The organism is Massilia agri (genome assembly GCF_024753255.1).
GTDB lineage: Bacteria > Pseudomonadota > Gammaproteobacteria > Burkholderiales > Burkholderiaceae_D > Telluria > Telluria agri.
Genome location: NZ_JANUHA010000003.1, coordinates 227226 through 340434, shown reverse-complemented (window position 1 = coordinate 340434; position 113209 = coordinate 227226). Strand labels below are relative to the sequence as shown.

The following is a 113209-nucleotide window of genomic DNA, read 5'->3' as shown; positions in this document are numbered from 1 at the left end:
ACCATCAACGAGGCGCTGTCGACGGCCGACAAGTTCCTGGAGTGCGCGACGAACAACCAGCGCATGCCGGCCTTCGTCATCGATCCGCTGGCCTGATGTTGAAACGGTGGGCGGCCCTGACCGCCCACCATGTGTCTTACTGGCGCTTACGCCACTCGATCATTTCCGCGATCGTCAGGATCGGGAAGCCGTGCAAGGCGGCGAATTCCTCGATCTGCTCCCCGCGCATCATCGTTCCATCCGGATTCATCAACTCGCACAGCACCGACGCAGGCCGCAGGCCCGCCATGATGGCGAGGTCGACCGAGCCTTCGGTATGGCCGGCGCGCGCCAGCACGCCGCCCGGTGTCGCGCGCAGCGGGAAGACGTGGCCCGGACGCACCAGGTCTTCGGGTTTGGCATCGGGCGCGATGGCGGTGCGGATGGTGGTGACGCGGTCGACGGCCGATACGCCGGTGGTGACGCCATGGCGCGCCTCGATCGAGACCGTGAACGGGGTGCCGTAGCGGCTGCCATTCTCCGCCGCCATCGGCGGCAGTTCCAGTTCGCGCACCTTGTCGGCGGACAGGCAGAGGCACACGATGCCGCTGCATTCGCGGATCAGGAGGGCCATCGTTTCGACGGAGAGCCTTTCAGCGGCGACGATCAGGTCGGCCTCGTTCTCGCGATCGAAATCGTCGAGCAGGATGACGGGGACACCGTTGCGCGTGGCTTCCAGGGCAGCGTTGATGCGGCCCTCGAGATCGGTGCTGTTAAGGGTAGGGGTGGTGCTGACTAACATGTGAGACGCTCCTCGCAAATGGCTATGGCGAAAAACGCATCAGGGCAAAGCGAATACGCACGCTCACCCGGCCACGGACGTGACAAGGCAAGCGCATGACAGCGCACATCTTCTTTCATCCGGACTATACCGTCGGCCCTGGCCTCTCACCAGGTCTGCTGACCCTGCTTTCGCAGGCGCTCGCGGGCTCAGCCCATTGCAGGCCATACCGCCGGTGGGGAATCGCACCCCGCCCCGAAGACGTATTTGATTGTTGCCTGGCGATCCAGGCGGAAGAATTGTAGCAGCGCCCGGCAGAGCTTGCCGGGCGAGGGCCGATTCAGCTGGAGAGGCCGGCGCCGGCGGCGTCGTCCTTGCGCTCGATGAGCTCGACCTTGTAGCCGTCCGGGTCGGTGATGAAGGCGATCACGGTGGTGCCGCCCTTGACCGGGCCCGGCTCGCGGGTGATGTTGCCGCCGGCTGCGCGCACGGTGTCGCAGGTGGCGTAGATGTCTTCGGCCGAGATGGCGATGTGGCCGTAGGCGGTGCCCATGTCGTAGCTGTCGACGCCGTAGTTGTAGGTCAGCTCGAGTTCGGCGTGGTCGGGGTTGCTGCCGTAGCCGAGGAAGGCCAGCTTGTATTTGTACTCGGGGTTGTCGCTGGTGCGCAGCAGTTTCATGCCGAGCACATTGGTGTAGAAGTCGATGGAGCGTTGCAGGTCGCCGACGCGGAGCATGGTGTGCAGGATGCGCATGGGGGTGTCTTTCTGAGGATGATTCGGAAAGGGGGCATTTTATGCGCTGGGCGGCGATCTTGCAGGGCGCCCCACAAAGCCGCGCGGCTGTGCATACGGTGGCTGAACGCGCGGTCGGCGGAGCCGACCACCCTACAAAAGCGATTAGTTTTCGAGGCGAGAAGTCAGCGTGACGTCGGCATTCAGGAGTTTCGACACCGGGCAGTTTTCCTTGGCCGTCTGGGCCGCCTTGTCGAAAGCTTCCTGGCTGGCGCCGGGAATCTTCGCGACCAGGTCGAGGTGCACGGCGGTGATCGAGAAGCCGCCTTCGACCTTTTCCATCGACACGGTGGCCGTGGTGCGCAGTTCCTGGGCCGTGAGGCCGGCCTGGCCGAGCTGGCCGGACAGGGCCATCGTGAAGCAGCCCGCGTGGGCGGCGCCGATCAGCTCTTCGGGGTTGGTGCCGGGGCCGTCCTCGAAGCGGGTGTTGAAGCCGTACTGCGAATCCTTGAGCACGCCGCTGCCGGTCGAGACCGCGCCCTTGCCGTCCTTGAGGCCGCCGCTCCAGACGGCGCTGCCATTGCGTTTGATCGTCATTGCCGGGTTTCCTTTATCGGTTCTTGCCCGGTTCCGAGTCGACGGAATCGTGGCGGGTCATGGAGCGGTGGCGGTCGGGCTGCGGATTGGCCTGGCCGGTGGCGCCCGGCGCCGGGTCGACGGCGCGGTCCAGGCCTTCGTCGTTGGTGCCGTAGCAGTCGGTGTTCTGCAGGCCCTGTGCGATGTCTTCCGCGGCCTGTTTCATGACGCCGCGCGGTTCCTGGTCCTGGGCGTCCGGGCTCTCGTCGCGCTCATGCGGCTGGCGCTTGACGTTGTCGCCTTCTTCGATCGGTGCCTTCGTGTTCACGAAGCGGTCTTTGGTTTCGGTCACCATGTTGCTCTCCTTGCATGTGCTTTGACTGAATCCTAAGCTTTCGCAGCGGATGGAGTCGCGCAATTGGACCCCGTCCAGGGATAGGGTGATGCTTTTTTGCAATTGAACCGCTAACATGGCGCTTGGACTAACGCCTGGATCGCACCGTGACCACCGACGCCCTCATCGAACACCAGCACGCCGCCGCTTGCAAGAACTGCGGCGTGACGACCAATGGCAATTTCTGCCACCAGTGCGGCCAGGCCACCCACCTGCACGTGCCGAGCGCGCGCGAATTCCTGCACGAATTCATGGCGCACTATGTCGCGATCGAAGGCAAGCTGTGGCGCTCGCTCAAGCTGCTGCTGTTCAAGCCGGGCCTGCTGAGCCGCGAATACATCGAAGGCCGGCGTGTGCGCTACGTCGAGCCGCTGCGCCTCTACCTCAGTTTCAGCATCATCTTCTTTGCAGTCATGAAGCTGAGTGGCGTCGAGATCATCAATGTCGGCGGGCGGACCGATGCACCGGCCGCGATCAGCGTCCCGGCCGGTGCCCAGCCGTCGCAAACCGGAGAATCAGCAGAGTTCCTGAAAGTAAAGGAGGAAACCGTTGCCTGGCTCGGGAAGCGGAACCAGGCGGTGGCTGCGCGGGTGGAACGCTACCTCAACCTCCCGGAAGCCCAGCGCAAGGAGGCGGCCAAGCGGGTCTTCTACAGCTACACCCCGTATGCGATCTTCCTGATGATGCCGGTCTTCGCCCTCTACCTGAAGCTGCTTTACCTGGGCAAGGGCAGGCGCTATGGCGAGCACTTCCTGTTCGCCCTGCACAGCAATGCCTTCGCCTTCCTGATGCTGAGCCTGTTCATCGTGGCGGACGGCTGGAACTTCGTGCGCCTCGTCCTGCTGGCCTGGCTGGTGTTCTACCTGCCGACCGCGATGCGCCGGGTGTATGGCGGCGGGCGAACCATGACGGCGCTGCGCTGGATCGTGCTGATGTTCCTGCACCTGGTCACGCTGGTGTCCTTCGTCGTCACGGCGGTGCTGAGCGGCCTGCTCCTCTGAACAGCGAATCTTGCCCGTGGCGCGGCGCTCCCTTATACTGTTTATTTGTACAGTCATTTACCGAGCGCCCGCCGGGGCCGATATGGCAGACGCAGGGATAATCGGTTAATCTCGCTGCTCCCTACCAACCATCCGATACCATGCCTGTGACGCCTGAAACGCAACAAATCATCGCGCTCGTGGTGCGGCAGAACACCCCCGGCATCGACGAGCCCGTGAAGCGGCTGGTCGACTACCTGGGCGAATCGGGCTACCGCGTGGTGTTCGAGGCCGACACCGCCGCCTACCTGGGCAGCCTGGGGATCGGCGGCGCCGAGGCCATGAGCGTGGCCGGGATCGGCGAACGCGCCGACTACGCGGTGGTCATGGGCGGCGACGGCACCATGCTGGGCATCGCGCGCCAGCTCGCCAGGTACGACATCCCGCTGATCGGCATCAACTCCGGCCGCCTGGGCTTCATCACCGACATCCCGATCGACCGCATGGTCCCGGCCCTGGACGAGATCCTCAAGGGCCGCCACGTGCAGGCCGAGGAGCGCACCCTGCTCGAAGCGCGGGTGGTGCGCGACGGCGCCGAGATCTATTGCAGCGTCGCCTTCAACGACGTGGTGGTGGCGCGCGGCACCGGCGCCGGCATGGTCGAGCTGAGCGTCACGGTGGACGGCGAATTCATGTACAACCAGCGTTCGGACGGCCTGATCGTCTCGACGCCGACCGGCTCCACGGCCTATGCGCTGTCGGCCGGCGGTCCGCTGCTGCATCCGCGCCTGCAGGGCGTGACCCTGGTGCCGATCGCGCCGCACGCGCTGTCGAACCGTCCGATCGTGGTGCCGGAATCGAGCGAGATCGTGGTCGAGCTGGTCGCGGGACGCGACATCAGCGTCAACTTCGACATGCAGACGTTTACGAGCCTGCAGCTGGGCGACCGCATCGTCATCTCGCGCTCGCCGCATACGATCACCTTCCTGCATCCGCGCGGCTGGAGCTATTACCATACGCTGCGTGAAAAGCTGCACTGGAACGAATACCCGACCAACGAAGGCAAGCTCATCTAAACCGAGCATCGAGCCACGACAGGAGACCCGATTTTTCATGCTGCGCACACTTACCATCCGTGACTTCGTCATCGTCGACACGATCGAACTCGAGTTCTCGAACGGCTTCACGGTGTTCACCGGCGAGACCGGCGCCGGCAAGTCGATCCTGATCGACGCGCTGCAACTGGCGCTCGGCGGGCGCGGCGACGCGAGCATGGTGCGCGAAGGCGCGGCCAAGGCCGACATCACCGCCGAGTTCACGCTCGGGACCACGGCGCGCGCCTGGCTCGCGGCCAACGAAATCACGACGGAAGAGGGCACCGCCCTGGTGCGCCGCGTGATCGACAACGCCGGCCGCTCGAAGGCCTGGATCAACGGCGTCAGCGCCACCGCCACCCAGCTGCGCGACCTGGGCGAGATGCTGGTCGACATCCACGGCCAGCATGCGCACCAGTCGCTGCTCAAGACCGAAGCCCAGCGCGCGCTGCTCGACAACCAGATCGCGGTGCGCGATCCCGAAGCCACCACCGACGTGCTGCAGACCCAGGCCGCCTACAAGGCCTGGCGCGCCCTGGTGCGCCAGCGCGAGGAATTCGAGACCGACGCGCGCAATGTGCTGCTCGAGCGCGAGCGCCTCGAATGGCAGGTCGGCGAACTGGACAAGCTCGCGCCGAAGGCCGGCGAGTGGGCCGAGATCAGCAACGAACACAGCCGCCTGTCGCACGCGGCCAGCCTGCTCGACGGCGCCCAGGAAGCGCTGCAGGCGATCTCGGAATCGGACAGCCCGATCCTGTCCCAGCTGTCCTCGCTGAACTCCAAGCTCGGCAAGCTGGTGGACGTCGATGCCCAGCTGCAGGCCGTGCTCGATTGCATGGAGCCGGCCCGCATCCAGCTGCAGGAAGCGGTGTACGCGCTCAACAACTACATCGACAAGGTCGAGCTCGATCCGGACCGCCTGCGCGAAGTCGACGCCCGCATGGAGGCGCTGCACAGCGCCGCGCGCAAGTTCCGCACCACGCCGGAAGAGCTGCACGAAGAGCACGCGTCCCTGAAAGCCAGGCTGCAGCAGCTGGCCGACGCCAGCGACCTGGAAGGCCTGCGCAAGCAGGAAGAGAAGGCCAGGGCCGCCTACATGGACGTGGCGCGCCGCCTGTCCAAGCGCCGCGCCGCCGCGGCCGTCGAGCTGGGCCGCCAGGTGACGGCCGCGATGCAGGAACTGAGCATGAGCGGCGGCAGCTTCGCCGTGGCGCTGGGTGAAGGCGAGCCGGGCGCGCATGGCCTGGAGCAGGTGGAATTCCTGGTGGCCGGCCATACGGGCGTGGCGCCGCGTCCGCTGGCCAAGGTCGCATCGGGCGGCGAACTGGCGCGCATCTCGCTGGCGATCGCCGTGATCACCGCCCATGCCACCACGACGCCGACCCTGATCTTCGACGAAGTCGACACCGGCATCGGCGGCGGCGTGGCCGAAGTGGTCGGCCGCCTGCTCAAGCGCCTGGGCCAGCAGCGCCAGGTGCTGTGCGTGACCCACCTGCCGCAGGTGGCCAGCCAGGCCAACCAGCACTTCCAGGTGGCCAAGGGCACGACGGGCGAAGGCCGCACCGTCTCGCGCATCGACGTGCTCGACAGCCGCGCGCGGGTGGAAGAAGTGGCGCGCATGCTGGGCGGGATCGAGATCACCGAGACGACGCGCAAGCACGCGCGGGAGTTGCTGGCGTCGTGATCGCCACCCAACCGTCATCCTCCTTTCACCGTTCTGTGGCAAAGTAGCCAACGTTCCGCATCCGCGGAGCCGTCCACAACAACACAGGAGGAAGTCCAAATGAGCATCGACAAAGTGCTGTACCGCGCCCAGGCCACCTCGCAAGGCGGCCGTGAAGGCAGCTCGAAGAGTTCCGATGGCGTCCTGAACCTGCAACTGAGCACCCCGAAGGAACTCGGCGGCGGCGGCGGTCCCGGCACCAATCCCGAGCAGCTGTTCGCAGCCGGCTATTCGGCCTGCTTCCTGGGCGCGCTGAAATTCGTCGCGGGCCAGGCCAAGGTGGCGCTGCCGCAAGATCTCACCGTCACCGGCGACGTCGGCATCGGCCAGATCCCGACCGGCTTCGGCATCGAGGTCGACCTCACCGTCAACGGCCCGGGCATGGACCAGCAGCAGCTGCAGCAACTGGTCGACAAGGCCCACATCGTCTGCCCGTATTCGAACGCCACGCGCAACAACATCGACGTCCGTCTGCGCGTGACGACTTGAACTGACCCGCTGTTGTAAGCCTTCCACATGCGCGGTGGGAGGGGAGGCCAATTTATAATAGCGGCTTCCTCTCCACCTTCCTTGCTCATGCCATTCAGAAAAGAACCGCCTTTCACCCACGGTACCGTGCCCGGAAACGCCATCGTGCTGGTCAACCTCGGCACTCCGGACGAGCCCAGCCGCAAGGCCGTGCGCCGTTACCTGAAGCAGTTCCTTTCCGATCCGCGCGTGGTGGAAATCCCCTCGAAGGTATGGTGGTTCATCCTGAACTTCTTCATCCTGCCTTTCCGCTCGGGCCAGTCGGCGGCCAAGTACCGTACCATCTGGACCCGCGAAGGCTCGCCGCTCAAAGTCCATACCGCAAGGCAGGCTGCGCTTTTGGCGAAGCAGCTGGCGGAACGCGAGCATGAAAACGTGAAGGTGGTGATGGCGATGCGCTATGGCTCGCCTTCGCTGCCCGAGGTGCTCGACCAGCTGAAAGCCGAGCACGTCGAGCGCATCGTCGTGCTGCCCGCCTATCCCCAGTATTCCGGCACCACCACGGCCTCGGTCTGGGATGCCGTCTACGCCTACTTCGGCAAGATCCGCAACGTGCCCGAACTGCGCCTGGTGAAGCACTACCACGACCACGAGGGCTATATCGAGGCGCTGCGCGAGCGCGTCGAGTCGTATTGGGAAACCCATGGCCGCGGCCAGAAGCTGGTGATGAGCTTCCATGGCATCCCGAAGCGAACCCTGCTGCTGGGCGACCCCTATTTCTGCGAATGCCACAAGACCGCGCGCCTGCTGGCCGTGGCCCTGGGCATGGGCGCGGACGAGTACATCGTCACCTTCCAGTCTCGCTTCGGCAAGGCGGAATGGTTGCAGCCCTACACCGCCCCCACGGTGCAGGAACTGGCCCGCCAGGGCCTCGAGCGCATCGACGTGATCTGTCCCGGCTTCACCAGCGACTGCCTGGAAACCCTGGAAGAGATCAATATGGAAGTGCGGCACGACTTCGAGGCCGCCGGTGGCAAGGAATTCCACTACATCCCTTGCCTGAACGATTCGCCGGCCTGGATCACGGGCCTGGCCGAGATCGCCGAACAGCACCTGATCGGCTGGCCGACCATCCTCACCCCGGCCCAGCGCGCGGCCCAGAAGCGCGACGCGCAGGTGGGCGCACAGTACGCGGCCCAGCTGGGCGCGCCGGCCAGTGTTGCCGACCTGTTAAAATAAACGGTTGTGTGATAGCGGAGTAACGCTGTTCCGTAGGGTGGTCGGCTTCGCCGACCGCGCGTTCAACCAGCTCATGAATGGACGATATGTCTGCTCTTCCGGAAGTTGAACGCGCGGACGGGAAACCCGTCCACCCTACAAAACCAATACCGCCAAGTTTATGAATGCCAGGGCGACGCACTGATCCCGACGTAGCACAGCCACGCGAGCACCGCGAGGGTGTACAGCACGACGGCGCCACTGATCAGTTGAAGTCTCATGATGGTTTCCCCGATGCTTTTGCAAGCTTGACAGGAAGGTTAAGACTTTTCCTCGGGAAATGATTGCGGTAAACCGTAAATCTTGTAACAAATGATTTCCACTTTTTCAGCTGGTATCTCTGCAATACCCCTTGAAAATGTAGGAGATCGCCCCATCTGGTGGGCTGTGTGTCAGGCAGGACACGTTGTCAATTCAGCCAAGTCCTTGATTCTAGGAGTTTTTTCGATGCAAGACCAAGAAAACCAAGAGGTGTCCCAGCAGCAGGCCCAGGCCGATGCCGCCACTTCTGCCGCCAATGAAGCCGCACAGGCAAGCGCCGGCCAGGCCGGCGTGCCCCCGGCCGCCGAGTCGGCCCAGTCGGCCCAATCGGACCTGGAAGCCCAACTGAGCGCCACCGAAGCCAAGCTGGCCGAAACCCACGATGCTTTCATGCGCGCCAAGGCCGACGCGGAAAACATCCGCCGCCGCGCCCAGGAAGACGTGAGCAAGGCCCATAAATTTGCCATCGAAAGCTTCGCCGAGGCCATGGTGCCGGTGCGCGACAGCCTGGAAATGGCACTGAAAGTCGAAACCCAGACCGTGGAGGCGATCCGCGAAGGCGTCGAAATGACGCTCAAGCAGCTCACCGCCGCGTTCGAGAAGAACCGCCTGGTCGAAGTGATGCCGCAGCCAGGCGAGAAGCTGGACCCGAACAAGCACCAGGCCGTGGCCGTGGTGCCGTCCGAGCAGGAGGCCAATACCGTGGTCGCCGTGCTGCAGAAGGGCTACATGATCGCCGACCGCCTGTTGCGTCCGGCCATCGTGACGGCAGCTGCGCCGAAATAAGTCTGACGGCGCGCTGAACGGGCGAATTGTTGCGCCGGCTGAGTATCGCCGCCGCTCCCCTTGAAAGCACGCAGTTTTTCCCAATATTCGAATCCATCCGAAACTACAGCATTTAAAAGGAAAACAAATCATGGGCAAGATCATCGGTATCGACCTGGGGACCACCAACTCCTGCGTCGCCATCATGGAAAACGGCACGCCGAAAGTCATCGAGAACGCTGAAGGCGCGCGCACCACGCCGTCGATCATCGCGTACCAGGAAGACGGCGAGATCCTGGTCGGCGCGCCGGCCAAGCGCCAGGCGGTCACCAACCCGAAAAACACCCTGTTCGCAGTCAAGCGCCTGATCGGCCGCAAGTTCGACGAGAAGGAAGTCCAGAAGGACATCTCGCTGATGCCGTACGCGATCACCAAGGCCGACAACGGCGACGCCTGGGTCGGCGTGCGCGACAAGAAGCTGGCGCCGCCGCAGATCTCGGCCGAAGTCCTGCGCAAGATGAAGAAGACCGCCGAAGACTACCTCGGCGAAGAAGTGACCGAAGCCGTCATCACCGTGCCGGCCTACTTCAACGACTCGCAGCGCCAGGCGACCAAGGACGCCGGCCGCATCGCGGGCCTGGACGTCAAGCGCATCATCAACGAGCCGACCGCGGCCGCGCTGGCATTCGGCCTGGACAAGACCGACAAGGGCGACCGCAAGATCGCCGTGTATGACCTCGGCGGCGGCACCTTCGACGTGTCGATCATCGAGATCGCGGACGTGGACGGCGAGAAGCAGTTCGAAGTGCTGTCGACCAACGGCGACACCTTCCTGGGCGGCGAAGACTTCGACCAGCGCGTGATCGACTACATCATCGACGAGTTCAAGAAGATCAACGGCCTCGACCTGTCGAAAGACCCGATCGCCCTGCAGCGCATCAAGGCTTCGGCCGAGCGCGCGAAGATCGAGCTGTCGTCCTCGCAGCAGACCGAGATCAACGAGCCCTACATCGCGATGGCGAACGGCGCGCCGGTCCACCTGAACCTGAAGATCACCCGTGCCAAGCTGGAAGCCCTGGTCGAGGAACTGATCGCCAAGACCATCGAGCCGTGCCGCGTCGCCATCAAGGACGCCGGCATCAAGGTCTCGGACATCGACGACATCATCCTGGTCGGCGGCATGACCCGCATGCCGAAGGTGCAGGAAAAAGTGAAGGAATTCTTCGGCAAGGATCCGCGCAAGGACGTGAACCCGGACGAAGCCGTCGCCGTCGGCGCGGCCATCCAGGGCTCGGTGCTGTCGGGCGAGCGCAAGGACCTGCTGCTGCTGGACGTGACCCCGCTGTCGCTGGGTATCGAAACCCTGGGCGGCGTGATGACCAAGATGATCCACAAGAACACCACGATCCCGACCAAGTTCTCGCAGGTGTTCTCGACCGCCGACGACAACCAGCCGGCCGTGACCATCAAGGTCTACCAGGGCGAGCGTGAAATCGCAGCGGGCAACAAGAGCCTGGGCGAATTCAACCTCGAGGGCATCCCGCCGGCGCCGCGCGGCACCCCGCAGATCGAAGTGACCTTCGACATCGACGCCAACGGCATCCTGCACGTGGGCGCGAAGGACAAGGCCACCGGCAAGGAAAACAAGATCACCATCAAGGCCAACTCGGGCCTGTCGGAAGAAGAAATCCAGAAGATGGTGAAGGACGCCGAGCTGAACGCGGAAGAGGACAAGAAGGTCAAGGAACTGGCCGAAGCCCGCAACCAGGGCGACGCGCTGGTGCACTCGACCAAAAAGTCCCTGACCGAGTACGGCGACAAGCTGGAAGCCGGCGAGAAGGAGAAGATCGAAGCGGCGATCGCCGACCTGGAAGGCGCGCTGAAGTCGGGCGACAAGGCCGACATCGACGCCAAGACCTCGGCACTGTCGAGCGCGGCGCAGAAGCTGGGCGAGAAGATGTACGCCGACATGCAGGCGCAGCAGGCCGGTGCGGCAGGCGGCCAGCAGCCGGGCGCCGAGTCCGCTGGCCAGCAGGCGCAGCAGGACGACGTGGTCGACGCCGACTTCAAGGAAGTGAAAGACGCGAAGTAATCTCCGGCGGGCAGGGAGCTCGGCTCCCTCCCCGCAGCACGGAACCACCGAGCCGCTGCGACCGATTGGTTCCCCGGCTCGGTTTTTTTGCCGCATTCATATTAGTACAAGCCGTATTACCGTTTCTAGACAAGCAAGGTGCCGCCAATGGCAAAGCGTGATTTTTACGAGATCCTCGGGGTCGCCAAGAACGCGTCGGAAGACGACATCAAGAAGGCCTATCGCAAGCTCGCGATGAAGTACCACCCCGACCGCAACCCGGACAACAAGGAAGCGGAGGAGAAGTTCAAGGAGGTCAAGGAAGCCTACGAGATGCTGACCAATCCGGAGAAACGCGAGGCCTATGACCGCTACGGTCATGCCGGCGTCGATCCGAACATGGGCGGCGGCGGAGGCGGCTTCGGCGCAGGCGGTTTCGGCGACGCCTTCGGCGACATCTTCGGCGACATCTTCGGCGGCGGCCGTGGCCGCGGCGGCGGCGGACCCCAGGTCTACCGCGGCGCCGACCTGCGCTACAACCTCGAGATCACGCTGGAACAGGCGGCCCACGGCTACGAGACCACCATCCGCGTGCCGAGCTGGGACAAGTGCGACACCTGCCACGGCAGCGGCGCCAAGCCGGGCACCCAGCCGGTCACCTGCACCACCTGCGCCGGCCACGGCCAGGTGCGCATGCAGCAGGGCTTCTTCAGCATCCAGCAGACCTGCCCGAAGTGCCACGGCAGCGGCAAGATCATCCCGGAACCGTGCGCGGCCTGCGGCGGCGCCGGACGCATCAAGCGCAACAAGACGCTGGAAGTGAAGATCCCGGCCGGCATCGACAACGGCATGCGCATCCGCTCGACCGGCAACGGCGAGCCGGGCACGAATGGCGGACCGTCGGGCGACCTCTACGTCGAGATCCACATCAAGCCGCACGCCGTGTTCCAGCGCGAAGGCGACGACCTGCACTGTGAGATGCCGATCTCCTTCGCGAAAGCCGCGCTGGGCGGCGAGATCGAAGTGCCCACGCTCACCGGCAAGGTCTCGTTCACGGTGCCCGAAGGCACCCAGACCGGCAAGACCTTCCGCCTCAAGGGCAAGGGCATCAAGGGCGTGCGCTCGGGCTACACCGGCGACCTGTTCTGCCACGTGGTCGTCGAGACCCCGGTCAAGCTGACCGACAAGCAGAAGGACCTGCTGCGCGAGTTCGACCGTTCGACCAACGAGGGCGGCGCCAAGCACAGCCCGCAGAGCAAGGGCTGGATGGACAAGGTCAAGGACTTCTTCGAATAAGAAGCCGCTCGAGAAACCGCTGACGGCCAACGCCCTCGGCGGTTTTTTTTCGTCCGGCTGGTATACTTTGCCTATTCAGTACGCATCACACAGGGAGAAAAATTGGACAACAAGACAACGGGCGTGACCGCCGAAGACCTCTTCGCACGCAACCGCAAATGGGCCGCCTCGATGGTGGCCGAAGACCCGAACTTCTTCAAGGCGCTGTCGGAACAGCAGGCCCCGGAATACCTGTGGATCGGCTGCTCGGACAGCCGCGTGCCGGCCAATGAACTGCTGGGCATGGCGCCGGGCGAACTGTTCGTGCACCGCAACATCGCCAACGTGATCGCTCACTCCGACCTGAACGCCCTCTCCGTGCTGCAGTTCGCGATCGACGTCCTGAAGGTCAAGCACATCATCCTGTGCGGCCACTACGGCTGCTCGGGCGTGGGCGCGGCGCTGACCGGCGCGCGCGTGGGCCTGGCCGACAACTGGCTCGGCCACGTGCGCGACGTGCGCGACAAGCACGGCAAATACCTCGGCAACGTGGCTGGCCGGGCCGCCGTCAACCGCCTGGTCGAACTGAACGTGGCCGAGCAGGTCATCAACGTGGCCCAGACCACCATCGTGCGCGACGCCTGGGAACGCGGCCAGCCGCTCACCATCCACAGCTGGGTCTACGGCGTGCACGACGGCCTGCTGCGCGACCTCGGCATCACGGTCAGCTCGTTCGAAGAGATCGCGCCCAAGCTGGACCGCGTCCTGAGCGGTTACCTTGACGGGGACCAGGTGCGTGAAGAACGACGCGGACAGTGATCTCGCGCGCCTGCGCGCCATCATCCGCACCTTTGTCGACGAGCGCGACTGGGACCAGTTCCACACGCCCAAGAACCTGGCCTCGGCCCTGACGGTGGAGGCGGCCGAGCTGCTGGAGCATTTCCAGTGGCTGAAGGACGGCCGTCCTGAAGAACTGGGCGAGGCCAAGCTGCTTGAAGTGCGCCACGAGATGGCCGACGTGCTGGTCTATCTCGTGCGCCTGGCCGACAAGCTGGACGTCGACCTGTTCGCGGCAGTGGAAGAAAAGATGGTGCTCAACCGGGCCAAGTACCCGGCCGAGCAGGTGCGCGGCGACGCGCGCAAATACCATGAGTACAAGGACCGCGGCGAGGCCTGAGGGTCAAGAGCCCAGCCCGGCGATGGCCGGTTCCGGTCCCAGTTCCGGCATGCCCTCGACATAGCTGGACTTGGCCTGCGCCGCCGTCTCGATGCTGCGCACCATGTCGCGGATCGTCTTGTTGACCCATTCCTCGGGCGTGCCGACCAGGCGGTTGGCGAGGTCGCGCGAGACCTGCTCGAGTCCCCCTTCGGTTTTCTGGAACACCGCATAGGTGTCCAGCTGGTAGCCGGCCTTGTACTTGTACAGGCAGGCGTACAGGGTCAGGTTGTTCGAGCCGGCGATGTGGCGCACCGCGCGTGCGGTCCAGGCCGCGCCTTCGCAATTCGCCGCCTTGAATCCGGCGCCGCCGTTCTGCATTGCCGCCATCTGCATCAGCTGTCCGACGCCGGTATTGCCCAGCTTTGCCCCGAGGTCGGTGATGGTGAAGCGGCCAGGCGTCTCCGGCACCACGGCGCCCAGCTGCAGCGGGGTGTTCGCATTGACGCTGTTGGTGTTGCGGCCCAGGCCTGCGGTCGCGGCGCGGGCAAGCGTGGCGGTGGATGCGCCGGTCTTGAAGTCGAAGATGTGGTACATCTCGACGGTGGTGTTCTTCTGCGCCAGGTAGCTGTTGGTGCTGCCGCAGGCGGTGAGGAGGACCAGCGGGAGGAGGAGGCCGAGCTTTTTCATGGTGTCCCTTTCGTGAATGGCGATTGCGGTTCGAATGGGACGGATTGTAGGAAGGGGCGAAAGCGGCGCACAGGCCTGTTGCGACCAGTGCGCCGAATCGCGGAATGGATGCGGCGTTTCGGGGAATGGGGCTGACAGAATGCGGCCTTACATGCCGCCCAGGCAGATGTACTTGAGGACGAGGTAATCGTCCATGCCGTACTTCGATCCTTCGCGCCCCATGCCCGACTGCTTCACCCCGCCGAAGGGCGCGATCTCGTTCGAAATCAGGCCCGTGTTCACGCCGACGATCCCGCTTTCGATCCGCTCCGCCACGCGCCACACGCGCCTGATGTCGCGCGCGTAGAAATAGGAGGCCAGGCCGTATTCGCTGGCGTTGGCCAGTTCGATGACTTCCTCTTCCGTCCTGAAACGAAAGAGCGGCGCCACCGGGCCGAAGGTCTCCTCGTTCGACAGGCGCATCGCGGGCGTCACGTCCAGCAGGATGGTCGGCTCGAAGAAGGTGTGGCCGAGCGCGTGGCGCTTGCCGCCCACCAGCACGCGGGCGCCCTTGGACACGGCGTCCTCGATGTGCTGCTCGACCTTCCGCACCGCCTTCTCTTCGATCAGCGGACCCTGGTTCACGCCAGGCTCGACGCCGTTGCCGACCTTGAGCTTGCCCACGGCGGCGGCGAGCTTTTCAGCGAAGGCGTCGTAGACCCCGTCCTGCACATAGATGCGGTTCGCGCACACGCAGGTCTGGCCCATGTTCCGGTATTTCGAGGCGATCGCGCCTTCGACCGCGGCGTCGATGTCGGCGTCGTCGAAGACGATGAAGGGGGCATTGCCGCCCAGTTCCAGCGACAGCTTTTTCAGCGTCGGCGCGCACTGCTCCATCAGCAGGCGCCCGACCTGGGTGGAACCGGTGAAGCTCAGCTTGCGCACGGTGGGGTTGGCGCACAGCTCGCCGCCGATGGCTTTCGAATCGCCCGTCAGCACCGAGAACACGCCTTTCGGCACGCCGGCGCGCTCTCCCAGTTCCGCCATCGCCAGGGCCGAGAAGGGCGTCAGCTCGGCGGGTTTCAGTACGATGGGACAGCCTGCCGCCAGCGCGGGCGCCACCTTCCGCGTGATCATCGCGGCCGGGAAGTTCCAGGGAGTGATGGCGGCGCAGACGCCGATCGGCTCTTTCGTGACGAGGATGCGCAGATTGGGGGAAGGCGGCTCCAGGATGTCGCCCTCGATGCGCTTGCCCTGTTCGGCGAACCATTCGAAGAAGGACGCGGCGTAGCCGACTTCGCCCCTGGACTCGGCGAGGGGCTTGCCCTGTTCGAGCGTCATCAGGAGCGCCAGGTCGTCGGCGTGTTCCATCATCAGCTCGTACCAGCGGCGCAGGACGGCGGCGCGTTCCTTGGCGCTCTTGCGGCGCCATTCCGGCCAGGCCTTGCCGGCGGCTTCGATCGCGCGGCGCGTCTCGAGGGCGCCCATGTGCGGCACGGTGCCCAGCGTCTCGCCGGTGGCGGGGTTGGTGACGGTGATGGTGGAAGCGTCATCGGCGTCGGCCCATGCGCCGCCGAGATAGGCCTGCTGGCGCAGCAGGCTGGGGTCGTTCAGGTTCGGCATGGCAGTGCTCTCCATGGCTGCGTTCGGGATTGAGCATGGTAGACCTTTTTGCAAGACGCGGGCGGACGGCCGGGCAGGAAGCAAGCGGCCTGTGCCGCGTTTCGTGCGGCCTGTCGCACGGCACTTACGTCGACATGCGGCGCTTCCTAGAATCGCACCCATCCAAGAACAAGGGAGTTTCCATGGCACGCAGCATCCTCGCCGCCGCGCTCTTCGCGGCCTTCTCGAACGCCTGTTTCGCCCAGGCCGCGCAAGAACTCGAAGCCCAGGGCCAGCGCGCCTACGAGGCGAAGCAGTACGCGCAGTCGGCCGCGCTCTACCAGCAGGCCTGGCAGCGCGAACCGAACGCCGCCCTGCAGTACAACGCCGCCTGCTCGCATGCGCTGGCGGGCGACGTCGAGCAGGCTTTCCGCGCCCTGCTGCTGGCCGTCGAGGGCGGCTACAGGAACGTCGAGCACATGGAGCGCGACGGCGATCTGGCGGTGCTGCGCCGGGACGCGCGGTGGGCGCCCCTCGTCGCCGAGGCGAAAGAGAAGCAGGCCTTCGATGCGCGCCTCTTCGATTCGCCGGCGCTGGCCTCGCCCTACCGCGAGAACCTGGGCGAGGACGAGAAGGTCGCCGGCCTGTCGAAGTTCTGGTCCGAGGTGAAGTACAACTTCGTCTACGTGGACAAGCTCAGGGAGATCGACTGGGACCGGCTGTATCTCGAGACCATTCCGAAGGTGCGCGCCACCACGTCGACCGCCGAGTACTACCGCGTGCTGATGGAGCTGTGCGCGAAACTGCAGGACGGCCACACCAACGTCTACCCGGGGGAGGAACTGCGCCGCACCACGATGGCGCGTCCGCTGCTGCAGACCCAGCTGGTCGAGGGCAAGGTGCTGGTGCGCGCGGTGCAGGATCCGGCCTTGCTGGCCAAGGGCATCGCGCCCGGCGCCGAGATCCTCGAAGTCGATGGCGAGCCCGTGATCGCCTACGTGGAGCGCGAGCTGGTGCCCGTCATCAGCGCCTCGACGCCGCAGGACATGGTGCGCCGCGCCTACGGCTATTCCTTCCTGTCCGGCCGCCTGGACAAGGCGCCGACCGTCCTGTTCCGCCTGGCGAACGGCAAGACCGTCGCGCTCGAGGTGCGCCGGGTCGATCCCGAGACGTATGCGAAAACGCTGCCGCAAACGCCGCCTTTCGAGCTGCGCAAGCTGCCGGGCAATGTGGCCCATGTGGCGCTGAACAGCTTCGGCGACAGGCGTGCGGCGGACGCCTGGCTGGCCGCCTTCGAGCAGATCAAGGAAAGCAGCGCCGTGATCATCGATGTGCGCAACAATGGCGGCGGCAATTCCGACGTCGGCTACAAGGTGCTGGCCACGCTCACCGACAAGCCCTTCGAGACCGGGCGCTGGTCGACCCGCCAGTACGTGCCGACCTATCGCGCCTGGAACCGCGCCATGCCGGACCTGAACAAGCCGCACAAGCCATGGGCGCCAGATGGGGCGCGCCACTATACCGGCCCGGTCGCGCTGCTGACATCAAGCGGCACCTACTCGGCGGCCGAGGATTTCACGGTGGCTTTCGCATCGATGAAGCGCGGCCCGATCGTGGGCGAGGCCACGGGCGGCAGCACCGGCCAGCCCCTGTTCATCTCGCTGCCGGGCGGCGGCGTCGCGCGCATCTGCACCAAGGCCGATACCTTCCCCGACGGCCGCGCCTGGGTCGGCCATGGTATCCAGCCGGACATCAAGGCCGCGCCACGCGTGAAGGACCTGCGCGGCGGCGGCGACACCGTCCTGGCGGCGGCGCTGGCCGCGCTGAAGCCGCACATGGAGGAGTGAGGCGTCGCGGGGCCGGTATCAGCGCACCCTGCGCACCGATGACACCATGCCGTCCAGCCCGCGCGGGAGCGGATGGCGGCCCGGCCCGTAGACGACACAGCGCCCGCGGTAGTCGTCATGCTCGCAGACTTGCCATTCGCCTTCGCGGACGATCATCGAGCCCGCGCGATCGTTGAAATTGCGTGAACGCAGGGAGTGCACATCACTTGCCAGCATGATGCCCTCGCCGCCGAAACGGCGATCGGCGAACAGCTCGACCGGCGGACCGCGCCGGCCCCACCCGCCATCGTCATGGCGCCGGTCCCGGTCGCGGTATCCATCGCGTCCGCGACCGCGCTCCAGTTCACGCACCGACGAAGCCTGGTCGTTGAACCCGTCGAACATCCGGTATTCGCCCGGCCCCAGCACGATGCAGCGGCCGCCGAAATCCTTGTGCTCGCAGATCTCCCAGGTGCCCGAACGAACGATGGCCGAGGACGCGCGGTCATTGAACCCGATCCTGTCCAGGTTCATGACCGGTTCGCGCAGCGTCAGCGGACGGCCGCGGTAGTCCGCATCCGTGAACAGCGAGATCTCGCCGGCGGCAGCGTGGTTGATCGATGCCAGCAGGGCGAGGGCGGCGAGCAGGGGTTTCATCGTTTCTCCATGAGAGGCAGCGCGCGGGCGCGACGCGCACCCGGCTTTCCTTCCATAACGCAATGCCCCTGGAGACGGTGTACTGCACAGCTGTAACAGATTGCTACGGAATGGCGACCGCATGCCCGATGCCGCGCTGGCGGCGCTGGCGCAGTGATGCCTCAGGCGGGGCGGCGCCGCCGCAGGGCAGCCAGGCCGAGCAGGCCGGCGCCCAGGCTCAGGAGGGTGGCCGGCTCCGGCACGTCCGCTTCACGCGTGACGTCGACGGTGAGGGTGGAACGGGCGAACATCACGTCCTGTGGAGAGATGCAGACGCCGAACAGGCGCCGGTCGCAGCCAACGCTCAGCGTCACCCACAGCATGCCGTCGTCCAGCACCGAGGTGTCGAGCCCGAAGGTGTAGTCCTGGCCCCAGAGCGTCACGTTCGAGGTCGTGCCGCCGACGGCGCCGTCGAAACGGAAGGTCACCGTCTCGCCATGCGCGCGCGTCAGGTCGGTGAGGTCGTACAGGTAGATCGCAAGCGATGCCGAATTGATGACCGGCCCCGGCAGGCCCTCATCGCGCAGGTCATGCAGGTAGCTGATCGACACGTAGGAATTGATGTTGAGATCGATCAGCGGATTAACCGTGTGCGTGATCAGCTCGGCCGAGGCGCTGCCGCAGATGCCGAAAGCCAGTGCGGCAGCGGCCAGCGTGCGTTTGAGTGCTTTCATGGATGCTCCCTCTTGGTGGATCTTCCTCATGTCGCGGGAAGTTGTCAGCTTCTAAGCAAGCGGCATGCCTGAGCTGGGTTTGTCCATGGATTCAAGGACTTGGCCCGACGCGCGCAAGTATTGTGGGGAAGTGTTGTCAACTTTCGCGACAGGGACGAAAGGAAGAGCCGCCGCTTTTCGTTTGCTGCTGTGAAATAAAATTTCATCGACTGGCAGTTTCTGAAAGGAAATTTCATGCCGCCGCGCCGCCAGCCGTGTTGGCATGCTCGCGGAGATACCGTTAAGCTTTTGCTATGGAACCTCTGTTCCCTGGCAGATCAGCAGGATGCGCTCCTCCCGCGCCACGTCACCACGACACTGTTGATCTTAATCAATAGCCACTCGCGCCCGGACCGGAATGGTCGTATCATGGTTTCGTGCGCTTCACGACAAGGTAGAGACATGCGCCCCATCGTCATCGTCCCCGCATGCACGCGTGATTTCGGCGAACATCCTTATCACGCTGCCCAGCACAAGTATGTCGACGCCGTCGTCCTCGGCGCCGATTGCGCTCCCATGATCCTGCCCTCCCTGGGCGCGTCGCTCGACCTGGAAACCATGCTGCAGCTGTGCGACGGCATCATGCTGACCGGCTCGGCGTCGAACGTGCACCCCAGCTACTACTCCGAGGAAGTGCTCGACCCCAGCCTGCCCCAGGACCCGGCGCGTGACCAGACCACGCTGCCCCTGATCCGCGAAGCGGTCAAGCGCGGCATCCCGATCATCGCGATCTGCCGCGGCTTCCAGGAAATGAACGTGGCCCTGGGCGGCAGCCTGCACCAGGCGGTGCAGACCGTGGCCGGCAAGTTCGACCACCGCGAGAATCCCGAGCTCGGCATGGACGAGCAGTACGGCGACGCCCACAACGTCACCCTCACGCCCGGCGGCTGCCTGGAGCGCATGCTGGGCCAGTCCGAGATCCCCGTGAACTCCCTGCACGGCCAGGGGGTGAACGAACTCGCCCCCGGCTTGAGCGTCGAAGCAGTAGCGGAGGACGGCCTGGTCGAAGCATTCTCGGTGTCCACCGCGCCGGGCTTCACGCTGGCGGTGCAGTGGCATCCCGAGTGGCGCATCCAGCACAACCCTTATTCGATGAAGATGTTCGGCGCCTTCGGCGATGCCTGCCGCGAACGCCAGGCGCAGAAACGGGCGCAGCAGCTCGAGCAGCTGCGCGAGCAGTCAAGGAGTTCCGCATGACCGTGTTTGTCAACCGGATGGCCGGCCTCCTGTGGGCCACCAGCGCCGTCCCCTAGCTTCCCTGCCTGATGTGAAGAGCGCACCCGGCAGGCCGCCGCCGTGCGCGTCGTATCCACAACAGCTAGAAGAGGCAATCATGGCAATCCGCGACAATTTTTCTTACACCGACATGGAGGAGTGGCTCAACGCGAAACGGGTCACCGAAATCGAATGCCTGGTCCCCGACCTGACCGGGGTGGCACGTGGCAAGATCCTCCCTCGCATCAAGTTCACCGAAGACCGCGGCATGCGCATCCCCGAAGTGGTGCTGGGCATGACCGTCACCGGCAACACCCCGGAGCGCGACGACTCCTATAACCGCGCCATCGCGGCCACCGACCGCGACATGATCCTGAAGGCCGACCCCACCACCATCACCATGGTGCCCTGGGCCGTCGACCCCACCGCGCAAGTCATCCACGACTGCTACTTCGCCAACGGCGAGCTGGTCGACTTCGCGCCGCGCAGCGTGCTGCGCCGCGTGCTGGGGCTGTATGCGAAGAAGGGCTGGAAGCCGGTGGTGGCGCCCGAGCTCGAGTTCTACCTGACGGCCAAGAACATCGACCCGAACCTGCCGCTCTCGTCCCCGGTCGGCCGCAGCGGCCGCGCCGAGACCAGCCGCCAGGTCTACAGCATCGACGCCGTCAACGAATTCGACCCGCTGTTCGAGGACATCTACGACTACTGCGAGATGATGAACCTCGACGTCGACACCCTCATCCACGAGATCGGCGCCGGCCAGATGGAAATCAACTTCCTGCACGGCGACCCGCTGGGCCTGGCCGACAAGGTCTTCTACTTCAAGCGCACGCTGCGCGAAGCGGCGCTGAAGCACGAGATGTACGCCACCTTCATGGCCAAGCCCATGGCCGACGAACCCGGTTCGGCGATGCACGTGCACCAGAGCGTGGTCGATGCACAGACCGGCAAGAACATCTTCAGCAACCCGGACGGCACCGCGGCGCCGGCCTTCCGCCACTACATCGGCGGCCTGCAGCGCTACATGCCGTCGGCGATGGCCATCATCGCGCCCTACGTGAATTCCTACCGCCGCATCGTGCGCCACTCGGCCGCGCCAATCAACCTCCAGTGGGGCCAGGACAACCGCACGGTGGGCTTCCGCGTGCCGGTGTCGGGGGCCCAGGACCGCCGCATCGAGAACCGCGTGATCGGCGCCGACGCCAACCCCTACCTGGCGCTGGCGGTCACGCTGGCCTGCGGCTACCTCGGCATGACGGAAGGGGTCGAACCGAGCGCCATGGTGGAAGACAGCGCCTACGACATGCCGGTCGAGCTGCCCCAGGGCCTGTCCGAGGCCATCACCCTGCTGCGGCGCGAAGACCGCTTGCGCGATGTCCTGGGCGAGCGTTTCATCGACGTGTACTCTGCGGTGAAGGACCTCGAGCACCAGGAGTTCATGCGCGTCATCAGTCCGTGGGAGCGGGAACACCTGCTTCTCCACGTGTGATCGATTGGGTCCAGAGAAAAATGGGAGCCAATCATGACCACCAATACCCCCGTGGCCTCGCTGCGCGTGACTGCGCCCGAGGCGCAGGAAGCCTATGACACGCAGGCCCTGCAGCAGCTCGATAGCGCACACTACCTGCATCCCTTCACCGACCACGCCGCGCTGAGGGAACGCGGCGCGCGCGTGATCGTGCGCGCCGACGACGTCTACCTCTGGGATTCGGACGGCAAGAAGATCATCGACGGCATGGCCGGCCTGTGGTGCGTGAACGCCGGCTATGGCCGCGCCAGCATCGCCGACGCCGTCCATGCGCAGCTGCTGCAGCTGCCCTTCTACAACAGCTTCTTCAACACCACCAATGTGCCGGCCGTGAAGCTGGCGGCCCTGCTGGCGCAGATCGCGCCGCCCCAGTGCCAGCACGTCTTCTTCACCGGCAGCGGCTCGGAAGCCAACGACACCATCGTCCGCATGGTGCGGCGCTACTGGCAGCTGGCCGGCAAGCCCGGACGCGACGTCATCATCAGCCGCCGCAACGCCTACCACGGCTCCACCCTCGCAGGGGCCTCGCTGGGCGGCATGGCCGGCATGCACGCGCAGGGCGGGCTGCCGATCCCCGGCATTGTCCACATCGGCCAGCCCAACTACGCCGAGGAAGGGCGCGGCATGAGCGAGGCCGAATTCGGCCTGCACGCAGCCGGCTGGCTGGAAGAGAAGATCCTCGAAGTCGGCCCGGACCGGGTCGCCGCCTTCATCGGCGAGCCGGTGCAGGGCGCGGGCGGCGTCATTATCCCGCCCGCCACCTACTGGCCCGAGATCCAGCGCATCTGCGACAAGTACGACATCCTGCTGGTGTCGGACGAGGTGATCTGCGGCTTCGGCCGCCTGGGCACCTGGTTCGGCTGCCAGCTGATGGGTTTCGAACCGGACCTGATCGCCTTCGCCAAGGGCGTCACCTCGGGCTACGTGCCGCTGGGCGGCGTGCTGGTTGGCTCAAGGGTGGCGCATACCTTGATCGATAAGGGCGGGGACTTCAACCACGGCTTCACCTATTCCGGCCACCCGGCCGCCTGCGCGGCGGCGCTGGAGAACATCCGCATCCTGCAGGCCGAGCGCCTGGTGGAACGCGTGGCGCTGGAGACCGGGCCGCACCTGAAGGCGCGCTTCGCCTCGCTCACCGCACATCCGCTGGTCGGGCATGCCGAAACCTGCGGCCTCGCCGCGGGGCTGAACCTGGTGCGGCGCAAGGGACAGACGGCGCACGACTGCGAAGCCTTCCCTTCGACCCAGGCGGTGGGGATGCTGTGCCGGAAGCACATGTTCGACAACGGCGTGATCATGCGCGCGGTCGGCGACCGCATGATCGTGGCGCCGCCCCTGTCGATCAGCGTGGCGCAGATCGACGAGATGGTGGACCGGATCGGCTACTGCCTGGACCTGACGCTGGAAGAGGTGGCGGCGCGGGGGTGGATGGCGTAACAAGCCAGCGTGCGTGAATCTCTACCTGGTCTCGGGCAGAGGGCGCCCCTTGAGCCTGAAGCGCTTCACGAAACCGAATGGCCGGCTGACGCCTTTGGGGTCGGAGAAGGGTAGTGATGCGACGCCGCAGTCCAGGATCTCGAGCTCCCAGGTGATTCCTCCGATGAACTGGAAGCGCATGGTATTCGGCGCTACCAGTTCGAGCTCGGAAAACGCGCCGGTCGTGTACATGCCGCCCAGGCTTGCCGAGTCGACAAGTTCCCAGTTGGCGTCGAACAGATAGAGACGCAAACTGTCCTCGAAAGCGATATCGTCTCTGATGAACAGGAGGCAGCAGTCTTTCCACTGCACCGCAGCCTCAAGAACTTCTCCAGTCACGATGCGCCCGGTCGGCCTGCCGTCGACCAGGATCTCGCTTTGGGCGAGCGCGTGTTCGGACCAGGCGCTCGTCAATTGAAGCGATACGTCGGAGGGTGAGAGGAGTTTCACGGTTGCAAGTGCTCACTATCAGATAAAGCTCACGCCAAAAGCACTCAACGCGCCACCGACGAAGGCGCCTACGGTCACGCAGACGGGGGCTCCAGGACCACATGCAAGACCAGCCAGGGCGCCCCCGGCAATCCCTCCACCGATCCCCGCACCGGTTACCGCCAGTTCCTTCACTGCCGTTGCTGCCTTGTTCTGCGATGTCGCGACACTGTACACGGAAAGGCCGAGCGACAGGAACAGGAGACCCCTGCCGGCATAGGAAAGACGTGACATTGCTCTGGTAATCGTTGGGTTGGACTTTCCCGCAGACGTCACGATTGCGGCATAAACGCTGTTTTTCTGGGAGGCGGATAGGCGGGAGAAGATCGCGCGCTCGCCGTGAAGACGCTTTGTCTGAGCAGCGATCAGATGATTCAAGGAGTAGCCTTGCGCCTTCAGGCGCTGCGCCAAAGCACGTCCGACTGGCGTGCTGCGCGACCGTACGATTTCCATGACGATGTTACGTGTTTCTTGCGCTTGCTTCGCAGCCTCTGTCCAGGTAATGCGGCCTGCTGTCGCCTCCTGGCGAAGCTGATCTGCCATCTTCTTGATCTCGCGGCTGTATGCGAGTCTTGCGCTGGAGTCGATCGTCACATGCGCACCGAGGTTCGCTACTTGAGCCTCCAAAGCATCGATGGCATGTTCGAATGCGATTCGATTCTCTACTGCTGCTTCTGCGGTAGCCATATTCCATCCTGAGATGATGTGAACGGCTGAAGGTTATCGGTATGCGCACTGTGTAAATTGCGTACGCTTAACGATTGCTCGCTTTACAGGACATAGAAGAACGAGGCTTGATGCACGTGAAAGTCGAGCGTGACAGATGGGCCCTTGCCAGGGGACCCATTGCTGGAACAGATAGGGGTCAGGCTTCGGCCGTGACGATGTGCTTCGCCGGTTCGCTGCGGTTCTTCAGCACCTGCGGCGCCAGCGAACCGACGAACATGCCGGCGAAGGCCGCCAGCAGGCCGGCCAGCTGGCCCGGGAAGGCATCGCCCCAGCTGGTAATCTGCGGGAAGAACAGCAGCCACACCAGGATGCCCGCGCCGATCGACAGGATGGCGCCTTGCGTGGTCGCGCGCTTCCAGTACAGGCCCATCACCAGGGGCACGAAGGCGCCCACGAGCGTGACCTGGTAGGCGCTCGACACCAGTTCGTAGATCGAGGTGCCTTCCATCGCGATCGCATACATCAGCACCAGCGCGGCGAAGACCACGATGGTGATGCGCATGGCCAGCAGCAGCTGCCTGTCGCTCATGCCCGGGCGCAGGTTCTTGAGGATGTTCTCGACAAAGCTGGTCGACGGCGCCAGCAGGGTGGCCGAGGAGGTGCTCTTGATGGCCGAGAGCAGGGCGCCGAAGAACAGGATCTGCATGATCAGCGGCATCTTGGTCATGATGAAGGTCGGCAGCAGGCGCTGGTAGTCGTTCTTGGCGATGTCCATGGCCGAATCGCCCATCACCACCACGGCCGCGGCGACGATGAACATCGGCACGAAGGCGAACAGGATGTAGCTGGCGCCGACGATCACGGCGCCGGTGCGCGCGGTCGGGGCGTCCTTGGCCGACATCACGCGCTGGAACACGTCCTGCTGCGGGATCGAGCCGAACATCATGGTGATGGCCGCGCCGACGAAGAAGGCGATGTCGGTGAAGCTCGGCTCCGGCAGCACGCGCCACAGGTCGGCCTGCTGGGCCATGGCCAGCACCTTGTCCGGACCGCCGGCGAGATCGGCGGCGAAGAAGGCGATGATGGTCATGCCGACCACCAGCACGATCATCTGGATGAAGTCGGTGATCGCCACGGCCAGGAAGCCGCCCACGACCACATAGATCAGCACCGCCAGGGTGCCGATGACCATGCCGGTGGCCGGCGCCATCGCGCCACCCGTCAGCACCGTGAACACCAGGCCCAGCGCCGTGATCTGCGCCGCCACCCAGCCCAGGTAGCTCAGGATGATGGCCACCGAGCAGAACACCTCGATGCCCTTGCCGTAGCGCTGGCGGTAGTAGTCGCCAATGGTGAGCAGATTGAGTTTATACAGTTTGGTGGCGAAGAACAGGCCCACCAGGATCAGGCAGGAGCCGGCGCCGAAGGGGTCTTCGATGATCGCATTCAGGCCGCCCTGCACGAACTTGGCCGGCACGCCCATCACGGTCTCGGCGCCGAACCAGGTCGCAAACGTCGTGGTGATCACCATGATCAGGGGCAGGCTGCGGCCGGCCACGGCGAAGTCGCTGGTGTTCTTGATACGCGTGCCCGCCCACATCCCGAGTCCCAGCGTGCCGAGCAGGTAAAGCGCGACGAAAACGATCAGAGTGGTGTTCATGCGGTGCGGGCTCCGGGGGAGGAAAATTATCGGGCGGAAAATCCGCGATTATAAAGGCAGATTCTGCCTCTTGGATCAACTTTGTCCGCTTTTATCCGGGATGTTGTTCGGAGGGACAAGAATGGAAAAAGCCCGCCATGGAGCCATGGCGGGCCGGTGGGCGGGGAGGGCGGCGCTTATTCCTTCAGCGCGGCCGCCAGCCCGGCGATGGTGTCGGGATCGGCGCCGACCGCCTTCACGAGGCGCAGGCCATAGCCGGCGTCCGCTTTCCAGAAGTGCGAGAGCATGGTGTGCAGGATTTCCTTGTTGCCCACCCGTTTCAGGTCGCCCGACAGGTTGGCGATCAGGTCATCCTGGTCCTGCTTGCCCAGGGAGCGGTAGAACTCGCCCGCCTGGCGGAAGTTCAGGGTTTTCGCAATGCCTTGCTGCTGGGTCGCGCCGCGCAGCGGCAGGGCGCTGGCGCGGGCATGCGGGCTGGCCGGGAGCGGCGCCAGGCGGCTCGGCTCGTAGTTCACCGAACCGGTGCGGCCGCTGATGCTGGCGGCGCCGTCCTGCTGGTGGTTCCTGACCGGGACCAGGGGACGGTTGATCGGCAGGGCCTGGTAGTTGGTGCCCACGCGGTGGATCTGGGTGTCGTTGTACGAGAACAGGCGGCCTTGCAGCATGCGGTCCTCCGACGGCTCGATGCCCGGCACCACATTACCCGGGGCCAGCGCGACCTGCTCGGTCGATTCGAAGAAGTTGTCCGGCACGCGGTTCAGCACCATGGTGCCGATCGTGCGCTCCGGTACCCCGGTCCAGACCTTGGTCGCATCGAGGGGATCGAAGTCGAACTTGTCCAGGTCTTCCGGCTTGAGCGTCTGGATGGTCAGGTCCCAGGCCGGGAACCGGCCCTTGCCGATCGCCTCATACAGGTCGGCGGTCGCATGGCTGGTGCTCTTCGCCTGCACGGCGCCAATCTCGGCCGGGCGCAGGTTGCGCTCGCCCTGGCGCGACTTCCAGGCGAACTTGACGTAGGTGGTCGCCCCCTTGGCGTTCACGAACTTGTAGGCATGGACGCTGCTGCCGTTCATCTCGCGGTAGTTGGCCGGCACGCCCCAGTTCGAGTAGACACGGGTCAGCATGTGCGTCGCCTCGGGAATGTGCGAGAAGAAGTCGAAGGCGCGTTGCGGGTTGCCGGTATTGGTCACCGGGTCCGGCTTGAGCGAATGAATCATGTCCGGGAACTTGATCGCATCGCGGATGAAGAAGATCGGCAGGTTGTTGCCGACCAGGTCCCAGTTGCCTTCTTCGGTGTAGAACTTGGTGGCGAAGCCGCGCGGGTCGCGCGCGGTCTCGGCCGAACCGGCGCCGCCGATGACGGTCGAGAAGCGCACGAATACCGGTGTGACCTTACCCTTGCTGAACAGCCTGGCCTGGGTGAGTTCGCCCAGGTCTTCGGTGGCGGTGAAGCTGCCATGGGCGCCCGTGCCGCGCGCGTGCACCACGCGTTCCGGGATGCGTTCGCGGTCGAAACGCTGCAGCTTCTGCACCAGGTGCACGTCCTGCAGCAGCACCGGGCCGTTCGGGCCGGCGGTCTGGCTGTTCTGGTTGTCGCCCACGGGGGCCCCGTTGTCCTTGGTGAGTTGGGCCTTGGCGCCGTTGATCATGGCCATGAGTCCGACCGCCAGGGTCAGGCTGCAGGCGACCATGCGGCCGGAAGGAAGATGCAGAGCTTTCATAAGAGATATCTATCGATTTGTATTATTCGAGAGATTTATTCTATTGCTCATGCATATGATTAAAGAAATTGATTGTTGCTATGCAAGCGATAGTGTTCTCCCTGGTTCAAGGAAGCGTTAAGATTGCCTCGACAGCAGGCAGCGGAGAAGACCATGACGACATCCCTGTGGCATGAACGAGCAGACACCCTGCGGCCGGACGGCCGCGCCTTCATCGATGGCGCCCGGGTCGCGGCGCGCTCGGGCGGCCGTTTCGACTGCCTGTCCCCGGTCGACGGCCGCAAGCTGGCCGAGGTGGCCCGCTGCGACGGCGCGGATGCCGACGCCGCGGTGCGCGCCGCCCGCGCGGCGTTCGACGACCGGCGCTGGGCCGGCAAGGCGCCGGCCGAACGCAAGAAGATCCTGGTCCGCTTCGCCGACCTGATGCTGGCGCACCGGGACGAGCTGGCGCTGCTGGAAACCCTCGACATGGGCAAACCCATCCGCTACAGCCTGAGCGTGGACGTGCAGCTGGCGCAGAACTGCATCCGCTGGTATGGCGAGGCGATCGACAAGCTCTACGACCAGGTGGCGCCCACGCCCGAGGACAGCCTGGCCCTGATCACGCGCGAACCGGTGGGCGTGGTGGCCGCCGTCATCCCCTGGAACTACCCGATGCTGATGGCGGCCTGGAAGATCGGCCCGGCGCTCGCCGCCGGCAACAGCCTGGTCCTCAAGCCTTCCGAGAAAGCCCCGTTGACGTCGCTGCGCCTGGCCGAGCTGGCACTGGAGGCCGGCGTGCCGCCCGGCGTGTTCAACGTACTGCCGGGTTACGGGAACGAAGCGGGGAGCGCGCTCGCCCTGCACATGGACGTCGACTGCATCGCCTTCACCGGCTCGACCCGCGTGGGCAAGCAGATCGTGCAGATGGCCGGCCAGTCGAATCTCAAGCGCGCCTGGACGGAACTGGGCGGCAAGTCGGCCAACATCGTCTGCGCCGACTGCCCGGACCTCGACGCCGCCGTGGCGAGCGCGATCGGGTCGATCTACTTCAACCAGGGCGAGAGCTGCAACGCGCCTTCGCGCCTGTTCGTGGAAGCGTCGATCAAGGACGCTTTCATCGAACAGGCCATGGCCCTTGTGCCGCACTATTCTCCCGGCGATCCGCTGGACCCGGACACCGTGATGGGCGCCATCGTCGACCCGATCCAGATGAAGACGGTGCTCGGCTACATCGAGGACGGCAAGCGGGAGGGCGCACGCCTGCTCGCGGGCGGCAGGGCGGCCAGGCAGGACAGCGGCGGCCTGTACGTCGAGCCGACCCTGTTCGACGGCGTCGATGCCGGCATGCGCATCGCGCGCGAAGAGATCTTCGGGCCGGTGCTGTCGGTGCTGTCGTTCACGGACCTCGACGAGGCCATCCGCCAGGCCAACGCCACGCCCTACGGCCTCGCCGCCGCCGTCTGGACCGCCGACATGGGCAAGGCGATCCGCACCTCGCGCTCTTTACGCGCCGGCACCGTGCACGTGAACCAGTACGACAACGACGACATCACGGTGCCCTTCGGCGGCTACAAGCAGTCGGGCAACGGGCGCGACAAGTCGCTTCACGCGTTCGACAAGTATACGGAACTGAAGACGACCTGGATCCAGGTAAGCTAGGTGCGCGGCCTCAGTCGTCGATCACGTCGAGGCCCTGTTCCCTGAGCCGCGCAAGGCCGTCCCGCATGGCCTGCAGGGCCTCGGGCGCGTGCCCGCCCCAGTCCTTCACCTCGCCGACCACGCGCAGGGCCTCGCGCGAGCGATAGGATCTGGTCGGGTTGCCGGGGAACTTCTTGTCGGTCAGGTTGGGATCGTCGACGAAGTCGCCGAGCGGTTCCACGATGTAGATCCTGCCGGGGCCAATACCGGCCGCCAGCTCGGCGCCCCAGGTCGCCGCTTCCAGCGTGGCGGAAAAGTAGACGTGGTTGGCCTTCCTGCGCTCGCCGAAGTTCGAGGTGTAGCCGGGTACGATCAGGTCGCCCGGCCGCAGGTCGGCACGGGTGCCGTGGTAAAAGGGGCCGACGCAATCCATGGGTTCTCCTTCAGTCGCGGTCGGGGGCGCCCAGGGGGAAGAGGGGCCGGTAGGGCCGCGCTTCCTCCACCGCCCGGGCGAAGGACGGCCGGGCCAGCAGGCGCGCGCGGTAGGCGGCCAGGCATGGATACTGGCTGGAGATCCGGTGCACCCAGTCCGCGTAGAACAGCGAGGGCGCCGCCGCGCAGTCGGCGAGCGTGAAGTCCTCGCCCGCCGCCCAGGTCTTGCGTGCCAAGTGGCCTTCCAGCCAGCCGTAGGCGCGCTCGAGCAGCTGCGCGGACTGCGCCAGCCCTTCCTCGCGCTTGACCGGATCGCCCGTCAGGGCGCCCGCCACCGCCGCCTGCATCGGCGCCATCACGTGCAGGTCGAAGAAGCGGTCGAGGAAGCGCACCTCGAGCGCCGCCATCGGGTCCTCCGGCAGCAGGGCTACCTTCCCGGGATGGGCTAATTCCAGGTACTCGATGATGATGCTGGTCTCGACCAGGCGGCGCTCGCCGTCCTGCAACATGGGGAACTTCGCGAGCGGCCAGTGCTTCAGCCAGTCGGCCACGTAGTCCGGCGTGTCGGGACCGAGGCAGCGGAAGTCGAAGGGCGTCTCGTTCTCGTATAGCGCGACGAGCAGCTTCTGGGTGTAGGAAGAGAAGGGGTGACCGTAGACGACAAGGGACATGGCGGCTCCTGGCTGGCGGATCTGCCAAGTCTACAACAGCTGCGGCCCGCTGCCCTGATCGGACAATTCGTCGAGGGGATTGCGCAGCTTGCACACCTTCATCGACAGGCAGCCGCAGCCAATGCAACCATCGAGTTCGTCGCGCAGGCGGGTGAGCTGGGTGATGCGTTCGTCGAGTTCCGCACGCCACAGGCGCGACATGCGCGCCCAGTCCTCGGCGGTGGGCGTGCGTTCGTCCGGCAGCGAAGCCAGGGCGGCGCTGATCGAGGCCAGCGAAATGCCGATGCGCTGGGCCACCTTGATCACCGCCACCCGGCGCAGCACGTCGCGGCCGTAGCGGCGCTGCCCGCCGCTGCTCCTCACGCTGCGGATCAGGCCCTTGGATTCGTAGAAGTGCAGGGCCGAAACGGCCACGCCGCTGCGCTGCGCCACCTCGCCCACCGTGAGCGGCCGTTTGATGTCGGCCGGGTCGATCTTCGCCATGATTTTCCTCTTGACCTCAAGTTAAGTTGAGGTTTTACACTCGTCTCCACCTTAATGCAAGCACATGGAGGAAGTCGTGAATAGTGGCCTGAGCACCGTCGAATTCAACAAGCAGCTGGTTCGCACCCTGTACGAGGAATGCATCAACATGCGGGACCTGGACCGCATCGACACCCTGGTGGCGCCGGATTTCATCGGCCCGCGCGGCGAGCACGGTCCGCGCGAATTCCGCGCCACCATCGAGGCCGTGCTGACCGGTTTTCCCGGCGTGCGGTTCCAGATCCATGACCTGTTCGGGGAAGGCGACCGGGTGGCGCTGCGCTGGACCTTCCGCGCCAACCACGCGGGCTGGTTCGTCGGCCTGCCGCCCAGCAGCAGCGAGGTGCGCCAGGAAGGCAATGTGATCTACCAGATCCGCAACGGCCAGATCGTACGGGCCTGGCTGCAGGCGGACCGCCTGGGCGTGCTGCAGCAGATCGGGGCGGTGCCGCGCTCCTTCGCGGACAGCAGGGCCGAACGGCCGCTCTAGTACTTAGATCGCCATGTCGCGCAGGATCTTCGACGCGTCCCGGTTCGCCCCCAGCACCGCGCCGTCGCGCATGTGGATCTGCAGCTGCGACTGCTCGTCCGCACGCATCGACTCGACGAAGTCGAGATTGACCAGGGCCGAGCGGTGGATGCGCACGAAGCGCGCCGGGTCGAGCTGGGCCTCGAGTTCCGAGATGCCGATGCGGACCAGGAAGGTCTGGCCGCGCGCCACGATCACCGTGTACTTCGAATCCGCTTTCATGTACTCGATCTCGCTTGTCGCCAGCGGGAAGATGCGGCCGCGGTCGCGCACCAGGATGCGCTCCAGGCGCGCCGGCGCAGCCGAGGCATGCGACAGGGCGCTGTCCAGGGTGTCGCGCGCATGGACGGATCCGTCGAGCAGCCGCGCCACCGCCGCCGCGAAGCGCGCCTGGGTGAAGGGTTTCAGCAGGTAGTCCACCGCGTGCAGTTCGAAGGCCGTGACCGCGTACTGGTCGTAGGCCGTGGTGAAGACGATTTGCGGCAGGTAGTCGAGCCGGCGCAGCACCTCCAGGCCCGTCATCTCCGGCATCTGGATGTCCATGAACACCACGTCGGGCCGCAGGCGCGTGATGTGGGCCAGGGCGCCGGCGCCGTCCGCCGCTTCGCCCACCAGGCGCAGGCCGGGATGGGCATAGATGGCGTCGCGCAGCACGTCGCGCGCCAGCGGTTCGTCCTCGGCGAAGAAAACGGTCTTCATGGTCATGCGGCGAGCTCCTCACGGATGGCCGGGATGGTGACCGACACGCAGAAGCCAATCCCTGCCGCGCTTTCCACGCGCAGGGCGGCGCGGCTGCCGTAGTCCAGCTGCAGGCGCCGTTCGATGGTGCGCAGGCCCAGGCCGGGCGAGGCCGCGATCGCTGCCGGGTCGGCGCCGGGACCGCTGTCGCGCACCGTCATGGTGAGCGCGCCATCGGCATCGCGGCGGGTACGGATGCGCAGCACGCCCGGCCGGCTGTGCGGGTTGAAGGCGTGCTTGATGCTGTTCTCCACCAGCGGCTGCAGCGACAGCGCCGGCAGTGGGTGGTCGCCGGCGTCTTCGTCGAGGTCCCATTCGACGCGCAGGCGCGCGCCCAGGCGCAGCTGTTCCAGCTCCAGGTAGTCGCGCACGAAATCCAGTTCGGCATCGAGGGTCACGCGGTCGCTGCCATTGCGTTCCGTGTCGAGCACGTAGCGCAGCATGTCGGAAAACTGGAACAGCGCGGCTTGCGCGGCAGCCGGGTTGCGCTGGGTGAGGGCGATGATCGAGTGCAGGGTGTTGAACAGGAAGTGGGGATTGAGCCTGTTGCGCAGTGCGCTCAGTTCGGCGGCGATCACGAGGTTCTGCGCCTCCTTCATCGCCAGCGCCTGGCGGTGCGCCCGGTCGCCGGCGCGGATCAGGTGGAAGATGCCGGCGGCGAGCAGGTAGGTCATGGCGTGGTAGAGCAGCGGCCAGATGTACCAGCTGAGCGGCTTGCCGGCCTTGAAGAAGGTCCAGAAGGGGCCTTGTGCGACGATGGCGAAAGCCGACGCCGCCACGACGTGGACGGTGAGGACCCTGGGCATGCGCCAGTCCCGTCCTTCGAGCCAGCCGGTCAGGGGCCAGACCATGGCCAGCAGCACGGCGGAAGGCAGCAGGCTGGCGATGGTCAGCGCGAACCTGCCGGCATCGAAGCGGCCGTCGGCGACGTTGTCCAGCTGGTCGGCGACGGCCAGGAAGACGGCGTAGGCCAGCCAGACGGTGATGTAGATCCGCCACATCAGGCTGTGGCGCGGTTTATCGAGGGGCGGTGTGTTCATGCGCGGATTGTCGCCCGTGGGCGAACGGGAAGGGGACGCCATGACGCGAACTGCGGGATCCGGTATCCGAATTGCGGGAAACCGGCAATCCCGGTCAGGGGCAGGGCAGGGTGATCGTCAGGCGGGTGCGGCCGTGGCCCGTGTCCATGCTCACGCTGCCGCCCTGGACCTCGGCCATCAGGCGGATCGAATAGGTGCCGAGGCCGTTGCCGCCGATCTTGCTTGAGGCTGCGTATTTTTCGAAGAAGTGGGCGCGCGCCGCCGGCGGCACCTCGCCCGCGTTGTCGATCATGACGTGCAGGTTGCCGTAGCCCGGCGCGATGTAGACGCTGACACGGCCGCCCGGCGGCGACGCCTCGATGGCATTCTTCAGCACGTTGTTGAACATCGAGTAGCACAGCAGCGGTTCGCCCAGGCACACCACGTCGTCCGGCGCCTCGTACTGCACCGTCACGTCCGAACTGCCGCAGGCGATGGCGGCATGCTGGCACACACGCCCCAGCATCTCGCCCAGGTCGAACATCTGCAGGGCCGCCTGGTAGGTGCCCTGCTCCATCTTGTAGACGTCGAGGGTGCGGTTGATCATCTCGAGCGCGTTCTCGGCCGCGGTCTCGATCATGTGGGCCTGCTCGCGCTGGGCCTCGGTGAGCGGGCCGACGAGCAGGGCCTGGCTGCCGTGCAGGGCGACCGCGATCGGGCTTTTCAGGTCGTGGCGGGTGATGCGCTCGACGTCCTCGCGCAGGCGCGCGTTCTCGATCAGCAGTTCGTTCTGGCGCTTGATGTCCTGCATGGCCGTGGCCAGCAGCAGGTGGGCCGACAGGCGCGCCTTCAGGATGGTCGGGTCGGCCGGCTTGGACACGTAGTCGACCGCGCCCAGGCGCAGCCCGGCCACCACGTCCTCGGTGCCGTCGCGCGCGGACAGGAAGATGATCGGAATGTGGGCCGTCTTCGGATTGGCCTTCAGCTGGCGGCAGGTCTCGAAGCCGTCCATGGTCGGCATCATGATGTCGAGCAGGATCAGGTCGATGTGGAAGGCGTCCGCGATCTCCAGGGCCTTCTTGCCGCTGATCGCGACCTTGATCGCGTATTCGTCCTTCAGCACCCCGGCCAGCACCTCGATATTGGTCGGGATGTCATCCACGATCAGCACCGTCGACTTCTTCACGCGCTCGCCGATCGGCGCATCCAGACCGATGACGTTCGATTCCGGCAGCAGGGCCGGCGCGGCGGCAGGCGCCGGCGCGGGTGCCGGGGCAGGAGCGCGCGGCGCCGGCGCGGCCGGGGCGGCAGGCCGTTGGGCCGGCGTGGCGGGCCGGGCGAAGGGGCTCGGCGCCGTCTCGAGGGTCACGCCCAGCATGTTCATGAATTTGCTGGCGAAACTGTGCACCGTGAAGGGCTTGATCATGTAGGCGTTCACGCCGGCCTGCAGCGCGGTGCGCACCGATTGCGGGTTCGCCTCGGCGGTGAGCATCATGAAAGGCGTGTTGCCGTAGCGGTGGTCCGCACGCATCCACTTGAGCAGGTCGATCCCGCTCATCACCGGCATGCCCCAGTCGCCCACGACGATGTCGATCTGCTGCTTGCGCATGAGGTCCTGCGCGGTCTTGCCGTTATCGGCCTGGAACACGTTCAGGAAACCGAGTTCGGCCAGCACCTGGCGCACGTGGGTGCGGATCAGGAGGTAATCGTCGACGATGAGGATGGCGGCGGACTTGTCCATGATATTTCTCTTACTTAAGTTCATGAAGTTTAGCAACTAATTATGTCCTCGCCTATGTGAAATGTTGTCACCGTTGTATGCATGGCAGCCGAATTGTCGGGTGATTCTTCGTGTTTCTGCGTAAACTTGCATGTTTGTGCGTGTTTCAGTACAGTGGCGTGCATTCATCAGGAGGGTTCATGCAGTTAGTCGAAGAAAGGCGCCAGGCGATCGTCGAGGCGATCGAGCAGGAGGGCCGGGTCCTGGCCGCCGAGCTGGCCCAGCGCCTTCACACGTCCGAAGACACGATCCGGCGCGACCTGCGCGACCTCGATGCCGCCGGCCTGCTGCGCCGCGTGCACGGCGGCGCGGTGCGGCGCGGCGCGGCCCCGAGCTTCGGCGAGCGCATGGAAGCCGAGCTGCCGCGCAAGAACGCGCTGGCCAAGATGCTGCGCGACTGCGTGCGGCCAGGGGACACGGTGCTGATCGACGCCGGTTCCACCAACCTGGCGCTGGCGCGCCTGCTGGAGGACGGCCAGGCCGCCACCGTGGTCACCAACAGTCCGCAGGTGGCGCTGGCGCTGGGCGACTTCCGCCGCACCCGCGTGGTGCTGCTGGGCGGGACCTATCACGCTGCCCAAGGCGCGGTGATGGGCGCCTGGACCCTGGCCGAACTCCAGCAGCTGCGCGCCGACCTGTGCATCATCGGCATCTGCGCGCTCGACCCCGAGCGGGGCCTGGCCACCGAGGACGCCGAAGAGGCGACCATCAAGGCCGCCATGCTCGCCGGCAGCACGCGGCGCGCGGCGGCGCTGCTTAACGAACGCCTGTTCGACAAGGCTTCCTTCCTGTTCGGCCGGCTGGCCGAACTCGACCACCTGGTGCTGGAAGCCGACGCACCGCCAGACACCATCGCCCGCCTGCGCACGTCGCACCCGGGTCTCGACATCCAACTTGCAGCAAAGGCCCGTCCATGACGACCCCTTCTCTTTCCCAGGCGCGCTGGGCCATCTCCACCATTTTCCTGCTCAACGGCGCCGGCATCGGCCTGTGGGCCGCGCACGTGCCGGTCGTGCAGGCGCGGCTCGGCATCGATACCGCGACCCTGTCCATGGTGCTGCTCACCATCGCGGCCGGCGCCCTGCTGGCCATGCCGCTGATGGGCGGCTTCACGGCGCGCTGGGGCACGCGCCGCATGACGCTCGTCTCGGGCGTCCTCTTCACCACCATGCTGGGCATCCTGATGGGGCTGAACGACCTGGCCCTGCTGTTCGTGGCGGCCTTCCTCTTCGGCGTCGGCAACGGCGCGCTGGACGTGGCCATGAACGCCAATGCCAGCGAAGTCGAGACGGCGCGCGGCATCCCGACCATGTCTTCCTTCCACGGTTTCTTCAGCCTCGGCGGGCTGCTGGGCGCGGCGCTGGGCGGCTTCGTGATCGGCCAGGGCTGGGGCGACGGGCAGGGCGCCCTGGCGGCGGCGATCGCCACCGCCATCGCGCTGGCGTTTGCCGCGCCGCGCGTGATGTACTTCGCGCCGACCCATGGCGCCGCCAGCCATTTCGCCCTGCCGCGCGGGGCGGCGCTGGGCCTGGGCCTGCTGGCCCTGCTCTGCTTCGCGGTCGAGGGCGCGCTGGTCGACTGGAGCGCCCTGCTCATGCGCGAGCGCACCGGCGCCGAGCCGGCCAGCGCGGCGCTTGCCTATTCCGCCTTCTCGATCGCGATGGCGGCCTGCCGTTTCGCGGGCGACCGCCTGATCCTGCGCTTCGGCCCCATGCGCGTCATGGTGCTGGGGGGCCTCGCGATGTTCGTGGGCCTGGCCACCGCGGTGCTGAGCACCCACTTCCTGCTGTCGGCCTGCGGCTTCGCCCTGATCGGCATCGGCGCGGCCAATGTGGTGCCGCTGCTGTTCGGCGCGGCCTCGCGCATCCCCGGCATGGGCGCCGGCGCCGGCGTGGCGGCGGTGGCGACCCTGGGCTACGGGGGACTCCTGATGGCGCCCCCGGTGCTGGGCTATATCGCTGCGCACTCCAGCGTCATGGTGGCGCTGGGCATGCTGTCCCTGTCGGGCCTCGTCATCGCGATGAGCGCGGGGATCATCAAGCGCCAGGCCTGAGCATGTAGACTGTCGGCGGCATGTCGCCGGCAATCACCAATATTCATCCAGGAGGAAGACAGGAATGTTCAATCACGTCATGGTCGGAACGAACGATATCGCACGCTCGAAGCGCTTCTACGACGCCGTACTCGGCGTGCTGGGCGCAGGGGCGCCTTTCGAGAACACCGCCCCGAGCGGGCATGCCCGCCTGTTCTACCGCCACGACGGCGCCGCATTCTGCGTGTCCGAGCCGATCAACGGCGAAGCTGCCTGCCATGCCAATGGCGGCACCATCGGTTTCAAGTGCGGCTCGCCCGAGCAGGTCCAGCAGTTCCACGACGTCGCGCTCGCCCATGGCGGGACCACCTGCGAGGAGCCGCCCGGACTGCGCGAAGGCAGCCTGGGTGCGATGCATCTGGCCTATGTGCGCGACCCGGACGGCAACAAGCTGTGCGCCGTCTACCGCCCGAAGAAAGCGTGAAACGCACATGGCCCTGCCGCGCGTGCGACAGGGCCATGGTGGAGTGGTGGATCAGAAGATGAAGTCGGCGACCCCCGGCATGGAGGTGTTGCCGTACATGGCGAAGGCCATGTCGGTGCCGCTCGTGTAGTTGCCGTCGCCATTGACGTCGACCAGCATCCAGCCATCGTCTTCGCCGTACATGGCGAAGGCGATGGAGCGGTCCACGCCGTTGTCGTTGAAGACGTCGGCGCCGTCCTTGATCGTCGACTGCAGGATGTGGTCGGTGTTCGACGCCACCTTGAACTTGGCGAAACCGTCACGGTTGGCGCCGGCCGCCAGGTGCAGGGCGGACAGGTCGATCTTGTCCGTGCCGACCTGGAAGTTGTTGATCACATCGTAGTCGTTGACTTGCTTGCTGCCCTGGCTGGCCCAGACCAGCTGCGAATCGCTGGCCTTGGTGAACACGATGGTGTCCTTCACCACCTTGTCGCGGTTCAGGATCACATAATCCTTCTCGCCGCCGTTGCCCTGGAAGACGCCGCCGGCCGCGGTCGCGGTGTAGTAATCCGTGCCCTGGCTGCCGAGGTAGTTCAGCCCCTTGCCGGCGGCGGCTGCGCTGCGGACCACGCCGTCGAAGTTGACGTCGCCGCTGGAAGCCGAGGCGTCGAAGATCTCGAGGGTGTCGGAGTAGATGCTAACCATGTCCAGGCTCGCGTCGCCCGTCACGAGCACCGTCTTGCTGCCCTGGGCGTCCAGGAAGCCGAAGCTGTTCAGGTAGTCCGACGGGGCCTTGGCTTCATTGCTGCCGGTGGCCGGACTGTCGTGCTCCGTCTTGTTGACGGTCGAATGCAGGGTGATCGTCTCGATGCCGCTGGTTTCGAAGTTGTTGGCCTTGACCAGGCCATTGGCGCGGTTGTCGGCATTCGCATCGTTCGCGCTCATGCTGATGGTCAGCTTGTCGTTGCTGCCGGAAGCATCCTTCAGGATGAACTTGATGTTGGCGCCGATGACGAAGTTGTCCGCCGGCGCGCCGGTCAGGTCGTGGTTGACGTCCTGGCTGACCATCTCGATGCGCGAGTCGGCGCGGCCGTTGGTGAATTCGACCGGTCCACGCAGACGTGCATGGGTGTGCAGGGTGGTGACGCTGCCGACCTTGTCGAGGTCATACACGCCTTTGCCGCTCGAGAAATCGAGGACCTCGAAGTTGCTGTAGACCGGGCTGCCCGCGCCAATGAGGGCGGAGTCGTTCATCACGACGGTGTCGATGCCGGCGCCGCCGTCGACTTTCGCGCCGGCCAGCGCCGCCTGGGTGAAGTCGTAACGGTCGTTGCCGGCGCCAAGGTTGACGGTCGCGTTGCCCGCCAGTGCGCCGAGCATCGAGACGAGGTCCATGCCGGATCCGCCTTTGACCGTCAGGCCAGCAGTGGTGGCCAGGCTGACGGTGTTGGCGCCGCTGGACTGCGAAGCGTCGAAGGTCTTCAGCGATGCGATGCCCGTGGCGTCGGTCTTGAAGGCACCCGCGCCCTTCAGGCTTAGGCTGGCCAGCTTGTCGTCCGCCGCCAGCGCAGTGGTGACGAGTTCGAAGTTGGCGGCGTTGTCGATGTTGAGGGCCGTGGCCTTGGCGGCCGCCAGGTTGATGTTCGAGCCGACACCGCCCTGCACGGCGCCGACCTGCAGGTTGACGGTCTTGGCGTTGGCATCCGTGATCGTCGCGCGATTGCCGACTTCGCTGACGCGCAGGTTCAGTTCGTGGTCCGCGGTGGCGTTGTTGATGACCGCGTGCTGGTTGGTGTTGGCCAGGCTGACCGAGATCAAGGCATTGCCGTTCAGGGTGGCGACGCCCGTGTTGCCATCCACGGCGACGGCGCGGCCGCCCTGGGTGGTGACGGCGCCGGCGTTCGTCTTGATGTCGATGGCGACCGTATCGACGACCTTCACGTTGACGGCGCCGCCGGCGGCGATGTTCACCTGCTCGAGGCCGGCGAAGCCCGACATGTCATAGGCGCCCGCATTGCCGACACCGCCTTTGGTGGCGATGTTGACCTGCTGGATATTGGTGACCGAGACCTGGCCCGGTACGGCGCCTGCCATCGCGCTGCCGTCGTCGTCGATCGATAGGGTGTTCCTGCCACCGCCGCCGTGGATGCTGTCGCCGGCCGAGAAGCTCGCGGCGGTCGCGTTGAAAGTGTCGTTGCCGCCGCCGCCCTTGAAGGCGACGCCGGCGTCCGCGTTGGCGCTCAGGGTGAACACGATCGGCGCGCGGCTCGCCGCGACAAAGCCGGCGGTCGCGGCTTCCAGGTTGGCGGTGGCGGTGGCGAGCGTGTCGTTGGTGGTCACGGCGGTGGTCAGCGCCTTGGCGTAGGCGAGTGCCTCGTCGCCATTGTAGGCAGCCTGCTCGGGGTGCACGTCCAGCGCTTTCGTGAAGCTGGTCGCATACTTGACCTTGTTGTCGAAGGCGACCAGATCTGCGCCCTGGGCGCCGGCGGCGATGGCGGTCACGGCGTCGTCGATGATGACGCTTCCTTCGGTGAGCTTACCGGCCCAGAACTTGACGCCGTCGTCCTCGCCATCGCGGCCGAACAGGTTGCGGTAGACGGTGTTGACGATGTCGACGTTGGTCTTGCCGGCGTAGGCCTTCTTGTACTCGTCCGAGGAGGCAAAGGCGGCGGTGACGATGTCCAGGCTTCCGCCCTGGCTTTCGATGACGCGCTGCCAGTGCGCCAGGCCGCCCGGATCCGCCGGGCGGTTGAAGTAGGCGACGTACAGTTGTTGGATCGTGGTTTCGTAGTTGACCATGGTGGGCTCCAGATTGTGCTGGTTCATCTGATCGCCGACTGTCTCATGCAGTCGACGGGATGACACATTCTGGCATGGCCCCTCAAGCGATACTGCCCCCTTCCAAGGGGTAAAGCATTCCTCGCCTCAGGCGGCGCAGCTGCGAAAGCCGGAGAAGATGTCGTCGCGCTCCGGCGTGAAGAAATTCCGGTACCGGGGCGAGCGCAGGCGCGGCGCGGTGGCGAAGGAAGCGCCGCGCAGGGTCTGGCGGCTGCCGAACCAGGGCGCCGAGTACTCGCGGTAGCGGTCCGCCGCGAAGCCCGGGTAGGGGAGGAAGGGCGAGGCCGTCCATTCCCACAGGCCGCCCCAGGCGAAGCCGGGATGCCCGGACCCGGCCGCAACCTCCCATTCTTCTTCGCGCGGCAGGCGCCGCCCGGCCCAGTTGCACCAGGCCTCGGCCTCGTGCAGGGTCACGTGGCGCACCGGTGCGTCCGGGGCCAGCGCCTGCAGGCGTCCGAAGCGCATCTCCTGCCAATCCGCTCCTGCGCGCCGCCAGTAGCGTGGCGCCTCGCGGCCCTGCGCCGCCAGCCACGCGTGTCCGGCCTCGCTCCAATAGGCCGGGTGACGGTAGCCGCCCGCCTGCATGAAGGCGAGGTAGGCCGCATTCGACACCAGGCCGGCACTGATCGCGAAGGGCGCGACGAAAAATGGCGCCGCCTGTCTTTCGTTGTCGAACACGAAGCCGCGCGACTGCTCGCCGCCACGATCGAACCGGCCCCCCGCGAAGGCGATGTCGCCTCCTGTCGTCGCTTCTTCCGTTCCGGATTCGCCGGGCGGCGCCGCCGCGTCCAGTGTCTGCAAGGTGTAGAGCAGGGCTTCGCCATGCATATCTTCATGCGCCAGCGCCAGCCGGTAGGGATAGAGCGCCTCGTCGTCGTCCGGCGCAAGCGCGAGGCGCGCGAGGATCGCGTCCAGCACGCCGCGGCAGTAGGCCTTGAGCGTGTCGGGCGCGGGCAGGTCGAGCGTCCAGCGCGTCGCATGCGCCACCGCGCCAGAATCGAACAGGGCGTCGCCCTGGGCCAGCAGTGAAGCGCCTGCGGCATCGCCCGGCCGGGTGCCCATCGCTTCGCGCAGGACGAACCATTCGGCGAACCAGGCGACATGCCCCAGTTCCCACAGTGGCGGGTTGACGATCGGCAGGCGCGGCACGTGCGCCGCCCGGTCGTAGCCGGCGGCCGCCAGCGCATCGAACAGGGACAGCGTGCGCCGCCGCGCATCGACCAGTGCGGCGGCAAGGGCCGGCGGCCCCATCCCGCGAAACGATGCGGCCCCTGCGCTCATGGCATGCTCAGGCATAGTGGCGCAGCACCGTGTAGATCCCATTCTTCGATTCGACCAGTGCGTAGCCGCCGGCCTGCCACAGGACCGGCGGACAGGCCTGCGGCGCCACGGCGCCGCCTGCGCGGCGCGCCATCGTCACGTGCGGGCGATAGGCGCGCGATTCCGGCGCCAGGCCGAGGGCGGCAAGGGCGCCGGACAGGCGCTGGTGCAGCGCCGGCAGTTCGGGCGGCGGCGCCGAAGGCTCCAGCACGGCAATCCCGTTGTGCCACAGGGCCGCACGGTCGAGGACGAGCTCGAAGGGAATGAAAGGCACGGCGAAGCCTTCGAGGAATTCGGGCAGCCGCTCGCTCGGCAGGGCACCGAGAAAGTGCAGGGTGACGTGCAGCTTGTCCGGATGGACGAGGGAGGCGGCCCTGGGCCAGGTCCAGGCGTCGCGCAGCTCCTTGAGCTGGTGGCGCAGCGCCGGGTCGGGCCACAGGGCCAGGAACAGACGGGTGGTATTGGGCTTCCCGTCCATGTCCCCTACCTTAGAAGCAGTGTTCCGGCGCCGGGAAGCTGCCGTCCTTCACCGCCGCCACATAGGCCGTGACGGCGCCGTCGATGCTGGTCTGGCCTTCCATGAAGTTGCGCACGAAGCGCGCCTTGCGGCCCGGGAAGACGCCCAGCAGGTCGTGCATCACCAGCACCTGGCCGGAACAGTCGGGGCCCGCGCCGATGCCGATGGTCGGGATTTGCAGCAGGCTGGTGACTTCCTTGCCCAGCGCCGCCGGAATGGCTTCCAGCACCACCAGCGAGGCGCCCGCGGCCTGCAGCGCCAGCGCGTCGGCCTTCAGCTGCTCGGCCGCCGCGTCGGTCTTGCCCTGTACCTTGAAGCCGCCGAAGGCGTGCACGAACTGCGGGGTCAGGCCGATATGGGCGCAGACGGGGATGCCGCGCTCGACCAGGAAGCGCACGGTCTCGGCCAGCCAGGCGCCGCCTTCGATCTTGACCATCTGGGCGCCGGCGCGCATCAGGGTGACTGCGTTGTTATACGCTTCCACCGGGGTGGTATAGCTGCCGAAGGGCATGTCGGCCAGGACCAGGGCGAGCTTGTTGCCGCGTGCGACCGAGGCGGTGTGGTACGCCACGTCAGCCACCGTCACCGGCAGGGTCGAATCGTAGCCGGCGCAGACCATGCCCAGCGAATCGCCGATCAGCAGCACTTCCACGCCGCAGCGGTCCATCAGCGAGGCGAAGCTGGCGTCGTAGGCGGTCAGCATGGTGATCTTGTCGCCTGCCGCGCGCATGGCGAGCAGCGAGGGCGCGGTCACGGCCTTGCGCACCGGTTTTGGTGCGTCGTTGGCGGCTGGGTCCTGGCCCTGCAGATAAGCGCTCATGGGAATCCTTTAAAACGATCGTTCGGAAAACGCGTAGTGTAATCCGGCAGCGCCAAATGTGCAGGAAAGCGTTTAGGCGGTTAGGACCGGAAAATAAAATACACCGCGCCGACCAGGCACAGCGCCGCCCAGACGTAGTCAAGCTTGAAAGGCTCGTTCATATAGAGCATGGCGAAGGGCACGAAGACGGAGAGCGTGATCGCTTCCTGCATGATCTTCAGCTGCGCCAGGCTGAATTGCGTGTGGCCGATGCGGTTGGCCGGCACTTGAAGCAGGTACTCGAAGAGGGCGATGCCCCAGCTGACGAGCGCGGCGATGTACCAGGCGCGGTTGTTGAGGCTCTTCAGGTGGCCGTACCACGCGAAGGTCATGAAGATGTTCGACAGCACCAGCAGGCCGGCGGTCTGGAACCAGATCGGCAGGCCCATGTCAGAAGACCTTCTTCACCGCCTGGCTGGCGACCAGCGGCAGGTAATCGTGGATCGGGCCGACGCCGGGGATGACGATGTCGGGTGCGATCTCGGCCAGTGGCGCCAGCACGAAGCCGCGCTCGTGCATGCGCGGGTGCGGCACGGTCAGGGTGTCGCTCTGGATGCGCTGCTCGCCATAGAGCAGCAGGTCGAGGTCGAGGGTGCGCGGGGCGTTGCGGTAGGGGCGCTCGCGGCCGTGCGCCTGCTCGATCTCCTGCAGGGCCGCCAGCAGTTCGTGGGGATCGAAGGCGGTGTCGATGCAGGCCACCGCATTGATGTAGTCGGGGCCGCTCGAGTCGACCGGCGCCGTACGGTAGAGGCCCGAGGTCTCGATCAACGTGGTGCCGTCCAGCAGGGCGAGCCTGCGCAACGCGTCCAGCACATTGGCCTGCGCGTCGCCCAGGTTGGCGCCGATCCCGACGTAGGCGATCATTCCTCGCCGCCGCCTTGCGCCGAGGCCGCGCCTTCGGCATTGGAACGTCGCGGACCGCGGCGCGGCGGACGCTTGCGCTTTTGTCCGGTACCCGTTTCGCCGTTGCGCGGACGGGCATTCGCGGCCGCCAGCAGGGCTTCGCGCTCGCCGCCCTCGGCCGCATAGAAGGACGTCCACCATTCGCCGATCTCGCCCGGCAGCTCGCCCGACTCGCAGCGCAGCAGCAGGAAGTCGTAGCCGGCGCGGAAGCGCGGGTGCTCCAGCAGTTTATATGGCGACTTGCCGGTGCGGCGTTCGAAGCGCGGCTGCATGGCCCAGATGTCGCGCATGTCGGTGGCGATACGGCGCTGCAGGGCCAGGTTCTCGGTCTGGGTCTCCAGCACGTCGTCGGCCGCCAGGTGCAGGGCCGGAATCGGCGATTCGCCGGCGGCGCGGTAGGCATTCCACTTTTCCAGCACCTGGTGCCACAGCAGCGAGGCGAACAGGAAGCCCGGCGAGACGCCCTTGCCGGCCTTGACGCGGCCGTCGGTCGATTCCAGGGCGAGCGTGACGAACTTCATGCCGATCGGCTGCTCCAGCACCACGTCGAGCAGCGGCAGCAGGCCATGGTGCAGGCCGGCCGAGCGCAGCTCTTTCAGGCAGGCCAGGGCATGGCCGGACAGCAGGAGCTTGAGCATCTCGTCGAACACGCGCGCCGCCGGCACGTTGTCGATCAGTGGGGCCATCACGGGGATCGGCGCGCGCGTGGTCGGCTCGATGGTGAAGCCGAGCTTTGCCGCGAAGCGCACCACGCGCAGCATGCGCACCGGGTCTTCGCGGTAGCGCGCTTCCGGCACGCCGATGATGCGCAGGGTTTTCGCACGGATGTCCTCGATGCCGCCGTGGTAGTCCAGCACCGTTTGCGTGGCCGGGTCGTAGTACATGGCGTTGATGGTGAAGTCGCGCCGCGCCGCGTCTTCGTGCTGGGGACCGAAGTTGTTGTCGCGCAGGACGCGGCCGTGTTCATCCTTCGGCGCGTTGTCGCTGCCGTTGCCGCGGAAGGTCGTCACTTCCAGCAGGTCCTGGCCGAACATCACGTGCACGATCTGGAAGCGGCGGCCGATGATGAAGGCGCGCCGGAACAGGCGCTTGACCTGCTCGGGCGTGGCGTCGGTGGCGATGTCGAAGTCCTTGGGCTTCACGCCCAGCAGCAGGTCGCGCACGGCGCCGCCGACGACGAAGGCCTTGAAGCCGGCTTCCTGCAGGGTCTGGGTCACCGTGACCGCATTGCGCGAGACGTTGCGCGGGTCGATCTTGTGTTCGTCCGGGCCGAGGATAACGGCCTGGGTCGGGTCGCGGCCGTCGTCTTTCACGCCAAGGATTTTGCGGATGAATTTCTTAATCATTGAATAGATGGATGGTTGGCCAACCCTGCGCCTGCGCATGGGCGGCGAGCTTGGCGCTCGGGTTGGTGGCGACCGGGTGGCTGACGATCGACAGCAGCGGCAGGTCGTTGTGCGAGTCGCTGTAGAAATGGCAGCGTTCGAAATCCTCGAAGCGCGCACCCAAACGTTCCAGCCACGCGTGCATGTGGGTGATCTTGCCGGGGCCCGAGGTCGGGGTGCCGACGAGTTTACCGGTCAGGTTTCCCGCCGCGTCGTACTCGGGCATGGCGCCGATGTGGTGCTCCACGCCGAAGCGCGCCGCGATCGGCGCCGTGATGTGGTAGTTGGTCGCGGTGATGATGGCCACCAGGTCGCCTGCCGCCTGGTGTTCGCGCACCAGTGCCAGCGCCTTCGGCCGGATCGCGGGCTCGATCACTTCCTGCATATAGCGCGCGTAGATGGCATCCAGCTCGGCGCGCGGGAAGCGCGCCAGGGTGCCGAGGGCGAATTCGAGGTACTCGACCGGGTCGAGCACACCCGCCTGGTACTGGGCGAAGAACTCGTCGTTGCGGCGGCGGAAGGAGGTTTCGTCCACGGCGCCCATGCGGACCAGGAACTCGCCCCATTCATAGTCCGAATCGATCGGCAGCAGGGTATGGTCGAGGTCGAACAGCGCAAGGTTTTTCATTCTTTGGTTTCCGACTGCTGGTTTTCTTGCAGCAACAAATCACGCAGCAGCGGCAGGGTGACCGGGCGCTGGGTCTCGAGCGAATACTGGTCGAGGGCGTCCAGCATCGTCGCCAGCGACCGCATGTCGCGCTTGAAGTGAGACAACAAATAGGGTAACACGCTCGCCGACAGCGTCAAACCGCGCGCTTCGGCAGCCTGGGTCAGCGCCGCGATCTTCTCGTCGTCCGACAGGCCCTTGATCTGGTAGACCAGGCCCCAGCCCATGCGCGTGCGCAGGTCTTCGCGCACCCCCAGCACGCCTGGCGGCACCGGGCCGGTGCAGACCATGTAGGCGCCGTGCTCGCGCACCTGGTTGAACAGGGCGAAGGCGTCGATCTGGCGCTGCGGGGAGAGGCGGTCGGTATCGTCCAGCAGGTAGAGCGTGACGTCCGGGCTGTGCACGAACTGGTCTTCCGGGGCGTCGAAAGCGATGTAGCGCGAGGCGGGGCTGGCGGCAAGGGCCTGCAGCAGGTGGGTCTTGCCGGCGCCGGTATCGCCCCACAGGTAGGCGAAATGCTCGCGCGAAGCACGCTGCGCGAACTGGTGCATCAGGTGCGCCAGTTCGGCATTCTCGCCCACCTGGAAGGTGTCGAGGCTGTGCGCCGGCTCGGCGCCTAAATCGAGCACCAGCTGTTTCATGGGATCGTTGGTCCTGTGCTGGAGTTCATCGCGCCACCGCCAGCCAGAGCGCCAGGCGGAACGTGCTTGCTGCGGGCTCCGGGGTCAGGAAAAAGGGCATGCCGATATTGTTATTCTGTTAATCCGAGTAGAAACGGAAGTTCGATAGAGGCTGTTTTGCTAAAATAGCGGATTGACCAGGTTTGGGTCGCCGCCTTCTATTTTACCGCCTCCGCTGCCAAATACCATGAGCCAACCATCTAATGTTTCCCTCTCCTACCGCGACGCCGGCGTCGATATCGATGCGGGCGACGCCCTGGTCGAAGCGATCAAGCCCTTCGCCAAGCGCACCATGCGCGAAGGCGTCCTCGGCGGCATCGGCGGCTTCGGCGGTCTGTTCGAGATCAGCAAGAAGTACAAGGAGCCGGTGCTGGTCTCCGGTACCGACGGCGTCGGCACCAAGCTCAAGCTCGCCTTCGAACTGAATCGTCATGACACCGTCGGTATCGACCTGGTGGCCATGAGCGTGAACGACATCCTGGTGCAGGGCGCCGAGCCGCTGTTCTTCCTCGATTATTTCGCATGCGGCAAGCTGGACGTGCCGACCGCCACCGCCGTGGTCAAGGGCATCGCCCAGGGCTGCGAAGAGTCGGGCTGCGCCCTGCTGGGCGGCGAGACCGCCGAGATGCCGGGCATGTACCCGGACGGCGAATACGACCTGGCCGGCTTCGCCGTCGGCGCGGTCGAGAAATCGCAGATCATCGACGGCAGCAAGATCGTCCCGGGCGACGTCGTGCTGGGCCTGGCCTCCTCGGGCATCCATTCGAACGGCTACTCGCTGGTGCGCAAGATCATTCAGGTGGCCAAGCCGGATCTCGAAGCCGATTTCCACGGCCGTAAACTCAGCGACGTGCTGATGGCGCCGACCCGCCTGTACGTGAAGCCGATCCTGGCGCTGATCGCGTCGATGGAAGTGAAGGGCCTGGTGCACATCACCGGTGGCGGCCTGGTCGAGAACATCCCGCGCGTGCTGGCGGACAACCTGACCGCGGTGCTGGACGGGAAATCGTGGACCATGCCGCCGCTGTTCAAGTGGCTGCAACAACACGGCGGCGTGGCTGATTCGGAAATGCACCGCGTGTTCAACTGCGGCATCGGCATGACCGTGATCGTGGCCAGGGAAAACGCGGATGCGGCGATGGCCCAGCTGCAGGCTGCGGGCGAAACCGTCTATCGCATCGGCGAGATCCGCGCGCGCGAAGAAGGCCAGGCGCAGACCGTCGTGCAGTAAGCCGGCGGCGCCAGCCGAAGAAAAAGGGGCGCCGCGGCGCCCCTTGTCACGTCCGGCGCCTAAGTACTCGCCCCGAAATAAATGTGTTTTTGGCTGCCATAACCGGCGCGTTGCTGCGTTGGCTCCTGCTTGCAGTGCTCGCACTGCGGCGCACTCGCCGCCTTGCACCGCATCCGATTCTGTTTGCCAAAATTCACATCTATTTCTTGTTGAGTACTTGGCGTGCGGCGCCGATGTGCTTGTCCAGGAACTTCTCCACCCTTCCCCAGAAGTCCACCCGGGTCGACAGCTGCGACCAGCCGTGTCCCTCTTCGGGATAGACCACCCATTCCACCTGTTTGTTGTGGCTCGCCACCGCGTCGCGGAACTTGTTGCCGTGGTAGAGCGGCACGCGGCGGTCCGAGGCGCCGTAGGCCATCAGCACGGGCTGGGTGATGCGCGCCGCCTGCTCGATCGGCGAGGTGGCCTTGAGCTGGGCCGCGTCCTTGACCTGGTCGCCGACCAGCAGCGGCATGCCGTGGATGCGGTAGTCGTCCTGCATGTCGGACTTGAAGCTCCAGTGGCCGTCGTAGAGCAGGTCGATGTCGGTGACGCCGAGGTAGTTGACCGCGCACTTGTACAGGTCAGGGTCCTTGACGAGGCCCATCAGCGCCGCATAGCCGCCGTAGCTGCCGCCGGCGATGCAGATGCGCTGCGGATCCGCGTAGCCCTGGGCGATCGCCCAGCGCGCGCCGTCGGCGATATCGTCCTGCATCGCCAGGCCCCACTGTTTCCAGCCCGCGCGGTAGTGCGCCTGGCCGTAGCCGCGGCTGCCGCGGAAGTCGGGCTCCAGCACCGCGTAGCCGCGCGAGGCCAGGAACTGCGTCTCCGCGTTCCAGCCCCAGTGGTTGCCGCGCACATAGGGGCCGCCGTGCACCAGCATCACCAGCGGCAGGTTCTTCTTCGCGCCGCCGGCCGGCAGCGTGAGCAGGGCCGGAATTTCGCGGCCGTCGCGCGCCTTGTAGCGCACCGGGTCCTGGCGTCCCATGCGGGCCGGGTCGATGCCGTCGCGGCTCCTGCCGACCAGGACGAATGCGTCGGTCTTCTTGTTGTAGGCGCGGTAGGTCACCGGGCGCGTGTCCGAGTACGAGCGCACCAGCACCCATTGCGCATCCGGCTGCGAGGGCACCGAGATCGTGTTGACGGTGCCGGGGAGCTGCTTGTCGACGGCTTGCTGGACGGCTTGCATCTCCTTGTCGAACCAGACGTTGGCGCGGGCGTCGGTCTCGATCGAGACGCCCAGCACCTTGCCGCGCCGGGTCACCAGGCCGCCGGTGAAATCTTAGCCGCGGGTAACCACGACCGGCTCCGGACTGAGCTTGCCGCTGGCCAGGTCGTAGGTGTGCAGCGACGCGGTGTCCTGGCCCGCCTGGGCCAGCACGAACAGGGTGCCGTCGGCGCCGAAACCGACCGGCGAGAAGGCGTCCTTGCTGCCGGCATAGGTGGCGAATTGGGCGATGGTGCGCCACTCGTCGCCGGCAGGATCACGGTAATAGATGGTGGTCTTGCCGTCCTCGCTCCGGGTGGTCAGGCGTGGCTCGCCCGCGTTGTCGAGCAGCCAGCTGTCGACATTGCCCGGGCGCTTGACCGACTTGGTCTGGCCGGTGCGCGTTTCGAGCTGCAGCAGGCCGACCGTGCGCACTTCGCCGAGGTCGTTGAACTCGGGTGTGACACGTAGGCCCAGTTCGAATCCTGGGCGCCGCGCTGGCCGAGCATGAAGGTATTCCAGGGCAGGATGCGGCGGTTGATGTTGGTGCCGGGCGTGGCGGCTTCCTGGGGGCCGCGCCGGTGCGCGAGCTGGCGCATGGCGGAGCCGTCGCGGTCGACCGCATACAGGCCGCTGGAGAGCACCTGGCCGCCCGGGCCGGTCTGCTTGTCGGCGACATTGAACAGCAGGCGCTCATCGTTCACCCACTGGAAGTCGAGGATGTCGGCATCCTTGAAGCCGGCGACCAGGCGCGGCTTGCTGTCCTGCAGGTCGAGCACCACCAGCGCGTCGCGCCGGCCGGGTGCGGCCGAGACCGCGGCCAGGTAGCGCCCGCTGGGCGACAGCGTCACGTCTTCCAGCAGCGGGTTGGAGAAGAAGGCTTCGAGCGGCACCGGCGGCAGGGCCGGGGCCTGGGCATGGGCGGCCGGTACGGCGAGCAGGGCGAGGATGGCTGCGGCATGCAGCGAACGGGCAAGGATGGACGTCATATCGGCTTGTTGAAAGTGTGATGGCCTTGAAGGCGCGATCACGATATCAGTATTGCCGCGTCGGTAGAATGGCCTCGCATGCTTTCATGCCGCACGCATGCGCTCCATGCCTGCCGCGTATTCACGACTCCTGTTCCGGCGCGCGGATGTAGTCGACCATGCGCAGGTTCGCCTGGCTCGGCGGGGCGCTGAGCAGGCTGCCCACGATGGTGGCCAGCAGGCCGGCCGGCACCCCGAACACGCCCGCCGCCAGCGGCTGGATGCCGAGCCAGGATGCGTCCAGGCTGCCGCCCAGGGTGGGACTGGCGCGCAGCATGTACCACAGGCAGACCATCAGGCCCGTCACCATGCCGGCGATCGCCCCGGTGTGGTTGGCGCGCTTCCAGAAGACGCCCAGCACCAGCACCGGGAACAGCGTGGAACCGGCAAGCGAAAACGCCGCCCCGACCAGCGAGAGGATGTCGGCCGGCCTTTGAGACGCCGCATAGGCCGCGATGAAGGCCACCGCCAGCAGCAGGAGCTTGGAGATCGTCACCCGCTTCTGGGTCGAGGCGCCCGGATCGACCATCTTGTAGTAGACGTCGTGCGAGAGCGCGTTGGAGATCGCCAGCAGCAGGCCGTCCGCCGTGGACAGCGCCGCCGCCAGGCCGCCGGCCGCCACCAGGCCCGAGATCACATAGGGCAGGCCGCCGATCTCCGGCGTGGCCAGCACCAGCACGTCGGCGTCGATCGCCAGCTCGGCCAGCTGCACGATGCCGTCGCCGTTGATGTCGGTAACGTTGACGAGGGGCGAGACCTTGTCCACGTTGGCCCAGTACGAAATCCAGGTCGGCAGTGTGGAATAGTCGCTGCCCACCAGCGAGGTGTAGATGTCGTACTTGGCCAGCACGGCCAGCGCCGGAATGGTCAGGTAGATCAAGAGGATGAAGAACAGGGTCCAGAACACCGACACCCGGGTCTCGTTGACCGAGGGCGTGGTGTAGGCGCGCATCAGGATGTGGGGCAGGGCGGCGGTGCCGAACATCAGGCAGAACACCACGGCCAGGAAGTTGTTGCGGCGCTTGTCCGATTCCGCGTCGGTGGCGCCGGGGAAAGGCGTGGCGTGCGGCTCGGGCGGACGCGCCCGCGCCAGGTTGGCGTCGCGCTGTTCCTGCCATACGGTGCGCGCCTCGTCAGCCGAACCCGGGTAGGTGTTCAGGTCGCGCTCGGCCTGGCGCACCTCGCCCAGCGAGGCGTTGCGGGCCCGGACCTCGGCCAGGGCGCGCTGGGCTTCCAGCTTGCCCGCCTCCCACGAGGCCGGCAGCGCCGCGATGCGCTGGGTGTACTCGTCCGCGCGGCGCCGGAACTCGGCGCGCACCTGTTCTTCGCGCGGGTCCTTGGCCAGCTGCGCTTCGCGCTGCGCCAGCTTGGGCAGGAGCGAGCCGTAGGCCACCTGGGGCACCGGATTGTCCGCATGCTTGGCGGAGAGCCAGATCGTCGGAATCAAGAAGGCGACCAGCAGGATGATGTACTGCGCCACCTGGGTCCAGGTGATGCCGCGCATGCCGCCCAGGAAGGAGCAGACCAGGATGCTGGCCAGGCCCAGGAAGATGCCGACCGAGAAGTCGACCCCGGTGAAACGCGAGGCGATCAGGCCGACCGCATAGATCTGCGCCACCACATAGGTGAAGGAGACCACGATGGTGGCGCCGACCGCGAGCGCGCGCACCGGCCCGCCGCGTCCACCCGCGCCGCCACCGTAGCGCGCCGCCAGGAAGTCCGGGATGGTGTACTGCGCAAACTTGCGCAGGTAGGGCGCGATGAGCAGGGCCACCAGCACGTAGCCGCCGGTCCAGCCCATGATGTAGGCGAGGCTGTCGAAGCCGTAGAGATACAGGCCTCCGGCCAGGCTGATGAAGCTGGCCGCCGAGATCCAGTCGGCGGCGGTGGCCATGCCGTTGAACAGGGCCGGCACCCGGCGTCCCGCCACGTAGTATTCGGTGACGTTGGAGGTGCGCGCGATCACCCCGATGGTGGCGTACAGGGCGATGGTGGCGAACATGAAGATGTAGCCGATCCACAGGCGCGGCATGCCTTCCTGCTCGAGCAGGGCCAGCGCCACCAGGAACAGCGCGAAGCAGCCGGTGTACCAGAGGTAGTAGCGCGACAGCTTGCGGAAGTAGGGCGGCTTCTTCGCGCTCACGCATCCTCCTTGTTCGAGCCCAGCAGGTCCAGGTGGCGGCGGTCGAGCACCCGCATGCGCCAGGCGTAGAAGGCGATCACGGCCAGCGACACCAGCGAGGCGCCCTGGGCCGCCATGTAGAAGGAGAGCGGCCAGCCGAATACCGCCAGATGCGACAGTTCGCGCGCGAAGAAGATGGTGCCGAAGCAGGTGAGCAGCCACAGGACCAGCAGGACCAGGGTCATGCGCCGCGTGCGCTCCCAGTGGGCGGCGCGGGCGGCCAGCAGGCGCGCGTGGTTGGAATCAGTCGGCATCGATGGGTTCCTGGACGGGTGGCGGGAAGGTCAGGCGGAACAGGCTGCCCGGGAACTTCTTGGAATGGCTGCGCGGATTGTTGAAGATGTCGATCTCGGCCCCGTGCTGCTGGGCGATCTCGCGCACGATGGCCAGCCCCAGGCCGCTGCCCTGCACATTGGTGCCGAGGATGCGGTAGAAGCGCTCGAATACATGGGCGCGCTCGGCGGGGGCGATGCCGGGGCCGGTGTCCTCGACCTCGAGCAGGGCCTGCTCGCCGTCGCGCCGCACCCGCACCGTGACGCTGCCGTTTGGCGGCGTGTAGCGCAGCGCATTGTCGATCAGGTTCGACAGCAGTTCGCGCAGCATCAAGGCGTTGCCGGCGATGTGCAAGGGTTCTTCCGCCAAGGCGTCGGGCGGCGCGTCGGGCAGCTCGAAACCGAGGTCGATCCGGGCGGCGAAGGACGCCTGTACCCAGTCCTGCACGGTGGCGCGCGCCAGCTGGGCCAGGTCGATCTCTTCGAAGGCCAGGCCGGCGTGCGGCTGGTTCTCGGCGCGCGCGAGGGCCAGGAGCTGGTTGACCAGGCGGGTGGCCGATTCCGAACTCGTGGCCAGCTGCTCGAGCGAGCGGTGGATCTCGCCGGGGTCGACCTGGCGCAGGGCCAGCTCGGACTGCATGCGCATGCCGGCCAGCGGCGTCTTCATCTGGTGGGCGGCGTCGGCGATGAAGCGCTTCTGCATCTCCACGGTCTGGGCCAGGCGTTCGAGCATGTCGTTGAACGAGCCGACCAGCGGCGAGATCTCTTCCGGCACCTGGCGCGGATCGATCGGCGACAGGTCGTCCTGGGGCCGGGCGCGGATGCGTTCCTGCAGCTCGGCCAGCGGAGACAGGCCGCGCGACAGGGCGAACCAGACCAGGGCCAGGATCACCGGCAGGATGATGAACTGGGGCAGGATCACGCCCTTGATGATCTCGTTGGCCAGGTGGGCGCGCTTGTCCAGCGTCTCGGCCACCTGCACCAGGGCCAGCTCGGGCTCCGCGCCCTTGCCGGGCTCGCGCAGCGGGTCCAGGTTCACATAGGAATAGGCGACCCGCACCGGGGTGCCGTGGATGCTGTCGTTGCGGAAGGAGACGGCGCCGCCGCGCGCCTGGTCGTCATCGCTGCCGGTGCGCGGACGCGGCAGGTCGCGGTCGCCGTCCAGGTGCAGGCCGGCCGGACCGCTGATCTGGAAGTAGACGCTGTCGACGTCGTCGGCGCGCAGCACGTCGTGCGCGCTGCCGGGCAGCTGCACCACGGGCTTGCCGGACACGGTGCGGATCTGCTGCGACAGCACCGTGACGCGGTCTTCCAGCGCATCGTCGAAAGGCTGGTTGGCGATCGACTTCGCCACCAGGTAGGTGATGGCGATGCTCATCGGCCACAGCAGCAGCAGCGGGGCCAGCATCCAGTCGAGGATCTCGCCGAACAGCGAGTGGCGGATGTTCTCGTCCGGCTCGGGGTTGGGCGGGACGTAGAGGGGAGCGGGCTGCGGCATGGGCCCGGGCGGCTCCAGGGGGCCGGCTTCCAGCCCGGCGTCGCGGTCGTTCACTTGCTGTCGGGTGCGGGAGTGCGCGGGGTGTCGGCGTATTTTTCGAGGCAGTAGCCGAGGCCGCGCACGGTGGCGATGCGCACGCCGCCGACCTCGATCTTCTTGCGCAGGCGGTGCACGTAGACCTCGATGGCGTTGTTCGAGACTTCCTCGCCCCATTCGCACAGGTGGTCGACCAGCTGCTCTTTCGAGACCAGGCGTCCGGTGCGCGCCAGCAGCACTTCCAGCAGGCCCAGCTCGCGCGCCGACAGGTCGAGCATCTGGTCGTTGATATAGGCGCTGCGGCCGACCTGGTCGTAGACCAGCGGTCCATGTTTCACGACGGTCGGGCCGCCGCCGGCGCCGCGGCGGGTGAGGGCGCGCACCCGCGCCTCCAGCTCGGACAGGGCGAAAGGCTTGGCCATGTAGTCGTCGGCGCCCAGGTCCAGGCCCTCGACGCGCTGCTCGACCGAATCGGCGGCGGTGAGGATCAGCACCGGCAGGAGCGAGGAGCGGGCGCGCAGGCGGCGCAGCACTTCCAGTCCGGACAGCTTGGGCAGGCCGAGATCGAGGATGAGGAGGTCGAACTCCTGGGTGGACAGGGCCGTGTCGGCATCCTGGCCGTTCTTGACGCAATCGATGGCGTAGCCGGACTGGCGCAGGGACCGCGTTAATCCATCGGCAAGTACGCTATCATCTTCGGCGAGCAAAATTCGCATGGGGGACCTCGGTAATACATATAGAGCACGAAGGCCCCTATTGTGTTTGATTTATCGCAACAATGCGAGCCTACCACACCGGCATTTTTCGCTTGCTTAAACTACTGGATTTATATACAGTAGTGGCTTGTTTTCGCTTGCCAGAACCACTGGATTTTTATACAGTAGTGCTCTTGATTTTGCGTGGTAGCGCCCCTACCTTGCCTACTCCACAGCTGAAAGTACACCATGGACGACAAAAAAACCGCAGTAAACGCCGCTGAAAAGGGCAAGGCGCTCGCAGCCGCCCTGGCGCAGATTGAAAAGCAGTTCGGCAAGGGCTCGGTGATGCGCATGGATACCAGCGCACCGGTCGAGGAAGTGCAGACTGTTTCCACCGGCTCGCTGGGCCTGGACATCGCGCTTGGCGTCGGTGGCCTGCCACGCGGCCGTATCGTCGAGATTTACGGTCCGGAATCGTCGGGTAAGACTACCCTGACCCTGCAGACCATCGCCCAGATGCAAAAACTGGGTGGCACCTGCGCCTTCATCGACGCCGAGCACGCGCTCGACGTGACCTACGCGCAAAAGCTGGGCATCAACCTGGGCGACCTGCTGATCTCGCAGCCGGACACCGGCGAACAGGCCCTGGAAATCACCGACGCCCTGGTGCGTTCGGGTTCGGTCGACCTCGTGGTCATCGACTCGGTGGCGGCACTGACCCCGCGCGCCGAGATCGAAGGCGACATGGGCGACTCGCTGCCAGGCCTGCAGGCACGCCTGATGTCCCAGGCGCTGCGCAAGCTGACCGGCTCGATCAACCGCACCAACACCCTGGTCATCTTCATCAACCAGATCCGTATGAAGATCGGTGTGATGTTCGGCAGCCCGGAAACCACGACCGGCGGTAACGCGCTGAAGTTCTACGCCTCCGTGCGTATGGACATCCGCCGTACCGGTTCGATCAAGTCGGGTGACGAGGTGATCGGTAACGAAACCAAGGTCAAGGTCGTCAAGAACAAGATCGCGCCGCCGTTCAAGGAAGCCCACTTCGACATCCTGTACGGAGAAGGCACCTCGCGCGAAGGCGAAATCCTGGACCTGGGCGCCGACAACAAGATCGTCGAGAAGTCGGGCTCCTGGTACTCCTACAACGGCGAACGTATCGGCCAGGGCAAGGATAACGCCCGCCTGTTCCTGAAAGAGCGTCCGGCACTGGCACGCGAAATCGAGAACAAGGTCCGTGCCGCCCTGGGCGTGCGCGAACTGCCGCCGGTCGCTGCTGAAGACGGCGGCAAGGATGGCGGCAAGCCGAACCTGAAGGCAGTCGGCGAGTAATCGCCGGGTTCAGCTCTAGCACATGCCAGCACCCCAGCTCAGCCTGAAAGGACGCGCGCTTCGTTTCCTCTCGATGCGCGAACACAGCCGGCTCGAGCTGGGCCGCAAGCTGGCCCGTTATGCCGAGGAGGGCGATGACGTGGAAGCCCTCCTGGATTTCCTTGAAAAGAACAACTGGCTGTCGCAGGAAAGGTTTGCTGAATCCCTGATCAACAGGAAGGCAAGCCGCTTTGGCAACAGCCGTGTGATGGCCGAGCTGCAAAGCCACGGCATCAAAGGCGAAGCGTTGGACGAGATCAAATCCTCGCTTGCCGACAGCGAAACAGCGCGAGCCAGAGAAGTCTGGCAGCGCAAGTTCGGCACCGTCGCCGCCGATGCGGCCGAGCGTGCCAAGCAGATGCGCTTCCTGCTGCAGCGTGGCTTCTCCCAACGCGCTGCCCGGATCGCGATGCAGGGCGCTCCCGACGACGACGAGCTGTAGGCAGGCTTTAGTTCAAGCCTGCTGCCCCGACGAGCCGGCCTGGCCCCAGGTTTGCTCCGACGATATGCCAGGCGCGGCCGCAAGCCTGTCCATATCACCTTATTCTCCGCGCTCCCGTCCGGGCAGCGCAGCTCCGGCGCCAGCGTGGAGCGTCATTCCCGATATGCCCCGGCATATTCCTCAACGGGTGATGGCGCTGCACGCTGGCGCTTGCTCATGCCGTCCGCCTCATCACTGTTTTTCGTAGGGTGGGCGGCTCCACCCCGCACGGTGATCAGCCCATCCCTTTGCGCCGCCCACGCGGCCGGGCAGCCCGACTGCCACCACGCCGTAGCTGCAGTCCGCCACAAGCTCGCCAGCGGCTCGAATCCTGTCCAGGGCATAACCAGGACCCGCTGCGAGCATGAGCCACGCCCATCCTCACCTTGAGCGAACTGCCCGAGCCCCCGGCAACTCATCAATTGGTCCGGCCACCCACCCAACCCGTCTAACCACACGCAATATTGACCACTCAGCAAGAAACCCGTCACGAATACGCTGCAATGCGGCAAAAACGCCTCCGCTGAAGTGCAACTGCCAACATGCTGTGCTAAACTTTCACGGTTTAAGCAGCGCCGCATGAGCGGTTGTTGTCGTAGAAGCTACGACAACGTGCATGAAGCACACTGGCTGCACCACTAACCGCCGCGCAAGCGGCATTGGTTTTTATGCCCCTGTCTCCTCCCGTATCGCGCTCGCTCCGGCATACGCGCGCCATCACCGTCGAAGCCTTTGCGCGCGACGATGGCCTGTGGGATCTGGACGCCAGTATCCGCGACGTCAAAACCCGTGACATCGAGCTCGGCTCGGGCACTCGCCCGGGCGGCTTGCCCGTACACGACCTCAAGCTGCGCGTCACCATCGACCGCGATCTGACCATCGTGGATGCGGAGGCTGCGTCCGACGCGGTTCCCTATCCCGGTTTCTGCGAGGCGATCGGCCCTGCCTACAAAAAGCTGATCGGCCTGTCGTTGATGAACCATTTCCGGCTGCACCTGAAAGATCGCCTGTCCGGCGTGCTCGGCTGCACCCATCTGACCGAATTGGCCCAGGTGCTGCCTACCGCAGCGCTGCAGGCCTTTGCCGACGAGGAGTTCGAAACCCGCGACGGCGCCGACGACAACTCGGCCAAACGGCCCTTCGAGCTCGACCGTTGCCATGCGTTGCGCAGCGACGGCCCCGCCGTGGCCACCTACTATCCTCGCTGGGCGATCAAAGCCGTGTCGGGTTAGGATTCGATGTTTGTCGATAGTTTTTAATCATTAATTCAACCGTATTTCTAATTCAGTAATAGAAGAAGGGAAGCCAGCATGAAAATCCATGAGTATCAGGGCAAAGAGATCCTCCGAAAATTCGGAGTGACCGTTCCGCGCGGCATTCCGTGCATGAACGTGGAAGAGGCCGTCAAGGCCGCTGAAGAGCTGGGCGGCCCGGTCTGGGTCGTCAAGGCGCAGATCCATGCCGGTGGCCGTGGTAAAGGCGGCGGCGTCAAGGTCGCCAAGTCGCTGGAACAGGTCAAGGAATACGCAGACCAGATCATGGGCATGCAGCTGGTGACCCACCAGACCGGCCCGGAAGGCCAGAAAGTCCGCCGCCTGCTGATCGAAGAAGGCGCAGACATCAAAAAGGAACTGTACGTGTCGCTGGTCACCGACCGCGTCACCCAGAAGGTCGTGCTGATGGCCTCGTCGGAAGGCGGCATGGACATCGAAGAAGTCGCGCACACCAACCCGGAAAAGATCCACAACGTCGTGATCGAACCGTCGATCGGCCTGACCGACGAGCAGGCTGACGACGTCGCCCGCAAGATCGGCGTGCCGGAAGCGTCGGTCGTCGACGCCCGCACCAACCTGCAAGGCCTGTACAAAGCCTACTGGGAAACCGATGCATCGCTGGCCGAAATCAACCCGCTGATCCTGACCGGTTCGGGCAAGGTCATCGCCCTGGACGCCAAGTTCAACTTCGACTCGAACGCCCTGTTCCGTCATCCGGAAATCGTCGCCTACCGCGACCTGGACGAAGAAGACCCGGCTGAAGTCGAAGCATCGAAGTTCGACCTGGCTTACATCTCGCTCGACGGCAACATCGGCTGCCTGGTGAACGGCGCCGGCCTGGCCATGGCAACCATGGACACCATCAAGCTGTTCGGCGGCGAGCCGGCCAACTTCCTCGACGTCGGCGGTGGCGCGACTGCAGAGAAAGTGACCGAAGCATTCAAGATCATGCTGAAGAACCCGGGCCTGAAAGCCATCCTGGTCAACATCTTCGGCGGCATCATGCGCTGCGACGTGATCGCCGAAGGCGTCATCACCGCATCGAAAGCTGTCTCGCTGCAGGTGCCGCTGGTCGTCCGCATGAAGGGCACCAACGAAGACCTGGGCAAGAAGATGCTGGCTGATTCGGGCCTGCCGATCATTTCCGCAGACACCATGGAAGACGCAGCGAAGCAGGTCGTTGCCGCTGCCGCTGGCCAAGCCTAATTCGCGAAGGAATACAACATGTCCATTCTGATTAATAAAGACACCAAAGTCATCACCCAAGGTATCACCGGCAAGACCGGCCAGTTCCACACCCGCATGTGCCGCGACTACGCGAACGGCCGTGAAGCTTTCGTGGCAGGCGTGAACCCGAAGAAAGCCGGCGAAGACTTCGAAGGCATCCCGATCTACGCATCGGTCAAGGAAGCCAAGTCGGAAACCGGCGCAACCGTGTCGGTGATCTACGTTCCGCCGGCAGGCGCTGCCGCCGCGATCTGGGAAGCCGTCGAAGCCGAACTCGACCTGGCAATCTGCATCACCGAAGGCATCCCGGTCCGTGACATGATGGAAGTCAAGGATCGCATGGCCAAGGCCGGTTCGAAGACCCTGCTGCTGGGCCCGAACTGCCCAGGCCTGATCACCCCGGACGAGATCAAGATCGGCATCATGCCGGGTCACATCCACAAGAAGGGCCGCATCGGCGTCGTGTCGCGCTCGGGCACCCTGACCTATGAAGCAGTCGGCCAGCTGACCGCCCTGGGTCTGGGCCAGTCGTCGGCAGTCGGTATCGGCGGCGACCCGATCAACGGCCTGAAGCACATCGATGTGATGCGCATGTTCAACGACGATCCTGACACCGACGCGGTCATCATGATCGGCGAGATCGGCGGTCCGGACGAGGCGAACGCCGCTCATTGGATCAAGGACAACATGAAGAAGCCGGTCGTCGGCTTCATCGCCGGCGTCACCGCGCCTCCGGGCAAGCGCATGGGCCACGCCGGCGCGCTGATCTCGGGCGGCGCCGACACCGCGCAAGCCAAGCTGGAAATCATGGAAGCCTGCGGCATCAAGGTCACCAAGAACCCGTCGGAAATGGCTCGCCTGCTGAAAGCGATGCTGTGATCAAAGTTGTTTAAGGTTGACGAAGACGGGGAGCGCAAGCTCCCCGTTTTTTTCGCCTTGTCAGACGTGCTGGCACGACTGGGTATGCCAATATTTCCTCAAAACATGACAAATTGCGTTACAAGAACTGTCCACCTGACAAAAATTGCTGAGCTTAAGTGACAAAATTTGTCACTGCTCAAGCCAAAACTTGCGCTGGCACACCGATTTCTTATCTGGGAATTAATAAAATCAGCATTTTTGGGGCTGGCACGCCGATTGCATATAAGAAAGCGTGGCAACAAGCAGTAACCCCAACAACCTGTAACACCAAACCTGGAGAGATGAAAATGAACTTCAAACAACAACTGCAAGCTAAGAAAGCTCAAGGCGGCTTCACCCTGATCGAACTGATGATCGTCGTTGCGATCATCGGTATCCTGGCAGCTGTCGCCATCCCGGCATACCAGGACTACATCGCCAAGTCGAAGGGCGCCGCTGCTTACGCCGACATCGCCGGTGGCAAGACTGGCTACGAAATGGCCGTTGTCGAAGGTGGCGCGGCTGACGCAGCTGCCTACCTGAAAAAGGCTGGCCTGGCCGGCAGCACCGGCAACTGCACCACGATCACCGCTGCTGCTCCGGGCGCCAACACCGCGGTCCTGACCTGCGCCATCGCCAACCCGGGCCGCCTGGGCACCGGCGCCACGGTCGCCCTGCATCGCACCACCAGCGGCATCTATAGCTGTGTCGCAACCAGCTTCGCCGATGCTAAGTTCTTGCCGGCAGGCTGCGTGGCTACCGCTGGCGCCGACCAGACCTGATAGCAATACCGCATGATGACCGCTCCACGGTCGTCGACAGAAAAGAGACCGCCTCGGCGGTCTCTTTTCGTTCCAAATGCGGAAAAGCGCTTACTGCTTCAGGTGGCGATCCAGCCACTTCATCACCGTGTGGTGCCACTGCACCGAATTCGCTGGCTTGAGCACCCAATGGTTCTCATCCGGGAACACCAGCAGCTGGCTCTCGATGCCCTTGCGCTGCAGCGCCGTGAAGGTCCCCAATGCCTGCGCGGTCGGGATGCGGAAGTCGAGGTCGCCCTGGATCACGAGCATCGGCGTCTTCCACTTGTTCACGTGGTGCACCGGGTTGAACTTCTCGTGGTTCTGCGGCACCGCGAAATAGGCGCCGCCGTTTTCCCAGTCCGTGAACCACTGTTCCTCGGTCGAATAGGCCATGCCGCGGCTGTCGAACACGCCGTCATGGTTGACCAGGCAGCGGAAACCGTCGTTCCAGTTCCCCGCGATCCAGTTCATCATGTAGCCGCCGTAGGAAGCGCCCAGCGCGCAGCTGCGGCCACGGTCCAGCCAGGGGAATTTCTCTACCGCCGCAGCCAGGCCTTTCTGCAGATCCTCCAAAGGCTTGCCGCCCCAGTCGCCGCTGATCGAATCCGTGAACTTCTGGCCATAGCCGGTCGATCCGTGGAAGTCGATGAACACGGTGGCATAGCCGGCGCCCGCATACACCTGCGGATTCCAGCGGTAGCTCCAGCCATTGCCGAAACTGCCCTGCGGCCCGCCGTGCACCAGGAAGGCCACCGGGTATTTCTTGCCCGGCTCGGCGTTCCAGGGCTTCATCACGTGGCCGTAAACGGTGTCGCCGTTCGCGCCCTTGAAGCTGAACTGCTCGTATTCACCCCAGCGCACATCCGCCAGGCGCTCGGCATTTAGCTTCGTCAACTGCACGGGCTTGGCGCCCAGCTTCATCGAGAACAGCTGCGCGCCGGAGGCCAGGTTGGCCTGGGTGTAGGCGAGCGTATCGCCGCGCAGGTCGAAGGCGCCGACCGCGCCCTTGTCGGTCAGGGGCGTCACCTTGCCGTTCGAGACATCAATCGAGAACAGGCGGTGCTGGCCGATATCCTCGGCGTCGACGACCAGCGCCTTGCCGTCGGCGCGCCACTGCAGGCTGCCCGCCGAGCGGTCCCAGTCCGCCGCCAGCTTGCGCTTCTGTCCCGTCGCGACATCCATCAGCATGATCTGGTAGCGGTCGGCCTCGAAGCCGGGCCGTGCCATCGCCAGATAGGCGAGGGTGCGGCCGTCCGGCGAGAACACGCCCTTGGTATCCCAGGCCGGATTGTCGGCCGTCAGGTTGCGCGGCGCCGCGCCGCCGACGGCCGGCACGGAGTACAGGTCGAAGTTGGTCGACCAGGCTTCGGTCTTGCCGGCAATGCGCGCCGCGAACACGATGCTATTGCCATCCGGGCTGAAGCGGAACTCCTCGCGGTCGCCGAAGGGTTTCGACGGCACGTCGCCATCCAGGGAACCGGACAGGGAAACCGGCGCGCCGCTCACCTTGCCGTTCGCGTCGAGCGCGGCCGAGAACAGCACATTGTTGCGGTGGTCGTTCCAGGTGTCCCAGTGGCGCACGAAGAGGCGGTCGTACAGCTTGCCGGTGGCCTTGTCCTTTTCCTTCGCATCGAGCCGGGACTTGGTGCAGGCCAGGTCGGCGCAGTCGCGGAACACGGACAGGCTCAGCGCCAGGCGGTCGCCCTGCGGCGACACGCGGAAGCTCTCGACGTCGAGCGGCAGGTTCGTCACCTGCACCGGCTCGCCGCCGGCGACCGGCAGGCGCCACACCTGGGAGGAACCCGAACGGGTCGACAGGAAATACACGGCATCCCCGCGCGGCGACCATTCCGGTTCAGTACTGCTCGAGCCATGGTTGGTCACCCGCTGCGGCGCCGCCTTGGCAGCCTTCAGATCGACCATCCAGAGTTCGGTATGGCCGCGGTTCTTGGCCATGTCCGCGCTGCGCACGGTATAGACGACGCGGCTCGCGTCGGGCGACACGGCCGGGCTGCCCACCCGTTCCATGTTGACCATGTCTTCCACGGTAAAGCCGCGCGGCGCCGCCATCGCGGTAGTGGCGGCCAGCGTGGCGGCCGCCATTGTCAGCAGACGAAATCTCATTGCATCCTCTTGTTCATGGCGTACGGGGCCGGATGCCGGGTACGCAGTCCAACAATTTACCATGCATGGGCAATGGCGACTGCCGGGCTGAAGGAGGCGGGAAGGTGCGTGTCAGACGATCTTGAGCCGGTCGGCCAGAAGCGCCTCGTAGGTCAGGTTCTGCAGCAGCGTGTAGTGCATGGGATCGAGGTCCACGAACTGCACGCCATAGCTGAACACTTCTCGGCTCTCGCCTGCAGCCTGGCTCGCGGTGCGGTTGCGGACGATGGCGCGCGTCTCGATGCGCACCGCGTGGGTGCCGGAGGGCGGCAGCACCGTGAAGTCGAGCGTGACTTCCTCGCCGTCCGGCGGCAGCGATTGCGCCGAATGGATGCGCACGCCCGTGACCGACACGTCGACGATGCTGCCGTGGACCGTGGCCGCACCAATGCCGGACGCCTTGATACTGACCGGGATGTCGGCCTTGACCCTTGCGGCGCCGCGCAGGCTGGTGCCCTGGATGGCGGTCGGGAAGGACAGGTGGGCATAAAACAGCGGCCGCGGGAAGACCCGCTCCACCGTGCAGGCGAACGAGCAGACGTTCACACCCGAGAATACCCGGATCGTGACGCGTTCGCCATCGCCGAGCGTGATCGGCGCGCCGTGCTCCATCGGGATCTTGACGATGATGTACTCGTCCTTGACGTAGCCGATGAGGGTGGAGAAGTGCTGGACCGGCTTGACCTGCCGATGCGTGATGAACTGCAGGCGCATGCCGACTTGCAGGTTCATCGCTTCGAACTCGAATTCCTGGGCTTTGAGCTCGTGAACCTGGCTGTTCATCGGACGGGCGTTCATGTCATTTGAAATGCAAAGGCGACATGGTAACAGTTACGCGTGAACTAAATGTGGTGGAATGTAACTTCCGGTGCAACGACATGGTTCGTGCACCCTGAACGGCATGCAGCTGAACACTTCTCTACACTCGTCTCCCAGTGAAGCGGCGGCTATCGGCGGCGTCCGTCAAATCTTTCGGCAATGACGTACGACTGCCCGATTTTCAACACCTGCAGTTGAGAGTACGGTACGTGCTCAGAACCGTTCCATTTTTTCGGTGTGATGCCCGCCAGCGCATTGACCTGGATAGGTTTATCCCGAAGGGCGTCGAGAATGCGTTCCGCAAGGGAGGCAGGAAAGCGTCCGAGCAATCCAAAGCTTGAACTGCAAATGCCGCGGGCGGAGGGTTCGCCATTGATGAATCTGTCAATATAGTCTGGCCTGCCCATGACTTCGATACAGCAGGAGCAAACAATGCCGAAGAGCGCCTCTTGCGCGATTTCGTTCCTGGAAAACATGATCGGAATGTCCTGTTCCAGGAATGGCTTGAGCAGGGGAGAGTGGGGCGACACATCGAGACCGACGACCCATTCCGATCGCAGGGATTCTTCGACCACGTCCTTGCAGGAAATCGTCCATTGTTCCGTTTCGCAATCGTCATGGAAAGTGATCGACAGCGTGACTTCCAGGTCATCCTCAACCCAATCTGCGCCGGTGATGCGTATTCCTCCTTCCGCATCGTCGAATCGTGATTCCAGCGCTGCAAGCAAGGAAATCATGCTGTCGGCCAAGAGCGAGTGGAGAGCGAATTACGATCGTGGATCGGCCAACGCCGTCCAATCGCCCGACTTTCCACCGTGCTTCTCCAGCACCCGCACATTGGTCATCACCATGCCCCGATCCACCGCCTTGCACATGTCATAGATCGTCAGCAAGCCTACCTGCACCGAAGTAAGCGCTTCCATCTCGACCCCGGTCTTGCCGATGGTCTCCACCTGCGCCCGGCAGTGCACGCTGCTGGCCGCCGCGTCGATCTCGAAATCGACCGCCACCCGGGTGATCGGCAGCGGGTGGCACAGTGGCACCAGGTCGCTGGTGCGTTTCGACGCCATGATGGCGGCGATCCGGGCGATGCCGATCACGTCGCCCTTCTTCGCCGTGCCCGACTGGATCAGCGCCAGGGTCTCCGGTTTCATGCGGATGGTGCCGGCGGCGACGGCGATGCGGTGGCTGTCCTGCTTGGCGCCGACGTCGACCATGTGGGCCTGGCCGGTAGAGTCGAAATGGGTCAGGCCGTCGGCGGGTGCAGTAGGAGAAGTCATTGCCAAGGAATCATTAAAAGGAGATTAAGGGCGGCTTACAAAGTGTTCAGCAGGCAGCAACGCGGCTGCGGATGGGGTTATCATAGCATTGTGAAATCCGCTCCCAGCCCAGCATCGGCGCGCCGCTGGCGTCCAGCGCTCACTGCCGTGACCCTGTGCACGGCGGCTGCGTTCGCCTTCGCCGCCCCCGCCGATCCCCTGCAAAAGCTCGACTCCACCCGCCTGCCGACGCTCGGCGATACCGCGCGCCAGGATCTGTCGCCCGTGCTCGAGCGCAAGCTCGGCGAGATGATCATGCGCGACGTGCGGCGCGATCCCGCCTATCTCGACGACGCGCCCATCATCGAGTACCTGAACAATTTCGGCAGCGCACTGGTCGCCGCCGTGCCCGGCGCGCGCGGCGAGACCAATGCCGATTTCTCCTTCTTCGCCATGCGCGATGTGAACCTGAACGCCTTCGCGCTGCCCGGCGGCTTCATCGCCGCGCACACGGGCCTGCTGGTCGCGGCCCAGAACGAATCCGAGCTGGCCGGGGTGATGTCCCACGAGATCGGCCACGTGACGCAGCGCCACATCGCGCGCAGCCTGGGGCAGCAGAAGCAGGACATGTTGCTGCCGCTGGCGGCGATGATCCTCGCCGCGCTGGCCGCCAAGTCCAGCCCCGATGCCGCCATGGGCGTGCTGATGGGCGGGCAGGGCCTGGCCATCCAGCGCCAGCTGAACTTCGGCCGCGATGCCGAGCGCGAGGCGGACCGGGTCGGCATCCAGATCATGGCCGCCGGTGGCTACGACACCACCGGCATGGTCGGCTTCTTCAAGCGCCTGCAGAGCGCGACCCGCCTGAGCGGCGACATTCCCGCCCACCTGGCCCACCTGAGCAGCCACCCGCTGACGGCGGAGCGCATCACCGACATGCAGGCGCGCATCCGCGAGATCCCGAAGAAGCCGCGGGTCGACAACGTCGACTTCCAGCTGATCCGCGCCCGTGCCCGCGTGCTGCAGGACGAAACCGTCACCGGCCGGCGTGACACCAGGATCGCCTTCGAAACCCAGCTCAAGGAACAGCACCGGCATCTGCAGGCCGGGGCCCAGTATGGCCTGGCCTTGCTGGCGCTGCGCCAGGGGAATGTGGGCGAGGCCCAGGGCTGGCTCGACAAGGCGCGCGCCACCATGAAGCCGAAGGAAGGCGTGTTCTCGAGCGCGTCGAACGCGGGCGACGGGGCGGCGCTGTTCGCAGGGCTCGAGATCGACATCAAGCTGGCGCCGGGCCAGCCTGCCGCCCAGGTCGAGCAGGCGGTGCAGCTGGCGGATGCGGCGCGCCAGCGCTATCCGCTGTCGCGCGCCCTCGCGCACCAGTATGCCGAAGCCCTGATCGCCGCCGGCAAGTACGAGGATGCGACCCGCTACCTGCGGGAACAGACCCAGCTCTATCGCGAGGAGCCGAAGCTGCACGACATGCTGGCCAAGGCCTATGCCAAGCAGGGCAAGATCGGCCTGCAGCACATGGCGCTGGCGGAATCGTATGTGATGGCCGGCGCCCTGCCGGCCGCGGTGGCGCAGCTCGAGCTGGCGCGCAAGGCGGGGGATGTGTCCTTCTACGACCAGGCTGTCATCGATGCGCGCGAGCGCGCGCTGAAGGCGCAGCAGAAGGCGGAGAAGGAAGACATGAAGGACTTCGAGTAGTCCCTACATCCCCGGCAATTGCACATAGCCGAAGCGGCGCTGCAGGGCTTCCGTCACCAGGCGCTCCACGCGCACGCGCCGCTCGCCCAGCACCAGGGACAGTTCTTCCGTATCGTCCTCGAGCCAGGCCAGGATCGCCTCGATCGACGCCGGCCGTCCCGCGAGTTCCATGCGCGCCAGCACCTGCGCCGCGTCGCGGTCGTCCAGTTGGGCGACGATTTCTCCCGACTGCAGCACCACGGCGCCGGCCTCGGTCATGAACACGGCTTCCAGTTCCGGCATCGGCTGCCCGGTCTGCAGGACAAAACCCTGGGCCGGGTCGGTGCGGGCGATGAAGGGCGTCGCCTCGAGGTTGACGTAGACCCGCTGCGGCCCGTTCTGGAAATACCAGTTGCCCTTGCCGTCGTGGCCGTAATTGCGGTTGATGAAGCCGACCAGGGCCTGGTTCGCCAGTTTGTCCCCCGGGCCGTTGGCGCGCTGGGCCGCCTCGTCGCGCATGCGCCAGTTGCCGCGCGCATCCAGCGCCAGCCAGCCGTAGCAGTGCGGTACGTTCGGCCACTTGGCCATTGCCTGTTTTACGATATCGTCCATAGTCTCAAGCTTCGCATGGTTCGGTGGCGGCCGCGCTTGCCGCACGCGAACCGGCATGGGAATCGAAGAAATGCAGGATGCGCCGCGGCAGCCAGTCGATCCGCCCCGGGAAGGGGCCGACGGGGAAGCCGACATGGCCGCCTTCCTCAGGATACTCCAGCGTCACGGCCCTGGATGCCTTCTCCGGCAAATGGCGGCCCGGCAGGAAGGGATCGTTGCGGGCGTTCAGCACCAGGGTCGGCACGGTGATGGCGTCCAGCACGTGGCGGGCGCTGGCGCGGTGCCAATAGTCGTCGGTGTCCCTGTAGCCGTGCAGCGGCGCGGTCACCACATTGTCGAAAGCGTAGAGGTCGCGCGCCTGCAGGAGGGCAGTACGGTCGAACAGGCCCGGGTAGCGTTCCAGCTTGGCCAGGCACTTGGGCTTGAGCGTCTGCAGGAACATGCGCGTGTACAGCATGTTCAGGCCCGAGGACAGCGCTTCGCCGCCACGCGCCAGGTCGAGCGGGGCCGAGATGGCGCAGGCCGCCTCCACGAAATCGGCGCCATGGCCGGATTCGCCGAGCCAGCGCAGCAGCGCGTTGCCGCCCAGGGAGACGCCGGCCACGTACAGGGGACCGGGCGCGCGTGCATGCAGCTTGCGCACGATCCAGTCGACCTCAAGCGCATCGCCCGAGTGATAAAAGCGGGGCGTCAGGTTGGCTTCGCCGGAGCATCCGCGAAAATGCGGCACCGCGCCGGACCAGCCGCGCGCGTGCAGCGCCGCCATCAGGCTGCGCGCATAATGGCTGTTCGAGGATCCTTCGAGGCCGTGGAACAGCACCACCAGCGGCTGGCCCGGTTGTCCGTCGACGAAATCGACGTCGATGAAATCGCCGTCGCCCGTCGGCCAGCGCTCGCGCCGATAGGCGACCGGGGGCTTGGCAAGGCAGGTCGCCGGATAGATGGTCTGGAGGTGGCCGCCGGGCAGCCAGGCGGGCGCGCGGTAGAGCATGGCGGAGACGGCGCGGCGGGAGCCGCGCCGGAGGCGATCAGTGGTGCTTGAGCTCGACGCCCGGGGCCAGGCGGTACTGGGTGCCGCAGTAGGGGCACTTGGCGTCGCCGTGGTGATCGAAATCGAGGAAGACGCGCGGGTGCGAGGACCACAGCGGCATTGCCGGATTCGGGCAGTGTGCCGGCAGGTCTTTAGCCTCGAGTTCCACCACGGGCATCGTGTTTTGGGTCATCTGGTTCTCCGTCAAGCGTAGTTTAGGCAAAGACACGATTCTACCGGATTCACCATGCATGCTGAAATGATCGGTAGAATAGCGAACTGATCACAATCCAGCCCGGGTGCGCAAGATGTCTTCCTGCAGAGCCCCGGGGCCGCTTTACGAACACCTCCAGATGCGTTTCATGTCCGACCGTTTCAAGCCCGTCGCCGCATCCGCCCCGCCGGGCCGTTGCAGGAATGCCACATGAACGGGGCCGTGCCGCCAGGCCAGCAGCTCCCCGACACGGTCGAAATCCATGACCCCCAGGCTTGGCGCGAAGGCTTCAAGACCGGCCTGCCGAGCCTGTTCGGCATCGGCGCATGGGGCCTGGTGGTCGGCATCGCCATGGTCAAGACCGGCCTGACGGCCTGGCAGGCGGTCGGCATGACCCTGCTGGTCTTCGCCGGTTCCGCCCAGCTCGCTTCGCTTCCCCTGATCGCGGCCGCCGCGCCGGTCTGGGTGATCTTCGCTACCGCGCTGGTCGTCAACCTGCGCTTCGTGATCTTCTCCGCCCTGCTCGGGCCGCACTTCGCCCACCTGCCGTGGAAGCAGCGCTTCCTGCTTGGCTATATTTCGGGCGACCTGACCGTGGCCCTGTTCCTGCAGCGTTATCCGACCGCCGAGCGCGTCGCAGGCAAGCTTTCCTACCTGAAGGGCCTGATGGTTCCGAACTGGTTCGCGTGGCAGGCTGGTTCGCTGGTCGGCATCTTCCTGGGCAGCGCAATCCCGACCGAATGGGGGCTGGGTTTTGCGGGCACCCTGGCGATCCTGTGCATCATGGTCCCCCTGATCATCAACAATGCCGCCCTGTGCGGGGTGGTGGTCGCCCTCGTGATCTCGGTCCTTGCCTATGGCCTGCCGTACAAGCTCGGCCTGCTGCTTGCCGTCGTAGTGGGCATGGTCACGTCCATGTTCGTCGAAGAAACCCTGGCCAAGCGAAAGGCGGGCAATGTCTGACTGGGAGATCTGGGCCACCATCGGCGTCCTGTGCGTGGCCACCGCCGCCACCCGCAGTTCCTTCTGGCTGATCGGCCACCGCGTCACCATCCCGCCGCGGGTGCAGGAGATGCTGCGCTATGCGCCGGCCTGCGCGCTGGCGGCCATCATCGGGCCGGACCTGCTGATCGATCCGCAGGGCCAGGTACAGCTGACCATTGCTAATCCGAAGCTGCTGGCCGGTCTTGCCGCACTGGCGTTCTACCTCTGGCGCCGCAGCATGCTGATGACCATCATCTTCGGTATGGTGGTCTTTACACTGTTGCGCGTGTTGCACGTTTTTGGACAGGGCGCCTAATGTACAATGACGTTTTTTCACTATTTCACTGTTGACTAGCCAATGGACGACGTTCTCAGTTTCACCCGCCTGCAAGACCTGATCGACCGTGACGCGCTGAAAGACAAGCGCGTGTTCATCCGCGCCGACCTGAACGTGCCGCAGGATGACGCTGGCAATATCACCGAAGACACCCGTGTCCGCGCCTCCGTGCCGGCCATCCAGGCCGCCCTGAAGGCCGGCGCCGCCGTGATGGTCACCTCGCACCTGGGCCGCCCGACCGAAGGCGAGTTCAAGCCGGAAGACAGCCTGGCGCCGGTCGCCAGGCGCCTCTCCGAGCTGCTCGGCCAGCCGGTGGAACTGAAGCAGGACTGGGTCGATGGCGTGGATGTCGCGCCGGGCCAGGTCGTGCTGCTGGAAAACTGCCGCGTCAACAAGGGTGAGAAGAAGAACTCGGACGAGCTGGCCGAGAAGATGGCCAAGCTCTGCGACGTCTACGTCAACGACGCCTTCGGCACCGCCCACCGCGCCGAAGCCACCACCCACGGCATCGCGAAATTCGCACCGGTGGCCGTGGCCGGCCCGCTGCTCGCGGCCGAACTGGACGCCCTGGGCAAGGCCCTGGGCCAGCCGAACCGTCCGCTGCTGGCCATCGTGGCCGGCTCGAAAGTGTCGAGCAAGCTGACCATCCTGCAGAGCCTGGCCGGTAAGGTGGACAACCTGGTGGTCGGCGGCGGCATCGCCAACACCTTCATGAAGGCCGTCGGCCTGAACATCGGCAAGTCGCTGGTGGAAAACGACCTGGTCGGCGAAGCCAAGCAGATCATCGACATGATGGCCGCCCGCGGCGCCCAGGTGCCGATTCCCGTGGACGTGGTCTGCGCCAAGGAATTCAGCCCGACCGCCGCCGCGACCGTCAAGGATGTGAAGGACGTGGCGGACGACGACATGATCCTCGACATCGGCCCGAAGACGGCCGCCATGCTGGCCGAACAGGTCGCCAAGGCCGGCACCATCGTCTGGAACGGCCCGGTCGGCGTGTTCGAGTTCGACCAGTTCGCCGAGGGCACCAAGACCCTGGCCATGGCCATCGCCGACTCGCAGGGCTTCTCGATCGCCGGCGGCGGCGACACCCTGGCGGCGATCGCCAAGTACGATATCGGCGACCGCATCGGTTACATCTCGACCGGCGGCGGCGCCTTCCTCGAGTTCCTGGAAGGGAAGACCCTGCCGGCAGTCGAGATTCTGCTCCAGCGTAACGCCAAATAAATAAGAAGTGAACACAGCGCAGCTTTGAAAGCTGCGCTTCTCTTTTCAAGATCAAGGATTCCCGACACATGCAAGCTGCGCGCCCCCTGTACAACGCCACCAAGATCGTCGCCACCATCGGCCCGGCATCGACCGATTTCGACATTCTCGTGAAAATGATCCGTGCCGGCGTCGACGTCGTGCGCCTGAACTTCTCGCACGGCAAGGCACAGGACCACATCGACCGCGCCGCCCTCGTGCGCCGCGCGGCCGCCGAATGCGGCGTCGAAGTGGCGATCATGGCCGACATGCAGGGTCCGAAGATCCGCGTCGGTAAGTTCGAAGAAGGCAAGATCTTCCTGAACAATGGCGACAAGTTCATCCTGGATGCGCGCTGGGGCGAGAACGGCGAGCTGGGCAACCAGGAGCGCGTCGGCCTCGACTACAAGGCCCTGCCGCGCGACGTCAAGCCGGGCGACAAGCTGCTGCTCAACGACGGCCTGATCGTGCTGATCGTCGACAAGGTCGTGGGCCAGGAGATCTGCACCACCGTCAAGGTCGGCGGCGAGCTGTCGAACAACAAGGGCATCAACCGCCAGGGCGGCGGCCTGACCGCGCCGGCCCTGACCTCGAAGGACATGGAAGACATCAAGACCGCGATGAGCTTCCAGGCCGACTACCTCGCGATCTCCTTCCCGAAGAACGCCACCGACATGGAAATGGCGCGCCAGCTGGCCAATATCGCCGGCGAGCCCTACGGCCACAAGCCGATGATGATCGCTAAGATCGAGCGCGCCGAAGCGATCCCCGTGCTGCAGGAGATCCTGGACGCGTCGGACGGCATCATGGTCGCCCGCGGCGACCTGGCGGTCGAAGTCGGCAATGCGGCCGTGCCGGCGCTGCAGAAGCGCATGATCCAGATGGCGCGTGCTTCGAACAAGCTGGCCATCACCGCGACCCAGATGATGGAGTCGATGATCGTCAACGCCGTGCCGACCCGCGCCGAAGTGTCGGACGTGGCGAACGCCGTGCTGGACGGCACCGACGCCGTGATGACCTCGGCGGAAACCGCATCGGGCAAGTACCCGGTCGAAACCGTCGAAATGATGGCCGCGATCTGCCTCGAGGCCGAACAATCCGAATACAACAAGCGCGACGCAGATTTCCTGAACGTCCAGTTCACCCGCATCGACCAGTCGATCGCCAACGCCACCCTGTTCACGGCCCACCACCTGAAGGTGAAGGCGATCGTGGCGCTGACCGAATCGGGCTCGACCGCACTGTGGATGAGCCGCCACTCGATCGATACGCCGATCTTCGCCCTGACCCCGCTCCAGACGACGCAGCGCAAGGCGTCGCTGTACCGGAACGTGCGAGCATTCCACCTCCTGCAGGAGGGTGGCAGCCACGCGGTGCTGCGCAAGGCCGAAGAGGTCCTGATCAAGGAGGGCATGGTGCGCAAGGGCGACCTGATCGTCGTGACCTGGGGCTCACCGATGGGCCAGGCCGGCGGCACCAATGCGCTCAAGATCGTGCGCGTGGGCGAGCTGGACGAAATAGTTTCTTAATTGTTTGGAGTAATCAACCATGGCACTCGTATCGATGCGTCAATTGCTGGACCACGCCGCTGAACACGGCTACGGTCTGCCGGCATTTAACGTCAACAACCTGGAGCAGGTGCAGGCCATCATGGCTGCCGCCGACGCCACGTGCAGCCCGGTCATCATGCAAGCCTCGGCCGGCGCCCGCAAGTACGCAGGCGAAGCTTTCCTGCGCCACCTGATCGACGCCGCCGTCGAAGCCTACCCGCACATCCCGGTCGTCATGCACCAGGACCACGGCCAGTCGCCGGCGGTCTGCATGGCCGCGATCCGTTCGGGCTTCACCTCGGTGATGATGGACGGTTCGCTGGAAGCCGACGGCAAGAGCGTGGCTTCGTATGAATACAACGTCGAAGTGTCGAAAGAGGTCGTGAAGTTCGCGCACTCGATCGGCGTGACGGTCGAAGCCGAACTGGGCGTGCTCGGTTCGCTGGAAACCATGAAGGGCGACAAGGAAGACGGCCACGGCGCGGACGGCACCATGACCCGCGAGCAGCTGCTGACCGACGTCGCGCAAGCCGCCGACTTCGTCGCGAAAACCCAGTGCGATGCGCTGGCCATCGCGATCGGCACCTCGCACGGCGCGTATAAATTCACCCGCAAGCCGACCGGCGACATCCTCGCCATCGACCGCATCAAGGAAATCCACGCCCGCATCCCGAACACCCACCTGGTGATGCACGGCTCGTCCTCGGTGCCGCAGGAACTGCTGGCCATCATCCGCGAATTCGGCGGCGACATGAAAGAGACCTACGGCGTGCCGGTCGAAGAGATCCAGGAAGGCATCAAGCACGGCGTCCGCAAGATCAATATCGACACCGACATCCGCCTGGCCATGACCGCCGCGATCCGCAAGTACATGTTCCAGAACCCGTCGAAGTTCGACCCGCGCGACTACCTGAAGCCGGCCCGTGAAGCCGCGATGGAAGTCTGCAAGGCGCGCTACCTGTCCTTCGGCTGCGAAGGCATGGCCGCGAAGATCAAGCCGGTGCCGCTGGACAAGATGGCCGAGCGCTACAAGGCGGGCGAACTGGCCCAGATCGTGCAGTAAGCATCGCCGTGGCATTGCGCTGCCGCTGCTACTGCGGCGGCGCGATGCGAGTTGACGTAAAATGTCGCATTTGGTCCAGGCCATCCCCGGCCTGGGCTGCTCCACCGGGGGCCTTCTCCGGCTCTGTTTCCCTGATATCCCTTCTATGAACAGCCTCTACAAATCCACCATCAAGTCCCTGCCACTGCTCGGTCACGGCAAGGTGCGCGACAACTACGCTGTCGGCGACGACAAGATCCTGATCGTCACCACCGACCGCCTGTCGGCCTTCGACGTGGTCATGAACGAGCCGATCCCGGGCAAGGGCATGGTGCTGAACCAGATGAGCGACTTCTGGTTCGAGAAGCTCGGCCACATCGTGCCGAACCACCTGACCGGCGTGGCGCCGGAATCGGTTGTCGCGCCGGATGAAGTGGAGCAGGTGCGCGGCCGAGCCGTCGTGGCCAAGCGCCTCAAGCCCATCCTGGTGGAAGCCGTCGTGCGCGGCTACATCATCGGTTCGGGCTGGAAGGATTACCAGGAAAGCGGCGCCATCTGCGGCATCAAGCTGCCCGCCGGCCTGCGCCAGGCCGACAAGCTGCCCCAGCCGCTGTTCACCCCGGCCGCCAAGGCCGACATCGGCGAACACGACGAGAACATCTCCTTCGAAGAGATGGAGCAGCGCATCGGCAAGGAACTTGCCGCCAAGATGCGCGACATCAGCATCCAGCTCTACACCACCGCCGCCGAGTACGCCGCGACGAAGGGCATCATCATCGCCGACACCAAGTTCGAATTCGGCCTGGACGACAATGGCGTGCTGCACCTGATGGACGAAGTCCTGACCGCCGACTCCTCGCGCTTCTGGCCGGCCGACTCCTACGCGCCGGGCATGTCGCCGCCGTCTTTTGACAAGCAGTTCGTGCGCGACTACCTCGAGACCCTGACCGACTGGGGCAAGACCGCCCCGGCCCCGGCCCTGCCGCAGGATGTCATCGAAAAGACCCAGGCCAAGTATTTCGAAGCCATCGAACGCCTGACCGGCGAGAAGCTGAAGGCCTGAGCAATGACCGATCAAGCAAAACCAGTCGTTGGCGTCATCATGGGTTCCTCGTCCGACTGGGACGTGATGAAGAATGCGGTCGATGTGCTGAAACAGTTCGGCGTGCCTTTCGAGGCGCAGGTGATCTCGGCCCACCGCATGCCGGACGAGATGTTCACCTACGCCGAGACCGCGCGTAGCCGCGGCCTGCGCGCCATCATCGCCGGGGCAGGGGGCGCCGCCCACCTGCCGGGCATGGTCGCAGCTAAAACCATCGTGCCGGTGCTCGGCGTGCCGGTGCCCTCGAAGTACCTGCGCGGCGAGGATTCGCTGCTGTCGATCGTGCAGATGCCCAAGGGCGTGCCGGTGTCGACCTTCGCCATCGGCGAAGCCGGCGCCGCCAACGCGGCCCTGACCGCGGTGGCGATCCTGGCAGCCACGGACGAGCTGCTTGCCGAGAAGCTGCAGGCCTTCCGCCTCGAGCAGACCGCGGCCGCCCAGGCCATGACCCTTCCCGTTTGAAGCATGAGTGATTCGTTTCTTCCCACCGCCCTCGGTAAGGATGGGCCCGCCGTCCTCGGCGTGATGGGCGGCGGCCAGCTGGGCCGCATGTTCGCGCACGCCGCCCAGGCCATGGGCTACCAGGTGGCCGTGCTCGAACCGAGCCAGGTCAGCCCGGCAGGGCAGGTCGCCGAGCGCCTGATCTCCAGGGCCTATACCGACCCGGAAGGCCTGGCCGAGCTGGCGCAGACCTGCGTCGCCATCACCACCGAATTCGAGAACGTCCCGGCCGACAGCATGGCCTGGCTGGGCGAGCGCACCTTTGTCGCGCCCGCCGCCTCCTGCGTGTCGATCGCCCAGGACCGCATCCTCGAAAAGCGCTTCTTCGTCGAATGCGCGCCGACCTCCGGCGTGATGCCGGCGCCGCACAAGACCATCGCCTCGCACGCCGACATCGACGCCATCGCCGATGACCTGCTGCCGGGCATCCTGAAGACCGTGCGCATGGGTTACGACGGCAAGGGCCAGGTGCGCGTGCGTACCCGCGAGGACGTGCGCGCGGCCTTCGATGCGATGAAGGGCGTGACCTGCCTGCTCGAGAAGATGCTGCCGCTGGCCTACGAGGTCTCGGTCCTGACCGCGCGCGGCCATGACGGCGCCTCCGTCGTGTACCCGATCGCCGAGAACGTGCACCGCGACGGCATCCTGTTCACGACCACCGTGCCGGGCCCGAACGTGTCCGACGCCTGCGCGAAACAGGCCCAGGACGCGGCGCGCGCCATCGTCGCCCAGCTGGGCTACGTCGGCGTGCTGTGCATCGAGTTCTTCGTGCTGCAGGACGGGACGCTGGTCGTCAACGAGATGGCCCCGCGTCCGCACAACAGCGGCCACTACACCATCGACGCCTGCGTCACCAGCCAGTTCGCGCAGCAGGTGCGTGCGATGGCGCGCCTGCCGCTGGGCGACGTGCGCCAGCATTCGCCGGCCGTCATGCTGAACATCCTCGGCGACGTCTGGTTCGAGGGCGATAGCGAAACCCCGCGCGAGCCGGCCTGGGACCGCGTGCTGGCGCTGCCGGGCGCGAACCTGCACCTGTACGGCAAGGACGACCCGCGCCGCGCGCGCAAGATGGGCCACATCACCTTCGTTGCGCCGACGCTCGAAGAAGCACAGGCCAGCCTGCGCGAAGCCTGCGCCATCCTGGGGATCCCGCAGTGACGAACGTAGCAGAAGCGCAGCTGGACCAGGCGGCCATCGGGGCCGCCGCACGCGCGCTGGAAGCCGGCCGGCTGGTCGCCTTCCCGACCGAGACCGTGTACGGCCTGGGCGCCGATGCCGAGAACCCGCAGGCGGTGGCGGCCATCTATGCCGCCAAGGGCCGCCCGCAGGACCACCCGGTGATCGTGCACCTGGCGCCCGATGCGCCGCTCGACTACTGGGCCACCGATATTCCGCGTGAAGCCCAGGCCCTGGCCGAAGCCTTCTGGCCCGGCCCGCTCACCATGATATTGCGGCGCGCACCGAACATCCCGGACGCGGTCAGCGGCGGCCAGGACACGGTCGGCCTGCGCTGCCCCTCTCACCCGGTGGCGATCGCCCTGCTGCGCGCCTTCAAGGGCGGGAAGGGCGGCGTCGCGGCGCCCTCGGCCAACAAGTTCGGCGCCGTCAGCCCGACCCTGGCCCAGCACGTGCGCGACGAATTCGGCGCCGATGGCAGCGTGGCCATGGTCCTCGATGGCGGCGCGTCCCAGGTCGGCATCGAATCGACCATCGTCGACCTGTCGCGCCTGGCCACGCACGGTCCGGTGCTGCTGCGCCCGGGGCACATCAGCGCCGAGGCGATCGCCGCCGTCATCGACCAGCTGCCCAGCAGCCCCGACGCGGCGGCCCCGCGCGCCTCCGGCACGCTCGAATCGCATTACGCACCGCACACGCCGGTGGCGATGCAGGACGGCGCCCAGCTGCGCCAGACCTTGTCCGAACTCGCAGCAAAGGGCCGCAAGGTCGCGCTGATCCACTACTCCGGCATGCCGCCGACCCACGCGGCGCAGCTGCTGCCGGCCACCCCGGACGGCTTCGCCCACGCCCTGTACGCGGCGCTGCGCGCGATGGATGGGAAGAAAGCCGACGTGATCCTGGTCGAGGCGCCTCCGCAGGGCGGCGACTGGCTGGGCGTCAACGACCGCCTGCGCCGCGCCGCGCATGGCTCGACCGGCATCGTGCACGGCCTGCTTAACGGCGACGTCGACCCCGCGGCCTGAATCTCCGCCGTTTCGCGGACAGCCCAGTCTTTACGCAACACCGTGAAGTGGCCTTACGCAACACCGTGAAGTGGCCTGCTCAATGACTGCGTCCACCCCTGGGGCCTGAGCCTCGCCATTTCGCAGACAGCCTGTCTTTACCGGCTGTCTGCCGATTTCCCATTACAAATTTGCGCTACTGCCGGGCTCGTGCGCGGCGCTATAATCGCTTCCCCCGAGGCATTTACCGTTTGTCAGCAAAAACTGACGTTACGGCAACTGTTTCGCTATACAAGCAAGTTGAACACTGGCATATTATTGAGATACGAATAGCACGGCCGTTCGTTTCAGAACAAACCTACCTTTAGGAGACACAATGCGTCATACCAAACTCGCGCTCGCCATGCTGACGGCGGCCGTGCTGGCTGCTTGCGGCGGTACCAGCCCAAGCGGCGGCGACCAAACGCAGAAACTCACTTTCACCCAGCAAGTTTCCTTCGGCGACAGCCTGTCCGACGTCGGCACCTACGCGGTCGGCGCGGTCAAGCAAGCCGGCGGCGGCAAGTTCACCATCAATGGCGACGGCACCGCGAAGAATCCCGAACTGACCGGCAAGATCTGGGTCGAATTCCTGGCTGCCGAACTGAAACTGCCGGCGCCGTGCGCCGCACAGACCGGCCTGATGGGCAATGCCGCCCAAGGCTTCTCGGTCCCGGTCGTCCAGAACCTGAATTGCTTCAACTACGCCCAGGGCGGTTCGCGCGTGACCAACCCGGTCGGCCCGGGCAATGCGGCCACCGGCTCGCCGATCGGCGAAACCACCGTGCCGCTGGTAACCCAGGTCGCCAACCACCTGGCCCGCAGCGGCAACAAGTTCAGCGGCACCGAACTGGTCACCGTGCTGTCCGGCGGTAACGATGTCCTGATGCAGCTGAGCACCCTGTCGGCGGCAGCCACCGCCGCCGGCAATGCCGCCGGCGCACAAACCTTCGCTACTTCGCTGACCATGCAGCTGGCCGCCGGCGCGACCAACCCGCAGACCGCCGCCCAGGCGATCGGCGCGGCCATCGCCACTGAAAGCGCACGTCCGGGCAGCACCACCCAGACCATCGTCGGCGCCGCCGTCACCGCCGCCGCGACCCAGCCGGGCAACGCCGCCGTGGCGCAAGCCTCCGTCTACGGTCCGATGGTGACCAAGGCACAGGCCGACGCAAGCGCTGCGGGCGCCAAGGCCGGCGCCGACTACGCGGCCGCAAACGGTCCGAAGCTGGTTCAGGAACTGGGCGTCGCCGGCGCGCAGATGGCCGCCCTCGTGAAGAACGAAATCGTTGGCAAGGGCGCCAAGTACGTCATCGTCGCCAACCTGCCGGACGTGGCCAGCACCCCGGCCGCCAAGTCGCGCACCGCCGACATCCAGGCCCTGATCGCCGCCATGGTCAACGCTTTCAACACCCAACTGAAGGCCGGCCTGGGCGCTGAAGATCCGCGCATCCTGTACGTCGACCTCTACACCGTCAGCAATGACCAGGTGAAGAATCCGGCGCCGTACGGCCTGACCAATACCAGCACCCCGGCTTGCGGCCCGAACCCGCTGGGCACCACGTCCCTGATCTGCACCAACGCCAACACGGTGGCCGGTGACGTCAGCCACTACATGTTCGCCGACGAGATCCACCCGACCCCGTTCGAGAACAACCTGGTGGCGCGCTACGTCCTGAAGGACATGGCCATCAAGGGTTGGCTGTAAGAGTGCCGCAGGCCCGCCCGATAGGGTGGGCCTCAATGACAATCAGGAGAAAAAATGAAAGCAATCGTCAAAGTCCTGGCCATGGCCGCCGCGCTGGCATGCGCATCGACCGCCTCGGCCCAGTCGGCCGGCCAGTTCACCGCCAAATTCGGCCTCAACCAGCTGACCCCGAAGGTCGAGAGCGGCGACATCAGCGCGCCGGCCCTGCCGGGTTCGAAAGGTGACGTCGACAGCGACATCCAGCCGGTTCTCATCCTCGCCTACGGCCTGACCGACAACATCTCGCTCGAAACCGCCCTCGGCACGCCGTACAAGCACAAGATCTACGGCGCGGGCGCGATTGCAGGCACCGGCGAGCTGGGCACCGTGGAGGCGCTGCCGGCGACCCTGTTCGCCCAGTACCGCTTCGGCGCACCGAATTCGACCTTCCGTCCCTTCGTGGGCCTGGGCGCGACCTACGCCTACTTCATGAAGGAACGCGGATCGGCCAAGATGACCGCCGTGACCAACCCGGGCCGCGGCGTGCCGACCACCTTCAGCATCGACAACAAGTTCACCTACACCGTGCAAGCCGGCATGGCCGTGAACTTCAACGAGAAGTGGTTCGCCGACGTGACCGTCAACAAGGCCCGCCTGCGCACCGACGTGCACTTCTCGACCGGCCAGACCCAGCACATGAAGCTGGACCCGGTCTCCGTGATCCTGGCCGTCGGCTACAAGTTCTAAGGAGCGTTCGCTTCCTTCCAAGGCCCGCCGTGTGCGGGCCTTTTTCTTTGCACGTCGAAAACAGTCTTGCGCGGCGCGCTGTGAATCGCCGGGCAGGGGCGACCTACAATCCTTGCGAGCCCTACTACACAAGGATCACGACATGCATCACTCCACCACCCCCGACATCTCCCCCGGCATGGTGCGCCTGCTGGCCATTTCCGCCGGCCTGATCGTCGCCAGCCTGTACTATTCCCAGACCCTGGTCGGCCCGATCAGCGCGGCCACCGGCCTCTCGCTCGAGACCGCGGGCCTGATCGTCACGCTCACCCAGATCGGCTACGCGCTCGGCCTGGTCTTCATCGTGCCGCTCGGCGACCTGCTGGAAAACCGCCGCCTGGTCTTCGTCGCCCTGCTGGCCACCAGTGCCGCCCTGGCCCTGGCGGCGGCCAGCAGCAGCGCCTGGATGTTCCTCGCCGCCTCGCTCGGCATCGGCCTCGGCTCCGTGGCGGCACAGGTGCTGGTGCCCTTTGCCGCCCACCTGTCGCGCGAGGAAACGCGCGGCTACAACGTGGGCACGGTGGTCAGCGGCCTGCTGCTCGGGATCATGGTGGCGCGTCCCGCCGCCAGCCTGATCGCCGACCACGGCGGCTGGCACCTGGTCTTCGGCCTCGCATCCCTGGCGATCCTGGTGCTCGCTTTTGTGTTGCGCAGCAGGCTGCCGCAGCGCGTGCCCGCGCACCAGCTGGGTTACGGCCGCCTGATCGGCTCCCTGTGGACCCTGTTCGCGACCACGCCCGTGCTGCGCCGCCGCGCCGCCTACCAGGCCGGCCTGTTCGGATCCTTCAGCCTGTTCTGGACCGTCACGCCGCTGGTGCTGGCAAGCCCGCACTTCCACCTGTCGCAGACCGGGATCGCGGTCTTCGCCCTGGTCGGCATGGCCGGCGCCATCGCCTCGCCGGTGGCGGGACGGCTGGCGGACCAGGGCCATACCTTGATCGCGACCGCCGTCGCGCTGGCGCTCGGTGTGATCGGCTTCGCGCTGCCCTTGGTCGAGCCGGCCTCCCGGATGCTTTCCATCGGCATCCTGGTGGTGGCGTCGATCGTGCTGGACATGGCGGTGGCCGCCAACCTGGTCCTCGGCCAGCGCGCCATCTTCGCGCTCGGCGCCGAGGTGCGCAGCCGCCTGAACGGCATCTATTTCGCGCTGATCTTCAGCGGCGGCGCGCTGGGTTCGGCGGCGGGCGCCTGGGTCTACGCCCACCACGGCTGGCACGGCGCGCTGCTGGCCGGCATGGCCTTCCCGCTGGCTGGCCTGGTCTACTGGTTCAGCGAGATCGCCGGCCGCCCGGCTGCTTTCGGCAAGGCCTGAGCAGGCGCTTCAGCGCATGCCGGCGCGCGCCAGGTGCTGCGCCAGCAGCTCGACGAAGGCGCGGATCTTCTGCGATCCGCGCCGGTTTTCCTGGTACACGGCATACATGGCCACGTCCATCGGCCCCGGATTGACGTCGTAGTCGTCCAGCACCTGGACCAGCCGGCCCTCGCGCAGGTCGACGTGCACCATCCAGTGCGCCAGCATGGCCACGCCCAGGCCGGCGATGGCGGCCTGGCGCAGCACGTCGGCGTGGTCCGCCTGGACGACGCCCCGGATCGGAATCTCTTGCACCGCCGCGCCGCCGCCATCCTTGCGGCGCAGGCGCCAGCTGCGGCGGTTGTCGGTGAAGCTGAACTGCAGGCAGTCGTGGCGCGCCAGTTCGGACGGCTCGCGCGGCGCGCCATGGCGCTTGAGGTAGGCGGGACTGGCGCACAGCACCCGCTCGTGCGCGGCGAGGCGGCGCGCCACCAGGCGGCTGTCCGGATCGATGCTGCCGATGCGGACCGCCACGTCGATCGATTCGTCGGCCAGGCTGACCGTTGCATTGCTCAGGCACAGGTCCAGGGTCAGGCGCGGATGGCGCACCCGCAGGTCCGGCAGCATCGGCGCGATGTACTGCGCGGCGAAGGCCGGCGGGGCCGCCACGCGCAGCACGCCCTTGACCTCGTCGCCGCGCTCGCTCACCGCATCGTCGGCGGCCTCGAGCTGCTCGAGGATGCGCAGCGCGTCTTCCTGGTAGCCGCGTCCCGCCTCGGTCAGCGTGACGCTGCGGGTCGAGCGGTTCAGCAGGGCCACGCCCAGGCGCGCTTCGAGGGCGTCGATGACGCGCGTGACCGAGGAGGTGGCGACGCCGAGCTGGCGCGCGGCGCTGGAGAAGCCGCCGCTGGCGGCGACGGTGCAGAAGGTCTTGAGTTCGGCGAAGCGGTCCATGAGTCCTGGCTTATAGAGGGCAGCCCATCTTTCCACAGGACCCGGGTGCTGGCAAGTAGGGTGGTCGGCTTCGCCGACCGCGCGTTCAGCCGGCGTGAAAATGGACGATGTGTCATACATCACCGTGTATTTGGACGCGCGGACGGCGAAGCCGTCCACCCTACGACAACCCGGGCGCCATCAACAAAAAAGCCCGCGCAAGCGCGGGCCGAAGGTCACACCAGAGAAAAGCTCAGAACTTGTAGCGCAGGCCGGCCAGGTACTCGCGGCCGGTGACGTTGTTCACCACCACGCTGTTGCGCGCGCGGCTGATGAACTGGTCGCTCGGTTCGTTGGTCAGGTTGATGCCTTCCAGCGTGAACTCGAGGCGCTCGTTCCACTTGTACGAGAGCGACAGGTCCACGTTGAAGGTTTCGTTCTTGCCTTCGACGTCGTTGTTGTTCTGGCCCGGCACGCGGGTCAGGAAGGACGAACGCTTGGCGCCCGAGACGCGCGCGCTGAACCTGCCGTCGTCATAGTAGAAGGTCGCGTTCCAGGATTTCGGCGAGAGGTTCAGCAGGTCGTCGACGATGCGCTCGCTGCTGGTCGGGGAGATCGCATACTCGATCTTCGAGCTGACCTTGGTGTAGTTCAGCACCGTGCCGAAGTTCCTGCCCCAGCCCGGGAGGAAGGTGAAGGGCTGCTGGTAGTTGATCTCGAAGCCCTTCAGCTTGCCGCCGTCGGTGTTGATCGGGGCGGTCACCGCGAACTCTTCTTCACCGGTGAAGTTCGCCGGCAGCAGCGACAGCGGCAGGCCGGTCTCGCGGAACGGCATCTGGTTGCGCAGCGACTGGATGTAGGTGTCGATGTTCTTCTGGAACAGGCCCAGGCCCACGAAGGCGTTCTTGCCGAAGTAGTACTCGAAGCTCGAATCGAAGGTCTTGGCGCGGAAGGGTTTGAGCAGCGGGTTGCCGGTGTTGATGGTCAGGGTACCGGTGGTCGAGATGGTGCCGCCCGGCGACAGGAAGTTCAGTTGCGGACGGGTCATCACCTTGGCCGCGCCGAAGCGCACGATGAAGTCCTGGGTCAGGTTGGCCGCGATATTGAACGAAGGCAGGGTGTCCTTGTAGTCGTGCTCCACCTTCACCGCGGTGCCGCCGCCTGCCGCCTGGTAGCCGATCGCTTCCAGTTCGGTCTTCACGTAGCGCACGCCGACGTTGCCGCGCACCGGGATGTCCCACAGGTCGTACTTGAACTCGCCCATCAGGTAGAAGCCGTCGTCGCGCTCGGTGACGGTGCGGTTGTTGCCGCGCGCATTGCCGTTGGTGATCGAGGACAGGGTGAAGTCGCCCGGACCGCCGGCGGGACCGGCCTTGATGCAGTTGCAGTAGATGTCGTAGGCGGCCGCGATGGCGGACAGGTTCGGGATCACCCAGCCGCTCACATTGCCCTGGCCGAAGCCGGTCACGGTCGTGGTCAGGCCCGAGCTGCCGGCGGGCGGGGCGAAGATCGTGTCGTTCTGGTTCACGCGGCGGAATTCATACGTGTCCGACTCGTACTTCTTACGGTTCAGGCCGCCCTTGAAGGTCAGGTTGTCGCTGGCTTCCCAGGCCAGGTCGAACTGGGCCACGTCGTTGACGTTGGTCGCGCCCTGCGGACGGATGCGGATCTCGCTGGTGGTGGTGTTCGGCACCGTGGTTGGCTGGGCGACGCTCGTCACCTGCGGCACGCCGACAATGCCGAGCGCGCCGTTGGCGGCCATCGGGTCGAAGGGATAGCCGATGATGGCGGCGCGGGCGTCCTGGCGGAAGTCGAGGGTGTAGCCGTTGACGTTGAGCGCGTCCAGGGTGACCGTGGTCTGCACCGGGTTGCGGAACTTCGAATTGGCGCGGCCCACCTTGGCGCTCATGCTCCAGCTGTCGTTGAACTTGTGCTCGAGGCTCAGGGTCGGCTGGGTGAAGGTGGTGTTCAGCTCGTCGTAGCGCGACTCGGCGCGCACGTCCACGCCGTTGTACTTGCCGTAGAGGAGGGCGCCGTCGGGCGCGTACTGGGCCTCGACCACGCTGGTCTGCGGCTTGCCGCCCTGGCTGGCGCTGCGGCTGAAGGAGATCGCTTCCAGGAAGTCTTCCTGGCGGGTCGCGTCCAGCTTCGAGTACAGCATGTCGAAGGTGAGCAGGGTGCCGCGTTGCGGACGCCATTGCACCGAGGCCGTCAGGCCCAGGCGGTCCTGGTCGTGGGTCAGGCGACCGTAGCGCGGCAGGCGCGGATGGAAGTTGTTTGGATTGCTGGCCGCGTTGTAGGCGTCCGTCGCGGCTTGCGATGCGGGCAGGCGCGGCACGCCCTGCGCGGCCGGGCCGCAGGTGGTGGCGGTGGAGTTCGACGGGTTCGCGGTCACGCCCTGCGGCGCGCACCAGCCACCCGAGGACGGGCCGTTGTCCCAGCGGACGGTCGAGAAGCCGTCTTCCAGCACGCGGCGTTTCGAGAAGGCGCCCGAGACCAGCACGCCCAGGGTACGGTCCATGAAGGTGTTCGACAGCATGAAGGCCACGCGCGGGTCGACCTTCTCGGAGCCGTCGTTGTACTTGCCCTTGGCCGCGATGGTGGCGTTGAAGCCTTTCAGGTCGAAGGGACGCAGGGTCTGCAGGTCGACGGTGGCGCCGAGCGAGCCTTCGTCGACGTCGGCCGAGGAACTCTTGCGCACGGTGAGGGAGCTGAACAGCTCGGAAGCGAAGACGTTGAAGTCGAAGCCGCGGCCGCGGTTGGTGCCGCCCGAGCTGTCGGTGCCGCCGGTGGTGGCGAGGCCCTCGATGCCGTTGATGCGCACGCGGGTGAAGTCCTGGCCCAGGCCGCGCACCGTGATGTTGCGGCCTTCGCCGGCGTCGCGGTCGATCACCACGCCCGGCACGCGCTGCAGCGACTCGGCCAGGTTCGTGTCGGGGAACTTGCCCATGTCCTCGGCCTTGATGACGTCGACGATGCCGTTGTCCTGGCGCTTGGCATTCAGGGCGCTCTCGAGCGAGGCGCGCAGGCCGGTCACCTGCACGGTCTGGATCTGGGGCGTGTCGGTAGTCTGGGCGAATGCGGCGCCGACGGAAAGGGAGGAAACCGAGGCCGTGCCGAGCAGGCACAGGGTGAGTTTGCGCAAAACTGCACGCTGCGAACGTTGTTTCATGCTGTCTCCATGCGTTTTTATCAGGGCGCCTGCCACTGCGGCTTTGTATTTATCTGGTCAGGCCGGTTTCCGGATTTTAGACCAAATATTGCCGTTTTGGTCAGACCACTCCAAAATAAATACACGGATTGGTCTGACCTGCGTTGGAGAAGCGTTGTTGCCTATTACTTAAGGGAGAGCCGTGTTGTATTTCTTACCCGCAATGGTTACGTTCTCGAGCGTGACCGCGGTGGCGTTGTGCAGGAACCAGGGCTGGGCGCCGTTTTTCGGGGTGCCGAAATCGGAGTCGCTGATGCGCACCCGGGTGATCGGCGGGATCGCCACGCCCGCCGCACCGTTGTAGCTCGAGGCCACGGGGCCCAGCAGCACGAAGGCCTGGTAGCAGGAGAAGCGGCCGTCCTTGGTCTGCACGTCCTGCGTGCGCACGCCGCGGATGTCGATGTCCGAGACCTGCGGCGGGCGGGTGCGCACCGCATCGTCGCCCGGCACGTAGTCGCAGTCGATGGTGATGATGGCGCCGGCGGTCGAGGCCACCGGCTGTGTGATCTCTTTCGCACCCGGAAGCGGCTTGTACCAGGACGGCTCGATCTGCACGCCGTTCGGAATCGTCACGTCGCGCACATAGAGGTGGCGCAGGAAGCCGCCGCGGTTCATGTTCGTCTTCAGGCGGATCGCCGTGTTCAGCGGATCCCTGGCCCAGTGGACGTTGCGGAACTCGAGATCGCGCGCATACACGTGCTCGATGCCGCCCGCCATCTCGCTGCCCAGGGTCACGCCGCCGTGGCCGCTGTTCATGATGCAGCGCTGGATCACGATATTGCGGGTCGGGCCGAACTGGGTATCCAGGTTCTTGCCGGCCTTGATCGCGATGCAGTCGTCGCCGTTGTTGAAGGTGCAGTCCTCGACCAGCACGCCGTCGCAGGCTTCCGGATCGAAGCCGTCGCTGTTCGGGCCCAGGCTCTCCATGTTCACGCCGCGGATCACGAGGTCGCGGCAGTTCACCGGATGGTGCAGCCAGAACGGCGCCGCATTCACCTGGTAGCCCTGCATCAGGACTTTGGTGCAGCCGATGAATTCGATCATGCAGGGACGCAGGAAGTGGCCGCGGCCGAATACGCGTTTGGCCACCGGCACCCTGGCTTCCGACAGGGCCGGCAGGTAGCGCGAATCGGTCTGCCAGCCTTCGCCCTGGATCAGCTCACGCTGCGCCGGCGGCATGTTCGGCGCCACCTGCGCGAGCGGCGCGTTCACCGGGTTCGGGGCGATTTCGGTGCGGATGCGTGCGGGCTTGCCGCGGCCCTTCCAGTCCCACCAGCACTCGTCCTGCTTGTGCTCGAAGGGCACGCCGCCCTGGCCGTTCAGGATGCTGGTCCAGTCGGCGCCGGTGAGCGCGATATTGGTCTGGCTGTAGGCATAGACCATGGGCGAGTAGTTGAGGACATCGTTGCCCTGCCAGCGCGACAGGGTCAGCTTGCCGTTGGCGCCGCAATCGAACTCGCCGTGGCGTGCATAGTGTTCCGGATTCGCGGAGAAGTGCACGCGCGCGCCGGCGGCCAGGTGCACGTGCACGTTCGACAGCAGCACGATCGGGCCGGCGCAGTACCAGTCGCCGGCCGGGATCACGACACGGCCGCCGCCCTTGGCGTTGCAGGCCTTGATCGCCTGCGTGATGGCGGGGTAGGCGTCGGGCGAATCGGGCGCGGGTGTGCGCAGGGTACCGTTGACGAGCGAAGCGGTCTGCCCGCGGGTTGCGACCATGGAGCAGGGCTGGGCGCCGTAGGCCGTGATCGGGAAGTCTTCTTCGCGGAAGCGCTGCGGCGTGGCGAAGCGCGCGACGATGTCGTCGGCGCGCTTCCAGGCATCCGCGGCGCTCTTGCCGGTGGATTGGGTCGCGCAACCGGCGCCGCCCAGCAGCAGGCCGGCGGCGGGAACGGTGCGCAGGATGGCGCGGCGGCGGGGCTGGAAGTGCATCATCATCCCCCTTTACTGCTGGCGCGAAAGCAGAACGCGTACCGGACTGCCGGCGCGGGCGGCGGCGTCCTGCAGGTACTTCTGCCACTGCGCCAGCGAGGTGATCTCGCCGGCACGGCTCCAGGCGCCGCCCGCATAGTAGCGCAGCGGCTTGCCGGACGTCGCCTTGGCGAGGATCAGTTCGTTGAGGTTGTCCTGGGCGAAACCTTCCGCGCCCGGGATCACGACCGCGGTGCCGAAGGCGTCGTTGCTCTTCTGCTCGACCCACTGCAGCAGCACCGGGCCTTCGCGCTTGACGGTGATGGACGGATCCTGGTTCTTGTCGCTCGGGTTCTTGTTCAGGCCCACCGCCACCGTGATCGGCTCGTTGCCCTCGTACTGGAAGGTACTGTCGATGCGGTCCAGCTGATGGCCCGCGTCCACGGTGAAGCGCTTGATCTCGCTGACCTTCTTGCCTGCCGCGTCCCAGGCTGCGTAGTGCAGCTCGAAGATCGCGCGCACCGGGCCGTTGGCCAGTACGCGCCAGCTGGCATAGTTCACGCCGGTGTAGAGCTGCTTGCCGTCCCACACGCCGGTGCCGCCCGCGCCGCGCGACTTGCCGACGTTGTACATGTCCATGCCCTCACCCTCGTCCTTGTGGTAGTGGTCATGGCCCTTGTTGTACCAGCGGTCGACGATCGGATAGGGCACGCGCTTGAACCACAGGTCCAGGCCACTGGTCACCAGCACTTCCTTGGTCACGCCCGCGGGCGCAGGCGCAGCCAGGGCGGGGCCGTAAGTGCGGTGGGCGATCTTGTCGTTCTCCCAGGCGAAGTCGTCCAGGCGCTCCGGCACGTAGCGTGCAAACGCCTTGGTCGGGAACACCGGCGCCACGGTGTCGATTCTCTCCACCGTGAAGCTGGCGCTCTTCTCGCCGGCGGCGAAGTTGTGCTGGAAAATCAGCTCGCCGTAGGCGGCGCCGACACCCTTCGGATCCTTGGCCAGCGGCGCCACGTTGGTCACCTGGTAGGGCAGCACATTGCCCTTGGCGTCCTTGACCGCGATCTTCTGGATCAGGGCGCCCGGCAGGGCGGCGTTGACGTCGCTCCAGGGAATGGTGATGGTTTCCGACGGGCGGGCGATGGACAGGTCGTGCTGGACGGTGACGGCCAGTTTCTCGGCGGCGTATGCGTTCAGGGATGCGGTAAGTACAGCTGCAAGGATCAAACGTTTCATGTGTTCAGTCGCCTTTCAGTGATGTTCGCGGTAGTCGGTCTTGCCGCCCTTGGGCATGTAATGATACGTGCGAACCTTGTGCTGGACTTCGAAGGCCGGATTCTTGATCAGCCTGATGATCTCGGCGCCGGCCAGCAGCATCGGGCCGTAGCCGTGCAGCGCGTGCACGCTGGTCGGGCGGTTGTAGTAATAGACCATGTCGCCGGCCAGCGTGGTGCCCACGCAGGTGCCTTCGACTTCACCCTTGGCGGTGATGCGGGTGGTGAGGCCCGCCCAGCCGGCCTGCGCGATCGAGCCGTAGGTGGTCGGGCTGACCCAGCCCTGGTTGACGGCGTGCGCGATCACGTAGGTGAAGATGGCGCTGGCCGAGGTCTCCAGATACGAGTCGTTCCGGTCGATCATCTGGTGCCACAGGCCCGTGCCCGACTGCAGTTCGGCGATGCCTTTGATGGAAAGCCGCAGCTGGTTCAGCACCTTCGGGTAGCCCGGGTGGTCCTTCGGCAGCACGTCGAGCAGGTCGGACATGGCCAGCACCGCCCAGCCGTTGGCGCGCGCCCAGTAGAAGCGCGGCGCGTCCTGGTGGTTGGCGTGCCAGCCGTGGGTGTACAGGCCCAGCTGCGGATTGAACATGCGGCTCGTCATGCCCATCACATTGTTGACCGCGTCGTCGAAGTGCTTGCGGTTGCCGGTCATGCGGCCCATCTCGGCCAGGGCGGGGATGCTCATGTACATGTCGTCGGCCCACAGCGAGACTTCCTGCGGACGCTTGCGCGCCATGGTGCCGTCTTCCAGGCGGAACTGCTTGTTGATGACCCAGTCGCTGCAGGCGTCGATCATGGGCTTGAGGTCCGGACCGACGTTCTTCAGGCGCGCGCGGATCAGGGCGGCGCACATCGAGCCGGAATCGTCCAGCGAGCGCGGATCGAGGAAGCGGGAAAAGCTGTTGGCCCGTTCGAGGTGGAACTTCTGTTCCTGGGCGCGGAAGTAGGGGAGGGTCTGGGAGAAGAACTGGAAGTGGCGCTGGGTCATCGCCGTGAAGCTCGGGTCGCCGGTGGCCTCCGCCGCTTTCAGGAGGCCCGAGTGGACCACGCCCATCTCATAGACCTGGATGCCGTAGTCGCCCGCGCTGGGCTCAAAGATCGCGTCCGCGTTCGGCGTCTTCAGGTCGAAGATCTGGTCGCCCGTCTTCCTGTTGATGATCCGGGTCGGCGTCGCGCTGTCCATGTAGGCGCGGATCGACTTCAGCTGGGCCGTGACTTCGGCCACCTGCGGCATCTTGTACGGCACCGGATAGGTGCCTTCGGCCGGGTCCTTCAGGTTCTTGTTGTCCGGATTGCGGTAGTGGCCGCCCTGGGCCAGGGCGGGGCCGCAGGCGAGTGCGCAGCCTAACAGGGTGGCGAGCGAGGCTGCCAGCATGGTCGTCTTCATGTGTCTCCAGTCGGTGTGTTGTCCAAATACTGCACCAGCTTACTTGTTCGCTACTTATTTGCATCTTATTGGTCAGGCCATTCTAATTTGGTCGGGCCAAAATCGCAAGGTGGACTAGCCACTGCGAGATGTTGTATGGCATACTGAAAAAGAACCTACCGACCAAGGCAACACATCATGAACCAAGACCTTCCGCGCACCATCCGCATGCAGGCCAGCGACAATGTCGCGATCGTCGCCAACGACGGCGGACTGCCCGCGGGCACCGTCTTCCCCGACGGCCTGACCCTCGTCGAGGGCGTCCCGCAGGGGCACAAGGTGGCGCTGGTCGACTTCGCGGACGGTGACCCCGTCGTCCGCTATGGCGTCACGATCGGCTACGCCAACGGCCCGATCCCGCGCGGCAGCTGGGTTTCGGAGCGCGTGCTGCGCATGCCGGCCGCACGCTCGCTCGACGACCTTCCGATCGGCACCCAGGCGGTGGCGGCGGTCCAGGACCTGGAGGGCTATACCTTCGAAGGCTACCGCAACAAGGACGGCTCGGTCGGAACCCGCAACATCATGGCGATCACCAGCACCGTGCAGTGCGTCTCGGGCGTGATCGACTACGCGGTCAAGCGCATCAAGGAAGAGCTGCTGCCGCGCTACCCGAACGTCGAGGACGTGGTCGCGCTCGAACACGTCTATGGATGCGGCGTCGCGATCGACGCGCCCGGCGCCGACATCCCGATCAAGACCATCCGCAACCTCTCGCGCAACCCGAACTTCGGCGACAGCGTGATGGTGGTGAGCCTGGGCTGCGAGAAGCTGCCGCCGGCGCGCCTGTTCCCGGCCGGCGCGATCCCGATCGGGAATGCGGAACCCTCCGTGATCACCCTGCAGGACCAGCAGCACGTCGGCTTCATGTCGATGATCGACAACCTGATGCAGACCGCCGAAAAGCACCTGCAGGAACTCAATGCGCGCCAGCGCGTCACCTGCCCGGCGTCGGACCTCGTGGTCGGCGTGCAGTGCGGCGGCAGCGACGCCTTCTCGGGCGTGACCGCCAACCCGGCCGTCGGCTTCGCCACCGACCTCTTGGTGCGCGCCGGCGCGGCCGTGATGTTCTCCGAGATCACCGAGGTCCGCGACGGCATCGACCAGCTGACCGCGCGCGCCGCCACCCCGGAAATCGCCCAGGCGATGGTGCGCGAGATGCAGTGGTACGACGATTACCTGGTGCGCGGCGGCGTCGACCGCAGCGCCAACACCACGCCCGGCAACAAGAAGGGCGGCCTGTCGAACATCGTGGAAAAGGCCATGGGCTCGATCGTCAAGTCGGGCACCACGGCGATTACCGGCGTGCTGTCGCCGGGCGAGAAGCTGCAGCAGAAGGGCCTGATCTACGCCGCCACCCCGGCCAGCGATTTCATCTGCGGCACCCTGCAGATGGCGGCCGGCATGAATGTGCACATCTTCACCACCGGCCGCGGCACGCCCTATGGCCTGGCCGCCGTCCCGGTCATCAAGGTGGCGACCCGCACCGAGCTGGCCAACCGCTGGCACGACCTGATGGACGTGAACGCCGGCCGCATCGCCAGCGGAGAAGCTACCATCGAGGACGTGGGCCGGGAGCTGTTCCGCCTCATCCTCGATGTGGCGAGCGGGCGCAAGACCTGGGCCGAACACTGGAAACTGCATAATGCGCTGGCGCTGTTCAATCCGGCGCCGGTGACCTGACAGAATAGTTCGCCCATGCGGGGTGGCCGGCGGCGCCGGCCACCCCGCATTGACGCGACGGAATCAAGGAGTATTGGAATGAGTGAAGTAAAAGGCAGACCCTTCAAACGCATCCTGCTGACCGGCGCCGCCGGCGGCCTGGGCAAGGTCCTGCGCGACCGCATCAAGCCCTGGGCCGAGGTGGTGCGCCTGTCCGATGTCGCCGACATGGGCGAAGCACGCGAGGGCGAGGAAATCGTCCAGTGCGACCTGGCCGACAAGGAAGCCGTGATCAAACTGCTCGAAGGCGTCGACGCCGTCCTGCATTTCGGCGGCATCTCGACCGAGAAGCCCTTCGAGCCGATCATGCAGGCCAACATCCTGGGCGTGGCCAACCTGTACGAGGCGCTGCACAAGGCCGGCACCCGCCGCGTGGTGTTCGCCAGCTCGAACCACGCGATCGGCTACCACCACGTCAACACGGTGCTCGATGCGAACTCGCCGACCCGCCCCGACAGCTACTACGGTCTGTCGAAGGTTTTCGGCGAGCAGATCGCGCGCTACTACTTCGACCGCTTCGGCATCGAGACCGTCTGCATCCGCATCGGCTCGAGCTTCCCGGAGCCGGCCAACAAGCGCATGATGAGCACGTATTTCTCCTACGACGACCTCACCGAGATGCTGCGCTGCTCGCTGTTCGCGCCGCGCGTGGGCCACACCATCATCTATGGCGTGTCGGACAACGACAGCGTCTGGTGGGACAACCGCCTGGCCGCGCACCTGGGCTACAAGCCGAAGGACAGCTCCGCGAAATTCGCCCACCTGTTCCCGGATACCTCGGAGTTCCCGGACAAGGACGACGTCACCACCATGTACCAGGGCGGCAAGTTCCTGCTCGACGGCCCGCAATACTGAGCGCCGATGCCGACGCCCGTGCTGGAACGCCTCGCCTTGCGCAACGACTGCCTGCTGGCGGAAGTGCTGCCGCAGGTGGGAGGCGGACTGGCGCGGCTCGACTGGCTGCGCGGCGAGGAAAGGGTGCCGCTGCTGCGCGGCCTGCCCGGGGACTTCGATGGCATGCCGCTCCCCGGCCAGCTGGCCTGCTTCCCCCTGCTGCCCTGGTCGAACCGGATGTCGCCCACGGGCTTCGCATTCGAAGGCGTGCGGCATGTGCCGCTGCCCAACCGCGAGGGCGAGCCTTGCCCGATCCACGGCGACGCCTGGCAGCAGCGCTGGCGCGTCGCGGCCCACCACGACACCTCCCTGACCCTGAGCCTGGGCCGCTGGGACGCCACACCCTTCGCCTACACCGCCGAACTGCGCTACACCCTGGCTGATGATGCGCTGGTGGTCGAACTCTGTGTGCGCAATGCCGGCCGCAGCGCTCTGCCTTTCGGCCTCGGCCTGCATCCCTGGATGCCGGACCCGCAAGGCGCGCTCCTGCAGGCGGGCGCGCGCAGCGTGTGGATGGCCGGCCCGGACAAGCTCCCGCTGGCGCGCCAGGACATTCCCCTTCAGTGGCGTTTCGACAATCCATCGTCGCTACCGCAGGATGGCGTCGACAATGTGTTCGAAGGCTGGCATGGCGATGCCCGCATCGCCTGGCCCGGACGCGGCGTGGCGCTCGCGGTGGCCGCCGACATGGACTACTTCATTCTCTACGTGCCGCAGGGGCGCGATGTGTTCTGTTTCGAACCCGTCGACCATCCGATCAATGCACACAACCTGCCTGGCCAGCCCGGCCTGACGGTACTGGCGCCAGGCGCCACGCTGCGCCGGCGCTGCGTGTTCCGAGGGGAGCTACTATGAAGCGATTCATTCCCGGCCTGGTGCTGGCCCTGCTTGGTACCGGCGCCGCCTGGGCGCAGACGCCCTACAACGCCGAAACAACCTATCGCAAGCTGGTCCGCGACTACCCCTTCATCCGCATCGCGGGCAGCGAGACACCGGCCTCGGTCCAGCTACGCAAGGACCTCGTCTACCTGGAGCACCCCGACCTGGCCCTCGGACTCGACCTCTACCTGCCGCAGCCCGGCGCCAGACCGGCGCCGCTCGTGATCCTCGTGCACGGCGGCGGCTGGGCCAGCGGTGATCGCACCGGCATGGCGCCGCTGGCGGCGCGCCTGGCCGCACGCGGTTTCGCCGCCGCCACCGTCAGCTACCGCCTGTCGGGACAGGCCCGCTATCCGGCCGCCATCACCGACGTCAGGGAATCCCTGCGCTGGCTGCGCGACAATGCGGCCAGCTTCGGCATCGACCCGGGACGCGTGGCCATCTCGGGCGCATCGGCCGGCGGACAGATCGCCTCGCTGGTGGGCATGCTGGAGCCGCAAGCCGTCCGCGCCGTGATCAATATCGACGGCCTGTCGGACTTCACCACCGAGGAATCGCGCAAGCACGAGGACGATCCGAACAAGAAGCCGTCCGCGGCGGGTGCCTGGTTCGGCGGGCGCTATTCGGAAAAGGCGCCGCTGTGGCGCGCGGCTTCGCCGATCACCCACGTGGGCAAGGACAGCCCGCCGGTGCTCTTCATCATCAGCGGCGTGCCGCGCTTCTCGGTGGGACGCGAGGCGATGGCGGCGAAACTGGCCTCGTACGGCATCGCAAGCGACACGGTCGCACTGCCGGGCACCCCGCATTCCTTCTGGCTGTTCGACCCTTGGGTGGAACCGACCGTGGAAGCGATGGACGCCTTCCTGCGGCGCACGCTGCCCTGGTTCTCCGCACCGCCCGAATACCCCTCGGTGTCAGGTCTGACATTCAGACACGAGCTCGACCGTACGCAAGCCTAACGGTTGAGCCCGTGTCCGTTTGTCAGACCTGACACCACGGTGTTATGGACGCCTTTCTCAGGCGCATGCTGCCCTAATTCCCCGCGCCGCCACCGCGCACGCGGTACCAGGCGAGCCCGACCAGCTCATACGTCGCATACCAGGAACGCCGCATGCCTTCGGCGCTGGGCACCCATGCGTTGATGCTGGTGGCGCGTCCGCCGAGGAAGACGGTGGGCGCGTCGACCACGTCCATTCCCGCACGCCTGAAGGCGGCATGCGAACGCGCCATGTGCATCGCGTCGGTCACCAGGAGGATGCGCTTGACGCCCTGCGCGCGCAGCATGGCCGCACTGAAGGCCGCGTTCTCGGCGGTGTCGCGCGAGCGTCCCTCGACCCAGGCGACCGGCACGCCGAAGTCCTCGCGCAGCGCGGTCGCCATCGCGTCGCCGAAGGAGTACACGCGATCGTTGCCGAGCGGCTTGCCGGCGAAGCCGCCGCTGACGAGGATGGGCAGACCGGTCGCCCGGTGCAGGTGGGCTGCATAGCGCAGGCGCGCCAGGGCCACGTAGTCGGGGATGTCGCGGCCGCCGTATTCGGGCGCCTCGCGCACCTGGCCGGCGGCGAGGACCACGATGGCCTGGGCGCCGGCCTGCTTCGGCGCAGTCAAGGGCGTGGTCATGTTCTCCAGCGGCGTCACCAGGAAGTCCGCCACCGCCGTCATGCTCAGGAGGGTGAGCAAAGCAAAGCCGGCGCCCGCGATGGCGCGGCCGGCGCGCGGCCGCCGGCGCCAGACGACGAGGCCGATCACGATCAGGAGGAAGAGGTTTGAGGGCGGCAGGATCAGGCTGCGCGGAATCGCGTTGAGCAGGTCAAGCATGGGCATCGTGGTCGGGAACGGGCAAGAAGCCTGACAGCATAGCCTATCGCCGGCCCGCCTCCTCGCCCATCCCCTCGATGGGCTGCCTGATGATGGCATGCATGCGCTGGATGGCGGGCGTCGGCCTTGGCCTCGCCGTCGAACAGGGCGAGGCGCATCGTGGGCAGCGCCGGCAGGCCGGCGCGTTCGCCGCCGAGCATGCTGATGGCCGAGGTCGAGTGGCCCAGGCGGTTCGCCGTCCTGGCGAAGCTGCCCAGTTCGATGCCGTGCAAAAGCTGCGCAAGGCATCCATGTCGAAGTTCACGCGCCGCATGGATTGTATTGAGACGATAAAAGGCTGGGGCGAAGTTTCCGGTTTTCGAAACCATCCTGGCTATTGACCCCTTCGAGGTCAAGCGCATTCCCTGCCGGCGAAGCCGGACAAATGGGCGGGATTTGTCCTCTTGCTCTCCTCTTGCGAAAGGGACTGACTCGGTTAAACTTGCCTCCTCCAACGGATGAATCACGGGTAGGAAGCGAAATGGCTGTTCAGAACGTCTTTATTGCAGGTATGGAAAAGTGCGGCACGACGGCGCTGTCCGAATGGATGGTAAACAGCGGCCTGGCCGAGGACCGGGTACCCGGCATCAAGGAACCGTATCTGTACGCGAACGACATGCCGCATCCGGCGCGCATGCCTGGCTCGGGGCTGCCGCTGCTGGATGCCAGCGTCGGCTATGCCATGAACGCGGCTGTGGTCCGGCGGCTGCCCGAATACGATACCCGCCTGGTTCTGTGCCTGCGCAACCAGTTCGAACGCACTTGGAGTTCATACAAGATGAAGAAGCTGATGGCCAGCGGCGGCCGGGAAGTCGAGCAGTACTTCTCGAGCTACGAGCGAGGAGTCGCCAACGCCGTCCCGCACGGTGACCGCCCCGACGAGGACTTGCACCGCATCACGCGTACCTTCTTTCCGCGCCGCTCGCACAGCTTCGTCGAGCGCTACGAGCTCAAGGAGCTGGAGCACGTGCGCACCCACGACTTCGCCGCGCGGATCGAATACGAGCTCGCCTTCTACCTGTCACGCCGCACCTTGCCCTTCGTGTCCATTTTGGGCGCCAGCTTCTATTATCTGCCGCTGCGCCATCTGCTGGAAAAATACCAGGCCTCGGACGTCTCCGTGCTGTCGGTCGAGCGGCTCGGGGACGCGCAGGCGCGCCGGCGCTTCGTCGCCGGCGTGTTTGAGAAGGACGCCGATACGCCCGAGGTGCCATTCAAGTTCAGCAGCAGCAAGGTCGATTTCGAGGAAGCCAAGCCCGACTTCAACGACAAGGCCTTCGACCTGCTGCGCGCCTGCTTCCGCTATGATCTCGCCCAGGCACGTGCCTTGATTCCGCTGACCCGGTTTGGGGACAGCCTGCTGGACAATGCTGAACTCGACCGCTACCTGGAAGCCCGATGAGCCGCCGCGAATTCTTCAACGACGCCCTGTTCTGGCAGGGCCAGTCGGTCGACGCGCAGGAGCGCGAGCGCCTCGCCGGCCATGGGGCGGCGGTGTTGTGGTTCACCGGACTGTCCGGCGCCGGCAAGTCGACCCTGGCCAGCGCCGTCGAGCGCCGCCTGCACGACCTCCAGTGCCGCACCTTCGTCCTCGACGGCGACAACCTGCGGCACGGCCTGTGCAGCGACCTCGGTTTCACCGCCGAAGACCGGCACGAGAACATCCGCCGCGCCAGCGAAGTGGCCGCGCTCTTCGTGCAGTCGGGCGCGATCGTCCTGTCCGCGCTGATCTCGCCGTTCGCGGCGGACCGTGCACGCGCGCGCCGCCTAGTGCCGGAAGGGCGCTTCTTCGAAATCTACTGCAACGCCAGCGTGGTCGATTGCGAGCGGCGCGACGTCAAGGGCTTGTACCGGCGGGCGCGCAGCGGCGAGGTCCGGGACTTCAGCGGCATCTCCTCGCCCTACGAGGCGCCAGGCGCGCCCGACCTGGTCCTGCATACCGCCCGCGACAGCGTCGAGCAGTGCGTGGAGCAGGTGCTGGAACTGGTGCTGGCGCGCCTGGGCCGGCCTCAGGGAGCGCAGCCCGCCTAGGTCGACAGTGTCGTGTCGAGCACCTTGCCCGCGATGGTGACATTGCGCAGCACGACGTTCTTCACGTTGAAGGTGTAGATCGGCTGCGCCGCATTGACCGGTGTGCCGAAGTCGCAGTCGCTGATGGTGACGTCGCGGATCGGCAGGATCTCCGCCGGCTGGTCGCCGTTGTAGTCGAAGGCGACGGGGCCGAGCAGCAGCACCGCCTGGTAGCAGGAGCGCGGCCCTTCTTTTGTGGCGACATTCCCCACCTTCACGCCGGAGATATGGATGTGTTCCACCACCGGCGGGCGGGTGCGCACATTGTCGGCGTTGGGCGCGTAGTCGCAGTCGAAGGTGATGACGCCCCCGGCTCCCGCCGCGACCGACTTGGGGGGAATCGGTCCGCCGGGAATCGGCGTGTAGAACTGGGGCTTCAGGTTCACGCCATTGGGCATGGTGACGTTGCGCACGTAGAAGTGGCGCAGGAAGCCGCCGCGGTTCATGTTGGTCTTGAGGCGGATCGCGATGTTCAGCGGGTCGCTCGCCCAATGCGCGTTGCGGAACTCGATGTCCTGCGCGTACACGTGCTGGATCCCGCCCGACATCTCGCTGCCCAGGGTCACGCCGCCGTGGCCGCTGTTCATCACGCAATGCTGGATCACCACATTCTGGGTCGGACCGAACTGGGTATCGAGGTTCTTGCCGGCCTTGATCGCGATGCAGTCGTCGCCGCTGTTGAAGGTGCAGTGCTCGACCAGCACGGTGTCGCAGGCTTCCGGATCGAAGCCGTCGCTGTTCGGACCCAGGCTGTTCATGTGCACGCCGCGGATCGCGAGCATGCTGCAGTTGACGGGATGGTGCTGCCAGAACGGCGACTGGTTCAGCTGGTAGCCCTGCAGCAGCACATTCGTGCAGCCGATGAATTCCACCATGCAGGGACGCAGGTAGTGGCCGCGCCCGAACACGCGTTTGGCCACCGGCACGCCCGCTTCCGAGAGGGTGGGCAGGTAGGCCTCGTCCGTGCGCCACTTGTCGTTCCTGCCCTCCATGAGCGCGACCTGGGCGTCGCTCAGGCCGGGCGCGACACGCCTGATCGAGGCGGGGTTCAAGGGATTGACGGCGGTCTGCGCCTCCTGCTGGCGCGGACCGGCCTTGCGCTTGCCCTTCCAGTCCCACCAGGTATCGCCGTTCGCCCGCGGCACGCCGCCCTGGCCGTCGAGGATGCTGGTCCAGTCTTCGCCGGTGAGGGCGATATTGGTCTGGCCGTAGGCGTAGACCATGGGCGAATAGTTGAGAACATCGTTGCTCTGCCAGCGCGAGATCACCAGTTTTCCGCGCTCGCCGCAGTCGTAGTCGCCGTATTTGGCGAAGTCCTCGGGATCGTTGCTGAAGTAGACGTGGGCGCCCCTGGCCAGGTGCACGTTGACGTTCGACTTCAGGACGATCGGCCCTCTCACCAGCCAGTTACCGGCCGGGATCAGCACGCGCCCGCCGCCGGCCTTGCTGCAGGCCGCGATCGCCGCGGCGATGGCCGCATAGCAGTCGGTGGCGCCAGGCGCCGGCGTGCTGACCTGGGCCGGCTCGTGGTGGGCCGCGAAGCCGCTCACCTGGATCGCGTCGCAGGCCTTGGCGCCATACGCGGTGATCGCGAAGTCGCGCTTCGGGAAGCTGAGCGGCTTCCTGAACTTGTCGATGATGCCCTGAGCGCGGGCCCAGGGATCGTTGTTTGCCGCCGCCAGCGCCGGGGCGCCGATGCCCAGGCCGGCCGCCGAGACCGAAGCGGCGCGCAGCAGTGCGCGGCGTCGTGGGTTGATCTGTTTAATTGCCATGGTGTCTCCGTGCTGTCGTATGTGCGAAAAAAAAGCGCCGGATGGGAGCAGGCCCACCCGGCGCAAGCCACAGTCCAGGAGGGGACTTAGAAGGTGTAGTCCGCGCGCACGTTGAAAGTACGGCCGATCGGCTTGGCGACGTTACGTGCGAACACGACGCGCGAGGAGAGGCGCTGGTTCGACAGCGGCGGATCTTCGTCGAACAGGTTGTTCACGCCCAGGCCGAGTTTCAGCTGCTTGTTGACCTTGTAGCTGGTCGACAGGTTGTAGACGCGGTACGGCGCGATGCGGTTGAAGAAGGGCTGGCCCGGCTTCTGGGTCGGCAGCGCATTGGTGTCTTCGTAGCTCGAGGCGTACTGCTGCGTCAGCTGGCCGAAGAAGGAACCGTAGGACCAGTTCACGCGCGCCTGGTGCTTCCACTTGAACACATAGGTGTTCGACGCGGTCGCGCCGGTGGACAGGGCGCCGTTCCTGCCGACGCTGTCGAACCACTCGCCGCCGGATTCGTTCTGGCCTTCGTACTTGTCGGTGTAGCTGCCGTCCAGCGAGAAGCCGAAGCGGCCCCAGCTCGAGGTCGGGTAGAAGTAGTTCAGGCCGATGTCGACGCCCTGGGTACGCAGGCCGCCCATGTTCAGGCGGGTCTTCTGGATGTACTGCAGGGTGCCGTCCGGATTGCGCACGAACAGGTCGGCGTACTTCTCGAGGTTGTTGAAGATCGTGTCTTCCGAGACCTGGGCGATGGTGCCGGTCATGTCGATCTTCCAGAAGTCGACGGTGGCCACGAAGTTCTTCACCGGCTCGACCACGAAGCCGACCGTGTAGGTCTTCGACTTTTCCGGATCCAGGTCCGGGTTGGCGCCGGTGAGCGTGGTCAGGCGCGTGTTGCAGACGCGGGTCGGATCGAGGTTCAGGCCGGCATAGCGCGGATCGGTCGTCACGGTGCCGGTGCCGGTCACGCTGGGCGTGGCGCTCGGGCACAGCAGCGGGTCATCCCAGTTCGACGAGGACGGCACCAGGGTGCGCTCGCTGCCGTACAGTTCCGGCAGGGTCGGCGCACGGAAACCCTTGCTCACGGTACCGCGCAGCATCAATGCTTTGAGTGGCTGGTAGCGGAAGCTGGCCTTCGGATTGACGGTGTTGCCGAAGTCGCTGAAGTGGTCGGCGCGCACCGCGAAGTTCAGGTTCAGCTGTTTCGTCACCGGGGCGTCGAGTTCGGCGTACATGCCGGCCACGCGGCGCGAGCCGCTCGGGTTGCGGCCCGGGGTGCCCGAGACCTTGTAGACGACCTCGTTGCCCAGCATGTTCATGTTCTCTTCGAAGGACTCGCGGTGCCAGTCGGCGCCGATGGCCAGTCCCAGTGCGCCGCCGCCGAGGTCCATCAGGGTGCGCGACAGGTTCAGGTCGGCGCCGTAGTAGCGCACGTCGGCGTTACGGTATTCGAGGCCGTCGGCCGAGATGCTCTCGAGGTAGTCGCGGCCGGCCTGGTCCTGCGGGCCGAAGGGATTCAGGATGCCCTGCTCGACGCCGGCATACAGGCCCGGGGTGCGCACGAAATTGTCGCGGAAGCCGATGTTGCGCTGGCTGTAGGCGTAGGAGACGCCGGCGCGGTAGTCCCATCCCTTGATCTGGCCCTCGTCCTGGACCACCAGGCGGTGGTTGAGCTGTTCGTCGTGGGTGGTGACCGGGCCGAGTTCGTCCAGGCTCCAGGTCAGCGCCAGGTCTTCGCCGTTCAGGCCGGCCACGGCCGGCACGCCGCCGCTGCCGCCCGGGTACCACTTGCTGGCCTTGGTGATCATCAGCGGCTTGCGCGAGGCGGTGAGGCGGTCGTAGTCGGTGCTGGCGCCGAAGGGCTGCGGCGCGTCCGATGCGTCGATATAGGACTTCGACAGGTTCAGTTCGATGCTCAGGATGCCGCCGTCGCCATGGGCGATGCTGGCCTTGGTGAAGATCGTGGCCTGCTGGGCTTCCGGCAGCAGTTCCGGATAGTAGGTCGGATCGGTGATGCAGGTCTTGCCGCCGTTGGCATTGGTGCGGGTCGACGGGATCGTGGTCTGGACCGCGTACGGGGTCACGCAGCCGGCCGCGAAATAGGGGTTGCCGGTGATGCCGGCGGACTTGCCGTTGCGGTAGATGGTGAAGTTCGCAGGAGAAGCCGCGCCGCCCGAGGTGTTCGGCGTGAAGGGCGTGCCGCCCAGCTGCGCGATCTTGGCCGGGTCGGTGATGTTCGGACGGTCGCGCTGCAGCAGCGAATCGCGGCGCTGGATGTCGACGGCGGTGTAGACGTTCCAGCCTTCGACGGCCAGGTCGCCCTTGCCGACCACGAAGCCGGCGCGGCGCTGGGCGCCGCCGCCGGACTGTTCCGGCTGCACGGTGCTGGCGCTGGCGGTCACGCCGGTGATGGAGCGCTTGGTGATGAAGTTCACCACGCCGGCGATCGCGTCGGTGCCGTACAGGGCCGAGGCGCCGTCGCGCAGCACTTCGACGCGCTCGATGGCGGCCATCGGGATCACGTCGACGTTGACCGAGCTGTCGCCCAGCGCTTCGTTGGCCAGGCGGCGGCCGTTGAGCAGGACCAGGGTGCGGTTGGTGTTCAGGCCGCGCATATTGATCATGGTGCCGCTGCCGCCGCCGCCGACCGGCTCGTTGGTCGAGGCGACGGTCAGGGCCACGGCGACTTCCGACATCGTGGTCAGGCCGCGGTTGAGCAGCTCTTCGGCCTTGATGGTGGTGAGGGGGAGGGCGTTTTCGGTCGCGAGGCGCTTGATCGAGGAGCCGGTGACTTCGACACGCTGCATCGGCGCTTCCTGCGCCTGAGCGGTGTTCATCAAGGCCATGACTGCGACAGAGACTGCCGACAGAAGGAAGCGCGGTTGGGCCATGCGCAGCCCGGTGATTCGGTTCTGGTGTTTCACTATGTCTCCTGCTTTGTTATCGTCAAGCGCGCCCAGGGTCCTCCCGGATCACGCGGGGTGTCGACGATTCTACTTTGGTCTGACCGCTTTCGCAATCTGGACGTGCCAGTTATTTTCTGGTCTGTATGTAAATACAGATTGGTCTGGCCAATTGTGGAAAGCACAAGATTGCGCAGACGCGCTCGCGGCGACAGGCCTGGCGCAGGGCAGGAAGGGAGATGGCCGGGCCCGGGCCCGGCTTGAGCGGATCAGCCGCGCGAGAAGGTGCGGGTGACGCGGTCGAGGTGGGCGCGCATCGCGGTGCGTGCGCCGGCGACGTCGTGCGAGGCGATGGCGGCGAAGATGTTGCGGTGGTCGAGCAGGGTCTGCTGGCGCAGTTCCTCGGTCTGGAAGTGTTCCTTCAGCTTGTGCCACAGCGAGCCGCGCTGGCTCCACAGGTATTCGATCACGCCGACCATGGCGCTGTTGCCGGTGGCGCGGGCGATCGCCAGGTGGAAGTTGCGGTCGGCCGACTCGTTGCCGCTGCGGTCTTCATGGTGCTGTTCCATCTCTTCGACCGCGCGCAGGATGGCGTCGATGGCCGAGTCGCTGGCGTGCTTGGCGGCCAGCGCCGCCACCTCGACCTCGATCAGGCGGCGCGCGGCCAGCACTTCGAAGGGGCCGGGGCCTGCGGTCGGCACCTCGGCCTGCGGCTTGGCCTGCTCGCTGACGTAGACCCCCGACCCGCCGCGCACCTCGACCGTGCCACCCAGTTCGAGGGCGATCAGGGCTTCGCGCAGCGAGGTGCGACTGACGCCGAGCTTGGTGGCCAGCTCGCGTTCGGCCGGCAGGCGCTCGCCCGGGCGGATGTTTTCAAGACGGATCAGCTCCTCGATCCTACTCGACACCACCCGGTACAGCCGTGGTTCGTTGGCGCCGTTCTCGTTCGGCGCAGCGGTTTTCTTCATCGATGGGTCCGTCGTGGATAAATGGTGGCCGATGCCAAACAAGGAATCTTAGTTTGACGCGGATAATGTTGCAAGTGGACCAACCAATTATATGCGAACAGGCCTGTTACCGCTGGGCCGGGCGCTCAGGATTGTGGCGATACCGTCATCGACACAGCGAAGGCCCCGATGCCCTCGCCGACCTTCACCGTGGCCGCTTCGCCGACGCGGGCCAGCAGGGTGGGTGCGCCGACCTGCTCCTTGCCCTTGTAGAGCGCGCCCTTGAGCCAGACCTGGCCGGGCGTCTCGGCCTGGCGCACCGTCATCTCGAGGCGCCAGGCGTCGGTGGCGACCGCGAAGGTCTCGCCGGCCCGCGCCAGCACCCGCGGCGTCGAGCGCTTGCCGCCCTCGTCGAGCTGCATCGCGATCGCGTACACGGGGCCCTGTGCCGGCAGTTCGGCCCGCACGCTCAAGGTGGCGCCGATGGCGCCCGCGGCCAGCAGGGCGAGAATGCAGCGGCCGGCGAGGCGGCGGGCGGTTCCGGGCGGGGTGTGCGACAGACTCATGATGCGCTCCTTGGTGGGGTGGGGAGATTGCCAGTGGCAGTGCAGGCCGGCGGCGTGCGCGCCGGTGTGGGACTTCAAGAGGGCTTCGGCGTAGCTGCGGCGCTGGCCCGGATGCCGGCGCATGACGGCGGCGTCGCAGGCGAGCTCCTGGTCCTGGCGGAAGGCGCGCGCGCCGAGGTGGACCAGCGGGTTGAACCAGAAGGCGCACTGCAGCAGCGCCGCGAGCAGGTTGGCCAGGGCATCGCGGCGCGCGATGTGGGTGCGCTCGTGGGCGATGATCAGGGCCTGCTCGGCGGGCGCGTAGCGCTGCGCGAAGTCAGGAGGCACGACGATCCTCGGGCGCAGCAGGCCGACCGACGCCGGGCCGATGCCGGCGGCGCCGATATAGACCTCGCCGGACCTGGCCAGCCGGCCCGCCCGGCGCAGGAAGGCGTGGTGGCCGAGGACGAAGCGCAGCGCCATCGCCAGCGCGCCGCAGGCCCAGGCGAGCAGCAGGAGATTTGCCTGCTGCGAGGCGACGCCTGGCGTGGCCTGGACCGCCAGGGCCTGCGCGGCGTCCAGCGCTTCGATGTGGAGAAGCCGCGGCGCGGGACTTGCCGGCAGCATGGCCGCGATCAGCACGCAAGGCACCAGCAGCCAGGCCTGGTAGGCGAGGGCCGCGCCCAGCCGGCGCCGCAGCAGCCTGCGCGCCCTCAAGAGCAGGAGGACCGCCAGGCCGGCGAACAGCGCGCCGCGCAGCACGAAGGCCGCGAATTCACTGGCCATCATCCAGCTCGTCGATCAGCTTGCGCAGTTCCTTGATATCGGCCTGCGACAGCTTGCGCTGGCTGCCGAAGTGGGCGACCAGCGGTGCGATGCGTCCGCCGAAGAGGCGCTGCACCAGGCTCTCGCTTTCGCGCGCCAGCCAGGCTTCGCGCGGCAGGATGGCGCAGTAGAGGAAGCGCCGCCCATCCTTCTGCGCCGCGATCGCGCCTTTCTTGAGCAGGCGGTTCAGCAAGGTCTTGACGGTGGCGCTCTGCCAGTGCTGGCTCTCCGACAGCGCGACGACGACCTGTTCGGCCACGACCGGGCCGGGGGCGCGCCACAGCACTTCCATGACGTGCGACTCGGCGTCGCTGATGTTGATGCTGGGTGTGTTCGACATGACGTTACCATTTACAGATGTAATCGAAATCGATGATTACACCTGTAAACGGTACTGTCAAGCGTTGCTTCCTAAGGCTGCGGGTTCCAGCCGCGTCCCGCGAACACCGCGGCGCGGCTGGACAGGCGCGCCGCCGCTTCGCCGTCCAGCTGGACGCCGCCATAGCTGCGCGGCTGGCCGTCCTCGGTCCTGTTCCCGTACTCGACCCAGCCGCCCTGCAGGGGATTCGGCAGCGGCTTGCGGTACCAGGCATCGCTTGCGATGTGCGGCCCCACCGTGCACTCGATGAAGGCGACGTTGTCCCAAGTGCTCGGCGTGCCGGGCGAACGTGCAAAGTAGGTGGCCCCGATCGGCGGCAGGTTGCCGGCCGGGCCCGGGCCGCGCGTGATGCGCGAGCGCAGGAAGACGAAGCCCGGTTCGTCCTTGCCCACGGTGCGGGCCTGCACGATGTAGCCGCCGCTTTCCTTGTTGGCGCTGTCGCCGACGGTGCGCAGCTCGCTCTCTTCGAACAGGGCGGCGCGGTTGTTCCCCCACACGAAGTCGACGTTGCCTTCGATGAGCGAGCGGTAGAACCAGGCGTAGCCGGTCAGCTGCAGGGTGTCCTGTTCGCTGATGAAATGCGCATTGCGCGCCGAGAGGCGGCCGCGGTCGGTGCTGAAGAAGATCGTTTCCGCCTGGGCCGAATGGCCGTCGCTGCGCAGGGTGCTGTTGTGCAGGGCGATGTCGCGGATCTCCAGCAAGTCCACGTCCTGGGCCAGGAAGAGGGAGCGGCCGCCCGAGAATCCGGGCGCACCAATCAGCTGTCCGGTGCCCGAACCGGGATTGCGGGTGTCGCTGTTGGCTGCGCGGATGATGGTGCTTTCCCTGCTCTGGCCGCGCAGCGTGACCTTGTCCTTGTCGACCAGGTAGAGCAGCTCCGGGTAGACGCCGTCGCGCACGTTCACCGTCAGCGCCTGCTCACGCGGCAGGCCCATCGCGAAATCCAGCGCGCCCTGCACCGTGCGGAAGTCGGCGCGGCCGTCGTCGTCGACGGTGATGCTGTCGCCGACCGGCTTGTACGGGGTGGTGCGGAAACTCCAGCGCGCACCCTTGAAACCCTCGGCGCGGACCAGGCGCTCGTCGATCACGGCTTCGTACTCTTCACCGTATTCGAGCAGATGCGGCATGCGCACGTAGAGCTCCTTGCCGACCACCTTGACCGGATGCTGGCGCACCAGGCGCTTGCGCGACTGCGACCCCAGCGCGGTAATGGCTTCGCCGGGGCGGACCACGGCGACAAGCAGCCTGTCGCGCTTGCGGTAGATGCGCACGCTGCCTTCACCGCTCAGGACCGGTACCTTGCCGAACACGAGGCGCAGCGGCGCATCCGGCGGCACGCCGCGCGCGCCGTGCGCGGGGTGGACCTCGGCCGAAGCGGGGAGGGCAGTGCCGGCGGGCGCAGCGAAGGGCGCCTGTACCTCGACCGTGAAGACCGCCTGCGCCCACGGATCGTCCAGGCTCCGTACCGTCACGGTGGTGCGGCCGGACGCATGGGGCGTCAGGCGCAGGCTGCCATTGCCCCCTTCGACCGAGGCGATGCGCGGATCGGCCGCCTGCGCCTCGACACCTTGCGCGCCGCCGAGACGGATTGATTCCGGCGCGTCGCCGGCCTGCATGGCGATGCGGTCGGCGCCCACGTGCACGGTCACGCGCTCCGGCAGGCCGGCGGGGCCGCTGCGCAGGTCCAGCAAGGTGTTGCCGCCCGCGTCCCAGCTGACCGGCCGCACGGCCGGCATGGCGGTGGCGAGCAGCCAGGTGGCGCGGTCGCCGTCCACCGAGATCGACAAGGAGGGGCCCCTGGCGTTCGGACCGGTCGCCGGCTCCGCCGCAAAACGCAGGACCACGGGCAGGCCGGCCATCGGCGCATTGCGGCGCACCTGCTTGATGCGCTTGACCTCGCCGCGCGATTCCAGCAGTTCGATCTGCAGCACGCGGCCGCCGTCGATCAGCTGCAGGCTCGCGCCCTGCCAGTCGCCATTTTCATCCTGGCGCGCGCGCAGCAGGAAGGGAGCGCCCTGGACGGGAACCAGGCGCGCTTCGGCAAAGCCGTCGCTCCCGCCCGGCAGGGCCTGCGGACCGGCATTCTCGCGCACGTGGCGCGGCACCTCGGCGGCCGGCAGCGCCGTGAAGCGGTAGGGCACGCGCCAGCCGACCTCGCCGCCGTGGGGGCAATCCCGCAAGGCCACGCCGTTCAGCAGCGAGCCGCTGTCCTGGAAGACGCCCGCGCTGGAGCCCGGATCGCGCACGACCTGCTTGCAGGTATTGGCGCCCGCGATGTCGAAGGCGTTGGCGGTCGAGATGATGTGCGAGGCGTGGGCAACGCCGACGCTGTAGCCGTGGGCGTAGACCGGGTGCTTGCGGTCGCCGACGTAGTAATTGTTCAGCAGGTGCACCTGGCCGTAGCGCACGCGCGGGGCGCGTTCGGCGACGTGCTCGAACAGGTTGCCCTTGAGCGTGATGCGCAGGTGGCCCTGGTCGCCGCTCGCGCGGTCGCCCGAGCCGATCAGCATGTTCTTCTCGTGCTCGCCGAAACGGTTGTAGCTGACGCTGACGAAGTCCGAACCCTGGTTGATGTCGAGGGCACCGTCGTGGCACTGCTTCAGCTTGCCGTTCTCGACCGCTTGCCTGTCGTCGGTATCGGGCGCATCGGTGAAGCTGTTGTGGTCGATCCAGACGTGGTGCGAGCCCGACACCGTGATGCCATCGAAAGAAGCGTTCCAGTTGCCCTTTGGGCCATCCTTCGGATCCCAGCGCGGCCCCACGTCGCAGGGATTGCGGATCGCCAGGTTGCGGATCACGACCTGCTCGGCGTTCGCGACCTGCAGGCTGCCGTTGATGAAGCCCGCACCCGGCGCAACGCCGATCACGGTGGTGTGCGAGGGGATGCGCACGACGCCGCGCCGGGCCTGGTCGCCGGTACTGGCAAATGCGCGGCCTTCGCTCAAGTCGATGGTGGCGGCCACGCGGACGATACGGGGCAACCCCGGCGCCGTCGCCTCGGCGTCGAGCGCCGCCAGCAGCTGGGCGCGGTCGCGCACCGTGAACACGTGTTCCGGCAGGGCCAGCGCCCCGCCGCGCGTACCGCCGTTCTGTGCGGCCCAGCCGTCGGATGGGGCATGCTGGCGTTCGGTCAATGCGACGGGAGTGGCAAAGGCCTGGCCGAAGGCGCCGGCCAGCGCCAACGTCAGGAGGGTGGCGCGCGGGTTCAACGCACACCTCGCATATCCGCTGCCAGGGCCGGCACCCGGCGCGCCAGTTCCTTCGCCATGATGCTGGAAAAGCGTTCGGCGCCCGCCGGCCCCAGGTGGGTGTAGTCGAAATTGGCGCCGCTGCGGGCCAGCTTGTCGGCTTCCTGCGGGCCCATGGCCTGCACGGCGGCCAGCGACAGGGCATTCAGGTCGACCAGCGGCGTCCTGGTCGCACGGGCGACGTCGCGCACGGTGGCGGCCCAGGGCGCCAGGTCGTTGTGTACATAGCCATCCTTGAAGCTGCGGCGGGTGAGCGGCGTCACCAGCACCGGCACGCCGCCCAGGGCACGTGCTTCTTCCACATAGCGTTTCATGTTGGCGGGGAATTCGGTGACGAAGTCGGTGGAGCGTCCCGGCTTGCCCGGCTGGTCGTTGTGTCCGAACTGGATCAGCACATAGGTCTTGCGAAAGCCGGCTCCATCGCCCAGCAGCTTCGTGACCTCATCCCAGCGGCCCTCGGCGCGGAAGCTTCCGGAGCTGCGGCCGCCGCGCGCCAGGTTCAGGCAGCTGGTCTCCGGCGTGAAGCGTGCGCACAGGGCGTCGCCGTAGCCGGTGGTGCTGGCCATGGTCGAATCGCCGACCAGGATCACGCGGTCCGGCAGCGCCGGGGCGGCCTGCACGTGGGCGGCAAGGAGCATCGATAAGAGGGGAAGGGTGAAGCGGGGCATGGGCGGTCTCCTGATGATTCGCCTGATTCTATTTTGGCCTGACCAATTTATCAAGCGGCCAGGCCGGATCGTAAAGACGAGGCAAAAAGAAGATGTCTTGTCATAAGATGTCAGACATCTTGTGATGATATATAATCCTCTTATCCCTTTCTCATCCCTATTTTTCCATGCTCCCCACGCAGCGCAAACCCCGCAATCTCGCCCAGGGTGTCGTCGAACAGATCAGCAGCAGCATCCGCCAGGGACTGCTCAAGCCGGGCGAAAAGCTGCCCACCGAATCGTCGATGATGGCGCAGCACGGCGTGAGCCGCACCGTGGTGCGCGAGGCGATCTCGCACCTGCAGGCTTCCGGACTGGTGCAGACGCGCCACGGCATCGGCACCTTCGTGCTCGAGCCGGCACCGCAGTCCGGCCTCGGCATCGACGCGGAGAGCATCCTGACCCTGCGCGACGTGCTGTCCATCCTGGAGCTGCGCATCGGCGTGGAGACCGAGACCGCGGGCCTGGCCGCCGTGCGCCGCAGCGAGGAACAGGTGCGGGAACTGGGCGCCGCCCTGGCCGAGATGCATGAGGCGATGGCGGTAGGGCGCTCGGCGGCGGAGGCCGACAAGCGCTTCCACCTCCTGATCGCCCAGGCCACGGGCAACCGCTATTTCGCCGACATCCTGGCCCAGCTGGGCAATGCCATCATCCCGCGCGCACGCCTGAACACGGTGGAGCTGGAGCAGGACAAGCCGGCCAATTTCAACGAGCGCGTCAGCCGCGAACATGACGACATCTACCGCGCCATCGAGCGGCGCGATCCGGAAGCGGCGCGCGCCGCCATGCGCACCCACCTGTCCAACAGCCGCGAGCGGCTGGTCGAGGCCCAGCGCCGCCTCGAGTCCATGGTGAATTAGAAAAGGCCAAACATTTCGCTTGCGAGGTCCTCGTTTAGGTTGTACGATGACATACAACTGATCTTTGATCATTCTGCAGTATTCATCGATAACCTGTCTGGAGACCTCGTAATGCAAGCACTCGAATTACAAAAAGTCCTGTCGCACGGCCTGCTGTCCTTCCCCATCACCGACTTCACCGCCGAACTCGAATTCGACAAGGCCGGCTACCAGAAGCGTCTCGAGTGGCTGGCACCGTACGGCGCCACCGCGCTGTTCGCCGCCGGCGGCACCGGTGAATACTTCTCCCTGCATGGCGAGGAATACAGCCAGATCGTCAAGACCGCGGTCGACACCTGCGCCGGCACCGGCGTCGCGATCCTGGCAGGCTGCGGCGGCCCGACCCGCGCCGCCATCGCCCACGCACAGGAAGCCGAGCGCCAGGGCGCGCAGGGCCTGCTGCTGCTGCCGCACTACCTGACCGAAGCCAGCCAGGACGGCCTGATCGCCCACGTCGAAGCGGTGTGCCGCTCCGTGAAGATCGGTGTCGTGGTCTACAACCGCGCCGCCTGCCGCCTGAGCGCCGATTCGCTGGCCAAGCTGGCCGACCGCAATCCGAACCTGATCGGCTTCAAGGACGGCATCGGCGACATCGAACTGATGGTCTCGATCTACCGCAAGATGGGCGACCGCTTCAGCTACCTGGGCGGCCTGCCGACCGCGGAAGTCTATGCCGGCGCCTACAAGGCGCTGGGCACCCCGGTGTACTCCTCGGCCGTGTTCAACTTCGTGCCGCAGCTGGCGATGGACTTCTACAACGCCACCGCCTCGGGCGACACCGCCACCACCAACCGCCTGCTCGACGAGTTCTTCCTGCCTTACCTGGAGATCCGCAACCGCAAGGCCGGCTATGCCGTCAGCATCGTCAAGGCCGGCGCCCGCCTGGTCGGCCATGGCGCGGGCCCGGTGCGTCCGCCGCTGACCGACCTGACCGCGGAAGAAGACCAGATGCTGCTGGACCTGATCAAGAAACAAAAGAACCCGGTCTAAGGTAAGAGGTCAGAACCATGACGATCACTGGTGAAATGATCATCGGCAGCCAGCTTGTCCGCGGTAGCGCGGGCGAGCAGCGCGCCTACAACCCCTCGACCCGCGCCGAGTTCGAGCCGTCCTTCGGCCAGGCCAGCGGCGAAGACGTGGAACGTGCCTGCGCGCTTGCACAGCAGGCTTTCGATCCTTATCGTGCACTGCCTCTGGAGCAGCGCGCACGCTTCCTGGAAGCGGTGGCGGAGCAGATCCTGGCAATCGGTTCGGAGCTGATCGAACGCGCCCAGCAGGAAACCGGCCTGCCGCAAGCCCGCCTGGAAGGCGAACGCATGCGCACCGTGAACCAGCTGCGCCTGTTCGCGAAAGTAGTGCGCGACGGCCGCTTCCTCGGCGCGACCATCGACACCGCGCTGCCGGAACGCACCCCGCCGCGTCCCGACCTGCGCCTGGCGAAAATCGGCCTGGGCCCGGTCGCCGTCTTCGGCGCCAGTAACTTCCCGCTGGCCTTCTCGGTCGCCGGTGGCGATACCGCCTCGGCACTGGCCGCCGGCTGCCCGGTCGTCGTGAAAGCCCACGGCGCCCACCTCGGCACCTCGGAACTGGTCGGCCGCGCCGTCCAGCGCGCGGTGCAGGAATGCGGCCTGCCGGAAGGCGTGTTCTCGATGCTGTTCGGCGACGGCCGCACCATCGGCCAGCAACTGGTTGCCCATCCGGCCATCAAGGCGGTCGGCTTCACCGGCTCGCGTGGCGGCGGCACCGCACTGATGCGGACCGCGGCTTCGCGTCCGGAACCGATCCCGGTCTACGCCGAGATGAGCAGCGTGAACCCGGTCTTCCTGCTGCCGAAGGCACTGGAAGAGGGCGGCGCCGCGCTGGCGAACGGCTTCGTCGATTCGCTGACCCTGGGCGTCGGCCAGTTCTGCACCAACCCGGGCCTGGTCTTTGCCGTCAAGGGTGCGGCACTCGATGCGTTCACGGCTGCCGCGACCACCGCGCTGCAGGCCAAGGGCGCCGGCACCATGCTGACCGCCGGCATCCATGAAGCCTACAACAGCGGCATCGCCCGCTTCGGCGCCACCGAAGGCCTGCGCCTGGTCGCCCAGGGCAGCACGGAAGGCATCGGCTGCGCCGCGCAGGCAGCGCTGTACGAAGTCGACGCTGGCGCCTTCATCGGCAACCCGGACCTGCAGGACGAGATCTTCGGCCCGGCCGCGTTGGTGGTGCGATTCGAGACCGAAGAGCAGATGCTGCAGGCGGCCGAGCAGCTGCACGGCCAGCTGACCGCGACCGTGCACGTGAAGCAGGCGGACCACGCACTGGCTGCGAAGCTGCTGCCGATTCTCGAGCGCAAGGCCGGCCGCGTGCTGTTCAACGGCTTCCCGACCGGCGTCGAGGTCTCGCATGCGATGGTCCACGGCGGCCCCTTCCCGGCCACCAGCGACAGCCGCAGCACCTCGGTGGGCGCGACCGCCATCGACCGCTTCCTGCGGCCGGTGTGCTACCAGAACCTGCCGGCCGAGCTGCTGCCGGAGGCGCTGCGGGACGACAATCCCCTGCGCCTGGCACGCGTGCTGGACGGCGACCTGAAGGTCGCGGTGTAATCACGGGGGCGCCTGGTGCGCCCCCTTTGACGATTGAAGCACCAGCCGGCGGAGACACCGGCTGTTCCACTTGAAAAGAACTGATCACATGAATCAGCAAGTCATGAGCCGCAGCCCAGAGAAGACCGCGGAGCTGGCCTCCACGGTGGGCAAATACCGCTGGACGATCTGCGCCCTGCTGTTCTTCGCCACCACCATCAACTACCTCGACCGCCAGGTACTGAGCCTGCTGGCTCCCTTGCTCACCAAGGAATTCGGCTGGTCGAACACGGACTACGCCAACATCACGGCGACCTTCCAGTTTGTGTACGCGATCTCGATGCTGTTCGCCGGCCGTGTGATCGACCGCCTCGGCACCAAGCGCGCCTTCGTCCTCGCCATCGTCGTGTGGTCGATCGGCGCCATCGCCCACGCCTACGCGATCGGCATCGGCACCGCCGTCAACAGCGTGTTCACGACGCTCGGCCTGGCCGCCGTGCCGGTCTCGATCATCGGCTTCATGGTCGGGCGCGCGGTGCTGGCGATCGGCGAGGCGGGCAACTTCCCGGCCGCGATCAAGGCCACCGCCGAGTACTTCCCGAAGCGCGAGCGTTCCTTCGCCACCGGCATCTTCAACTCCGGCGCCAACGTCGGCGCGATCCTCGCTCCCCTGACCGTGCCGCTGATCGCCGAGTACTGGGGCTG

At 66.1% G+C, this 113209-nt stretch carries 105 protein-coding genes and 1 riboswitch (2 of these 106 only partly in view); of the genes, 51 read left to right on the top strand and 54 right to left on the bottom strand.

Annotated elements, in window-relative coordinates:
- Nucleotides 1-96, top strand: the end of a protein-coding gene (glf, locus tag NX780_RS06585; protein WP_258827051.1) for a UDP-galactopyranose mutase. The gene continues 1059 nt to the left of window position 1, outside the view; only the last 96 of its 1155 coding nucleotides appear in the window; its start codon lies off the left edge, out of view; its stop codon occupies nt 94-96.
- 40 nt (nt 97-136) lie between these two features.
- Here the strand turns inward: glf and ribB are convergent, their stop codons facing one another.
- The 4 genes from ribB to NX780_RS06565 form a co-directional block, all read right to left on the bottom strand.
- Nucleotides 137-781: a 3,4-dihydroxy-2-butanone-4-phosphate synthase gene (ribB, locus tag NX780_RS06580; protein WP_258827050.1), complete on the bottom strand. Its 645-nt coding sequence runs from the start codon at nt 779-781 to the stop codon at nt 137-139.
- A 103-nt stretch (nt 782-884) separates the two neighbouring features.
- Nucleotides 885-1027, bottom strand: a riboswitch (FMN riboswitch).
- A 73-nt stretch (nt 1028-1100) separates the two neighbouring features.
- Entirely contained in the window at nt 1101-1514 is a 414-nt protein-coding gene (gene gloA, locus NX780_RS06575) for a lactoylglutathione lyase (RefSeq protein WP_258827049.1), read from the bottom strand.
- A gap of 144 nt (nt 1515-1658) precedes the next feature.
- A complete protein-coding gene (locus tag NX780_RS06570; RefSeq protein ID WP_258827048.1) occupies nt 1659-2090 on the bottom strand; it encodes an OsmC family protein in 432 nt (143 codons plus the stop codon).
- Between the two features lie 13 nt (nt 2091-2103).
- Nucleotides 2104-2424: a hypothetical protein gene (locus NX780_RS06565; RefSeq protein ID WP_258827047.1), complete on the bottom strand. Its 321-nt coding sequence runs from the start codon at nt 2422-2424 to the stop codon at nt 2104-2106.
- A gap of 146 nt (nt 2425-2570) precedes the next feature.
- Here NX780_RS06565 and NX780_RS06560 point away from each other — a divergent pair, with 146 nt between their 5' ends.
- From NX780_RS06560 to NX780_RS06515, 10 genes are all read left to right on the top strand, one after another.
- The gene (locus NX780_RS06560) at nt 2571-3464 is read left to right on the top strand and encodes a DUF3667 domain-containing protein (RefSeq protein WP_258827046.1); all 894 of its coding nucleotides are present in this window, start codon (nt 2571-2573) and stop codon (nt 3462-3464) included.
- A 140-nt stretch (nt 3465-3604) separates the two neighbouring features.
- Nucleotides 3605-4519 carry an NAD kinase gene (locus NX780_RS06555; RefSeq protein ID WP_258827045.1) on the top strand — a complete coding sequence of 305 codons (915 nt, stop codon included), beginning with the start codon at nt 3605-3607 and terminating at the stop codon, nt 4517-4519.
- Nucleotides 4520-4556: 37 nt separating this feature from the next.
- Nucleotides 4557-6221, top strand: a complete 1665-nt coding sequence (gene recN, locus NX780_RS06550; protein WP_258827044.1) for a DNA repair protein RecN — start codon at nt 4557-4559, stop codon at nt 6219-6221.
- A 99-nt stretch (nt 6222-6320) separates the two neighbouring features.
- Entirely contained in the window at nt 6321-6749 is a 429-nt protein-coding gene (locus NX780_RS06545) for an organic hydroperoxide resistance protein (protein WP_258827043.1), read from the top strand.
- Between the two features lie 87 nt (nt 6750-6836).
- Complete coding sequence (gene hemH, locus NX780_RS06540; RefSeq protein WP_258827042.1) at nt 6837-7967, top strand: ferrochelatase; 1131 nt, start codon at nt 6837-6839, stop codon at nt 7965-7967.
- Between the two features lie 486 nt (nt 7968-8453).
- Nucleotides 8454-9053, top strand: a complete 600-nt coding sequence (gene grpE, locus NX780_RS06535; protein WP_258827041.1) for a nucleotide exchange factor GrpE — start codon at nt 8454-8456, stop codon at nt 9051-9053.
- Between the two features lie 130 nt (nt 9054-9183).
- A complete protein-coding gene (dnaK, locus tag NX780_RS06530; RefSeq protein ID WP_258827040.1) occupies nt 9184-11124 on the top strand; it encodes a molecular chaperone DnaK in 1941 nt (646 codons plus the stop codon).
- 147 nt (nt 11125-11271) lie between these two features.
- Nucleotides 11272-12399, top strand: a complete 1128-nt coding sequence (gene dnaJ, locus NX780_RS06525; RefSeq protein ID WP_258827039.1) for a molecular chaperone DnaJ — start codon at nt 11272-11274, stop codon at nt 12397-12399.
- Between the two features lie 102 nt (nt 12400-12501).
- The gene (gene can / locus NX780_RS06520) at nt 12502-13197 is read left to right on the top strand and encodes a carbonate dehydratase (RefSeq protein ID WP_258827038.1); all 696 of its coding nucleotides are present in this window, start codon (nt 12502-12504) and stop codon (nt 13195-13197) included.
- Nucleotides 13175-13555 carry a nucleotide pyrophosphohydrolase gene (locus tag NX780_RS06515; RefSeq protein ID WP_258827037.1) on the top strand — a complete coding sequence of 127 codons (381 nt, stop codon included), beginning with the start codon at nt 13175-13177 and terminating at the stop codon, nt 13553-13555. The genes can and NX780_RS06515 overlap by 23 nt, the downstream gene beginning before the upstream one ends.
- Before the next feature lie 3 nt (nt 13556-13558).
- Here the strand turns inward: NX780_RS06515 and NX780_RS06510 are convergent, their stop codons facing one another.
- Nucleotides 13559-14224 carry a hypothetical protein gene (locus NX780_RS06510; protein WP_258827036.1) on the bottom strand — a complete coding sequence of 222 codons (666 nt, stop codon included), beginning with the start codon at nt 14222-14224 and terminating at the stop codon, nt 13559-13561.
- A gap of 147 nt (nt 14225-14371) precedes the next feature.
- A complete protein-coding gene (locus tag NX780_RS06505; protein WP_258827035.1) occupies nt 14372-15826 on the bottom strand; it encodes an NAD-dependent succinate-semialdehyde dehydrogenase in 1455 nt (484 codons plus the stop codon).
- A gap of 182 nt (nt 15827-16008) precedes the next feature.
- Here NX780_RS06505 and NX780_RS06500 point away from each other — a divergent pair, with 182 nt between their 5' ends.
- Nucleotides 16009-17652, top strand: a complete 1644-nt coding sequence (locus tag NX780_RS06500) for a S41 family peptidase (protein ID WP_258827034.1) — start codon at nt 16009-16011, stop codon at nt 17650-17652.
- 18 nt (nt 17653-17670) lie between these two features.
- Here the strand turns inward: NX780_RS06500 and NX780_RS06495 are convergent, their stop codons facing one another.
- Together NX780_RS06495 and NX780_RS06490 are read right to left on the bottom strand one after the other, a co-directional pair.
- On the bottom strand, nt 17671-18288 hold the full coding sequence (locus NX780_RS06495) for a beta/gamma crystallin family protein (protein ID WP_258827033.1): 618 nt from the start codon (nt 18286-18288) through the stop codon (nt 17671-17673).
- Between the two features lie 161 nt (nt 18289-18449).
- Nucleotides 18450-19001, bottom strand: coding sequence for a PEP-CTERM sorting domain-containing protein (locus NX780_RS06490; protein ID WP_258827032.1), 552 nt, complete (start codon nt 18999-19001; stop codon nt 18450-18452).
- 441 nt (nt 19002-19442) lie between these two features.
- On the opposite strand from NX780_RS06490, the gene NX780_RS06485 reads away from it, so the two are divergent.
- The 3 genes from NX780_RS06485 to NX780_RS06475 all read left to right on the top strand — a co-directional run bounded on the left by NX780_RS06485 (nt 19443) and on the right by NX780_RS06475 (nt 23220).
- Nucleotides 19443-20237 carry a gamma-glutamyl-gamma-aminobutyrate hydrolase family protein gene (locus NX780_RS06485; protein ID WP_258827031.1) on the top strand — a complete coding sequence of 265 codons (795 nt, stop codon included), beginning with the start codon at nt 19443-19445 and terminating at the stop codon, nt 20235-20237.
- Nucleotides 20238-20373: 136 nt separating this feature from the next.
- Entirely contained in the window at nt 20374-21744 is a 1371-nt protein-coding gene (locus tag NX780_RS06480) for a glutamine synthetase family protein (protein ID WP_258827030.1), read from the top strand.
- A gap of 33 nt (nt 21745-21777) precedes the next feature.
- The gene (locus NX780_RS06475; RefSeq protein WP_258827029.1) at nt 21778-23220 is read left to right on the top strand and encodes an aspartate aminotransferase family protein; all 1443 of its coding nucleotides are present in this window, start codon (nt 21778-21780) and stop codon (nt 23218-23220) included.
- A 21-nt stretch (nt 23221-23241) separates the two neighbouring features.
- On the opposite strand, the gene NX780_RS06470 is transcribed toward NX780_RS06475, so the two are convergent.
- The 4 genes from NX780_RS06470 to NX780_RS06455 form a co-directional block, all read right to left on the bottom strand.
- Complete coding sequence (locus tag NX780_RS06470; protein ID WP_258827028.1) at nt 23242-23709, bottom strand: hypothetical protein; 468 nt, start codon at nt 23707-23709, stop codon at nt 23242-23244.
- Nucleotides 23710-23727: 18 nt separating this feature from the next.
- On the bottom strand, nt 23728-24435 hold the full coding sequence (locus NX780_RS06465) for a hypothetical protein (protein WP_258827027.1): 708 nt from the start codon (nt 24433-24435) through the stop codon (nt 23728-23730).
- A 178-nt stretch (nt 24436-24613) separates the two neighbouring features.
- The gene (locus NX780_RS06460) at nt 24614-26077 is read right to left on the bottom strand and encodes a high affinity choline transporter 1 (RefSeq protein WP_258827026.1); all 1464 of its coding nucleotides are present in this window, start codon (nt 26075-26077) and stop codon (nt 24614-24616) included.
- Between the two features lie 176 nt (nt 26078-26253).
- Entirely contained in the window at nt 26254-27798 is a 1545-nt protein-coding gene (locus tag NX780_RS06455; protein WP_258827025.1) for a catalase, read from the bottom strand.
- A 153-nt stretch (nt 27799-27951) separates the two neighbouring features.
- On the opposite strand from NX780_RS06455, the gene NX780_RS06450 reads away from it, so the two are divergent.
- On the top strand, nt 27952-29439 hold the full coding sequence (locus NX780_RS06450) for an aldehyde dehydrogenase (protein ID WP_258827024.1): 1488 nt from the start codon (nt 27952-27954) through the stop codon (nt 29437-29439).
- Nucleotides 29440-29449: 10 nt separating this feature from the next.
- On the opposite strand, the gene arr is transcribed toward NX780_RS06450, so the two are convergent.
- The 3 genes from arr to soxR are packed head-to-tail and all read right to left on the bottom strand — an operon-like array spanning nt 29450 to nt 31004.
- On the bottom strand, nt 29450-29851 hold the full coding sequence (gene arr / locus NX780_RS06445) for an NAD(+)--rifampin ADP-ribosyltransferase (protein WP_258827023.1): 402 nt from the start codon (nt 29849-29851) through the stop codon (nt 29450-29452).
- A 10-nt stretch (nt 29852-29861) separates the two neighbouring features.
- Nucleotides 29862-30521 carry a glutathione S-transferase family protein gene (locus tag NX780_RS06440; protein ID WP_258827022.1) on the bottom strand — a complete coding sequence of 220 codons (660 nt, stop codon included), beginning with the start codon at nt 30519-30521 and terminating at the stop codon, nt 29862-29864.
- A gap of 30 nt (nt 30522-30551) precedes the next feature.
- Nucleotides 30552-31004 (bottom strand): redox-sensitive transcriptional activator SoxR, encoded by a 453-nt coding sequence (soxR, locus tag NX780_RS06435; RefSeq protein ID WP_258827021.1) that lies wholly within the window; start codon nt 31002-31004, stop codon nt 30552-30554.
- 76 nt (nt 31005-31080) lie between these two features.
- Between soxR and NX780_RS06430 the strand changes: the two genes are divergently transcribed.
- Nucleotides 31081-31533, top strand: coding sequence for an ester cyclase (locus NX780_RS06430; RefSeq protein WP_258827020.1), 453 nt, complete (start codon nt 31081-31083; stop codon nt 31531-31533).
- Nucleotides 31534-31536: 3 nt separating this feature from the next.
- Here the strand turns inward: NX780_RS06430 and NX780_RS06425 are convergent, their stop codons facing one another.
- From NX780_RS06425 to NX780_RS06415, 3 genes are read right to left on the bottom strand one after another with little or no spacing between them, the layout of a single operon-like run.
- Nucleotides 31537-32277, bottom strand: a complete 741-nt coding sequence (locus tag NX780_RS06425; protein WP_258827019.1) for a LytR/AlgR family response regulator transcription factor — start codon at nt 32275-32277, stop codon at nt 31537-31539.
- The gene (locus tag NX780_RS06420) at nt 32274-33392 is read right to left on the bottom strand and encodes a sensor histidine kinase (protein WP_258827018.1); all 1119 of its coding nucleotides are present in this window, start codon (nt 33390-33392) and stop codon (nt 32274-32276) included. Before NX780_RS06420 ends, NX780_RS06425 begins: the two co-directional genes overlap by 4 nt.
- 52 nt (nt 33393-33444) lie before the next feature.
- Nucleotides 33445-35070 (bottom strand): response regulator, encoded by a 1626-nt coding sequence (locus tag NX780_RS06415; protein ID WP_258827017.1) that lies wholly within the window; start codon nt 35068-35070, stop codon nt 33445-33447.
- A 179-nt stretch (nt 35071-35249) separates the two neighbouring features.
- Between NX780_RS06415 and NX780_RS06410 the strand changes: the two genes are divergently transcribed.
- The 3 genes from NX780_RS06410 (at nt 35250) to NX780_RS06400 (ending at nt 37625) form a co-directional block, all read left to right on the top strand.
- Entirely contained in the window at nt 35250-36026 is a 777-nt protein-coding gene (locus tag NX780_RS06410) for a DeoR/GlpR family DNA-binding transcription regulator (RefSeq protein WP_258827016.1), read from the top strand.
- A complete protein-coding gene (locus NX780_RS06405; protein WP_258827015.1) occupies nt 36023-37162 on the top strand; it encodes an MFS transporter in 1140 nt (379 codons plus the stop codon). Before NX780_RS06410 ends, NX780_RS06405 begins: the two co-directional genes overlap by 4 nt.
- Before the next feature lie 64 nt (nt 37163-37226).
- Nucleotides 37227-37625 (top strand): VOC family protein, encoded by a 399-nt coding sequence (locus tag NX780_RS06400; RefSeq protein WP_258827014.1) that lies wholly within the window; start codon nt 37227-37229, stop codon nt 37623-37625.
- Nucleotides 37626-37676: 51 nt separating this feature from the next.
- On the opposite strand, the gene NX780_RS06395 is transcribed toward NX780_RS06400, so the two are convergent.
- The 9 genes from NX780_RS06395 to hda form a co-directional block, all read right to left on the bottom strand.
- The gene (locus NX780_RS06395; protein ID WP_258827013.1) at nt 37677-40430 is read right to left on the bottom strand and encodes a DUF4214 domain-containing protein; all 2754 of its coding nucleotides are present in this window, start codon (nt 40428-40430) and stop codon (nt 37677-37679) included.
- A 99-nt stretch (nt 40431-40529) separates the two neighbouring features.
- Nucleotides 40530-41723, bottom strand: a complete 1194-nt coding sequence (senA, locus tag NX780_RS06390) for a selenoneine synthase SenA (protein WP_258827012.1) — start codon at nt 41721-41723, stop codon at nt 40530-40532.
- A gap of 7 nt (nt 41724-41730) precedes the next feature.
- Nucleotides 41731-42240: an RNA 2',3'-cyclic phosphodiesterase gene (gene thpR / locus NX780_RS06385; RefSeq protein WP_258827011.1), complete on the bottom strand. Its 510-nt coding sequence runs from the start codon at nt 42238-42240 to the stop codon at nt 41731-41733.
- 10 nt (nt 42241-42250) lie between these two features.
- Nucleotides 42251-43099 carry a 3-methyl-2-oxobutanoate hydroxymethyltransferase gene (gene panB, locus NX780_RS06380; protein WP_258827010.1) on the bottom strand — a complete coding sequence of 283 codons (849 nt, stop codon included), beginning with the start codon at nt 43097-43099 and terminating at the stop codon, nt 42251-42253.
- A gap of 80 nt (nt 43100-43179) precedes the next feature.
- Nucleotides 43180-43527 (bottom strand): DMT family protein, encoded by a 348-nt coding sequence (locus NX780_RS06375; RefSeq protein WP_258827009.1) that lies wholly within the window; start codon nt 43525-43527, stop codon nt 43180-43182.
- A gap of 1 nt (nt 43528) precedes the next feature.
- On the bottom strand, nt 43529-44002 hold the full coding sequence (gene folK / locus NX780_RS06370; protein WP_258827008.1) for a 2-amino-4-hydroxy-6-hydroxymethyldihydropteridine diphosphokinase: 474 nt from the start codon (nt 44000-44002) through the stop codon (nt 43529-43531).
- Complete coding sequence (pcnB, locus tag NX780_RS06365) at nt 43999-45387, bottom strand: polynucleotide adenylyltransferase PcnB (protein ID WP_258827007.1); 1389 nt, start codon at nt 45385-45387, stop codon at nt 43999-44001. Before pcnB ends, folK begins: the two co-directional genes overlap by 4 nt.
- Nucleotides 45380-46054 (bottom strand): histidinol-phosphatase, encoded by a 675-nt coding sequence (locus tag NX780_RS06360; protein ID WP_258827006.1) that lies wholly within the window; start codon nt 46052-46054, stop codon nt 45380-45382. The genes pcnB and NX780_RS06360 overlap by 8 nt, the downstream gene beginning before the upstream one ends.
- Nucleotides 46051-46734, bottom strand: coding sequence for a DnaA regulatory inactivator Hda (gene hda / locus NX780_RS06355; protein WP_258827005.1), 684 nt, complete (start codon nt 46732-46734; stop codon nt 46051-46053). Before hda ends, NX780_RS06360 begins: the two co-directional genes overlap by 4 nt.
- Before the next feature lie 226 nt (nt 46735-46960).
- On the opposite strand from hda, the gene purM reads away from it, so the two are divergent.
- A complete protein-coding gene (gene purM, locus NX780_RS06350) occupies nt 46961-48004 on the top strand; it encodes a phosphoribosylformylglycinamidine cyclo-ligase (protein WP_258827004.1) in 1044 nt (347 codons plus the stop codon).
- A 199-nt stretch (nt 48005-48203) separates the two neighbouring features.
- On the opposite strand, the gene NX780_RS06345 is transcribed toward purM, so the two are convergent.
- The 7 genes from NX780_RS06345 to NX780_RS06315 form a co-directional block, all read right to left on the bottom strand.
- On the bottom strand, nt 48204-49307 hold the full coding sequence (locus tag NX780_RS06345; RefSeq protein ID WP_258827003.1) for an alpha/beta hydrolase family protein: 1104 nt from the start codon (nt 49305-49307) through the stop codon (nt 48204-48206).
- A gap of 18 nt (nt 49308-49325) precedes the next feature.
- A complete protein-coding gene (locus tag NX780_RS06340; RefSeq protein ID WP_258827002.1) occupies nt 49326-49685 on the bottom strand; it encodes a hypothetical protein in 360 nt (119 codons plus the stop codon).
- On the bottom strand, nt 49571-50239 hold the full coding sequence (locus NX780_RS06335; RefSeq protein ID WP_258827001.1) for a TolB-like translocation protein: 669 nt from the start codon (nt 50237-50239) through the stop codon (nt 49571-49573). Before NX780_RS06335 ends, NX780_RS06340 begins: the two co-directional genes overlap by 115 nt.
- 121 nt (nt 50240-50360) lie before the next feature.
- Nucleotides 50361-52421: a VC_2705 family sodium/solute symporter gene (locus NX780_RS06330; RefSeq protein WP_258827000.1), complete on the bottom strand. Its 2061-nt coding sequence runs from the start codon at nt 52419-52421 to the stop codon at nt 50361-50363.
- Nucleotides 52418-52714, bottom strand: a complete 297-nt coding sequence (locus tag NX780_RS06325; RefSeq protein WP_258826999.1) for a DUF4212 domain-containing protein — start codon at nt 52712-52714, stop codon at nt 52418-52420. Before NX780_RS06325 ends, NX780_RS06330 begins: the two co-directional genes overlap by 4 nt.
- Nucleotides 52704-54230, bottom strand: coding sequence for a sensor histidine kinase (locus tag NX780_RS06320; RefSeq protein WP_258827148.1), 1527 nt, complete (start codon nt 54228-54230; stop codon nt 52704-52706). The genes NX780_RS06325 and NX780_RS06320 overlap by 11 nt, the downstream gene beginning before the upstream one ends.
- Nucleotides 54231-54280: 50 nt before the next feature.
- Entirely contained in the window at nt 54281-54982 is a 702-nt protein-coding gene (locus NX780_RS06315) for a response regulator transcription factor (protein ID WP_258826998.1), read from the bottom strand.
- 228 nt (nt 54983-55210) lie between these two features.
- Between NX780_RS06315 and recA the strand changes: the two genes are divergently transcribed.
- From recA to NX780_RS06280, 6 genes are all read left to right on the top strand, one after another.
- Nucleotides 55211-56299: a recombinase RecA gene (gene recA / locus NX780_RS06310; RefSeq protein WP_258826997.1), complete on the top strand. Its 1089-nt coding sequence runs from the start codon at nt 55211-55213 to the stop codon at nt 56297-56299.
- A 22-nt stretch (nt 56300-56321) separates the two neighbouring features.
- Nucleotides 56322-56780, top strand: a complete 459-nt coding sequence (recX, locus tag NX780_RS06305) for a recombination regulator RecX (protein WP_258826996.1) — start codon at nt 56322-56324, stop codon at nt 56778-56780.
- 707 nt (nt 56781-57487) lie between these two features.
- Nucleotides 57488-58051, top strand: a complete 564-nt coding sequence (locus tag NX780_RS06300; RefSeq protein ID WP_258826995.1) for a DUF2889 domain-containing protein — start codon at nt 57488-57490, stop codon at nt 58049-58051.
- 78 nt (nt 58052-58129) lie between these two features.
- Nucleotides 58130-59299 (top strand): ADP-forming succinate--CoA ligase subunit beta, encoded by a 1170-nt coding sequence (gene sucC, locus NX780_RS06295; protein ID WP_258826994.1) that lies wholly within the window; start codon nt 58130-58132, stop codon nt 59297-59299.
- 18 nt (nt 59300-59317) lie between these two features.
- Nucleotides 59318-60199, top strand: a complete 882-nt coding sequence (sucD, locus tag NX780_RS06290; RefSeq protein WP_209587196.1) for a succinate--CoA ligase subunit alpha — start codon at nt 59318-59320, stop codon at nt 60197-60199.
- 158 nt (nt 60200-60357) lie between these two features.
- Nucleotides 60358-61002, top strand: coding sequence for a pilin (locus tag NX780_RS06280; RefSeq protein ID WP_370663583.1), 645 nt, complete (start codon nt 60358-60360; stop codon nt 61000-61002).
- Between the two features lie 90 nt (nt 61003-61092).
- On the opposite strand, the gene NX780_RS06275 is transcribed toward NX780_RS06280, so the two are convergent.
- The 4 genes from NX780_RS06275 to moaC all read right to left on the bottom strand — a co-directional run bounded on the left by NX780_RS06275 (nt 61093) and on the right by moaC (nt 65285).
- Complete coding sequence (locus NX780_RS06275; RefSeq protein ID WP_258826993.1) at nt 61093-63147, bottom strand: S9 family peptidase; 2055 nt, start codon at nt 63145-63147, stop codon at nt 61093-61095.
- A 111-nt stretch (nt 63148-63258) separates the two neighbouring features.
- The gene (locus NX780_RS06270; RefSeq protein WP_258826992.1) at nt 63259-63984 is read right to left on the bottom strand and encodes a flagellar brake protein; all 726 of its coding nucleotides are present in this window, start codon (nt 63982-63984) and stop codon (nt 63259-63261) included.
- Between the two features lie 149 nt (nt 63985-64133).
- A complete protein-coding gene (locus NX780_RS06265) occupies nt 64134-64742 on the bottom strand; it encodes a hypothetical protein (RefSeq protein ID WP_258826991.1) in 609 nt (202 codons plus the stop codon).
- A gap of 30 nt (nt 64743-64772) precedes the next feature.
- Entirely contained in the window at nt 64773-65285 is a 513-nt protein-coding gene (gene moaC, locus NX780_RS06260; protein ID WP_258826990.1) for a cyclic pyranopterin monophosphate synthase MoaC, read from the bottom strand.
- Between the two features lie 90 nt (nt 65286-65375).
- On the opposite strand from moaC, the gene NX780_RS06255 reads away from it, so the two are divergent.
- Nucleotides 65376-66968 carry a M48 family metalloprotease gene (locus tag NX780_RS06255; RefSeq protein ID WP_258826989.1) on the top strand — a complete coding sequence of 531 codons (1593 nt, stop codon included), beginning with the start codon at nt 65376-65378 and terminating at the stop codon, nt 66966-66968.
- 3 nt (nt 66969-66971) lie between these two features.
- Here the strand turns inward: NX780_RS06255 and NX780_RS06250 are convergent, their stop codons facing one another.
- The 3 genes from NX780_RS06250 to NX780_RS06240 are packed head-to-tail and all read right to left on the bottom strand — an operon-like array spanning nt 66972 to nt 68842.
- Nucleotides 66972-67559 (bottom strand): DUF2946 family protein, encoded by a 588-nt coding sequence (locus NX780_RS06250; RefSeq protein WP_258826988.1) that lies wholly within the window; start codon nt 67557-67559, stop codon nt 66972-66974.
- A 4-nt stretch (nt 67560-67563) separates the two neighbouring features.
- Entirely contained in the window at nt 67564-68667 is a 1104-nt protein-coding gene (locus NX780_RS06245; protein WP_370663587.1) for a YheT family hydrolase, read from the bottom strand.
- On the bottom strand, nt 68588-68842 hold the full coding sequence (locus NX780_RS06240; protein ID WP_502572588.1) for a zinc-finger domain-containing protein: 255 nt from the start codon (nt 68840-68842) through the stop codon (nt 68588-68590). Before NX780_RS06240 ends, NX780_RS06245 begins: the two co-directional genes overlap by 80 nt.
- A 171-nt stretch (nt 68843-69013) precedes the next feature.
- On the opposite strand from NX780_RS06240, the gene NX780_RS06235 reads away from it, so the two are divergent.
- From NX780_RS06235 to NX780_RS06180, 12 genes are all read left to right on the top strand, one after another.
- Complete coding sequence (locus tag NX780_RS06235) at nt 69014-69766, top strand: AzlC family ABC transporter permease (protein WP_258826986.1); 753 nt, start codon at nt 69014-69016, stop codon at nt 69764-69766.
- A complete protein-coding gene (locus tag NX780_RS06230) occupies nt 69759-70103 on the top strand; it encodes an AzlD domain-containing protein (RefSeq protein WP_258826985.1) in 345 nt (114 codons plus the stop codon). The genes NX780_RS06235 and NX780_RS06230 overlap by 8 nt, the downstream gene beginning before the upstream one ends.
- 42 nt (nt 70104-70145) lie before the next feature.
- Nucleotides 70146-71351 (top strand): phosphoglycerate kinase, encoded by a 1206-nt coding sequence (locus tag NX780_RS06225; protein WP_258826984.1) that lies wholly within the window; start codon nt 70146-70148, stop codon nt 71349-71351.
- Between the two features lie 86 nt (nt 71352-71437).
- Nucleotides 71438-72898 (top strand): pyruvate kinase, encoded by a 1461-nt coding sequence (gene pyk / locus NX780_RS06220; RefSeq protein ID WP_258827146.1) that lies wholly within the window; start codon nt 71438-71440, stop codon nt 72896-72898.
- 19 nt (nt 72899-72917) lie between these two features.
- Complete coding sequence (fba, locus tag NX780_RS06215; protein WP_258826983.1) at nt 72918-73982, top strand: class II fructose-bisphosphate aldolase; 1065 nt, start codon at nt 72918-72920, stop codon at nt 73980-73982.
- Nucleotides 73983-74127: 145 nt separating this feature from the next.
- Nucleotides 74128-75024, top strand: coding sequence for a phosphoribosylaminoimidazolesuccinocarboxamide synthase (locus NX780_RS06210; RefSeq protein ID WP_258826982.1), 897 nt, complete (start codon nt 74128-74130; stop codon nt 75022-75024).
- A 3-nt stretch (nt 75025-75027) separates the two neighbouring features.
- Complete coding sequence (gene purE, locus NX780_RS06205; protein ID WP_258826981.1) at nt 75028-75525, top strand: 5-(carboxyamino)imidazole ribonucleotide mutase; 498 nt, start codon at nt 75028-75030, stop codon at nt 75523-75525.
- A 3-nt stretch (nt 75526-75528) separates the two neighbouring features.
- Entirely contained in the window at nt 75529-76722 is a 1194-nt protein-coding gene (locus NX780_RS06200) for a 5-(carboxyamino)imidazole ribonucleotide synthase (protein WP_258826980.1), read from the top strand.
- On the top strand, nt 76719-77765 hold the full coding sequence (locus NX780_RS06195) for an L-threonylcarbamoyladenylate synthase (RefSeq protein WP_258826979.1): 1047 nt from the start codon (nt 76719-76721) through the stop codon (nt 77763-77765). The genes NX780_RS06200 and NX780_RS06195 overlap by 4 nt, the downstream gene beginning before the upstream one ends.
- A 355-nt stretch (nt 77766-78120) precedes the next feature.
- The gene (locus tag NX780_RS06190) at nt 78121-79491 is read left to right on the top strand and encodes an SGNH/GDSL hydrolase family protein (protein ID WP_258826978.1); all 1371 of its coding nucleotides are present in this window, start codon (nt 78121-78123) and stop codon (nt 79489-79491) included.
- A gap of 54 nt (nt 79492-79545) precedes the next feature.
- Nucleotides 79546-80217, top strand: a complete 672-nt coding sequence (locus tag NX780_RS06185) for an OmpW/AlkL family protein (protein ID WP_258826977.1) — start codon at nt 79546-79548, stop codon at nt 80215-80217.
- A gap of 142 nt (nt 80218-80359) precedes the next feature.
- Nucleotides 80360-81568, top strand: coding sequence for an MFS transporter (locus NX780_RS06180; RefSeq protein WP_258826976.1), 1209 nt, complete (start codon nt 80360-80362; stop codon nt 81566-81568).
- A gap of 9 nt (nt 81569-81577) precedes the next feature.
- On the opposite strand, the gene NX780_RS06175 is transcribed toward NX780_RS06180, so the two are convergent.
- From NX780_RS06175 to NX780_RS06155, 5 genes are all read right to left on the bottom strand, one after another.
- Entirely contained in the window at nt 81578-82501 is a 924-nt protein-coding gene (locus tag NX780_RS06175) for a LysR family transcriptional regulator (protein WP_258826975.1), read from the bottom strand.
- A gap of 232 nt (nt 82502-82733) precedes the next feature.
- Nucleotides 82734-85652: a TonB-dependent receptor gene (locus NX780_RS06170; RefSeq protein WP_258826974.1), complete on the bottom strand. Its 2919-nt coding sequence runs from the start codon at nt 85650-85652 to the stop codon at nt 82734-82736.
- A 168-nt stretch (nt 85653-85820) separates the two neighbouring features.
- Nucleotides 85821-87629, bottom strand: a complete 1809-nt coding sequence (locus NX780_RS06165) for a glycoside hydrolase family 28 protein (protein WP_307732677.1) — start codon at nt 87627-87629, stop codon at nt 85821-85823.
- Between the two features lie 6 nt (nt 87630-87635).
- On the bottom strand, nt 87636-88838 hold the full coding sequence (locus tag NX780_RS06160; RefSeq protein WP_258826973.1) for a BT3233 family polysaccharide utilization protein: 1203 nt from the start codon (nt 88836-88838) through the stop codon (nt 87636-87638).
- Between the two features lie 15 nt (nt 88839-88853).
- Complete coding sequence (locus NX780_RS06155; protein WP_258826972.1) at nt 88854-90266, bottom strand: glycoside hydrolase family 88/105 protein; 1413 nt, start codon at nt 90264-90266, stop codon at nt 88854-88856.
- A 177-nt stretch (nt 90267-90443) separates the two neighbouring features.
- Here NX780_RS06155 and garD point away from each other — a divergent pair, with 177 nt between their 5' ends.
- The 4 genes from garD to NX780_RS06135 all read left to right on the top strand — a co-directional run bounded on the left by garD (nt 90444) and on the right by NX780_RS06135 (nt 94756).
- The gene (gene garD / locus NX780_RS06150; RefSeq protein WP_258826971.1) at nt 90444-91985 is read left to right on the top strand and encodes a galactarate dehydratase; all 1542 of its coding nucleotides are present in this window, start codon (nt 90444-90446) and stop codon (nt 91983-91985) included.
- Between the two features lie 78 nt (nt 91986-92063).
- Nucleotides 92064-92879: an NAD-dependent epimerase/dehydratase family protein gene (locus tag NX780_RS06145; protein ID WP_258826970.1), complete on the top strand. Its 816-nt coding sequence runs from the start codon at nt 92064-92066 to the stop codon at nt 92877-92879.
- 6 nt (nt 92880-92885) lie between these two features.
- Nucleotides 92886-93773, top strand: a complete 888-nt coding sequence (locus NX780_RS06140; RefSeq protein ID WP_258826969.1) for an aldose 1-epimerase — start codon at nt 92886-92888, stop codon at nt 93771-93773.
- Nucleotides 93770-94756, top strand: a complete 987-nt coding sequence (locus NX780_RS06135) for an alpha/beta hydrolase (protein WP_258826968.1) — start codon at nt 93770-93772, stop codon at nt 94754-94756. Before NX780_RS06140 ends, NX780_RS06135 begins: the two co-directional genes overlap by 4 nt.
- 73 nt (nt 94757-94829) lie before the next feature.
- On the opposite strand, the gene NX780_RS06130 is transcribed toward NX780_RS06135, so the two are convergent.
- Nucleotides 94830-95615: a YdcF family protein gene (locus NX780_RS06130; RefSeq protein ID WP_258826967.1), complete on the bottom strand. Its 786-nt coding sequence runs from the start codon at nt 95613-95615 to the stop codon at nt 94830-94832.
- A 101-nt stretch (nt 95616-95716) separates the two neighbouring features.
- Here NX780_RS06130 and NX780_RS06125 point away from each other — a divergent pair, with 101 nt between their 5' ends.
- The 3 genes from NX780_RS06125 (at nt 95717) to cysC (ending at nt 97685) form a co-directional block, all read left to right on the top strand.
- A complete protein-coding gene (locus tag NX780_RS06125) occupies nt 95717-95995 on the top strand; it encodes a hypothetical protein (protein ID WP_258826966.1) in 279 nt (92 codons plus the stop codon).
- A gap of 140 nt (nt 95996-96135) precedes the next feature.
- Entirely contained in the window at nt 96136-97056 is a 921-nt protein-coding gene (locus NX780_RS06120; protein WP_258826965.1) for a hypothetical protein, read from the top strand.
- Nucleotides 97053-97685 (top strand): adenylyl-sulfate kinase, encoded by a 633-nt coding sequence (gene cysC / locus NX780_RS06115; RefSeq protein ID WP_258826964.1) that lies wholly within the window; start codon nt 97053-97055, stop codon nt 97683-97685. The genes NX780_RS06120 and cysC overlap by 4 nt, the downstream gene beginning before the upstream one ends.
- On the opposite strand, the gene NX780_RS06110 is transcribed toward cysC, so the two are convergent.
- From NX780_RS06110 to NX780_RS06080, 7 genes are all read right to left on the bottom strand, one after another.
- A complete protein-coding gene (locus NX780_RS06110; RefSeq protein WP_258826963.1) occupies nt 97682-99496 on the bottom strand; it encodes a glycoside hydrolase family 28 protein in 1815 nt (604 codons plus the stop codon). The two genes, cysC and NX780_RS06110, sit on opposite strands and share 4 nt — an antisense overlap.
- An 86-nt stretch (nt 99497-99582) precedes the next feature.
- Nucleotides 99583-102321, bottom strand: a complete 2739-nt coding sequence (locus NX780_RS06105; RefSeq protein WP_258826962.1) for a TonB-dependent receptor — start codon at nt 102319-102321, stop codon at nt 99583-99585.
- A 335-nt stretch (nt 102322-102656) separates the two neighbouring features.
- Entirely contained in the window at nt 102657-103355 is a 699-nt protein-coding gene (locus NX780_RS06100) for a FadR/GntR family transcriptional regulator (RefSeq protein ID WP_258826961.1), read from the bottom strand.
- 125 nt (nt 103356-103480) lie between these two features.
- Nucleotides 103481-104668: a M56 family metallopeptidase gene (locus NX780_RS06095; protein WP_258826960.1), complete on the bottom strand. Its 1188-nt coding sequence runs from the start codon at nt 104666-104668 to the stop codon at nt 103481-103483.
- Nucleotides 104655-105044, bottom strand: coding sequence for a BlaI/MecI/CopY family transcriptional regulator (locus tag NX780_RS06090; RefSeq protein ID WP_258826959.1), 390 nt, complete (start codon nt 105042-105044; stop codon nt 104655-104657). The genes NX780_RS06095 and NX780_RS06090 overlap by 14 nt, the downstream gene beginning before the upstream one ends.
- Before the next feature lie 71 nt (nt 105045-105115).
- A complete protein-coding gene (locus NX780_RS06085; RefSeq protein ID WP_258826958.1) occupies nt 105116-108292 on the bottom strand; it encodes a pectinesterase family protein in 3177 nt (1058 codons plus the stop codon).
- Nucleotides 108289-108999: a rhamnogalacturonan acetylesterase gene (locus tag NX780_RS06080; RefSeq protein WP_258826957.1), complete on the bottom strand. Its 711-nt coding sequence runs from the start codon at nt 108997-108999 to the stop codon at nt 108289-108291. The genes NX780_RS06085 and NX780_RS06080 overlap by 4 nt, the downstream gene beginning before the upstream one ends.
- Before the next feature lie 167 nt (nt 109000-109166).
- On the opposite strand from NX780_RS06080, the gene NX780_RS06075 reads away from it, so the two are divergent.
- From NX780_RS06075 to NX780_RS06060, 4 genes are all read left to right on the top strand, one after another.
- Complete coding sequence (locus tag NX780_RS06075; protein WP_258826956.1) at nt 109167-109898, top strand: FadR/GntR family transcriptional regulator; 732 nt, start codon at nt 109167-109169, stop codon at nt 109896-109898.
- A 111-nt stretch (nt 109899-110009) separates the two neighbouring features.
- On the top strand, nt 110010-110927 hold the full coding sequence (kdgD, locus tag NX780_RS06070) for a 5-dehydro-4-deoxyglucarate dehydratase (RefSeq protein WP_258826955.1): 918 nt from the start codon (nt 110010-110012) through the stop codon (nt 110925-110927).
- A gap of 17 nt (nt 110928-110944) precedes the next feature.
- Nucleotides 110945-112525 (top strand): aldehyde dehydrogenase (NADP(+)), encoded by a 1581-nt coding sequence (locus NX780_RS06065; RefSeq protein WP_258826954.1) that lies wholly within the window; start codon nt 110945-110947, stop codon nt 112523-112525.
- Between the two features lie 103 nt (nt 112526-112628).
- Nucleotides 112629-113209, top strand: the 5' portion of a protein-coding gene (locus NX780_RS06060; RefSeq protein ID WP_258826953.1) for an MFS transporter. 811 nt of this gene lie beyond the right edge of the window; only the first 581 of its 1392 coding nucleotides appear in the window; its start codon is at nt 112629-112631; its stop codon lies beyond the right edge, outside the window.

Excerpts from the sequence above, each read along its gene's own strand:
- ribB (WP_258827050.1), bottom strand. The coding sequence starts at position 781 with ATGTTAGTCAGCACCACCCCTACCCTTAACAGCACCGATCTCGAGGGC.
- gloA (WP_258827049.1), bottom strand. The coding sequence starts at position 1,514 with ATGCGCATCCTGCACACCATGCTCCGCGTCGGCGACCTGCAACGCTCC.
- NX780_RS06570 (WP_258827048.1), bottom strand. The coding sequence starts at position 2,090 with ATGACGATCAAACGCAATGGCAGCGCCGTCTGGAGCGGCGGCCTCAAG.
- NX780_RS06565 (WP_258827047.1), bottom strand. The coding sequence starts at position 2,424 with ATGGTGACCGAAACCAAAGACCGCTTCGTGAACACGAAGGCACCGATC.
- NX780_RS06555 (WP_258827045.1), top strand. The coding sequence starts at position 3,605 with ATGCCTGTGACGCCTGAAACGCAACAAATCATCGCGCTCGTGGTGCGG.
- recN (WP_258827044.1), top strand. The coding sequence starts at position 4,557 with ATGCTGCGCACACTTACCATCCGTGACTTCGTCATCGTCGACACGATC.
- NX780_RS06545 (WP_258827043.1), top strand. The coding sequence starts at position 6,321 with ATGAGCATCGACAAAGTGCTGTACCGCGCCCAGGCCACCTCGCAAGGC.
- hemH (WP_258827042.1), top strand. The coding sequence starts at position 6,837 with ATGCCATTCAGAAAAGAACCGCCTTTCACCCACGGTACCGTGCCCGGA.
- grpE (WP_258827041.1), top strand. The coding sequence starts at position 8,454 with ATGCAAGACCAAGAAAACCAAGAGGTGTCCCAGCAGCAGGCCCAGGCC.
- dnaK (WP_258827040.1), top strand. The coding sequence starts at position 9,184 with ATGGGCAAGATCATCGGTATCGACCTGGGGACCACCAACTCCTGCGTC.
- dnaJ (WP_258827039.1), top strand. The coding sequence starts at position 11,272 with ATGGCAAAGCGTGATTTTTACGAGATCCTCGGGGTCGCCAAGAACGCG.
- NX780_RS06510 (WP_258827036.1), bottom strand. The coding sequence starts at position 14,224 with ATGAAAAAGCTCGGCCTCCTCCTCCCGCTGGTCCTCCTCACCGCCTGC.
- NX780_RS06505 (WP_258827035.1), bottom strand. The coding sequence starts at position 15,826 with ATGCCGAACCTGAACGACCCCAGCCTGCTGCGCCAGCAGGCCTATCTC.
- NX780_RS06500 (WP_258827034.1), top strand. The coding sequence starts at position 16,009 with ATGGCACGCAGCATCCTCGCCGCCGCGCTCTTCGCGGCCTTCTCGAAC.
- NX780_RS06495 (WP_258827033.1), bottom strand. The coding sequence starts at position 18,288 with ATGAAACCCCTGCTCGCCGCCCTCGCCCTGCTGGCATCGATCAACCAC.
- NX780_RS06490 (WP_258827032.1), bottom strand. The coding sequence starts at position 19,001 with ATGAAAGCACTCAAACGCACGCTGGCCGCTGCCGCACTGGCTTTCGGC.
- NX780_RS06485 (WP_258827031.1), top strand. The coding sequence starts at position 19,443 with ATGCGCCCCATCGTCATCGTCCCCGCATGCACGCGTGATTTCGGCGAA.
- NX780_RS06480 (WP_258827030.1), top strand. The coding sequence starts at position 20,374 with ATGGCAATCCGCGACAATTTTTCTTACACCGACATGGAGGAGTGGCTC.
- NX780_RS06475 (WP_258827029.1), top strand. The coding sequence starts at position 21,778 with ATGACCACCAATACCCCCGTGGCCTCGCTGCGCGTGACTGCGCCCGAG.
- NX780_RS06465 (WP_258827027.1), bottom strand. The coding sequence starts at position 24,435 with ATGGCTACCGCAGAAGCAGCAGTAGAGAATCGAATCGCATTCGAACAT.
- NX780_RS06460 (WP_258827026.1), bottom strand. The coding sequence starts at position 26,077 with ATGAACACCACTCTGATCGTTTTCGTCGCGCTTTACCTGCTCGGCACG.
- NX780_RS06455 (WP_258827025.1), bottom strand. The coding sequence starts at position 27,798 with ATGAAAGCTCTGCATCTTCCTTCCGGCCGCATGGTCGCCTGCAGCCTG.
- NX780_RS06450 (WP_258827024.1), top strand. The coding sequence starts at position 27,952 with ATGACGACATCCCTGTGGCATGAACGAGCAGACACCCTGCGGCCGGAC.
- arr (WP_258827023.1), bottom strand. The coding sequence starts at position 29,851 with ATGGATTGCGTCGGCCCCTTTTACCACGGCACCCGTGCCGACCTGCGG.
- NX780_RS06440 (WP_258827022.1), bottom strand. The coding sequence starts at position 30,521 with ATGTCCCTTGTCGTCTACGGTCACCCCTTCTCTTCCTACACCCAGAAG.
- soxR (WP_258827021.1), bottom strand. The coding sequence starts at position 31,004 with ATGGCGAAGATCGACCCGGCCGACATCAAACGGCCGCTCACGGTGGGC.
- NX780_RS06425 (WP_258827019.1), bottom strand. The coding sequence starts at position 32,277 with ATGACCATGAAGACCGTTTTCTTCGCCGAGGACGAACCGCTGGCGCGC.
- NX780_RS06420 (WP_258827018.1), bottom strand. The coding sequence starts at position 33,392 with ATGGCGTCCCCTTCCCGTTCGCCCACGGGCGACAATCCGCGCATGAAC.
- NX780_RS06415 (WP_258827017.1), bottom strand. The coding sequence starts at position 35,070 with ATGGACAAGTCCGCCGCCATCCTCATCGTCGACGATTACCTCCTGATC.
- NX780_RS06410 (WP_258827016.1), top strand. The coding sequence starts at position 35,250 with ATGCAGTTAGTCGAAGAAAGGCGCCAGGCGATCGTCGAGGCGATCGAG.
- NX780_RS06405 (WP_258827015.1), top strand. The coding sequence starts at position 36,023 with ATGACGACCCCTTCTCTTTCCCAGGCGCGCTGGGCCATCTCCACCATT.
- NX780_RS06400 (WP_258827014.1), top strand. The coding sequence starts at position 37,227 with ATGTTCAATCACGTCATGGTCGGAACGAACGATATCGCACGCTCGAAG.
- NX780_RS06395 (WP_258827013.1), bottom strand. The coding sequence starts at position 40,430 with ATGAACCAGCACAATCTGGAGCCCACCATGGTCAACTACGAAACCACG.
- senA (WP_258827012.1), bottom strand. The coding sequence starts at position 41,723 with ATGAGCGCAGGGGCCGCATCGTTTCGCGGGATGGGGCCGCCGGCCCTT.
- thpR (WP_258827011.1), bottom strand. The coding sequence starts at position 42,240 with ATGGACGGGAAGCCCAATACCACCCGTCTGTTCCTGGCCCTGTGGCCC.
- panB (WP_258827010.1), bottom strand. The coding sequence starts at position 43,099 with ATGAGCGCTTATCTGCAGGGCCAGGACCCAGCCGCCAACGACGCACCA.
- NX780_RS06375 (WP_258827009.1), bottom strand. The coding sequence starts at position 43,527 with ATGGGCCTGCCGATCTGGTTCCAGACCGCCGGCCTGCTGGTGCTGTCG.
- folK (WP_258827008.1), bottom strand. The coding sequence starts at position 44,002 with ATGATCGCCTACGTCGGGATCGGCGCCAACCTGGGCGACGCGCAGGCC.
- pcnB (WP_258827007.1), bottom strand. The coding sequence starts at position 45,387 with ATGATTAAGAAATTCATCCGCAAAATCCTTGGCGTGAAAGACGACGGC.
- NX780_RS06360 (WP_258827006.1), bottom strand. The coding sequence starts at position 46,054 with ATGAAAAACCTTGCGCTGTTCGACCTCGACCATACCCTGCTGCCGATC.
- hda (WP_258827005.1), bottom strand. The coding sequence starts at position 46,734 with ATGAAACAGCTGGTGCTCGATTTAGGCGCCGAGCCGGCGCACAGCCTC.
- purM (WP_258827004.1), top strand. The coding sequence starts at position 46,961 with ATGAGCCAACCATCTAATGTTTCCCTCTCCTACCGCGACGCCGGCGTC.
- NX780_RS06335 (WP_258827001.1), bottom strand. The coding sequence starts at position 50,239 with ATGACGTCCATCCTTGCCCGTTCGCTGCATGCCGCAGCCATCCTCGCC.
- NX780_RS06325 (WP_258826999.1), bottom strand. The coding sequence starts at position 52,714 with ATGCCGACTGATTCCAACCACGCGCGCCTGCTGGCCGCCCGCGCCGCC.
- NX780_RS06320 (WP_258827148.1), bottom strand. The coding sequence starts at position 54,230 with ATGCCGCAGCCCGCTCCCCTCTACGTCCCGCCCAACCCCGAGCCGGAC.
- NX780_RS06315 (WP_258826998.1), bottom strand. The coding sequence starts at position 54,982 with ATGCGAATTTTGCTCGCCGAAGATGATAGCGTACTTGCCGATGGATTA.
- recA (WP_258826997.1), top strand. The coding sequence starts at position 55,211 with ATGGACGACAAAAAAACCGCAGTAAACGCCGCTGAAAAGGGCAAGGCG.
- recX (WP_258826996.1), top strand. The coding sequence starts at position 56,322 with ATGCCAGCACCCCAGCTCAGCCTGAAAGGACGCGCGCTTCGTTTCCTC.
- NX780_RS06300 (WP_258826995.1), top strand. The coding sequence starts at position 57,488 with ATGCCCCTGTCTCCTCCCGTATCGCGCTCGCTCCGGCATACGCGCGCC.
- sucC (WP_258826994.1), top strand. The coding sequence starts at position 58,130 with ATGAAAATCCATGAGTATCAGGGCAAAGAGATCCTCCGAAAATTCGGA.
- sucD (WP_209587196.1), top strand. The coding sequence starts at position 59,318 with ATGTCCATTCTGATTAATAAAGACACCAAAGTCATCACCCAAGGTATC.
- NX780_RS06275 (WP_258826993.1), bottom strand. The coding sequence starts at position 63,147 with ATGAGATTTCGTCTGCTGACAATGGCGGCCGCCACGCTGGCCGCCACT.
- NX780_RS06270 (WP_258826992.1), bottom strand. The coding sequence starts at position 63,984 with ATGAACGCCCGTCCGATGAACAGCCAGGTTCACGAGCTCAAAGCCCAG.
- NX780_RS06265 (WP_258826991.1), bottom strand. The coding sequence starts at position 64,742 with ATGATTTCCTTGCTTGCAGCGCTGGAATCACGATTCGACGATGCGGAA.
- moaC (WP_258826990.1), bottom strand. The coding sequence starts at position 65,285 with ATGACTTCTCCTACTGCACCCGCCGACGGCCTGACCCATTTCGACTCT.
- NX780_RS06250 (WP_258826988.1), bottom strand. The coding sequence starts at position 67,559 with ATGGACGATATCGTAAAACAGGCAATGGCCAAGTGGCCGAACGTACCG.
- NX780_RS06240 (WP_502572588.1), bottom strand. The coding sequence starts at position 68,842 with ATGCATGGTGAATCCGGTAGAATCGTGTCTTTGCCTAAACTACGCTTG.
- NX780_RS06235 (WP_258826986.1), top strand. The coding sequence starts at position 69,014 with ATGAACGGGGCCGTGCCGCCAGGCCAGCAGCTCCCCGACACGGTCGAA.
- NX780_RS06230 (WP_258826985.1), top strand. The coding sequence starts at position 69,759 with ATGTCTGACTGGGAGATCTGGGCCACCATCGGCGTCCTGTGCGTGGCC.
- NX780_RS06225 (WP_258826984.1), top strand. The coding sequence starts at position 70,146 with ATGGACGACGTTCTCAGTTTCACCCGCCTGCAAGACCTGATCGACCGT.
- fba (WP_258826983.1), top strand. The coding sequence starts at position 72,918 with ATGGCACTCGTATCGATGCGTCAATTGCTGGACCACGCCGCTGAACAC.
- NX780_RS06210 (WP_258826982.1), top strand. The coding sequence starts at position 74,128 with ATGAACAGCCTCTACAAATCCACCATCAAGTCCCTGCCACTGCTCGGT.
- purE (WP_258826981.1), top strand. The coding sequence starts at position 75,028 with ATGACCGATCAAGCAAAACCAGTCGTTGGCGTCATCATGGGTTCCTCG.
- NX780_RS06200 (WP_258826980.1), top strand. The coding sequence starts at position 75,529 with ATGAGTGATTCGTTTCTTCCCACCGCCCTCGGTAAGGATGGGCCCGCC.
- NX780_RS06190 (WP_258826978.1), top strand. The coding sequence starts at position 78,121 with ATGCGTCATACCAAACTCGCGCTCGCCATGCTGACGGCGGCCGTGCTG.
- NX780_RS06185 (WP_258826977.1), top strand. The coding sequence starts at position 79,546 with ATGAAAGCAATCGTCAAAGTCCTGGCCATGGCCGCCGCGCTGGCATGC.
- NX780_RS06180 (WP_258826976.1), top strand. The coding sequence starts at position 80,360 with ATGCATCACTCCACCACCCCCGACATCTCCCCCGGCATGGTGCGCCTG.
- NX780_RS06175 (WP_258826975.1), bottom strand. The coding sequence starts at position 82,501 with ATGGACCGCTTCGCCGAACTCAAGACCTTCTGCACCGTCGCCGCCAGC.
- NX780_RS06170 (WP_258826974.1), bottom strand. The coding sequence starts at position 85,652 with ATGAAACAACGTTCGCAGCGTGCAGTTTTGCGCAAACTCACCCTGTGC.
- NX780_RS06165 (WP_307732677.1), bottom strand. The coding sequence starts at position 87,629 with ATGATGATGCACTTCCAGCCCCGCCGCCGCGCCATCCTGCGCACCGTT.
- NX780_RS06160 (WP_258826973.1), bottom strand. The coding sequence starts at position 88,838 with ATGAAACGTTTGATCCTTGCAGCTGTACTTACCGCATCCCTGAACGCA.
- NX780_RS06155 (WP_258826972.1), bottom strand. The coding sequence starts at position 90,266 with ATGAAGACGACCATGCTGGCAGCCTCGCTCGCCACCCTGTTAGGCTGC.
- garD (WP_258826971.1), top strand. The coding sequence starts at position 90,444 with ATGAACCAAGACCTTCCGCGCACCATCCGCATGCAGGCCAGCGACAAT.
- NX780_RS06145 (WP_258826970.1), top strand. The coding sequence starts at position 92,064 with ATGAGTGAAGTAAAAGGCAGACCCTTCAAACGCATCCTGCTGACCGGC.
- NX780_RS06140 (WP_258826969.1), top strand. The coding sequence starts at position 92,886 with ATGCCGACGCCCGTGCTGGAACGCCTCGCCTTGCGCAACGACTGCCTG.
- NX780_RS06135 (WP_258826968.1), top strand. The coding sequence starts at position 93,770 with ATGAAGCGATTCATTCCCGGCCTGGTGCTGGCCCTGCTTGGTACCGGC.
- NX780_RS06130 (WP_258826967.1), bottom strand. The coding sequence starts at position 95,615 with ATGCTTGACCTGCTCAACGCGATTCCGCGCAGCCTGATCCTGCCGCCC.
- NX780_RS06125 (WP_258826966.1), top strand. The coding sequence starts at position 95,717 with ATGCGCTGGATGGCGGGCGTCGGCCTTGGCCTCGCCGTCGAACAGGGC.
- NX780_RS06120 (WP_258826965.1), top strand. The coding sequence starts at position 96,136 with ATGGCTGTTCAGAACGTCTTTATTGCAGGTATGGAAAAGTGCGGCACG.
- cysC (WP_258826964.1), top strand. The coding sequence starts at position 97,053 with ATGAGCCGCCGCGAATTCTTCAACGACGCCCTGTTCTGGCAGGGCCAG.
- NX780_RS06110 (WP_258826963.1), bottom strand. The coding sequence starts at position 99,496 with ATGGCAATTAAACAGATCAACCCACGACGCCGCGCACTGCTGCGCGCC.
- NX780_RS06105 (WP_258826962.1), bottom strand. The coding sequence starts at position 102,321 with ATGAACACCGCTCAGGCGCAGGAAGCGCCGATGCAGCGTGTCGAAGTC.
- NX780_RS06100 (WP_258826961.1), bottom strand. The coding sequence starts at position 103,355 with ATGAAGAAAACCGCTGCGCCGAACGAGAACGGCGCCAACGAACCACGG.
- NX780_RS06095 (WP_258826960.1), bottom strand. The coding sequence starts at position 104,668 with ATGATGGCCAGTGAATTCGCGGCCTTCGTGCTGCGCGGCGCGCTGTTC.
- NX780_RS06090 (WP_258826959.1), bottom strand. The coding sequence starts at position 105,044 with ATGTCGAACACACCCAGCATCAACATCAGCGACGCCGAGTCGCACGTC.
- NX780_RS06080 (WP_258826957.1), bottom strand. The coding sequence starts at position 108,999 with ATGCCCCGCTTCACCCTTCCCCTCTTATCGATGCTCCTTGCCGCCCAC.
- NX780_RS06075 (WP_258826956.1), top strand. The coding sequence starts at position 109,167 with ATGCTCCCCACGCAGCGCAAACCCCGCAATCTCGCCCAGGGTGTCGTC.
- kdgD (WP_258826955.1), top strand. The coding sequence starts at position 110,010 with ATGCAAGCACTCGAATTACAAAAAGTCCTGTCGCACGGCCTGCTGTCC.
- NX780_RS06065 (WP_258826954.1), top strand. The coding sequence starts at position 110,945 with ATGACGATCACTGGTGAAATGATCATCGGCAGCCAGCTTGTCCGCGGT.